The sequence below is a fragment of the Streptomyces sp. BR1 genome (assembly GCF_052373795.1).
In the GTDB taxonomy this organism is placed as follows: domain Bacteria; phylum Actinomycetota; class Actinomycetes; order Streptomycetales; family Streptomycetaceae; genus Streptomyces.
Genome location: NZ_CM126252.1, coordinates 334,945 through 448,916, shown reverse-complemented (window position 1 = coordinate 448,916; position 113,972 = coordinate 334,945). Strand labels below are relative to the sequence as shown.

The window sequence follows — 113,972 nt, the reverse complement described above, 5'->3', positions numbered from 1 at the left end:
CAGCTGGCCGTGTGGGACAGCAAGGATCTGGGCAAGGTGGTCACCGACAGCGCCGGGTTCACCCTCTACCGCTTCGACAAGGACACCGCCAGTCCGCCGAAGTCGAATTGCGACGGCGACTGCGCGAACCTGTGGCCCGCCGTGCCCGCGGGCAGCGTCACGGCGGCTCCCGGAACGGATTCCGGCCTCATCGGCCAGGTGACCCGGACCGACGGCACCAAGCAGCTCACGATCGCCGGCTGGCCGATGTACCGCTACACCAAGGACACCAAGCCCGGGGACGCCAACGGGCAGGGCGTGGGCGGCACCTGGTACGCCTCGGCCCCCGACGGCAAGAAGGCGAAGCCCGCCGCCGACGGGTCCGGCTCCGGTTCCGGGGCCGCCGAGCCCGCGAGCCTGCCCGGGCTCTCGGTCCGTAACGACCCCAAGCTCGGGAAGATCATCGTCGATTCGCGCGGCATGACCGTCTACCGCCTCAAGAAGGACTCCGCCTGGCCCATGAAGTCGGCCTGCACCGGTGACTGCCTGAAGAAGTGGCCGGTGGTCGCGCCTGTCGAGAAGAGCAACACCGAGGGCATCATCCAGAAGGGCTTCGTCACCTTCAACCGGCCCGACGGGCTGAAGCAGCAGTCGATCAACTGCTGGCCCGTCTACACCTTCGCGGGCGACACCAAGCCCGGTGACACCAACGGCCAGGGCGTGAACGGCACCTGGTTCGCGGTCACGCCCGACGCGAAGCTGGTGGGGGCCACAAAGTAAGGCATCGAGTAGACCGCGAAGTAAACCGCCGATTAACCCGTCGCGAAATCCCCCTCCCCAGGCCGTCGGCCCGTCACCGTGTCCCCCGCGCGGTGGCGGGTTCGACGTGCGCTGCGGCATGTGTGACCGGTGGAGTGTGTGACCAATAACGGATCGCCATTTTCCGTTTTGACTCGCCCTCCTGGCTGACGATCAGTAGCCTCGGCTCGAACACTGACCATGCACATGGCCATCACATCCCCCGCGGCGAGTTGTTGGAGTCATTGATGGAGCGTCCCGCCTGGGCCCCGACGGGCATCGACATCTCGGTACCGAGCGTGTCCCGCATCTACGACTACTACCTGGGCGGCTCGCACAACTTCGAGGTCGACCGGGAAGCCGCGCGCAAGGCCATGCAGTTCATCCCCGGACTGCCCAAGGTCATGCAGGCGAACCGGGCGTTCATGCGGCGGGCGGTGCGCTTCGCGCTCGACGAGGGCATCACGCAGTTCCTCGACATCGGCTCCGGCATCCCGACCTTCGGCAATGTCCACGAGGTCGCGCAGCGGGCGGACCCCCAGGCGCGGGTGGTCTACGTCGACCACGACCCGGTCGCCGTCGCGCACAGCCGCGCGGTCCTGGAGGGCAACGAGCGGGCCGGCATCGTCGCCGCCGATCTGCGCAAGCCGCGGGACATCCTGGCCAGCCCCGAGGTGCGCCGGCTGCTCGACCTCGATCAGCCGGTCGCCCTGCTGCTAGTGGCGGTGCTGCACTTCCTGGAGGACGAGGACGACCCGTACGCCGCGGTCGCCGAGCTGCGCGACACGCTCGCCCCCGGCAGCATGCTCGTCCTCACCCATGCCGCGTACGAGGGCATCCCGCTCAGCGAGGAGCGCGCGGGCGGCGCGGTGGGCGTCTACCGCAACATCCGCAACCCGCTGGTCATGCGGACCAGCACGGAGATAGCCAGGTTCTTCGACGGGTTCGAGCTGGTCGCGCCGGGCGTGGTCCAGATGCCGATGTGGCGGCCCGAGACCTCGCCGGAGCAGGAAGACCCCTATGCCTTCTCGGGGTTCGCCGGCGTGGGACGCAAAGCGTGAGCACCCCGGCCAAGGCGCAGGGGCAGGGGCAGCCTCTCGATCCCGACGGTCCGGAGTCCAGGCTGAGACGGTTCGCCACGATCTGGAGCCGGGCGATCTTCCCGGTGACCGCGACCTCGCTGACCCGCCCCGAGTTCGAGCAGCACCTGGTCCCGCTGGCCCGCCGCCTCATCGAGGCCCTGCACCGCCGCCACTTCGACCCGGCGCCCGCGCACGAGGTCGGCGCCGAACTGGTCCGCGCCCACTGCACCGACCCCGACGCGCTCAGCCGTACGCTCGGCGTCGTCGACTCGTATCTGGTCCTGTACTGCGGTACGGACCAGGGCCTGCGGGCCGAGGAGGCGCGGGCCCGGTGCGGCCGCCTCCAGCACGCGCTGGCCGCCGGGTTCGCCCAGGCGCTGCGCGAGCGCACCCTGCGCGAGCAGGAGGCCATCGCCCGCTCCGCGCTCTCCGCGCGCAGCGCCGCCGAGGTGGCCCTGCACACCAGCGAGGCCCGGTTCCGCGCGGTCTTCGAGGGCGCCGCCGTCGGCATCGGCATCGCCGACCTCGAAGGCAACGTCCTGGAGGTCAACGAGACCCTCACCCGGATGTTCGGCGGCATCGAGGGCCGCATCCGCAGCCGCAACGTCAGCGAGTGGGTGCACCCCGAGGACGCGCCGCAGGTCTGGCGCCTGTATGAGGAGCTGGTGCGCGGCGAGCGCGACCACTACCGGGTCGACAAGCCGTACTACCGGGGCGACGGCACCGTGCTGTGGACCAATCTGACGGTCTCGCTGCTGCGCGACGCCGAGGGGCGCCCGCAGTACCAGCTGGCGCTTTTGGAGGACACCACCGAGCGGCGGCTGCTCAATCTGCGGCTGCGCTACGAGGCCACCCACGACGCGCTGACCGGGCTGCCCAACCGCACGCTGTTCTTCGAGCGCTTGGAGAAGGCGCTGGCGGCGGGCGAGGGCAGGCGGTTCGGGCTCTGCTATCTCGACCTCGACGGCTTCAAGGCGGTCAACGACAGCCTCGGCCACTCGGCGGGCGACCGGCTCCTGGTGGAGGTCGCCGACCGGCTGCAGAGCTGCGCGACCGGGCCCGGCGAGATGGTGGCCCGGCTCGGCGGCGACGAGTTCGTGGCCCTGACCACCGGTACCGACACCCTGCGCGAGGTCGACGAACTGGCTTCGCGCATCCTCGGCGTGCTCTCCGCGCCGATCCGCCTCGACGGCCGTGAGCTCACCGTGCGCGGCTCCATCGGCGTGGTCGAGGGCCCGGCGGGCGAGCGCGGCGCGGCCGAGGTGCTGCGCAGCGCCGACATCACGATGTACCGGGCGAAGGCGGCGGGCGGCAACCGTTTCGAGCGGGCCGACCCGGAGGCCGACGCGCGCGCGATCACCCGGCACGGGCTCACCAACGCGCTGCCGGCGGCGCTTGAGCGCGGCGAGTTCTTCATCGAGTACCAGCCGCTGGTGCACCTCGGCGACGGCAGCGTGCACGGGGCGGAGGCGCTGGTGCGCTGGTCGCATCCGCAGCACGGGGTCCTGGGGCCGGACCATTTCATTCCGCTCGCCGAGCACACCGGTCTGATCGTGCCGCTCGGCCGCTGGGTGATGGCCGAGTCGGTACGCCAGGCGCGGTTCTGGCAGGAGCGCCACCCCGGCTCACGGGCGGGCGGCCCGCTGCGGATCAATGTGAACCTGTCGCCGACCCAGCTCCACCACCCCGGCCTGGTAGCCGACACGGTGGAGGTCCTGGAGCGCTCCGGCCTCGAACCGGGCGCGCTGTGCCTGGAGGTCACCGAGTCCGCGCTCATCGGCGCCGACGACGACCTGTTGAAGCCGCTGCGCCAACTCGCCGACATGGGCGTGGACATCGCGCTCGACGACTTCGGCACCGGCTACTCCAACCTCGCCAATCTGCGCAGGCTGCCGGTGAGCGTGCTCAAGCTGGACCGCTCGTTCACCCAGTCCATGCAGCAGCACCCGGCCGACCCGGTCGACATCAAGATCGTCGAGGGCATCGTCTCGCTCGCCCACAGCCTCCAACTGGCCGTCACCGTCGAGGGGGTGGAGACCGGGGCGCAGGCCGAGCAGCTGCGCGCGCTCGGCTGCGACACCGCGCAGGGCTGGTACTACGCCCGCCCCGGCGCCCCCGACCGCATCCACTCGCTCGCCCTGGTGGACGCGGTCTGACCCCACGGTGGCGCCGCGCTCAGGCCTGGCCCTTGCCGATGCCGAGCAGGACCCGCTGCAACTCCCGTGCGGCGCGCGGCGGGTCCACGTCGCTGCGGTGCGCGAGCGCGATAGTACGGCGAAGCCCGGGGCGGGCCAGCGGCGTCACCCGCAGCTCGCGGCCCGCCCGGGCGGCCACCATGCTCGGCACCACCGCGATGCCGAGCCCGGCCCGTACGAAACCGAGCACCGCGTCCATCTCGCCGCCCTCGACGGTGAACGACGGCTCGAACCCCTCGGCGCGACAGGCGGCCACGGTCAGCTCCCGCAGGTCGTAGCCGTGCCGGAACATCACGAGCGGCGCGTCGCGCAGATCGCGGACGCGGACGAACTCGCCCGGGCCCGGCGGCGGTTCGGTGGCCGCCGAGACCACCACCAGGTCCTCGTGGAAGAGCTCGACGCTGGTCAGCGCGGGCGAGCCGGGCGGCAGCGGCAGCACCACGAGCGCCAGGTCGAGGGCGCCGCGCGCCAGTTCCCGTACGAGATCGTGCGAGCCGCCCTCCTCGATGAGGAGCTGGATGCCGGGATGACGGCCGTGGAAGGCGCGCAGCACCTCGGGAAGCAGCCCGGTGCACAGGCTCGGCGTGGCGCCGAGGCGGACCCGGCCGCGCCGCAGCTGAGCCAGCTCCTGCACCTCGATGCGGGCGGTGTCGGCGTCGGCGAGGATGCGGCGGGCGAGCGGGAGCAGTGCCTCGCCCGCGTCGGTGAGCGCGATGTTGCCCCGGGCGCGGCTGAACAGCTCGGCGCCGAGCTCCTTCTCCAGCGCCCTGATCTGCTGGGACAGCGAGGGCTGGGAGACATGCACCTGCTCGGCGGCGCGGGTGAAGTGGCGCGTCTCGGCGACGGCCACGAAGTACAGGAGCTGCTGGAACTGCATTGACCCACGATAGTCTATGGCTATCGATTTGAGCAGATCCATGTCTTGGACCTCTCGGGACCTCCGGCCCTAGCGTCTATGGCATGGCTCTGGCAACGCGGACGGACCGAAAACCGTCCTTGACGCGCACCGTGTGGGACTCGACCGTCGGCAAGAAGACGGTCATGGCCGTCAGCGGACTGATCATGCTGTCCTACCTGGCCGTCCACATGTTCGGCAACCTCAAGATCTTCTTCGGTGCGGGCGACTTCAACTCCTACGCGCACTGGCTGCGCACCATCGGGGAGCCGTTCCTGCACCACGAGTGGGCGCTCTGGATCATCCGCGTGGTGCTGGTCGCCGCGGTCGTCGCGCACGCGGTGTCCGCGTACCAGCTGAGCCGGCGCGACATCCGGGCCCGCCCCCAGCAGTACGTGCACAAGCGGCCGCGCGCCACCTATGCCACCCGCACCATGCGCTGGGGCGGGATCATCCTCGGGCTGTTCGTCGTCTGGCACATCCTCGACCTCACGACCGGGACCGTGCACTCCGGCGGCTTCCAGTCCGGGCACCCGTACCAGAACGTGGTGGACACCTTCTCCACCTGGTACGGCGACGTCATCTACATCGTGGCGATGCTCGCGCTCGGCCTGCACATCCAGCACGGCTTCTGGAGCGCGGCCCAGACCCTCGGCGCGGGCAGCGCCGCCCGCGACCGGATCCTCAAGACCTGCGCCAACGTCCTCGCGCTGGTGCTGACCCTCGGCTTCATCGCCGTACCCGTCGCCGTCATGACCGGAGTGGTGAGCTGAATGACCCCGTACACCGACTACGCGCTCGGCGAGCCGATCACCGACACCAGGGCCCCGACCGGGCCCGTCGCCGAGCGCTGGGACACCCGCCGCTTCGAGGCGAAGCTGGTCAACCCGGCCAACCGCCGCAAGCACACCGTGATCGTCGTCGGCACCGGCCTCGCGGGCGGCTCGGCGGGCGCGACCCTGGCCGAACAGGGCTACCACGTCGTCCAGTTCTGCTTCCAGGACTCCCCGCGCCGCGCCCACTCCATCGCCGCGCAGGGCGGTATCAACGCGGCCAAGAACTACCGCAACGACGGCGACTCCATCCACCGCCTCTTCTACGACACCGTCAAGGGCGGCGACTTCCGGGCGCGGGAGTCCAACGTCCACCGCCTCGCCCAGATCTCGGTCGAGATCATCAACCAGTGCGTGGCGCAGGGCGTGCCGTTCGCCCGTGAGTACGGCGGACTCCTCGACACCCGCTCCTTCGGCGGCGTCCAGGTCTCCCGTACGTTCTACGCCCGCGGCCAGACCGGACAGCAACTGCTGCTCGGCGCCTACCAGGCGCTGTCGCGTCAAATCGCCGCCGGGAACGTCGAGTTGCACGCCCGCACCGAGATGCTGGACCTGATCGTGGTGGACGGCCGGGCGCGCGGCATCGTCGCCCGCGACCTGGTCACCGGCCGGATCGACACGTATTTCGCGGACGCGGTGGTGCTCGCTAGCGGCGGCTACGGCAACGTCTTCTACCTCTCCACCAACGCGATGAACTCCAACGCGACCGCGATCTGGCGGGCCCACCGCCGGGGCGCCTACTTCGCCAACCCCTGCTTCACCCAGATCCACCCCACCTGCATCCCGCGCACGGGCGAGCACCAGTCCAAGCTGACCCTGATGAGCGAGTCGCTGCGCAACGACGGCCGCATCTGGGTGCCGAAGGCCAAGGGCGACACCCGCCCCGCCGCCGAGATCCCCGAGGACGAGCGCGACTACTACCTGGAGCGCATCTACCCGTCCTTCGGCAACCTCGTCCCGCGCGACATCGCCTCGCGCGCGGCCAAGAACGTCTGCGACGAGGGACGCGGCGTCGGCCCCGGCGGCCAGGGCGTCTACCTCGACTTCGCGGACGCCATCGCGCGGATGGGCCGCGACAAGGTCGAGGAGAAGTACGGCAACCTCTTCGACATGTACGAGCGGATCACCGCCGAGAACCCGTACGAGGTCCCGATGCGGATCTATCCCGCCGTGCACTACACGATGGGCGGGCTGTGGGTCGACTACGACCTCCAGACCACCATCCCCGGCCTGTTCGCGATCGGCGAGGCCAACTTCTCCGACCACGGCGCCAACCGGCTCGGCGCCTCCGCGCTGATGCAGGGCCTGGCCGACGGCTACTTCGTACTGCCGTCAACGATCGGCGACTACCTGGCCCGCAACCCCAATCAGGCACCGGTCGCCGCCGACCATCCGGCGGTCGCCGAAGCCGTCGCCGAGACCGAGGACCGGCTCCACCTGCTGCTCGCCGTCGACGGCGACCGCACCCCCGACTCCTTCCACCGCGAGATCGGTGAACTGATGTGGGAGTACTGCGGGATGGCCCGCACGGAGGAGGGGCTGCGCAAGGCGCTGGAGCGGATCCCGCAGATCCGCGAGGAGTTCTGGCGCCGCATCAAGGTCCCGGGCACCGGCGAGGAGTTCAACCAGTCGCTGGAGAAGGCCAACCGCATCGTCGACTATCTGGAGCTCGCCGAGCTGATGTGCCTCGACGCGCTGCACCGCGCCGAGTCCTGCGGCGGCCATTTCCGCGAGGAGTCCCAGACCCCGGACGGCGAGGCGGAGCGCCGGGACGAGGAGTTCTCGTACGCGGCCGCCTGGGAATTCGCGGCCAATGGCGCCGCACCTGTCCTGCACAAGGAAGACCTTGTCTTCGAGTACGTCCACCCCACCCAGCGGAGCTACGCATGAAGCTCACCCTGCGCGTCTGGCGGCAGCGGAACGCCGACGCCGACGGAGCGATGTCCACGTACGAAGTGGACGGCATCTCGACCGACATGTCGTTCCTCGAAATGCTCGACACGCTCAACGAGGAGCTCATCCTCAAGGGCGAGGACCCGGTCGCCTTCGACCACGACTGCCGCGAGGGCATCTGCGGCGCGTGCAGCCTGGTCATCAACGGCGACGCGCACGGCCCCGAGCGCACCACCAGCTGCCAGCTGCACATGCGCTCGTTCCGGGACGGCGACACCATCGACGTCGAGCCGTGGCGCGCGGCCGCCTTCCCGGTGGTCAAGGACCTGGTGGTGGACCGCTCGGCGTTCGACCGGATCATCCAGGCGGGCGGCTACATCAGCGCCCCGACAGGTGCCGCGCCCGAGGCGCACGCGACGCCCGTGCCCAAGCCGGACGCCGACTTCGCCTTCGAGCACGCCGAGTGCATCGGCTGCGGCGCTTGTGTGGCGGCCTGCCCCAACGGCTCGGCGATGCTGTTCACTTCGGCCAAGATCAACCATCTGAACGTCCTGCCGCAGGGCGCGCCCGAGCGTGAGACGCGGGTGCTCGACATGGTGGGCCAGATGGACGCGGAGGGGTTCGGCGGCTGCACTCTGACCGGCGAGTGCGCCACCGCCTGCCCCAAGGGCATCCCGCTGCCGTCGATCGCGGCGATGAACAAGGAGTGGCTGCGGGCGACCCGTAAGGCCAGGAAGGTCGGCCGCTAGGACCGGGAAGGTCGGCCGCTGAGCGACCGACCTCCAAAGGACCCGGTTCAGCTGGTCACGGTGATCTGCTGGGTCGGGTCGGTCGTGTCCGTGACGTTGTACGTGGCCGAGAAGGTGGCCGTCTGGTTGCCGGTGGGGCAGAGGAAGCCGCCGCTCACCACGGCGTCCACCGGCGCGCCGCTGATCGCCAGCGTCGACGGCGAGCCGTTGGTCCAACTGCCGGAGACCGTGGTGGGCCCGTTGGGCGAGGCGGTGATCGTGCAGTTGGCGAGGCCGCTGGTCTGCATCACCACCCCGCCCTGCGGCATGGTCAGCCCGGCCGAGATCGCCGAGTCGTACTGGGCGCCGATGCTCCAGGGCCCGTTGGTGGAGTTGCTGGAGACGGTGACACCGACCCCGCCGATGCTCGTGCTGCAGTTGTCGAAGGTCGGCGGGTTGATGGTGGCGGAGACGGGCCCGGCGTCGTTGTGGTTGTCGGGGTCGGCCGGGACCTGGTTGTTCGCGTCGCCGGTGGGGACGGACGCGGAGACCGTGCATGTCATGGTGGTGGACCCGGCCGTGAAGACGGCCGTGCCGCTGAGCTGGGCGGAGAAGGAGTCGCCGGCGGGGGTGACGGTGGTGGAGCTCGCCGCGAGGGCACTGGCGGCGGTGGTGGCACCGAGCGTGAGAGCGGCTGCGGCGGCCAGTAACGCCGCCGGGGTACGGAATCTTCGGACTGCCATGGGGGGCTCCTCGGTCGAATGACTTCGATGGTGTGGGGGTGCGAGGAGGAACGCTTGTGAACTTGAGAGTAAGTCCGGTTCTACGGGACGAACAGCTGATGACCCGCCAGTAATTGACGGGCCATCAGCTTGTTCTGTGAAGTGGGTGTGCTACTGATCGCAAGGGGGCGATCAGGCCACCGAGAAGTCGTCCCCGTAGACCGGGCTCTGCCCGTACCAGCCGTGCAGATAGACGGTGACCGTGCCCGAGGAGCCGGTGGTGAACGGGACCGTCAGTCTGGCCCACCCCGACGAGCTGGTCCAGGTCGACGCCGAGGCCGAGCCGCGCACCCCGAGATAGGCGTAGTCGCCCTGCACCCAACCGCTGAGTGTGTACGCGGTGTTGGGCTTCAGGGTGAGCGTCTGGGTGCACTCGCCGGTCTGCGAGGAGCTGGGTGCGGTCTTCACCGCGTACGAGCCGCCGTGCACCGGGCTGGAGACCACCGCGCCGCCGCTCTCGCAGGTCCAGGGCGCCAGCGACCCGCTCTCGAAGCCGCCGTTGACCAGCGCGCCGCTGCCGCCCGAGCCGGAGACGGTGAGGGTGAGGGTGGTGGAGTGCGCGAGCGTCCCGGCCGAACCCGTGATCGTGAGCGGGTATGTGCCGGTCGCCGCCGACGCCGAGGCGCTGACGGTGAGTTGGGCCGAACCGCCCGCCGTGACCGAGGACGGGCTGAGCGAGGCCGTCACACCGGCGGGCGCGCCCGTGGCGGTCAGAGCCACGGTCTTGGCGTTGCCGGAGGTGACCGCGGTGCTCACCGTGGCCGTGGTGGAGCCGCCGGGCGCGACGGACGCCGAACCGGGCGCCACCGCCACCGAGAAATCGTCGCTGACCGGTCCGCCGCCCCCGGTGAACGGCTCGAAGGTGTGGCTGAAGTACCAGGTGTCCTGGGTGATGCCGGAGCAGGTGTCGGAGCCGCCGGTGCCCGGGCAGCTGCCGTTGTCGCGCTGGAGCGCCCAGAAGGAGAGGGTGTTGATGCCCTTGGCGACAGCCCAGTTGTAGACCGCGGTCGCGTCGGCGGTGGTGAACGTCTCGGCGGCGCCGTAGTCGTCGATGCCCGGCATCTCGGTGACGCCGATCGTGCCCCACAGCTGCGCGGGCGTCTTCGACGGGTAGAGCGAGGCCAGCTGGTCGTAGAGCCCGGTGGCGGCGCTCTGGGTGTCGTTGGCCATGTTGTGGGTGGCGCCGTCGTAGTAGTCGAACGTCATGATGTTGACGACATCGACCTTGGCGCCGTACGTGTTGGCGCTCTGCAGCACCGCGAGGCCGCTGCTCGCCAGGCCGCTCGTGGTGGTGGGCAGGGTGTAGGAGATCTGCACGGTGCGGCCGTTGGCGGCGGCCCAGTCCCGCACCTTCTTGATCGCCTGGTTGCGCCGGTCGATCCCGGCCTTGTTGGTCAGGGAGTTGTCCTCGATGTCCATGTCGAGCCGCGAGAGGTCGTACGTGGTGATGACCTTCTCGTACGCGGCCGCGATGGAGTCCACATCGGTGCAGCTGTCGGCGATCTCCGTGCCGCCGTTGTCGGCCGCGTAACCGCCGAAGGACGGGATGACGTCGCCGCCTCGGGAACGGATCGTGGTGATGTCCGCGCCGAAGGTGGACGACGAGATGGGCTGGCTGGTCCTGCCGTTCCAGTACGGGGTGCACGAGCCCTTGGCGTCGCTCTGGACGAAGGCCATGGTCAGGTACTTGGCGCCGGACTTCTGCGCCAGGTCGGCCGGGCTGTCGGAGGAGTACGCCTCGAAGTAGGGCGCGAAGACATGGGCGGGCAGCGGGGTCGCGGCCTGCGCGCCCGTGCCGGTGCCGAGGACGAGGCCGGCGGAGGCGGCGACGGTGGCGAGGGTGGTGAGAAGTGCGCGGGCGGATCTCGGGCGTCTCATCGGTGCTCCCGGACGGAAGGAGGGAACGGAGCGGACGCCTCATGATTGGTCTGGACCAGGTGTCGGTCAAGGGTCCAGACCAATTCATTCCGTGCTGTTTGCCGACGATCCCAAGTCGCCTGTGCTCAGCGGCCGTTGAGCTCCTTGCCGAGATACGGCGCCGTGCGTCCGGCCCCGGACGCGGCCACCTCGCGCGGCGTCCCCGCCGCCACGATCCGTCCGCCCTCGTCCCCGCCGCCCGGCCCGAGGTCCACGACCCAGTCGGCGCCCGCGACCACCGTCATGTCGTGCTCGACCACGACCACCGAGTGGCCCGCGTCGACCAGGCCGTGCAACTGGCGCAGCAGGACCTCGACATCGGCCGGATGCAGACCGGTGGTGGGCTCGTCGAGCAGATAGAGCGTGTGCTCGCGCCGTCCGCGCTGGAGCTCGGAGGCCAGCTTGATGCGCTGGGCCTCGCCGCCGGAGAGCTCGGTGGCGGGCTGGCCGAGCCGCAGATAGCCGAGGCCCACATCGAGCAGCGCCGTCAGACTGCGGGCGGCGGCCGGGGTGTCGGCGAAGAACTCCGCCGCCGCCTCCACGGTCAGGTCCAGCACTTCCGCGATCGTGCGGCCCCGGTGGGCTACCTCCAGCGTCTCGGGGTTGTAGCGCGCGCCATGGCAGTCCGGGCAAGGTGCGTACGTACTCGGCAGGAAGAGCAACTCGACCGAGACGAACCCCTCGCCCTGACAGGTCTCGCAGCGCCCGCCCGCGACATTGAAGGAGAACCGGCCCGCCTTGTAACCGCGCGCCCGCGCCTCTTCGGTGTCGGTGAAGAGCTTGCGTACGACGTCGAAGAGTCCGGTGTACGTGGCGAGGTTGGACCGGGGTGTACGGCCGATCGGCTTCTGATCCACCGTCACCAGCCGTCCCACACCCGGAAGTTCCTCGGTGACCGCGCCCACCAAGGTGGACTTCCCGGAGCCCGACACGCCGGTCACCGCCGTGAACACCCCTAGTGGCAGCCGCGCTTCGAGGCCGCGCAGATTGTGCCGGGTGACCGGGCCGACGGTGAGCCATCCGGACGGCTCGCGCACCTCCCGTACCGGCCCGGCCGAGCGGTCGAAGAGGAAGCGGCGGGTCTGCGAGTCGGCGACCTCGGCGAGGGCCTGCGGCGGACCGCTGTGCAGCACCTGGCCGCCGTGCACACCGGCGCGCGGGCCCACGTCCACCAGCCAGTCCGCGTGCCGCACCACATCGAGGTGGTGCTCGACGACGAACACCGAGTTCCCGGCGCCCTTCAGCCGGTCCAGGACCGTGAGCAGCGCCTCCGTGTCGGCCGGGTGCAGCCCCGCCGACGGCTCGTCCAGGACGTACACCACTCCGAAGAGCCCGGACCGCAGCTGGGTCGCGAGCCGCAGCCGCTGGAGCTCACCGGCCGAGAGCGTGGGCGCGGTCCGGTCCAGGCTCAGATAGCCCAGACCCAGCTCCGCGACGGGCGCGATACGGCCGAGCAGATCGGCCGTGAGGACATCGGCCGTGGGGCCGCCGTCGGCCGAACGCAGCACCTCGGCAAGGGAGTTGAGTGGAAGCGCCGCCAGCTCGGTGATCGTGCGGCCCGCGAAGGTGACCGCCATGGCTTCCGTCCGCAGCCGCCCCCCGCCGCACACCGGGCACTCGGCGCTGGTCAGAAACCGCTCGGCCTTGGTCCGCAGCGTCGCGCTCTTGCTCTGCGCGAATGTCTTCATCACATAGTGGCGCGCGCTCATATACGTGCCCTGGTACGGGCGTTGGATGCGGCCCGCCTCGCGCACCGGGTCCACGGTGACCACCGGCTGCTCGTCCGTGAACAGGATCCAGTCGCGGTCCTTCTGATCCAGCTCGCGCCAGGGCCGGTCGACGTCGTACCCCAGCGTGTCGAGTACATCGCGCAGGTTCTTGCCCTGCCAGGCGCCCGGCCACGCGGCGATCGCACCGTCGCGGATGGACAGCGAAGGGTCGGGGACCAGCAGTTCCTCGGTGGTGCGGTGGATCCGGCCGAGGCCCTGGCACTCGGGGCACGCCCCGGCAGCCGTGTTGGGCGAGAAGGCGTCCGAGTCGAGGCGCGGCGCGCCCGGCGGGTAGGTGCCCGCGCGCGAGAACAGCATCCGCAGCGAGTTGGAGAGCGTGGTGACCGTGCCGACCGAGGAGCGCGAGGTGGGCGAGGAGCGGCGCTGCTCCAGGGAGACGGCGGGCGGCAGCCCCGAGATCTCGGCGACCTTCGGCGCGCCCACCTGGTGGATCAGCCGACGCGCGTACGGCGCCACGGACTCGAAATAGCGCCGCTGGGCCTCCGCGTAGATCGTCCCGAAAGCGAGCGAGGACTTGCCCGAGCCGGACACACCGGTGAACACGGCCAGCGCGTCCCGGGGGATGTCCACGTCGACCCCGCGCAGATTGTGCTCGCGTGCGCCCCGGACCCGTACGTACGGATCGTGGGCGCGGGCAGATGGCTCGGTGTCGGGTCGCGCGGGGCTTTGCATACCGGAATTCTAGGCGGATGCGCTGGTCAGGCCCGCGAGCCGGGCAAGCCGGCGGTAGGAGTCGAGCATGGCCGTGCGGTCGTACGTACTCGTGGTGACCAGGTACTCGTTGGCCGCGCTGCGCGCGAGCAGCTTCTCCAGGGCGTCGGCGACCTCGTCCTCGGTGCCGTGGATCTGGCCCCGCAGCGCCTCCTCGAAGAGCGTCCGCTCACGGTCGGTCATCGTCACGGCCCCGATGTCCTCGGCGGGGGAGAGCGGCGGGAACGCGCCCCGGGTGCGCGAGTACGCCGTCGACCACGCCTCGGGGAGCAGGACGCGGTGGGCCTCCTCGGTGGTGGCCGCGACCGCGACCGTTCCGGAGAGCACCACATACGGGCGCTCGCTCCAGGCCGAGGGGCGGAAGGCCGCGCGGTAGTCGTCGATGACCCGCAGCATCGCGTCCTCGCCGCGCACATTGGCGATGACCAGCGGCAGCCCCGCCTCGGCGGCGAGCAGGGCGCCCTGGCCGGTGGCGAGCACGAACGCCGGGACGCGCAGGCCCTCGGCGGGGCGCGCGTGCACCTGCGGATGGGCCCTCTGCGTTCCGTCGAAGTAGCCCAGGAGCTCGGTCAGCTGACCCGGGAACGCGTCGGCGTCCTCCTTGTCGCGGCCCAGCGCCTTGCGGATCCCGTCCGTGAACCCGACCGAGCGGCCCAGGCCCATGTCGATCCGCCCGGGGAACAGCGACTCCAGCACCCCGAACTGCTCGGCCACGACGAGGGGTTGATGGTTGGGGAGCATGACCCCGCCCGTACCGACCCGGATCGTCGAGGTCGCGGCGGCGACAGCGGCGGCGAGCACGGTCGGGGCGGAGCCCGCGACGCCGGGGACGCTGTGGTGCTCGGAGACCCAGGTCGGTTGCGCACCCTGCTACCACCCGGGATGCGCGCCGAACGCGCAGGTCAGAGGCTAGATACATGCGCGCGAGGAAGACGGACGACCGGCCAGAGGTAGACCTCTTGCTCCGGAAGTCCAAGGTTGTCCGGGAGGGAGAGCACGCCCTCTCCATCCGGGCCCAAGAGGACCGGGGCCGCCAGTGGGCGGACCAGGAGGGTTACCGGGTCCGCAAGGTCTGGAAAGAGAACCTGTCGGCGTGGTCGGACATCGAGCGGCCCAAGTACGACGCCGCCATGGACGCTGTCCTAAACGGTGAGGTCCCGGCCCTGTGGTGCGCTGCGCTGGACCGGTTCAGCCGGAAGGGGATCGAGGCCATCGGGCCCATCCTCGGTAAGGCCCGGGTGATCTTCGATTACGAGCAGCTAGACAGCTCCATCGAGCGTGACCGCCGCTGGATCATCCAGCGCGCCGAGGACGCCCGCGAGTACTCCCAGCGGCTGAGCCACAACGTGAAGACGACCAAGGCCCGGCAACAGCGCGAGGGCAAGTGGCTCGGTAAGGCCCCGTACGGCGTAGTGGTCGACCCCGTCACCCGGAAGGTGTCACCGGACACCAAACGGCGTAAGGGCGAGAAGCTGACCCCGTGGGCGGTCATCGTCCGGATCTTCAAGAGCATCGCCGGGGGCACGTCGTCCCGCGCGCTGGCCATCGAGTTCAACGCTGCGGGCATCCCTTCCCCGTCCGGCGGGACGTGGCGGGCGAACACCATCGGCCGCATCGTCCACCACCCTGTCTACTGCGGGTGGCTCACCGTGGCATCCGGCAACAGCCACAAGCCCGCCAAGTACCTTGACGACAAGGGCAAGCCGGTGCGCTGCGTCGAGCCCGGCACGGTGCGGAAGATGATCCCGGAGAAGACCGCCGAGAAGGCGCGGGCATCGCTGGCCGGACACATCGTCCGCCCCAAGGAACAGTCACAGGGCCGACGTTGGTACCCGCTGGCCGGACTCCTGTACTGCGCATCGTGCGGGTTGAAGATGGTGGCCGACGGCCCCAACTACCGCTGTCAGCTCAAGCCGCAGGGTGGGGCGTGCAAGGCCCCGGCGTCGGTCTACCGCAGCGCGATCGAGCGGTACGTGTTCGCGGAGTGGGCGGGCCGACTCGGCGGGCTGGAGATGGGCGACCCGCTCATGGTCGTCGTGGCGGAGCGCTGGCAGGCCCTCCACGCCCCGAAGGAGACCACGGCCATCCGGGAGGCCCTGTCGGCCGTCAAGGCAGCCGAGGCGGCGCTAGAGGCGTTCCACGCCGACGACCGGGCAGGGTTCTACAAGGGCCGATCCGCGCGCTACCGGCTCCCCGCGAAGCAGGAGGCAGAGAACCGGCTCACGGCAGCCGAGGAGCAGCTAGCCGAACTGCGCGGCCCCGCTGTGGACTTGACCGCGTTCACCGACTCAGGCCACTTCCGGGGCCTGTGGGAGGCCGCCAGCGAGGCCGACAAGGGCGACTTGCTGCGGTTGGCCATCGACCGCGTGACCGTGTGCAAGGCCGACGAGGGGAACACCGGCCTACCGTTCAACGGCGAGGCTCGCACCGCGATCCACTGGGCGACTGTCGAGGAGGCCGCAGCATGAGTGAGCAAGAGTCCCCCGAAGCGATGGCGTGGTGTGCCCGCGCCGCCCGCCACGATCGCGTGCTGTTTGCGTGGTGGCAGCGGTACGCCGAGGCCATGGAGGCGGGCGAGCTGACCCCGCCGACACCGCCGGGCCGCCGGGAGTGCGACGTATGCACGCTGCCCGTGCCGAACTGGCGCAAGGGCCCGCGTCGCCGCTGGTGCTCTCCGGAGTGTGAGACGAAGGCGAGGCAGGCGGGGGAAGCGTGAGCCGCTGAGCGGCCGTCTGCGGGCCCCGTGGGGCCGTTCTGGAGTCTGGCACTCCGGGGCGGCCCCTTTGCCGTTCCTGGGGCTGCTGAGCGGCTGTGACCGCCCGCGCTTACCTCAGACGCGGCGGGGTGTCACAGCCCCCACTTAACGCCCCTGAGAGGCGGTACCCCCGCCCCCACTCAACCCATCGGACGGCGGGCGTACCCCGGCCGCCACTGAACATCTACGACCGACCCCCGGCCCGCGCTGGGGGTCTCTTCATTTGTCCTCTGGTCACGCAATCGAATTGCGCCACAGAGGGTCCCGGAAGCCACGACGAAAGGCGAACAACGTGACGCAGCGAGAGACGATCCAGAGCATCCAGACCAGCCGACTTGGAGAGGTGGAGCGGGCCGCCGAGGAGGCAAGCGCCGCGATTGCCAATGTCGTCAGCGCGTGGGTTGACCGGCGGGACGACGACGTCATACCGCACGCGATGGACGCACAGCGGGCGGTCGATGGGCTCTCCGCGACCCTAAAAGCACTGGTCAGCGTGCCGCCGCGCTGCGAGGGACCGAACTGCGGCACTCCGGTCACTCAGACCCCCGGCGGTGGCCGCGTCCGCCGATTCTGCGGTGCGACCTGCCGACAGCGGGCCCGCCGCTCCCGCGCACGCTGACCCCGGACGTTACGAAGCTCAGCAAAACCACCCCTTCATCTCTTCTTTCTCCAACTAGCTCTAGAGGAAGTAGAACCAGAGGGGTGGTTTTCCTGCGATACGTAACAACCGCCCGAGAGGGCGAGATTGAGAGATCCCGATGCGCAGGATGCGCGGGCTGTGCGGACACTGTGACGCGCAGATACCTAACTACCGAACCAACAAGCTGTATTGCTCGCTTACATGCAAGGACCTGGCGAAGGATGCACGCCGCCGTCGAGCTGGCGGGCCGCGCTACCTCGTATGCCGAGACTGCGGCGATGAGGCACAGGTGGAGGACGGGCGGGCCGTTCGCTGTGATGACTGCCGGGATGAGCATTCGGCGGCCGTGTGGCGCAGGCAGTGTGACGCCCCGTATGCCGCCGAGGTGCCGTGCCAGCGGAAGGGGTGCGGCAAGCCGGTCGGCGGAGGAGTGCCGGGCCGTCGTCGCCGGTACTGCTCGGATGCTTGCCGACAGGCGGCGTACCGGGTGCGAGCGATAGCAGCGCGGGCGGCCCGTCCCGCTGATTCCTGCACCGAGTTGGGGAACTGTCACGGTCGGGCCGGCAATCGTGACACCTCCTGAACGAGGGCGAGTTGCTGCACCACCGAAACCCGAGGCTCCGTCAACTCGACGGAGCCTTTTCCATGCCCTGAGACGGAGAGAACATGACCACCGAGACCCTTCCCGACATCCGCCCCCACTGCGCGCAGTGCGGCTCCCGTTTCACCCGGACGCCGGGGGCGGGACGGCCGCGCCGGTACTGCACGGACCGGTGCAGCAACATCGCGCGGGGTCGCGCGGCGCGTGCTGTCGTGCGCCGCAAGCCTGGCCCGAAGAGGATGGATGATCCGGCACACTGGCCGCCGCTGACCCTGTACGCGGCACGGCTGCGGTTCCTGGACCGGTTGTTGGACCTGCTGTGGCGGGTGGCCGACGAGGCCCTGTACGCGGCCGAGGACGCCCGCCTACGGGCCGCGATCACCGGTACCGGCCTCCGCGACCTGATGGAGTCTCCGCCGACCGGCTACGGCCATCCTCCGGCCACGAAGCGGGCGGACTCTCTCCTTGGCCCGGACGATGGTCGGTACGGCGTACCGCTGACTTCCCGTGAGCGCAACGCCGTTGATCGCCACGACCGCGAGCGGCGGGACGGAGAGACCCCGTACCGGCAGATCGGGTACGTGGTCGAGGAGTCGGAGTCGGACGCGGCGGCGGTGGGTGACCTGGCGTCGTCCGGCGTTGGCGTGCTGGGCAATTGGCAGTCACAGGAGCGCGGTTCGCGGAAGGACGAGATACGGGAGCACGAGGAATGGGCGCGGGCCCGTTGCGCTGATTGGCCGCGAGGGTTGGACGTTGGACGGACGATTCCGCGCGTCCGCTCCGCATCAGTTGCGACCCGGCGTCCCTGTAATCCGCCTGCAAGTAGCGCGATGGCGCGGAGGGGTGGGGGGTTCCGCATTCCGGTGCAGACGGCGACGACCACCCCGAAGGAGACGGCCGCGCTGGTTGCTGCATACCGTGCCCGGAATCAAGCCAGCGAGTAATTCCGCTGCGAAATCGTATAGGTGGAGGGCCCACCGGTGTGGAGAGATCCATGCCGGTGGGCCCTTTCGTTCGTTCCTAACTCCCTTACGAAAGAGGCCCCCATGTCTGACATCAACTTCCTTGAGACCCTGCGCGAGGACGCCGAGTTCGCTATCCGTCAGGTCCGCGCTGGCGTCGCTGGCCCGCTCGAAAGTGCCGACGCTCACAAGCTGTTCGCCGCTGATCTCCTGGCCGCTGGCGACGTTACCGGCGATGAGGCCGCCGAGAGTATCCGCACTGTGGTGCGTGATCTGAACGCCATCACTGACGCTCGCCGCAATGGCTGAGCCTGCCCGCCCTCCGACGCCTGCTGAGTGGGCGGAGCGGATTAGGGGCCAGCTCCTTAAGAGGTCTTCCCGGAAAGAGCTGTTGCTAATGCTCGGGCAGGTGCAGCGTGCCCACACCGACGCGGAACACCGCCCGGCTGCGGAGGACCTGGCCGCTAAGGCTCGTGCCGCTCGCTTCGGGCGCTGACTGCTGCGCCAAGTAACTGTATTTTGATTGGAGTTCAGCCCATGGCTGGAAACAAGTTTGAGATTGACAGCGTGGTCGCCGCCGCGCTGGGCCTGCTGTCTAGTAAGACCGTGCTTGGAGCGACGGTATTCCGAGACGCTGAGAGTTCCTTTACCGGGGGCCGTGGCGACACTGTGCGTGTCCGCATTCCAAAGGGCCGCACCGCCGCCAACTACAGCGGCACCACGAACTATGTCGACGTGGAAGAGGGAGCGGTCGAGGTCAAGCTGACCGACGAACCGACCGACGCCGCGAAGATTACAACCCGTCAGGGCTCCCTGGACGTAGCGAACTACGGCGCACAGGTGCTCGTGCCGCAGACTGATGCTGTGGCGAAGTACGTTGAGAAGAACCTGGCCAAGCTCCTGAACACGCAGTCCAAGGCCGCTGGTTCGACGGAGATTGACCCGGAGGCCGAGAGGCCGCTGTCCTGGATCACCAAGGCCGCTGCGGAGTTCACGAAGCGGGAGATTGACCACGCGGACCGATTCCTTGCTGTGGGCCCGGCAGTTCAGGAAATGCTCCTGAATGTCGAGCAGCTCCAGAAGGTCAATGAGGCGGGCGGGGATGACGCGCTGACTCAGGCTGAGATGGGCAAGCTGTTTGGCTTCCGTGTGGTTGTCTCGCCGTTCCTTGAGGGCGCTGTGGCTTACCACCGCACTGCGTTCGCCCTCGCGAACCGTGCGCCGTCCGCGTCCGAGGGGGCGGGTCATTCTGCCGGGCAGACCTATAACGGCTATGCGCTTCGCGTCACGAAGGACTTTGATGCCAGCGTCAAGTCCGATGTCTCCATTGTGGATTCGTTCTGCGGCTCGGCTGTGCTGGACGCTAACCGCATGATCGCTTTCAAGGTCAAGGCGTAAGGGTTCCCGGCGGGGGCCAACTGAGGGGGCGGGGTGCTGAATTGGTGCCCCGCCCTTTGCTGTTGGGGAGGGCTCGGCGGCGGGGCCGTCCAAATCGGGGGCGAGCAGCTACGGGGCCACGCCGATACCGGCGGGCCATGCACGGGAGTTGAGAGCATGACGAACCGAGCTTCTACATGTCGGCGCGCTGGCTGTACCCGGCTTGCACCGGGGGTGACTTACCGGCGGGACGGGCGACAGGTAACCCACCGCTATTGCGGCGGGCGGTGTCTGCACTGGGAGGGAATCGCGCGCACGGTGGTCAAGAGCGGGGCCGCGCCGGGGCGTTGCGCTGAGACTGACGCCCGTTCACTTGAGTATCTGGCCGAGGCTATCGACCTGGCTCACGGCTATGAGCAAATGCACCGCGAGGATTGGCAGTTGTTTACTGAGCTGCGCGACGCGTACGCGCGTGCCTGAGCTGAGCATCAGCGCGTTGGTGTTGCGTCGGTTGCGCGCGCTGTTGGCGAGAGTTCGCAATGCGCCGCGCAGCGTGCGCAGTTGAGTTGGGTCGTTGTGATCGCGTTGCGCCATTGTCGCGTTTGATCGCTCGCACGAAGTCGAGTTGATGTGTTGTCAGCGTCGCGCTCGCTGGCTGACTGCGCGTGCGTTCAGCGCTCGCGGCTCGCGGGTTGCCATCACTCATGGTGACCGAGAGGGCCCGGAGGGGGTGGGGGGTGACCCTCGATCCGGTGGCGATCCCGTCCGGCTGAGGATAGCGCGGCTCTCTGCGTGCCCGCATCGAGAACCATTTCCCACATCCAAGGCCCGCGTGGCCACTGTGAGTAACGAGCCCGAGGAGGGCATTTCATGATCGACATTGAGGCGCTGTCAGCCCTCTACGAGCTGGACGAGATCGACCGGACCATTCTGGAGACAGTGGCCGAACACCAGCGTATTGACGCAGAGTTGACCGCGCTGGCGACGGCCGAGGGGCTGACGCAGAAGACGCGGGACGGCATGAAGCTGCACCCCGCCGTTGCAGAGGCCCGGCGGCATCGCGTCGAGGCTTCGCGCCTACTGGCGTCGATCGTCCCCGACGAACAGGACAGTGGCGGGGGCGACCTGACGATGCATGACGCGCGCTCGGACTGGGCGCGTAAGGCCGCTGGCGCTCGGTGGGGGCACTGATGGCGAGGCGTAGGAAGCTGAGGCCCAGTCAGGATGTCGCTGGTGGGGCGTGCCCGGGGACCATGTGGACGTGCCGATGCCCCGAGCACCAGCGGGAGCAGGCCGAGCATGTGGCCGCGCTGTTCGCTGACGGGAGTACGCCCGGGGCTCGTGACGCTGCGAGCGGCAAGGGGTGGTCGGCGTGAAGCCCTGTTGCCGCTGTGGCCTATTCCTCCCGCCGGAGGGCTTCCACTGGATGCGCTCGAAGCGCTACCCGGAGGGCCGCCGCCCGGAGTGCCGCGACTGCCACAACACGGCGAGGCGCGAGAAGTACGGCACTGACCCGCAGTACCGGCGCGCGACTCTGGACCGTAATGCGGCGTGGGCGTCGCGCTTCCGCCGAGCATGACAAGGCCCCGAACCTTCCCCGCTGTGGGAGGTTCGGGGCCTATTTCTGTTGCGAGTTGGGGAACTGTCACGGTCGGGCCGGCAATCGTGACAGCCCTTGGAGGAGGGCGAGTTGGCGAGGCTCCCAAGACGCGGTGGAGCGCAACTCGACGTAGGGACATGCGGCGGCTCGGCGGGTCCGTCTCGCGCCCCGTTAGGCCGTCCGCCGGGGGCCCCTGCGCGGCGGCTATCGGCGGCGTACCCTGCGGGTTATGAGCACTATCGGGGCACGTGTGCGGGAGCTGCGCAAGCGCGCAGGGCTGACACAAGGCGAGCTTGCCAAGGCCGCCAAGGTGTCACGCCGGACGGTCGAGGACCTGGAGCAGGAACGGGGCAAGACGCCCCGCCTTGAGACCCTGCGCAAGCTGGCCGTGCCGCTGCGTACGACGACGACGTTTCTACAGGGTGACCGGTCCGAGGACGGCAACCCGGACGCGGCGACCGTGGACCGCTGGGCGGGCGTGCGCGGCGCGTTGCTGGGTCCGCCGCTCGACGTGGGCGAGCTGGACGCCCCGCCGACCGTGGAGGGCGTACGGGCGCTGCTGCGGGAGACGGAACCGCTGTTCGCGGGTGATCAGTTCGCGGCATTGGCTGTGATGCTGCCGCCGCTGCTGCGGGAGGCCGAGGCGCTGGGCCCGGAGGGCCGACGCGTCCGCGTGCGACTGTTGCAGCTCGCCGGGTGGCTCATGGTCCAGACACGGCAGTTCGAGGCCGCAGACGTGGCCTTGCACCGCGCGTTGGACGACTCGGCGGACAAGCTGGAGGGAGCGGCGACGGTCAACACGCTGTGCTGGCTGCTGCTGCGTCAGGGCAAGTTGGGCGCGGCCCGCGAGCTGGCCGTGAAGTGGGCCGATGATCTAGAGCCGCGTCTCTCCCGTGCGACCCCGGACGAACTGAGCGCGTGGGGCTGGGCGCTGCTGCGGGTGTCCGCTGCGAGCGTCCGCGACGGACGGCCGGGCGACGCTGCCGACGCGCTGCGCTTCGCTCACTCGGCGGCCGTGGCGCTGGGACGCGAACACGCCCCGGACGGCGATTTCCTGCGGACGTTCGGGCCCGTCACAGTGGCCATGAAGCGGGCCGAGAACGCATCTGTGGTCCAGCGGCCGGACGAGGTGTTGAGGCTGGCGGAGCGGGTACCCGCTGGTGGCCTGCGCCCGACGTCCAACAACTGGAACCGGCACCGGCTCGACGTGGCGAACGCCCATGTTGAGATGCGCAACTACGGTGACGCCGTGGCCAAGTTGGTGGAGATCCGCGACGAGTCGCCCGAGTGGCTGCCGAACCAGCGGTTCGCCGCTGACATCCTCTCCAAGGTGGTCAAGCGTCGCCGGACGTTGACGCCAGAGATGCGGGAGTTGTCGGCCGTGATGCGCCTGCCTGCGTAAATGTGAGTTCCGTTCGCTCGCTGCCCAAACTCCCAATTGAACAAGGCCCGTTGGGGGCGGACCGTCGTCAGGTAACGACCTGCGAGGGGACGGCGAGACGATGGCGACGACCGAGACGGACGCGCGGGGCTGGGAGTACACCACCTACGCCCCGGAGGGCGAGACGTGCCCCAGGTGCCGGAAGCAGATCAAGAGCCTTGACCGCTGCCGACGCGTCACGGCGGTCAGTACGTCGGGAGGGTCTACGGCTGCGTACTGGCATGTGGAGTGCTTCCGGGCCAGTCGGGGTGAGCTGTGACCCGCGCTGTCATCCGGCCCGTAAAGCACGCGATCGGTACGCACCCGCGCGGAGAGGTCACCGTGTCGGCACGCTGCTTGGACGGGGGCTGTACGTGGACGCTGGACGCGACGCCAGACCTGAAGGCCGCTGACCTCGCGATGATGAGCCACACCGGCCGCACAGGTCACCCGACGTTCGCCCGGAGGTACGAGGACGTGGCCCTTGTGCGCCGCCTGGAGCTGAACGAGGGAAAGCAGGAGATCCCGCCGCTTCCCGTCTGAGTCTCCCGCTCCCCATCGGCCGGTTCCCCGTGGCAGTGGTCCCCTGGTGGGGTGCGGGCATGGCCCCGGTTGGCGCTCCCCCCGTGCGCTGGCCGGGGCCTTTGACCTGCTGTTTTATGGGTAACAGGGTGTACGATCGGCCCAGAAGCGGTGGTAGCCGAGCCGTTCGGCCTCCTGGGCGAACGCCACGGTGTCCCGCAGGGCCTCGGGGCCGTCGTGTCCCGCGCGGATACGGGAGCGGTCCAGGACGGAGAAGCGCGTGGTCGCGATCACTGAGCTCACACAAGGTTCAACGTCTGTGCGGCGCCAGGATTCCCTAGGGTGGACCACATGACGCAAAACAGCAGGCCACTGGCCGTGTTCGACCTGGACGGCACCCTCGCGGACAGCGGGCACCGCCAGCACTTCCTGGAGGGCGCCAAACGCGACTGGAACGGCTTCTTCGCCGCCGCGCCCGCCGACCCGCCCCTGGAGCAGGGCGTGGCGCTCTGCCTCGCGGCCGCCGAGGAGTGCGAGGTCGTCTACCTCACCGGCAGGCCGGAGCGCTGCCGCGCGGACACCCGGACCTGGCTCGCCGGACAGGGGCTGCCCGAGGGCGCGATCCATATGCGCCCCAGCGCCGACCGCAGGCCCGCCCGCACCACCAAACTGGAGACCCTGCGCCGCCTCGGCCGCACCCGCGAGGTCCGGATGCTGGTGGACGACGACGAGCTCGTCTGCGACGCCGCCGAACGGGCGGGCTTCCGGGTCGTACGGGCGCGCTGGGCCACCGCGTCCGAGGCGCTGAAGGACGCGCAGGAGCGGGAGGGGCGGACCTGAACCTCGGCGGCTCGGGTGCTCACACCGCCTGGTTGTCGTCCAGCCTGAAGCCGACCTTCAGGCCCACCTGGTAGTGCTCGATCCGCCCGTTGGCGATCTGGCCGCGCACCTGCACGACCTCGAACCAGTCGAGGTTGTGCAGCGTTTGGGCCGCGCGGGCGACGCCGTTGCGGATGGCCTGGTCGACGCCCTCGGGGGAGGTGCCGACGATCTCGGTCACGCGGTACGTGTGGTTGGACATGGAGGTGCACTCCTCTTCGTCGCGTCCCTCCACCGTGCCCCACCTCGGCCCGCTTCGCGAGGCGTCGGCCGCCGCGTCGGTTCCGTAACGGGGCTTGACCGGACCATTGGTACAGACCAAAATCGGCCACACCCGAACCAGCCGACTGCGCTTCCCCCACGTCGGGTCATGACTGCCCGTGCCATGACGCAGAAGGTGACCGCCGTGAAGAACCGCTACCTCCATGCCCCCGTCGTGCTCGTCACGGCCCTCGCGCTCGGCGGCTGCGGCGCTCTGCCGGGGACGGGCGGGGACGGCACGACGACCGTCACCGTATGGCTGATGAAGGACAGCGCCTCGGATGACTTCGTCCAGCGGTTCACCCGGGACTTCGAGAAGGCGCACACCTCGGTCCGGCTGAACGTGAAGATCCAGGAGTGGACCGGCATCGGCCAGAAGGTGGGCGCCGCGCTCAAGTCGGGCGAGGCGCCCGACGTCATCGAGGTCGGCAACACCCAGGTCCCGCAGTACGCGGCGAGCGGCGGACTGCTCGACCTCACCCTTCAGTCGCTGCGCGACTGGGGCAGCAGGGACTGGCTGCCGGGCCTCGCCCAGCCGGGCAACGTCGACGGGGTGCAGTACGGCATCCCGTGGTACGCCGCGAACCGCGTGGTGATCTACAACAAGGACCTCTTCGGCGCGGCCGGCATCACCAAGCCGCCGACCACCCGCGCAGAGTGGCTGACGGACACCGACAAGCTCAACTCCGGTGGTACACAGGGGATTTACCTCGCCGGACAGGACTGGTACACGCTCTCCGGGTTCATCTGGGACGAGGGTGGTGAGCTCGCCCAGCAGAGCGCGGGCGACTGGACCGGCACCCTCGCCACGCCCGCCGCCCTGCGCGGCATGGCGTACTACAAGCAGCTCCAGGCGCTCGGGAACGGGCCGAAGAACGCCGACGAGGCGACGCCCCCGCAGGCCGAGGTCTTCGCCAAGGGCAAGGTCGCCCAGATCATCGCCGTCCCCGGCACCGCCAAGGCCATCCAGAAGGCGAACCCCGCGCTCGCCGACAAGCTCGGCTACTTCCCCGTACCGGGCAAGACCGCGTCCAAGCCCGGCGCGGTCTTCACCGGCGGCTCGGACCTGATCGTGCCCAAGCGCTCCGGGCACCGCACCGAGGCCGTCGAGGTCGTCAAGGAGCTGGTGAGCGCGAAGTGGCAGCAGGACCTCGCCGCGACCATGAGCTATGTGCCGAACAAGCCCGCCCTCGCGGCCGCCGTCGACGGTCAGGCGGGCACGGCCGCGATGGCCCGGGGCGCGGCCCAGGGCCGGGCCACGCCCAACTCGCCGCAGTGGGCCGCCGTCGAGGCCGACAACCCCATCAAGCCGTACATGACCGCCGTCCTCACGGGCAGCGACCCGAAGACGGCGGCCAGGACGGCCTCCTTGCGGATTACCGCGCTGCTGTTCCCGTGACCGGGTGGACGTCGGTACTAGTTCCCGAGGATCGCCAGCGACAGTGCGAACCGGCCGGCGGCGTCCGTCCACCAGTGCGTGGCCGTCAGACCGGCGGCCGCGAGCTCGGCCCGCACCCCCTCGCGGCGGAACTTCGCCGAGATCTCCGTACGCATCTCCTCACCCTCCTCGAAGCGTACGACGAGGTCCAACTCGGGTATTTTCACGGTGAGTTCGGCGCGCGCCCGCAGCCGCATCTCGATCCACTCGTGCTCGGCGTCCCAGCGCGCCACATGCGTGAAGTCGTCGAGGTCGAAGTCGGCGCCGAGCTCGCGGTCGATGACGGCGAGCACGTTCTTGTTGAACTCGGCCGTCACCCCGCTCGCGTCGTCGTACGCCCGGACCAGGACCGACTCGTCCTTCACCAGGTCCGTGCCGAGCAGGAAGCTGTCGCCGGGCGCCATCATCGCGGCGACCGAGGCCAGGAACTCCGCGCGCTCGGCGGGCAGCAGATTGCCGATCGTGCCGCCGAGGAAGACGACCAGGCGCGGCCCGGGAGTGGACGGCAGGTCGAGCGCCCGCGTGAAGTCGGCGATCAGCGCGTGCACGTCGAGCTTCGGACGCTCCTCGATGAGCGCCTTCGCCGCCCCCGTCAGCGCGCTCTCGCTGACGTCCACCGGGATGTACGTGAGCGGGTCCGGCAGCGCGTCGAGCAGCAGCCGGGTCTTCTCGGAGGAGCCCGAACCCAGCTCCACCAGGGTGCGGGCACCGGACGCGGCCGCGATCTCCACGGCCCGCTCGGCGAGGATCTCCCGCTCGGCGCGGGTCGGGTAGTACTCGTCGAGCCGGGTGATCTCCTCGAAGAGCTCGCTGCCCCGCGCGTCGTAGAACCACTTGGGCGGCAGGGTCTTGGGCGTACCGGTCAGCCCGTGCAGCACGTCGGCGCGCAGCGCCGCCCCGGTGGCGTCCTCGGGCAGGGTGCGGGTCAGCTGGAACGGGTGGAACTCGTGCACGAGGAAGGCTCCTTGAGGGGGGTCAGCAGAACATCGGTACGGGTCGCGGCCAGCAGGGTGCGGTCGGGGACCTCGTGCCAGTGCGGATCGTCGTCGTAGGGCTCGGAGGCGACCACCGTGCGGCGGCCCGGCTCGGCGAGGTACCACAGGGTGTCGCCCCAGGCCGTCGCCGTGATCGTCTCGCCGTCCGTGAGCAGCAGGTTCAGCCGGGATCCGGGAGCTGCCGCGTCGACCTCGGCGACCGTGTCGGCGAGCGCCTGGCCCATCTCGTCACCCGCCCGCAGCCGGTGCAGCACCAGCGCCCACACCAGCGCGGAGTCGCAGCGGGCCTCCAGGCTCAGCAGCTCCTCGGCGGGCAGCGCGGCGGCCAGTGGGGCCACCGAGCGGGGCCAGCCCTTGACCGCCCCGTTGTGGCTGAACAGCCAGGGCCCGGAGGCGAAGGGCGCTGCCGCCGCCTCGCCGTCCGCGCCCGGCTCGGTGGCGTCCCGTACGGCCGCGAGCAGCGCGCCGGTGCGCACCACCCGGGCGAGGTCCGCGAACGAGGGGTCGGCCCAGATGGGCCCGGAGCGGCGGTAGCGGCCCGGCACCGGGTCGCCCTCCGCGTACCAGCCGACGCCGAAACCGTCGGCGTTGACCGTCCCGTACCGCTGCCGGCGCGGCGCCCAGGACTGCCGGTACAGGCCGTGCGGCGGGCTCACCAGGAGCTCGCCGAGCGCCAGCGGCGGTCCGGCGTAGGCGATATGACGGCACATCAGGCATCCCTCGCGGTCCGGAACCCGGCGAAGATCTGGCGTCGCACCGGAAGGTCCCAGTTGCGGAAGGTGCCCCGGCACGCCACCTGGTCCACGGCGAACGAACCGCCGCGCAGCACCTTGTGGTCGGGCCCGAAGAACACCTCCGAGTACTCGCGGTAGGGGAAGGCGACGAAGCCGGGATACGGCATGAAGTCGCTCGACGTCCACTCCCACACGTCGCCGATCAACTGCCTTACGCCCAGCGGCGACTCACCGGCCGGATACGCGCCGACGGGAGCCGGGCGCAGATGGCGTTGGCCCAGGTTGGCGTGCTCGGTGGTGGGGTCGGCGTCGCCCCACGGATAGCGCCGGGAGCGGCCGGTGGCGGGGTCGTGCCGGGCCGCCTTCTCCCACTCCTCCTCGGTGGGCAGCCGCCGCCCCGCCCAGCGGGCGTAGGCGTCGGCCTCGTACCAGCTCACATGGAGCACCGGCTCGTCCAGCGGTACGGGCTCGGTCATCCCGAACCGGCGCCGCAGCCACTGCCCGCCCTCGCGGCGCCAGAACAGCGGCGCGGTGAGCTCGTGCCGGCGCACCATCGCCCAGCCCTTGGGGTCCCACCAGTGCTCGTCGGTGTAGCCGGCGTCCTCGATGAAGTGCAGATACGCGCCGCACGTCACCGGGGTGGTGTCCAGGTGGAAGGCGGGCACGATGCGGTGGTGCGCGGGCCGCTCGTTGTCCAGGGCCCAGGGCTCGGCGGAGGTGCCCATGGTGAACGGGCCGCCGGGGACAAGGACTTCGGCGGGTAGACCGGTGACGGACCCGCGCGGCGGCTCGGGCGCGGCGAGCGCGGCCGGGCCCTTGCGGAGCTGATGGGTGATCAGCATCGTCTCGTCGTGCTGCTGTTCATGCTGGGCGATCATCCCGAAGGCGAAGCCCGCGTCGACCAGACGTGGACCGCCCTCCAGCGGGGTGGACTCCAGCACGTCCAGCGCCCGGCCGCGTACATCGGCGGCGTAGCGGCGCGCCTCGGCGGGGGAGAGCAGCGGCAGTGAGGTCCGGGTGGCGCGCGGGTGCTCGAAAGCGTCGTACAGCGAGTCGATCTCCGGGTGTATCGCCTCGCGCCCGGCGACGGCCCGCAGCAGCCACTGTTCCTCCTGGTTGCCGATGTGCGCCAGGTCCCACACCAGCGGGGACATCAGCGGCGAGTGCTGGGCGGTGAGGTCGTGGTCGTCGACGCAGGAGGTGAGCGTGGCGGTGCGCGCCCGGGCGGTCGTGAGCGCCGCCATGGCGCGCTTCCGGAGCGCTTCCGGATCGGTCAGGTCCGCTCCGGTCGATTCGGGGGCGGTCATGAGTGGTGGTCCTTCCCAGGGGCGAGCGCGGCGAAGTCGTCCGCGGGACTGAGGCCCCGTGCGACATAGCGGTCCATGAACGCGGCGACGGCCCCGCTGACCTCGGCGGTGGCACCGAGCCGGGGCAGCGCGTCGAGCGCGGCCGCGAAGCAGAGCTCGGCCGCCTCCCGCAGCTCGGCGTCCGCGAGCCCCCAGCGGGCCGCGTCGGCCCAGAGCGGATTGCGCGGCGCGGGCAGTGAACCAGCTCGCTCCGCAAGCGACTTGACGGTCCGGTAGGCGGTCTCGGCGGCCGCCGGGTCGTCGAAGAGCGCGGTGGTCACGGCGAGCGGCACGATCCAGCCGTCCTCGCCCGGCTGCGCGTCGATCATGCGCAGCTCCAGATGGCCGCGCGGCCGGACCGGCGGGAACAGCGTGGTCAGGTGGTAGTCGAGGTCTTCGCGAGTGGGTCTGCGCGGGACGCCCGTGCGCAGCCACTCACGGAAGGTGAGCCCGTCCGGCGCGGTCCACGGGCCCTCCTCGGTGCGTAGGCACATCACCGGCGCGTCCAGGACATGCGCGGCCCAGGCGGCCCGGGGCTCGGCGTCCAGCGGCGGCGCGAGCGCGCGCACGGGGTCGATCTCCGTCCACACCTCCTGCCGGGAGGACCGCAGACCGGTGCGTCTGCCCTGCCGGTACGGGGAGTTGGCGAACGCGGCCACCAGGACCGCGCCCAGCAGATGCGCCAGCCGCCAGCGGCGCCCGTATCCGAGCGGCCCCGGCTCCTCGTGCCCGGCATCCAAACAGACCTGGACCGAGGCGGAGGAGCACATCATGGCGCGCCCGGCCGGTCCCGTCCGGTCGAAGTGGGCTTCCATGGTGTCGTACCGGGGGTCGTGCAGAAACCGGCGCGGCGGCTGCCACGGTTCCTGGCCGAGTCCGGTGAGTGTGAGGTCCCTGGTGCGCAGCGCGCTCCGGACAGCCGTCAGATCGGCCGATACGGAGTCGACGCACTCCATGAGGTTCGTGGCGGGCAGCGAGCTGAGCTCCAGCTGGCCGCCGGGTTCGACGGTGAGTGCCGACCGCAGGGACAGCGCTCTCAACGAGTCGTAGGCGTCGGCGAGTCGATGGTGCGGGACAGGGGTCCGGGGGTCGTGCAGATCATGGACGAGCCACTCCACTTCCACCCCTACGTAGCGGGGTGGTCCTGTCTTGAAGCAGATACATCGAAGCAGATCGTCCGCTTCCGTTTCGGTGAATTGCCTTGTCAGCATGGTCGATTCCCCAACTCCGGGGCTCTTTCGGTGCACTGTCCCACCTAAGCCACTGCCGTCTTCTCGCACAAGAGTGCCCATCCGGACGGAAAGTATGTTGCGGGAGTGTTGTCCCGGCGTCAACGATGCTAGATATGAGTGCACGACTGCGCGACCTCGCGCGCCACGCCCGAGACCGGCAACACCAGCGTATGTGCGGTGACCGTCGAGGGCAGCTTGAGAGGTCGAACGGGTGATCGAATAATTGCTACTGGTCGGTAGGGTCGGGGCGCGTGGAGCCCCCGCCCGGGAATGGGGTGCCGGGCGGGGGTGTCGGTTCAGTGTCGCGCGGGGTGCGTCAGCTCCAAGTGGCCCACGCCTTGATGGTGTGCGGCTTGCCGCTCAGCTTGACGCGCAGGTAGTACGCGTTCCCCGGGGCGACGACCCTCGAAACCGACACGATCTGGCCGGTGCAGTAGCGCCAGTCGGACTCGTTCATGACGTGCTTGTCCTTGGTGCGGACGATCTGCACCTTTACCTGGGTGCCGTCGCCCCCGTTCCAGCACTGCGCGAAACCGGTCATGTTCTGGCCGCTGGGCACGAAGTCGGCCGTCGGCCAGTACTTCGTGGGGCCGTGGGTGTACGGACCCCACTGTCCCCTCGACAGCGCCGTCACCGAGGTGGTGGCCTTGTGGGCCGGGGCTGCGGTGGCCGCCGTCGTGGCCGCCAGGCTGCCGCCCAGCGCCACGGCCGCGGCCGCCACGGCGACGCTCTTGCGTACATGCATGGTCGTTCCCCCTTGATGTTCTCCAGGTTTGATCCTGTCGGCCGAACTGCGGCCGGGGAGAACGCTATTGACCATGCCGCCCACGATCGTCAAACCTCCGGTTGAACCACGGTCAACCCTCGCGGTACGCATATGCCGATCTCCAACCGCAGCCGTAGACCCGGTGGTTCAGCCTGGAATCGTGGTCGTCGGGGTGTTCCAGCCGGAGATGCGCAGGTGGGGCGTGGAAGTGTGCAGGTCGGCCGTGCGGTAGGTGGCGGTGAGGGTGGTCGACTCACCGGGCCAGAGCGTGACCTGGTTGTCGGTCCACCGCACCGGCAGGACCGGGGTTCCCTTCGCGTCGACGAGGTGGACATCGGTGAGCAGCGCCGGCGTGCGGCCCGAGCCGGTGTTCCGCAGTGTGACCGTGGTCGTGGAGCAGCCGTCGGCGGTGGTGGTGGCCGCCGACGCGCTGACCTGGGCCTGCGCCATCGAGCCGAGGCCCTTGAGGTCGGCGTAGGCCGTGGTCGGGGTGTGGAACCAGTCGGTGTGCGCGTAGTCGAGGACGTCCGCCCTGGTGGAGAGCCAGTACACATTGCGCCCGACCTCGTGGCCCGCGCCGTCGGTGAGCAGCAGCCGGGCCAGATACGTGGTGGAAAGCCCGCTCACCGTCGCCGGAACGGTGAGCGCGGTCGTCCTCGCCCCGTCGCCGCCCACGCTCACACCCGTGACCGTCCTGTCGTACTTCTGCGTCCCGTCGGTGTTGAAGAGCGTCACCCGGGCGGTGAGCCCCGAGGCGGCGGTGTGCCGGGCGTTCACCACGGCCACCGAGCGGTCGTCGTAGGAGTACTGGATATGCAGCGGCTCGTTGGCCTTCTTGGCGCCGAAGTAGGCACCGCCCTGGTCGAGGTAACGGTCCATCAACTGCCAGTGCAGCGAGGTCCAGCCACTGTTGAACATCCAGTAGACGACCCCGGTCGCGGGTTTGGCGGCGTCCTTCGCGTTGCGGCCGTACGCCTCGTACTGCGCGCGCACGTTCTCGTACTGGGCGAGCTGCGCCTTGCGTACGTAGTCGTCGAGGCCGGTGGGTGCGCCGTAGCGGCCGGTCAGGGCGTCGTCGTACAGCTTGAGGGTGGCGAAGGTGGACGAGGGGGAGCGGTGGTACTGCTTGGCCGACGGGTTCTTCCAGAGGGTGTCCAGCTCGGCCGGTGACATCATGCGGCGCAGGGTGTCGAGGGTGGGGATGTCGGGGCCCGCGCTGGTCTCGGAGTTGAAGCCGGTGGCTCCGCCTTCCTGCTTGTTGTACCAGTAGTTCGGCGGCACCCAGTCGTACGGGCCCGTCATCTTCATGCCCGAACTGCCGCTGATGGGCGAAGAGTTGTCGGATGCGGCGGCCACTACCGGCGTCGCCCAGTCGGCCGCCGTGAGGGCGTCCACGTATGTCTTCTCGATCGTCTTGTCGGGGGCGAAGTCGCTGCCGATGAGGAACGAGACGACGCTCGGGTGGTCGCGCAATCGTGCTGCTTCGGCCGACATCGACGCCTTGGCGATCGGATAGTCGGCGGGAGTCCACTTGTCGCCCGGCTCACTGCCGTTGACCTGCCCCTCCCACTTGTCGCAGCACTCCCACCCCGGCAACGTGAGAATGCCGTACCGGTCGGCGAGGTCGAAGAACTCGTCCGGCTCGATGTGCCCTTCCAGGCGGATGGTGTTGAGGCCCAGATCCAGCGCGTAGCGCAGCCGGTCCGCCACATAGGTCTGGTCCCAGCGCAGATACTCGTCCGGGGACCAACCGCCTCCCTTGATGAGCAGCGGGCGGCCGTTGATCGAATACTGGCGGGCCCCGTCGGCGTTGAGCGGCGCCTTCACATCCCGGATGCCAAACGTTTCGTGCGCGGTGTCGGACGCGGTGCCGGAGACGGACGCGGTCAGGTTGAGGTCGTACAGCGCCTGGTCGCCCATACCGGCGGGCCACCACACGCGCGGCGCGGTGAGGTGGAGTTGGGGGTATGAAGCGGGAGCGAAGGAGACGTACTTCGTCTCGTGTGCGGCCAGCGTCACGTCCTGGCTGAAGGAGACCGGGCCGATCGTGCCGGAGACCGTGGTGGTCACCGCGCTCGCCGAGTCATTGCGGGCCTGCGCCTTCACCGTCAGATCGGCCGTCGCGAGCGAGGGCACGGCGAGGGAGGTGACGACATGCGCGTCGCGCAGCGCGACCGGCCCGCCGCGCCGCACCAGCACATCGCGGACGATCCCCATGTTCTGGTCAGGCGGCGGTTGCAGCCAGTCGATCCACCCCATGGTGAGGTTCTTGTTCGGCTCGTTGGGCTGGATCCGGAAGGCGACGGTGTTGGCGCCCTGTCTCACCAGGCCGGTGATGTCGAGCTCATGGTGGGTGTACGCACCGGCGACCGCGCCCTTGTCCGCTGCCTGACGGCCGTTGACGTATACGTCGGCGGCGGAGACGACCCCGCTGAAGTCGAGATACGTACGGGAGGAGGTGTCCGCGACGGTGAAGTCCGAGCGGTACCACCACGGGACGGTGAAATCCGCCGCCGGGATGTTCTTCTGGTTGGTGGAGTAGAACGGGTCCGCGTACTTGCCGTCGGCGAGCAGCGCCGCGAGGACGGTGGAGCGCGACCCGGCGGGGTACCAACCGGTCGTGGGGTAGCCCGGGCTCGATACGGCGGCCGGGGAGTCGGTGACCTTGGCGGTGGACTGGATGGCGTAGCCGGAGAGCGGGGTCGCGGAGGGCGCAACTGGCGTACGGGACACGGTGGTTGCCGACGACACGCCGGAAGTGAGCCCGAGGGCGAGGCCGAGCGCGGCGAGAAGGTGAAGGGGGCGGTGACGGTAGAACACGGTGGTCTCCCGACAGCTCAAGGTATCAAGTTAGGAAGCCTTACTAACCCGCTTCCGAAGCTAGAGATATGAGCGAACCATGTCAACGAGGCGTGGGGCGCGCCGAGTCGGCGCGTCGATCGCCCACGGTCGCGCGCCGCTCAGTGGCCGTGCGAGCGGCTGCGCCGCTCAAAGGTCACGTCCCGCGCCGTCCCGAGCGCCGTCGCCACCGCGCCCATCAGTACGGAGTCCTCGCCGAGCGAGCTCGGCGCCACCTTCGGGCGCAGCGGGGTCAGGGTGCGCAGCGTCTCCCGCACGGTCCGCAGCAGCAGATCCGCGCTGTGGCCGACACCTCCGCCGAGCACGACCAGATCCGGGTCGAGCACCGCCGCGACCGCCGCGACGGTGTGGGCCAGGCGCTCGCCCTCCAGCTCGACCGCCTTGACCGCGGCCGGATCCCCGGCCCGCGCGGCCTCGAAGACGTCCTTCGCGCTCAGCGGTCCCGCCATCCCGTGCGAGCGCGCGGCCGCCACCACGGCGTCCCCGGAGACCGCGTCCTCCAGCGTGTCGGCACCGCGCCGGCCCGGCCAGGGCAGGAAGCCGATCTCACCGGCACCGCCGTGCGCGCCCGTGAACAACCGGCCCTCGCTGACCACGCCCATACCGAGCCCGGTGCCGATCATCACGTACACGAAGAGGCGGCTGCCCGCCCCGACGCCGAACGCGTACTCACCGAGCGCGGCGAGATTGGCGTCGTTGTGGACCGCCAGCGGCATCCCGAGTCCGTCGCGCATCCGGTCGAACAGGCCCGGGCGGCCCCACCCGGGCAGATGCTGCGCGTACCGCACCCGCCGCTTCTCGGCGTCGTACACGCCGGGTGTGCCGACGACGGCCTGGGCGACCTTGTCCGCGTCGACGCCGGAACCCGCGACCAGCTGATGGGCGGTGGTGACGACGAGGTCGGCCATGGTGTTCGAGGTGCGGGCCTGGTTGCGGACCTCGGAGCGGGCCACCACCGTGCCGTCCAGATCGGCGAGCGCGACCCGCAGCCAGGCCCGGCCGATGTCGATGCCGAGCGCGTACCCGGCGGTCGGGTCGGGGGCGTAGAGCACGGCCGAGCGGCCGCGTTCGGGGATGTGCGTACCCGCCTCACGGACCAGTCCGGCGGCCTCAAGTCCGGCAAGGGCGCTGGAGACGGTGGGCTTGGACAGGCCGGTCTCGCGGGCGAGTTGGGCGCGCGAGGCCGGGCCGCCGGAGCGCAGCCGGTCCAGGAGCAGACGTTCGTTGCCGCTGCGCTGGCGCTGGGGGTTCCAGGGCCGCTCACCCTCGTCGCTGCTGGTCATCGCAACATTGTCACGCATCGGTCCCGACCGCTTCCTGCCGACCTCTTGACGCTCAAAGTAAAGGTACTTAACTTGAGCACGCCCCGCGCCGACCAGGGAGGCCCCTCGTGTCCGGATCCCCGCCCCCGACCGGCGGTTTCGTCCGCCGTATCGGACTCTTCCAGGCCACCGCCATCAACATGAGCCAGATGTGCGGCATCGGCCCGTTCGTCACCATCCCGCTGATGGTCACCGCCTTCGGCGGGCCGCAAGCCGTCATCGGGTTCGTCGCCGGTGCGGTGCTCGCGCTGGCCGACGGTCTCATCTGGGCCGAACTCGGCGCCTCGCTGCCCGGCTCCGGCGGCAGTTACGTCTATCTGCGCCAGGCCTTCCAGTACCGCAGCGGGCGCCTGATGCCGTTCCTGTTCGTATGGACGGCGATGCTGTTCATCCCACTGATCATGTCCACCGGCGTGGTCGGCTTCGTGCAGTACCTCGGCTATCTCGCCCCGCACATGAGCGACACCACCGGCGACCTCGTCGGACTCGGCATGATCGCGCTGGTCGTGCTGCTGCTGTGGCGCGGCATCGAGAACATCGCGCGGCTCACCGCCGTCATGTGGGCCGTGATGATCGCCTCGGTGGCCCTGGTCATCGTCGCCGCCGCCACCGACTTCAGCCCCCACCGCGCCTTCACCTACCCGGCGCACGCCTTCGAGCTCACCGGCAGCCACTTCTGGCTCGGCTTCGCCGCGGGCCTCACCATCGGCATCTACGACTACCTCGGCTACAACACCACCGCGTACATGGGCGCCGAGATCAAGAACCCCGGCCGCAACCTGCCGCGCTCCATCATCTACTCCATCGTCGGCATCATGGCGATCTATCTGCTCCTCCAGATCGGCACCCTCGGCGTCATCGACTGGAAGCGGATGACCGACCCCGGCGACATCGCCTCGACCTCGGTCGCCTCCGCCGTGCTGGAGGAGACCTGGGGCAAGGGCGCCGCCGACGTCGTCACCGTCCTCATCCTCGTCACGGCCTTCGCCTCGGTCTTCACCGGACTGCTCGGCGGCTCGCGGGTGCCCTACGACGCGGCCCGCGAACGCGTCTTCTTCCGCCCGTACGCCACACTCCACGCCAAACACCGCTTCCCGACGCTTGGCCTGGCCACCATGGGCGTCATCACGGCCGTCGGCTTCCTCATCGGCCGCCACACCGACCTGGCCACCCTCATCCAACTGCTCACCACGGTGATGGTGTTGGTCCAGGCCCTCGCGCAGATCGCCGCGGTGACGGTCCTGCGCAAACGGCAGCCCACCCTGCGCCGCCCGTACAAGATGTGGCTCTACCCGCTGCCGAGCCTGGTCGCGCTCGTCGGCTGGCTGGTGATCTACGGGTACGCCGACAAGAACTCGCCGGGCCGCCACCCCATCGAATGGTCGCTGGCCTGGCTCGCGCTCGGGTGCGTCGCGTTCGTGGTGTGGGCGCGCTTGGAGAAGGTGTGGCCGTTCGGGCCGCACGAGGTGCGCGAGGAGTACGTGGAGAACCCGGTCGCGGACGAGGTGAGCGCCTGACGTACGTACGTGAGTGGCCCCCGCCGCACAGTCGACGGGGACCAACTCGCATACCTTCAGGGCTAGTTGGCGCCCTCCTCGGTGATCGGTATCGACTTCGAGAGCGGGGCGGGCGCGGCCGGGGCCTGGCCGTTGACGCCCGAACCGGTGGTCGCCGAGCCGTTCTGGTTCATCGACGACAGGAGCTGGCGCGCCAGGCCGAGGCCCGTGCCGCCCATCGTCAGCGCCTTGGCGAACATCTCCGACATGCCCTCGGCACCGTTCAGGAGCACCATGTGCTCCACATTGCCGAACGCGCCCGCGCCCGCCTCCACGATCTGCGGCCAGTTCTCGGCGAGTTGCTGCGCGACCACGGCCTCCTGGTTCTCCGCCAGGGCCGCCGCACGCGCCTTGATCGCCTCGGCCTCGGCCAGACCCTTGGCCCGCGCCGACTCGGCCTCCGCGAGACCACGGGCCTGCGTCGCCGCAGCCTCGGCCTCACCGGTGGCCCGGGTCGCCGTTGCCGCCGCAAGCCCGCGCGCCTCGGTCGCCTGGGCCTCGGCGGCCGCGGCCGCCTTCACCCGGGCCGCCTCGGCGGCGGAGGCCAGTTCGGTCTCCTTCGCCTTGGCCTGGGCCGCCGAGATCCGCGCGTCGCGCTCGGCCTCGGCCATCGTCCGCTTCTGGTACGCCTGCGCGTCGGCGGGCTTGCGTACGTCCGCCTGGAGCTGCTGCTCGCGGCGGTGGGCCTCAAGCTCCGCGACCCGGGTCTCCTGGACCACGACCTCCTGGCGGGCGGCCGCCTCGGCGAGGGGCCCGGCCTGCTGGGACTTGGCGGCCGCCATGTCCCGCTCGGCCTGATAACCGGCCTGGAGGATCTCGCTGTCCCGGGTCGCCTCCGACATCCGGGCGAACGCCTGCTGCTCGGCCTCGGTGGCCAGCAGATTGGCCTCGGCCTGCGCGATCCGCGCGTCCCGCTGCACCGCTGCGGCGTGCGGCATCGCGAGGTTCTTGATGTAGCCGGTCGGGTCCTCGATCTCGTGGATCTGCAGCGAGTCGACGATCAGACCCAGCTTCTCCATCTCCGTACCGCACGCGGCCCGCGTCTGGCCGGTGAGCTTCTCCCGGTCGCGGATCATGTCCTCGACCGTCAACCCGCCCACGATGGACCGCAGATGGCCCGCGAAGACGTTGTGGACGCGCTCCGACATCATCTTCTGCTGGTCCAGGAAACGCCGTCCGGCGTTGGCGATCGACACGAAGTCGTCGCCCACCTTGAAGATGACGACGCCCCGCACCCGCAGCGGGATGCCCTGATGCGTCACACAGTCCACCGACAGCTCGGTCTCGTTGAGATCGAGCGACAGCTTCCTGACCGCCTGCACTCCCGGCAGTACGAGCGTTCCGCGCCCGGTGACGATCCGGAATCCCATGCCCTCGCCGAGGCCCTCGGTCTTGTGCTTGGAACCGGAGATGATGAGTGCTTCGTTCGGTTCGGCCACCCGCCACATGAGCTTGAACAGGCCGACCAGAACGATGATGGCGACGAGAACGAGCCCCGCCGCGACGCCGATGACCATCGGCATACGCCCCCTTTTGACGTGGTGCCCATCGGCACCGACGAAGGGAGTTTGCTCTTGGCCACGTCATCGGAGAAGACGCTGACGGTTCCTTGTCGCAATCTTGATACCAGCAGGTGACAGCGGTGGGATGGGCCCCGCTCGGCTGATCCGGGGTGGGCTCAACTGTCGTACGCCGACGGGCTGGACCGGCGTACGCGGAGGGGTTCAGCTGTCGTACGCGGGTGTCACGTAGACGGTCCTGGGCGGCAGATATTCGACAACCGTGACCACCGTCCCGGTTTCGATCCGGTCCTTCGCCATGGCCGGATATGCGAGGAAGTGCTCGGCGCCGCCCCGGATGCGCACGATGACCTCGCCGACCAGACCGGGCCCGATGGTGCCGGTCACCCGGCCGAGCAGTCCCACCATGGCGTCGTCCCCCGTGCCGTATTCCATGTCCGACCACCTCCCCTTGGAGTGGAGGGTATATCCGGTTGTGGCCGTATCGACTTCGGCCATCCGCCCGACCCGGGCCCCGGTGCTTCTGGAAAGATGCCGAACGCGATGAGTCAAGCACCCGAGCAGCCCGCCGAACGTCCCGTCCCGACCAGCGCCGATGTCGCGCGACTCGCCGGAGTGTCCCGCGCGACGGTCAGCTACGTGCTCAACAACACCTCGGCCGTACGGATCAGCGAACCCACCCGGGTACGGGTGCGGGAGGCGGCCGAGGAGCTGGGGTATGTGCCGCACGCGGCGGCCCGAAGTCTGCGCGCCGGGCACACCCGGATCGTGCTGCTGCCCAGCGGGCACACCCCCGTCGGACCGCTCTACAGCAGCTTCCTCGATGAACTCCAGTGCGCGCTGCGGCGCCTGGACTACACCGTCGTGCAGTACGCCAGCCTGGGTCTCGGCGCCGACGACGCGGCCCGCGCGTGGGCCGAGCTGCGGCCGGTCGCGGTGATCTCCCCGGGCGAGATCGAACTGACCGCGCAGGGCGTCGAGTTGCTGAAGCGGTCGGGGGCGCGGGCGGTGATAACGCTCGCCCCGCAGCGCGTCGAGGGCACGCACGCGCTGGTGATGGACCAGCGCGAGATCGGCCTGTGCGCGGTCCGCCACCTCCTGGAGCGCGGCCACCGCCGTATTGGCGTGGTCGTCCCCAGTGCCCGCGGCCTTTTCGCCGGGCCCCGTCTGGCGGGCGCGCGCAAGGCCGTCGCCGGGACGGACGCGGTGGTCGAGCCGCTGGAGATGGCGTACGAGGAGGAGTCGGCGGCCCGGCTTGCCCGGCGGTGGCGGGGGCTCGGTCTGGACGCGGTGTTCGCGTACAACGACGAGTACGCGATGCTGCTGCTGCGGGCGCTGCAGGACGCGGGCGTCTCGGTGCCGGGGGAGGCGGCGGTGATCGGCGCGGACGATCTGTTGCTGGGCCGCCTGCTCCGTCCCCGGCTCACCACTGTCCGCGTCGACATGGTGGCGGGCCGCGACCTGGCTTCGCTGGTGGATGGTGTGGTCCGTGACCCGACGGGGGTGGGCGAGCGTCGTGACCTGCTCACGGCGAGTGTGGTGCGGCGGGAGTCGACGTGAGCGTCGGTCCGCAGGTGAAAGGGCGCCCCACCGGGGGAAATCCGCCCCGGCCATGGAGTGGCGCGCCGGGACGCCACCCGTACCCCGCCTAGCGTGAGCAACATGCCCGCACACCCCACCCGCTTCGAGATCCTCCTCGTACCCGCTCACATCGAAACCCGCGGAAACGCGACCGGTGCCGTCCGCTCCGCCGTGGTCGAGGCGACCGGGGAGAGGGGGGAGACGGGGTACCCCCGGTACGCCGGCCATGGACTCGTCGCCGACATCGACCCCCAGACCCGTACCGTCGAGGCCCTGCTCGTCGACGGCGTAGAACTCGACTACGGCCTCACCGCGGTCATCGCCCCCGAGGAGTGACCCAGCGCCACCAGATCCGCCTCGATCAGCGCGGCCGTGGCCCGCAGCGCCGGAAGCAGCGTGCGCAGCATCTGCGACGGCGTGCCGCGCCCCGCGTGCTGCGCCACGTTCACCGCCGCCACCACCCGCCCGTCCGCCCCGTATACGGGGACGGCCAGTGAGCGCAGCCCCTCCTCCAGCTCCTCGGTCACGAGCGCGTGGCCCTCGGCCGCGACCCGCTCCACGATCCGGGCGAGTCCGGCGGCCGAGGTCACCGTGTTCGGGGTGAGCGCGGGCAGCCCGTCGGGCAGTTCGGGTCGTTCCCCGGGCGGCAGACCGGCGAGCAGCACTCGCCCCATCGAGGTCGCGTACGCGGGAAAACGCGTCCCCACCGTGATGTCGATGCTCATGATCCGTACGGTCGGGACGCGCGCCACGTAGCGGATGTCGGCCCCGTCGAGGACCGCCATCGACGCCGACTCGCCGGTACGGGCGACAAGCCGCGCCAGATGCGGCTGCGCCACCTCGGCCGGGCCGAGGCCCGAGAGGCGCGCGCAACCCAGCTCCAGGACGCGGGGGAGGAGACGGAAACGCCTGCCGTCGGCCTGCGTGTAGCCCAGCTGAATGAGCGTCAGGAGCGAGCGGCGGACGGTGGCGCGCGCCAACCCCGTCGACGCGGCGACCTCCGTCAGCGTCAGACCGCCGCCCGTATCCGCGCCCAGCGCGCACAGCACCGCCAGGCCCCGCGCCAGCGACTGGAGGAACCCCGGGCCGAGCTCCCGTTTCAGGTCGAGCGAGGTGTCGTGGCCCCGGCCGGCCACAGCGTCCCGCGTGCGTCGCGCCGCGAGCGCCGCCTCCAGTTCGCCGCGCGCCGCGAGCAGCCCGGGCAGCATGGCCTCTCGCAGTGACGCGAGCGAGTGGCGGCTCGTATGGCTCACCGCGCTCACCGCGCAGGACGTCCGGCCCGCCCCGTCGTGTAGGGGCACCGCCACCGCGATCAGCCCCGGCTCGATGAGCTGGTCCTCGTCCGCCCACTCCAGCGCGTGGTCGGCGAAGAGCGCCCCCGGCGCGCAGCGATCTCCCGGCAGCAGGTCGCCCACGCGGAAGGCGAGGGAGACCGCCCGGCGGCGGGCCTCGCGGTGGACGACGCGGGCGCCGGAGGCGTCGGGCACGGCGACCAGGACCGACTCGTCCAGTGAGTCGGCGAGCCGCCGGGTGAGTGGGCCGAGTGCGGCCGGTATCCCGCTGCCCCGCAGATACGCGCCGGACAGCTCCATCAGGCGCGGCGCGAGCGTCACTTCCCGGCCGTCGGCGTGGACCAGGCCGAGCCGGTCGAGGGTGGCCACCACCCGGTCGACCGTCGCGCGGGCAAGACCCGTGGACCGGACGAGCACGCTCCGGTCCGCGTCGCGCGCGGCCAGCACGCGCAGCACCGCGAGACCGCGTACCAGTGGGCCGACGGGCAGGGTGTCGGACATGGTCCTCCCAGGGCCGTTGACAGCGCGCGGGGGCGGGCAGAGACTCGGCACTGATTGTGAACCAAAGTTCACTGGGCGAACAGAGCCCTTACGCAAACAAGCCGCGCATCACGCGAACAACGCGAGCGGGCCGACGAGCGGGAGAGATTCGATGAGCATCCGGGACGTGTACATCGTCGACGCCGTGCGCACCCCGATCGGCAAGTTCGGCGGCGCCCTCGCCACCGTGCGCCCCGACGACCTCGCCGCGCATGTGGTGAGGGCGCTCGTCGACCGTTCCCCCGAGCTCGACCCGGCCCGCGTCGACGACGTGTACTTCGGCGACGCCAACGGCGCAGGCGAGGACAACCGCGATGTGGCCCGCATGGCCGTCCTGCTCGCCGGGCTGCCGGTCTCGGTCCCCGGCGTCACCGTGAACCGCCTGTGCGGATCGGGTCTGGAGGCCGTCATCCAGGCCGCCCGCGCCATCGCGGTGGGCGACGCGCACATCGCGGTGGCGGGCGGCGTCGAGTCGATGTCCCGCGCCCCCTGGGTGATGCAGAAGCCCGAACGCGGCTTCCCGGCCGGTCACCAGCAGCTCTGGTCGACCACGCTCGGCTGGCGGATGACCAACCCGAAGCTGCCCGCCGAGTGGACGGTGGCGCTCGGCGAGGGCGCCGAACTCATCGCCGAGCGCCACGCGTTGAGCCGTGAGCAGCAGGACGCCTTCGCCCTCGACAGCCACCGCAAGGCTGCCGAGGCTTGGACGAAGGGCTTGTACGACGGCGAGGTCGTCCCGTACGAGGGTGTCGATCTCGTACGCGACGAGTGCATCCGCGAGACGTCCTCGATGGAGGCGCTCGCCAAGCTGAAGCCCGCCTTCCGCAAGGACGGTTCGGTGACCGCGGGCAACTCCTCGCCGCTGAACGACGGCGCCGCTGCCCTGCTTCTCGTCGACGAGGAAGGGCTGCGGGCCACCGGGCGTGAGCCGCTGGCCCGGATCCGTACGTCCGCCGTCACCGGGATCGAGCCGCAGCTGTTCGGGCTCGGACCCGTCGAGGCGGTGCGCACCGCGCTCGCCAAGGCGGGGCGGAGCCTCGCGGACCTGAGCGTGTTCGAGCTCAACGAGGCGTTCGCCGCCCAGTCGTTGGGATGTCTCGCCGAGTGGCCCGAGCTGGACCCGGCCGTGGTCAACCCGCGCGGCGGTGCCATCGCCATCGGCCATCCGCTCGGCGCCTCGGGCGCCCGGCTCGCCGGTGCCGTGGCGCATCAACTCGCCGCCGCTGGCTCGGGCGTGGGTCTCGCAGCCCTCTGCATCGGCGTCGGCCAGGGGCTCGCGCTGGTCCTGGAACGCTGAGCGATCCGGGCCGGGGGCGGGTCCGTCGGCGCGGGCCGCAGGCGGGTACCGTCGGCGACGGCCCAACTGCTCGGAGTGGGCGCCGCGTTCTCGTACGGGTACGACGCGTACCCGTACGACACGAGTGAGACTGGAGACTCCTCATGCCCCTGCTCGACCCCAAGACCTGGCAGTCGCGGACGCTGTCAGGGGGTGAGTACGAGGTCACCGAGCCCGCCACCGGGGAGAGCCTGGGCGCCGTCACGCTCGCCACCGCCGACGACGTCGCGGCCGCCGTCGCCGAGGGCCGCTCGGCACAGCCCGACTGGGCCCGCTCGCCGCACTTCGCCCGCGCCGCCGTGCTGCGCCGGGCCGGGGACCTGTTCGCCGAGCACGCCGACGAGCTGCGCGGCTGGCTCGTACGGGAGTCGGGGTCCATACCCGGCAAGGCCGCCTTCGAGCTGCACGTGGCCGCCCAGGAGTGCTACGAGGCGGCCGCGCTCGCCTCCCGGCCGCTCGGCGAGGTGCTGCCCAGCGAGGAGCCCAGACTCAGCTTCACCCGCAGAGTGCCGGTCGGGGTCGCCGGGGTCATCGCGCCCTTCAACGCCCCGCTGATCCTCTCCATCCGGTCCGTCGCGCCCGCCCTCGCGCTCGGCAACGCCGTGGTGCTCAAGCCCGATCCGCGCACCGCGGTCTGCGGTGGGCTCGCGCTCGCCGCCGTCTTCGCCGAGGCCGGGCTGCCCGAGGGGCTGCTGCATGTGCTGCCGGGCGGCGCCGACGCGGGTCAGGCGCTGGTCGCCGACCCGGGCGTCCCGGTGATCTCCTTCACCGGCTCGACCGCCGCCGGGCGCAAGGTCGGCGAGGCCGCCGGCCGCCTGCTCAAGCGGGTCCATCTGGAGCTCGGCGGGAACTCCGCGCTGGTGGTCCTGGAGGACGCCGACATCGAGGCCGCCGTCGCGCAGGCGTCCTGGGGCTCGTTCTTCCACCAGGGTCAGATCTGCATGACGACCGGCCGCCACCTCGTGCATGCCTCGCTGTACGAGGAGTACGTGGAGCGGCTCGGCACGCGGGCCGACGCGCTGGGGGTGGGCGACCCTCATCGCGAGCAGGTCCACCTCGGGCCGCTCATCGACCGGGGTCAACTCGACAAGGTGCATGGGCTGGTGTCGTCGAGCACGGCGCGGGGTGCGCGGCTGGTGGCGGGCGGGACGCATCGCGAGCTGTTCTATCGGCCGACCGTCCTCGCCGATGTGGACGACCAGACTCCGGCGTACGCGGAGGAGGTGTTCGGGCCGGTTGCGCCCGTGCGGGCGTTCCGGACGCTGGATGAGGCGGCGTCTCTGGCCGCGTCCGGGCCGTACGGGCTTTCGCTTGGCATCGTCACCCGGGATGCGGCGCTCGGGCTGTCGCTCGCGGACCGTATTCCGACAGGGATCGCCCATATCAATGACCAGACGGTCAACGATGAGGCCGTTGCGCCCTTTGGGGGTGTTGCCGCGTCTGGCACCGGGGCGCGGTTTGGTGGCTCTGCCAACCTGGAGGCGTTTACTGAGCTTCGGTGGACCACGGTGCGGCGGGAGGCTGCGGGGCATCCGTTCTAGTTTGGGCGCGGACCGTGCTGGGCTGGTCGCGCAGTTCCCCGCGCCCCTGAGCGGGTCGTGGTCTCCCGGGACAGAATCCGGCATCCCATCCCTGTGGATCAGGTGTTCGGATCGGTCTCTATGCTTGCGCGGTGCACTCGGTCCTCTCCGGATTTCTGCCCATCTGGGCGCTCACCGCCTGCGGCTGGGGCGCCGGGCGCCTCAATGTGCTCGGCGACCAGGCGCAGCACGTCCTCGGGCGGTTCGCGTTCACCTTCGCGATGCCGTCGCTGCTGTTCCTCACCATGTCGCGGTCGCACCCCGGCGAGCTCGCCCGGCCGGGTGTGGCCGTGTTCGCGCTCAGCCTTGTCGCGGTCTTCGCGGCCGGACTGCTGGTCAGCCGATGGATGTTCCGCCGCAAGCGGGGCGAGCAGGCGATAGGCGCGATGGCCGCGTCGTATGTGAACTCGGCGAACCTCGGCATCCCGGTCGCCGTGAACGTGCTGCACGACACCTCGTTCATCGTCGCCGCCGCGCTCTTCCAGATGCTGTTCATCACGCCGCTGATCCTGGTCCTGATCGAGCTGGACGTGCGGCGCGCGGCCCGCGAGCGCTGGACGCGCATCCTCCAACTGCCGCTGCGCAACCCGGTGATCGGGGCGTCGGCCGCCGGGCTCACGATCGCGGGGTTCGGGCTGCGGCTGCCCGCCGAGGTGGTCTCTCCGCTGCAGATCCTCGGCGGCGCCGCCGTGCCCTCCGCGCTGTTCGCGCTCGGCATGTCGCTGAACGCCCGCGCCCGGCCCGACGCCGACGGCCGGACCGAGCGGATGATCCTGGTGGGGCTGAAGGTCGCGGCCCAGCCGCTGCTCGCCTACGTACTGGGGCGCTGGCTGTTCGGGCTCGACGGGCACGCCCTGTTCGCGGTAGTGCTGTGCGCGGGGCTGCCGACGGCCCAGAACGCCTTCATCTTCGCGTCCGAGTACTCCCTGGACACCGAGCTGCCCAGGGACACCGTGCTGCTCTCGACCCTGCTGTCGATGGTGTCCCTGTCGCTCATCGCGTGGCAGCTCGGCTGAGGCCGGGCAGAGCCGGACCGCTGAAAAGCCTCAGCTGGACTTGTTCGCCTCCGCCACCGACTTGCGGACCTCGTCCATGTCGAGCGCCCGCGCCTGGCGGATGACGTCCTCAAGCGCGGCCTCGGGCAGCGCGCCGGGCTGGGAGAAGATCGCCACGTTCTCGCGGACGATCATCAGCGTGGGGATCGAGCGGATCTCGAACGCGGCCGCGAGCTCCTGCTGCGCCTCGGTGTCCACCTTGGCGAAGACCAGGTCCTCGTGGCGCCCGGAGGCCGCCTCGTAGACCGGGCCGAACTGCCGGCACGGGCCGCACCAGGAGGCCCAGAAGTCGATCAGGACGAAGTCGTTGTCCGACACGACCTCGTCGAAGTTCTCCTTGGTCAGCTCCACAGTTGCCATCAGGTACTCCCTCTCTCCGGCCTCACCATGAAGCCGCCTCGCACAACGGCGTCCGCCGCCGTCGTATTCCGTGCGCTTGTCGCTGCCACACGGCTGCCCCTGTGGCTCTCTCGTACACCCGCCACCACAATGTCGGCATGACGGAAGCCTTGGAGTACGACGTAGTGGTGCTGGGCGGCGGACCGGTCGGCGAGGTCCTCGCGGACCGGGTGCGGGCGGCGGGGCTGAGCGCCGCCGTGGTGGAGAGCGAACTGCTCGGCGGCGAGTGCTCGTACTGGGCGTGCATCCCCAGCAAGGCGCTGCTGCGGCCGGTGCTCGCCCGTGCGGACGCCCGCAAGGTGCCGGGCCTGCAGAGGTATGTGGGCGGGGACCTCGACACCCGGGCGGTCCTGGCCCACCGCGACGAGTACGTCGGGCACTGGAAGGACGACGGCCAGGTGCGCTGGCTCGACGGGATCGGCGCCGACCTCTTCCGGGGACACGGGCGGCTGTACGGCACCCGGAAAGTCAGTGTCACCAGCCCCGAGGGCGAGCACCACGTCCTCACCGCCCGGCACGCGGTCGCCGTCTGCACCGGCACCCGGGCGGTGATCCCCGATCTGCCGGGAGCCGCCGAGGCCAGGCCCTGGACCAGCCGGGACGCCACCAGCGCCCAGCAGGTGCCGGACCGGCTCGTGGTGGTCGGCGGGGGAGTCGTCGGCGTCGAGATGGCCACCGCCTGGCGCGCGCTCGGGGCCGAGGTCACCGTTCTGGTGCGGGGCGGCGGGCTGCTGCCGAGGATGGAGCCGTTCGCGGGCGAGCTGGTCGCCGAGGCGCTGACGGAGGCGGGCGCGACCGTCCGTACGCACGTGTCGGTCGCCGAGGTCGTACGCAACGGCGGCAGCGGCCCGGTCACGGTCGTGCTCGACGACGGCGAGCGGATCGAGGCCGACGAGCTCCTGTTCGCCACCGGCCGCGCCCCGCGCACCGACGACATCGGCCTGGACACCATCGGCCTGGAGCACGGCTCGTGGCTGCCCGTCGACGAGTCCTGCCGGGTCGCGGGCAGCGAGTGGCTGTACGCGGTCGGGGACGTCAACCACCGGGCGCTGCTGACCCACCAGGGCAAGTACCAGGCCCGGATCGCGGGCGCCGCGATCGCCGCGCGGGCGGCCCGGGTCCCGCTTCTGGAGACGGACGCCTGGGGCGCCCACTCGGCGACCGCCGACCACGCGGCCGTCCCGCAGGTCGTCTTCACCGACCCCGAGGCGGCCGCCGTCGGCCTCAGCCTCGCCGAGGCCGAGGCGGCCGGACACCGGGTGCGGGCCGTCGACTACGACATCAGCGGCGTCGCGGGCGCGGGCCTGTACGCCGACGGCTACCAGGGCCGGGCCCGGATGGTCGTGGACCTGGACCGCGAGGTGCTGCTCGGCGTCACCTTCGTCGGCCCGGGCGTCGGCGAGCTGATCCACTCCGCGACGATCGCGGTGGCCGGCGAGGTCCCGATCAGCCGCCTCTGGCACGCGGTACCGGCCTTCCCGACGATCAGCGAGGTATGGCTGCGCCTCCTTGAGACATATCGGGACCGGTGACGACTCACCGCTCGTCGAAGACCAGGTTCTCCGGCGGCTCCGTCATCCGTACGGTCTGATCGGTGACCTCCACGACGCTGGACAGGGTGGTGAACTGGCCCTTCGACACGATGAGCACGCGGTCCGCGCGTTGGTCCAGGAACGCCCGGAACCCGGCGAGCGAGGGGTCTCCGGCGCCGAGCACCAGATAGTCCGCGAGGCGCCGGAACAGCTTCGGCAGGACGACCGCGCTGTCGGTGAGCGACGCGAGGCCGTCGATCTTCGCGCCGGTGGCCGTCAGATCCACCGGCCACAGCCCCTTCGCCTCCGTCCGGGCCTCCTGGACGGCGGTGGTCATCGCCGCGCGCAGCTCGACGTACAGCTTGGTGTAGTACGTCGGGTAGGCGAGGCCGTCCGTCAACTGGGCGAGATTCGCGGTCTGTTGGAGCAGTGCCGCGTCCACGAAGTGCGGCTGTCCGCTAGGGCCGGGGGCCGCGCCCCGGCCCGCCAGGGCCACACAGCGGCCGTGCAGGTCGGCACCCCGGGTCAGGATGTAGCCCGGTACCTGGGCGGGCTCGGACACCGTGACCGTGCCGTGCGCGTCGCGCTCGACATGGGTGAAACCCAGCCACGTGGTGAGCGCGTCCGCCGCCTGGTCCGGGAACGGCGGCGGCTGGTGCAGTTCGCGGCCGTGCGCCGGGATGTAGTGCGTCTCCAGCGAGTCGATCCCGTCGAGCCGCAGCTGCGCCCCGCCGGTGGCGTTGCGCTGGACGCGGTGGGGTCCGGGCACGAGGTCCCACTGGGTGGGGTCGGCCGGGTGGAAGCGGACGGAGTCGCCGTCCGGGCGGGCACCGGTCACCCGGTACGTACCTTCGATCACGAGCATTCCCACGACGGCCTCCTCATCGTGCGCACCGGGCCCGCCCAGCATCCTGCGCCGGGGCGCGGCGGGCGCTCGCTCGTCACGAGACTTACGGTCGGCTGAGCCGCCGCGCGTATCCCGGTGTACGGCGTCGCGCGTACGGTCTGTCCGCCCGGGTGGCGATGAGTAATACTCTTCTCATGACTTCGCACATTACGAGCAGGGGTGGCGAGGCGGTGCGCGTCCGGCGCGCGGTCGCGCGGGACGCCAAGCGGCTGACCCGGCTCGTACGGTCGTCGCGCGCCTACGAGGGCCCGTACGCCGACATGGTCGCGGGCTATCGGGTGGGCCCCGACTACATCGAGGCGCACGAGGTGTACGTGGCGGTCGGCGCCGACGAGCGGGTGCTCGGCTTCTACTCCCTGCTGCTGGTCCCGTCGGAGCTCGACCTCATGTTCGTCGCCGACGACGCGCAGGGGCTCGGCATCGGGCGCCTGCTCATCGCCCATATGACGGACCGGGCGCGCGCGGCCGGGCTCGACCGGGTCCGGGTGATCTCGCACCCGCCCGCCGAGGGCTTCTACCGCAGCGTGGGCGCGATCCGCACCGGCACGGCCCGGGCGAACCCGCCGGCCGTCAGGTGGGACCGGCCGGAGCTGGAGTTCTCGATTCCGTAAGGGGTCCGGCAGGGGCCCGCGACCGTACGGAGTGCGACGGGCCCCTGCGCGCGTACCGCATGTGTCGCTATGAGGCGGGCACCCCGACTTGCGACCATGCGCTGAGGACGGCCTTCGTCTCGTTGCCGTCGCCGTAGAGGCTGCGGGCGGTGGCGACAGTCAGGCGGGCGAAGCCGGCGAAGTCGGCGTCGGTCGCCAGGTCGCCGCCGGTCAGGGTCGAGTACCAGATCTTCCCGGCCTTCTCCCACGCGTTGCCGCCCAGGGCCGAGGCCACCAGGTAGAAGGCGTGGTTGGGGATGCCGGAGTTGATGTGCACACCGCCGTTGTCGCGGCTGGTGTGCACGAAGTCGGCCATGACGGCCGGCTGCGGGTCCTTGCCGAGCTGCGGGTCGTCGTACGCCGTGCCCGGCGCCTTCATCGACCGCAGCGCGGTGCCGTGGATGGTGGGGCCGAGCAGCCCGGCGCCGATGAGCCAGTCGGCCTGGTCGGCGGTCTGGCCCAGCGAGTACTGCTTGATGAGGCAGCCGAAGACGTCGGAGACCGACTCGTTGAGCGCGCCGGACTGCCCGAAGTACTCCAGGTTCGCGGTGTACTGCGTGACGCCGTGGGTGAGTTCGTGCCCGATGACGTCGACCGAGACGGTGAAGTCGCCGAAGAGAGTGCCGTCGCCGTCGCCGAACACCATCTGCTCGCCGTTCCAGAAGGCGTTGTCGTACTTCTCGCCGTAGTGGACGGTGGCGTTCAGCGGCAGCCCGGAGTCGTCGATGGAGTGCCGGCCGTACGCCTTGAGATACAACTCGAACGTGGCACCGAGCCCGGTGTGCGCCCGGTTGACGGTCGCGTCCTTGGACGGCGTGTCGCTCTCGGAGTGGACCTTGGTGCCGGGCAGCGTCTGCTGGTGCCCGGCGTCGTAGATCGTGCGGTTGGGCGTGTCGGAGGGGGTACCGGTGGGGGCGGCCACGCCGCGCACGGTGGTGATCCTGCGCTGGGTGCGCAGCATCGCGTCGTGCTCCAGAGTGCGGCGGGCCGGCTCGTAGTGGGCGGGGTCCTCGGACTGGGCGAGCTTGTCGAGGACATGGGGCGGGATGATCGTGCAGAACACGGTGTTGTTCTCCATCGGAGCAATGTGGCACAGCGTCACCGCGACGGTGATACGTGTTGCCAGGTTGGCCGGAAATGGGTGGCGGATTCGGAGCGCCCGGTTCTACGGTCCGCCAACACGCGCGCCGGAGCGCGCCGTTGCTCCGGCAGGGTCGGCGGACCCGGTCGTCACTCCGCTCAGAGCCAGCCGTTGCGGCGGAACCCCCGGTAGATGGCGTAGCAGGCCAGCGTCATCACCGCGAGCGAGATCGGGTACCCGTAACGCCAGTGCAGTTCCGGCATGTTGTCGAAGTTCATGCCGTAGATGCCGCACACCATCGTCGGTACGGCGACGATGGCCGCCCACGCCGTGATCTTGCGCATGTCCTCGTTCTGAGCCACCGTCACCTGGGCGAGGTGCGCCTGGAGGATCGAGTCGAGCAGCGCGTCGATGGAGACGATCTGCTCGTTGACCCGGGTGAGGTGGTCGGCGACGTCGCGGAAGTACGGCTGGATGTCCGCGTCGACGGGCGGCAGGGGCCGGGTGGCGAGGTCGTTCAGGGGCCGCTGGAGCGGGGTCACCGCCCGCTTGAACTCCAGGAGTTCCCGCTTGAGCTGGTAGATCCGGCCCGCGTCGCCGCGCCCGGAGGTGTCGCTGAAGACGGCGGTCTCGACGGCGTCGATGTCGTCTTGCATGGCGTCGATGACCAGGAGGTAGTCGTCCACGACATGGTCCGCTATCGCGTGCAGCACGGCGGCCGGGCCCTTGGCCAGCTGCTCGGGGGTATTCTCCAGGGCCTCGCGGAGCGGGCCGAGCGAGCCGTGCTTGCCGTGGCGGACGGTGACCACGAAGTCGGGCCCCGCGAAGACCATGAGCTCACCGGTCTCGACGACCTCGCTGGTGGCGGTCAGCTCCTCGTGCTCGACATAGCCGACGGTCTTGAACACCGCGAAGAGCACGTCGTCGTACGGCTGGACCTGCGGGCGCTGATGGGCGCGGACCGCGTCCTCGACGGCCAGCGGGTGCAGCTCGAAGAGCTCGGCGATCCCGGCGAACTCCTCGGCGCTCGGCTCGTGCAGCCCCACCCACACGAAACCCTCCTTGGCCCGGCGCACCCGGCGCACGGCCTCGTCCACCGGACAGTCGCCGGGCTGGCGCACCCCGTCCCGGTAGACCACGCAGTTCACCACCGCGCTGCCGAGCGGCGAGCGGGCGGGGTGGCTGAGGTCCACCGTGCGGCGGTACGCGCGGCGTACGGCCCTGCGGAGGTTGCGGATCATCGGCACGGCTGAGCTCTCCTTCGGCGGATCGGCGGCCAGTGTGCCATGCGTGTCTGAAGGGACGGTGAGGACCCGGGGTGCGGACGCCGGACGGGGGCGTCCGGCGCGTGGGAGGCTGCCCTCCGGCGCCCCGGCGGGCATAGGTTGAGCGCCATGAGCAATCTCGATCGTCAAGCCACACTGTCGGTGTGCGGCGGCCGCGGCTTCGTCGTCGCCGAGCCGGTACGAGAGCTGTTGTCGCCGCGTACCGTCAAGCTCGGCGAGTCCACCGAGGTCCGCCGGCTGCTGCCGAACCTCGGCCGCCGTATGGTCGGCGCCTGGGCCTTCGTCGATCACTACGGCCCGGACGACATCGCCGACGAGCCCGGTATGCAGGTGCCGCCGCATCCCCACATGGGGCTGCAGACGGTGAGCTGGCTGCACGAGGGCGAGGTGCTGCACCGCGACAGCCTCGGCAGCCTGCAGACCGTTCGCCCCCGCGAACTGGGCCTGATGACCTCGGGGCGGGCGATCAGCCACTCCGAGGAGAGCCCCAAGCCGCACGCCCGCTTCCTGCACGGTGCCCAGCTCTGGGTCGCCCTGCCCGACGCCCACCGCCACACCGAGCCGCACTTCCAGCACCACGCCGATCTGCCCGTCGTCACCGCGCCCGGCCTGACCGCCACGGTGATCCTCGGCGAACTCGACGGCGCGGCGTCGCCAGGCACCACCTACACCCCGCTGGTCGGCGCCGACCTGACCCTCGCCGCCGGAACCGAGACGGCGCTGCCGCTCGACCCCGACTTCGAGTACGCGGTCCTGTCGATGTCCGGCGAGGCCCATGTGGACGGCGTCCCGGTGCTGCCCGGCTCGATGCTCTACCTCGGCTGCGGCCGCACCGAACTCCCGCTGCGCGCCGCCTCCGACGCTGGCCTGATGCTGCTCGGCGGGGAGCCGTTCGAGGAGGAGATCGTGATGTGGTGGAACTACATCGCGCGTTCGCAGGCGGAAATCGAGGAGGCGCGGGCGGCCTGGATGGAGGGATCGCTCTTCGGTGAGGTGAAGGGCTACGCCGGGGAGCGGCTGGCGGCGCCGGAACTGCCGCCGGTGCCGTTGAAGCCGCGCGGTCGGGTGCGCTGACCTGGGGTTTTATGTCCGGCACATATCCCTGGCCGGGGTGTCGGACGGGGTCAGTCGCGCGGCGAGCGCACGCAAGCCGCGGTATGCGGCGGTACGGACTGCCCCGGGGCGTTTGTGCAGGATGCGTCCGGCCGTGGACGCGTCAAGGCCGATGACCACGCGCAGCAGTACCGCTTGTGCCTGGTCCGGGGGGAGTTCGGCGAGCATGTGCAGGGCCTGGGCGGTCGACATGCGTTCGGCGGCGTCGGCCGGAGTGTCGTCGGCCGCCTGCCGGTCGGGCAGCAGATGGTGCGGTTGCGGCGTTGTCGGATTTCTGCGGCGCAGGTGATCGACGGCACGATAGCGTGCGATCGCGGTGGTCCAGCTGAGAAAGCTGCTGCGGTCGGTACGGAAGGTGTGCAGATCGGCCACGATGCGAGCCCAGGTCTCCGACGCGACGTCGTCGGCGTCGTTCTCACCGACCAGGGAGCGCAGATAGTTGAGCAGGCGGGGGGCGGTCGCACGGTAGAGGGCGCGGAATGCCTCCTCGTCGCAGTGCTGGGCGCGGATCACGAGCTCGCGGATGCGGATCTCGCGTACCGGTTCGAGCGCGGGTAACTCCCTGCCACCGGCCGCAGCTTCAGTCATCGGCCGACGAGGTTCTGGTGCTGCACGTGGCGCGCCCGTACGGACCGTGCGCGGTGGAGCCGGTGAGTTCACGACCGTCGAGGGAGATCGAGCAGGCGGCGTCGCCGCCCGCGGAGCCGAGCACGACGGTGAGCGTGTACGCGGTACCGGTCGACCGTACGGTCTTCTTCCAGGGCAGGGAGGCGTGTCGCGCCACGCCGGCCGCGGCCTTGGCGCCGGTGCTGTAGCCGACGTCCGCGGTGCCGGACCCGCCGACCTGGAAGGCGATCCGATGACTGGGTGGACCGGGCGCGGGTTGGTGGCGCGAACTGCTGCATCCGGTGAGGGACAGAGCGGTGACGGCGGTGATCGTGACGACTGCGCGGCCTGCTCGTCTGGTGGTCGCTTCGTGCATTCTCGTCCCCGTTTCTCCCCATCGAGAATCACAAGTAACTACTGTGAGACCACAAGTGCTTACAGCTCCAGGTCAGGTGTTCGCTAGCCGACCTGTTCCTGTCCGAAGCGTCGGACCGGGTTCAAATCAGGCTGTTCCAGGGCGACACGCCGGTGCCTTTGCCGAAGCTTTTCTCACGCCGTCGCCCGGCGTGGCGTAGCGCTCCGTCACCGCGGCGCGCCAGGGGGGTATCTGGGGCACGGGGTGGAGAGGGACGGTTCTGATGCAGGTCAGAGCGGTGGTGTGACACTTTCGGGCCCTGTCACGGATCTAGGGGCGGCTGCGTCGTACGGACGCGCTCCTTGATGCTGGAGGTTCGTGATGGGTCGGCTGCATCGATGGTCCGCACGCGTTGCGGCGGTGGCGTTGGTCGCCACCGGCCTGCCTGCGGCATCGGCGGGCATGGCGTCCGCGCACGAGGCGAAGCACAGGGTGCACACGCAGCCGAAAGGGGACGGGGGCTGGAAGGGGACCCGGGCGCCGAAGCCGTCGCCGTTCTCCTGGACACCGCCCGCCGGGCGCGGCACACACCTGGTGAAGACCGATCCGCATGCCAAGCGGGTCAAGGAGCTGACGGGGCGGCGTACGGCCGATGCCGGCTTCTTCCAGATGTCCGACGGCAGCGTGCAGGAGGAGGTCTCGGCCGTCCCGGTGCACTACCGGGACAAGAAGGGCGTCTGGCGGGACATCGACGTGGCGGTCCAACCGCTCGCGCATGACGGATACACCGCGGGCAGCCTCGGCAACGCCTTCCGGACGTACTTCTCGTCGAACGCCTCCCGTGTGGTGCGGATCGAGCAGGGCAGCGGATCCGTACAACTGGGCGCGGACGGTGCGACGCTGTCGAAGCCGGAGGTCTCGGGCAACCGAGTGACGTATCCGGGCGCGTATCCGGGTGCGGATCTCAGCTATCGGACCGGCCCTTCCGGGGTGAAGGAGTCGATCGTCCTGGCGAAGCCGCCGACGGCCGGCGAGTCGTTCGCGTTCTCGCTGAAGGTCACCGGGTTCACGCCCCGGCAACTCGCGGACGGCGCGATCGCCTTCTACGGCGGCGAGGCGGACACACCGGCGTTCACCATTCCGGCGCCCTACATGTCCGATGCCGAGGCCGACGTGAACTCCCCGTACGGCAAGGCGTATTCGAGCGAGGTCAAGCAGACGATGGCGTGGGACGCCCGAGCGGGCGTCCTGCGTCTGTCGCTCACCCCGGACGCCGCCTGGCTGGCCGACCCGCACCGCCGTTACCCCGTGACCATCGACCCGACGATCCTGGTCGCGCCCACGCCGTCGCAGGCGGCGAACGTGATGATCCTGGCGGACGGGGCGTCGACGAACTACGCGAACTCCTCACGGCTGTCGGTGGGTACGACGACCACCGGCGCCGCCCGCACGTTGATCAGATTCCCGATGCCGTCGGTGCCGGCCGGCACCACGATCACATCGGCCGACCTGAAGCTGTACTACGACCAGACGTTCACCACCGGCTCCCACAACGTGCCGATGCAGGTGCTCGCCGCCGACGCGGCGTGGAACCCGGCCACCGCCACCTGGAACAACGCCCGTTCCATCGGCGGCCCGGTGGCGGGCACGGCCTCAACGGAGGCCAACGCCCTCGGCGTGTGGAACGACTTCCCGGTCACCTCCACCGTGCAGGACTGGCTGGGCGGGGCGTCGGCGAACAACGGCTTCGTCCTCAAGGCCGCCGACGAGGGCACCCTGGGCCAGGGCGGACCCCGCTACGAGGGTTCGGTCTACGCGTACGGCGGTGAGGCCGTCAACTACCCGAAACTCGTGATCACTTACGGAGTGCCGGGCGTGTCGCTGAACCGGCCGTCGGTGATCCACTCGACCGGTGCGGAGCTGTCCTGGCCCGCTTACACCAACACCACCGGCGACTCGGGCAACGACCTCGCCGGCTACGAGGTGCATCGCGGCATCCACCAGACCTTCACCCCGTCCGCCTCGACCGAGATCGCCCCCGTCAAGCCCGGTACGACCGGCTTCGCCGACTCGGCCGCGGTGCCGACGGCGGCCGACAACCCGGACCCGTACGGCAACGCCTACTACTACATGGTCGTGGTCAGGACCAAGTCCGGGGCGCTCATCCCCGGGCCCACGCAGCTGGTACGGCTGCCGAAGGCCGGCCGTACCACGCTGGTCGTCCCGGCCCAGTCGGCGGCGACGCTGTCCTCCGCGAAGCCGGGCACGGTGCTGGGCACCCTGGACAACTCGGGTACCGCGGAGCCATGGCTGGAGGTCGGCGACAGCTCCGGCACCTATGGCGCGGCGCGTTCGGTGCTCAACTTCTCCGCGCTGTCCGCGGTGCCCGCCGGTTCGACCGTCCTGGACGCGCATCTGAAACTGTGGCAGGAGAGCACCACCACCGCCACCTCGGGCGCGGCCTATGAACTGCACGCGCTGACCCGGCCGTTCACCGGCGCCCAGGCCACCTGGAACAGCGCCGCGACAGCGACGGCGTGGACCAAGCCGGGCGGTGACTTCACCGCGGCCGCCGCCGGCACCGTCTCCGGCCTGACCAACGACCCGCACCGGCAGACCCTCGACGCCACCTCGATCGTGCAGGGCTGGATCAACTCCCCGAGCACGAACGACGGCCTGCTGGTGAAGCTGGCCGACGAGTCGGCGGGTGCACCGCAGGAGCGGACGGTCTTCGCCGGGCCGAACACCGCCGAGCCGGGTCTGGCACCGGCCCTGGTGGTGACCTACCTCGACAGGTCCACCGAATCGACGTACTACGCGCCCGCCACCCCGTCCGCCATCGCCCCCGGTACCACCTACAGCGTCCCGGTGACGGTCAACAACACCACCGGCTCCCCGTGGACGGCCGCCGACGAGGTCCTGACCTACCACTGGACGCTGCCGGACGGCACCGACGTCACCACCGCGGACAACCAGCTGCGGACCGGACTGCCCGCCGACCTCGCCCCCGGCGACACCGTCACACTCAACGCCCAGGTCACTCCGCCGAAGGTGTCGGACGGCAACCAGGACGAGGGTGTGACGCTGGCGTGGGACATGTACGACAGCTCCACCGGCACCTATCTGTCCACCGGCTCCGGCGCCGCCTCGCCGATGAGGCGCACCGCGGCCACAAGCGCGGCCGTGGGCACGACCGCGTCGGGTATCGGTTCGCTCAAGCAACAGGTCAGTGTCGACCCGAGCGGCAACAACCAGCTGGGGTTGGAGAAGTTCTACGCGTACGCGACGACGCCGACGGGCTCGGGCTCCGCGCTCTACTCCAACGAGGCGTCCGGGAACACGGTGTGGAGCGACGATCTGTTCGGCAACCCGTCGGTCGGCTTCGACACCACACTGCGGCTGTCCTACAACTCGATGTCCACGATGGACACCACCACGGGGTTCGGCTGGAGCGTCCAGGCCTCCGCGCCGGTGCGGTTGGGGCAGGCCCTGCAGTTCCATCCGCCCACCAAGCCCACCTCGATGGTGATGGTGGACGGCACCGGCAACGCCCACCAGTGGACCTTGACCACGGACACGACCACACACATCACCACGGGGACGCCGCCGCCGGGTGTGCACCTGCTCCTCCAGGGCACGGCCTGCAAGCCGCAGGACACCAACGCCCGGGCATGGCGGATGACCCGGCCGGACCGCACGACCTACTACTTCGACTGTGAGGGCTATCCGACCGCGCAGGTCGACGCGAACGGAAACGAGGCCGACTTCTCCTACACCGCCCGGCAGTCGCAGAACCAGCCGGAGGAGTTCCTCGACCACATCTCCGACCCGCTGCACAACCAGACGCTGACGTTGGCCTACTACAACAAGGGCGACGACTTCTCGTACATCGACTCGACCGGCGCGCTGGTCAGCGGCACGAACCTGACCGATCCGGCGATCATCGACCACGTCAGGTCGATCACCGACGTCTCCGGGCGGACCGTCGACTTCTACTACACCGGCCAGGGCCTGCTCGGCCGGTTCGTGGACGGTGCCGGGTCTGGCGTCGCCAAGACGTTCAACTTCACCTACGACGCCACCCAGGGCATGAAGAACGTCAAGCTGGTGGCGGTCCAGGACCCGCGCGGGAACAGCACGAAGCTCGCCTACTACCCGAATTCCTCGTCGACCAAGTGGTGGACCCAGACCGTCACCGACCGCGACGGCTACGCCACCGGCTTCGCCTACGCACAACCGGGCACGGTGTCCGGGGCGGCCACTTCCTCGACGGTCACCGACCCCAACGGCGGCAAGTGGGTTCACGAGACCGACTCGGCGGGTCGGCCGATCCAGGAAGTCGCCCCGGCTCCCACGGCGGGTGCCCAGGTCCGGACCACCACCCTCAAGTGGGACGACGACAACAACGTCACCGACCTCACCGAGGACAACGGTGCGCACAACGAGTGGAGTTACGACCAGAACACCGGCTACCCCACCTCGTACAAGGACGCGCTCGCGGTCAAGAACGGCACCGCCGCCACCACCTACACCTACGCCACCACCGACAGCGCCGACCCGGCCCTGTCCGGCCACATCGCGTTCCTGACCGACAGGACCTCCCCGCAAGGCCGGCGCACCCACTACACCTACTATCCGCTCAGTCCCGGTGACGCCGGCTATGTCGCCACCGCCGGGTACGCCGGCAATCTGGAGACCGTCCAGGCCCCCGGTGGGACCGCCGCGAACGCCCCGGTCAACTCCTACCTCACCACCTATACCTACGACATCTACGGGCAGCTCGCGTCCGTCAAGGACGCCAACGGGCACACGAGCTTCTACGTCAACAGCCACACCCTGCCCGACTCCAGCACCCAGTTCCCCGAACCCACCGGGCAACCCGATTCCGTCACCGACGCCGCGGGCAACACCACCACGTTCAGCTACGGGTCGCGCGGTGAGGTCAAGTCGACCACCGACCCCCTGGGGCACACCGCCACCGCCGACTACGACGTGTTCCTGCGGCAATTGGGCTCGCGGATACCCAAGGACACGGCGTCCGGCACGGCGATCACCTACCCGGCGCCCGTGTACGACGGCGACAACGACGTCCTTCAGTCCACCTCGGCCACCGGTGGGGTGACCACGCACGTCTACGACGCCGACGGACGCGTCACCTCGACGACGCTGCCGCCGGACGGCTCGCCGCTGAATCCGCCCCGCACCATCACCTACGGCTACGACAAGGTCGGCAACAAGACCACCACAGTCTCGCCGTTGGGCAATGTGCCCGGCGGGACGCAGGCGAACTACACCACGACGGTCGGCTACGACGCGGAGAACCAGGCGACCTCGGTCACCGACGCGCTGAAGCAGCCGACCGTCATCGGCTTCGACGACGTCGGCAACAAGACGTCCGTCACCGATCCCGCGGGCAACCTGACGACGTTCGCATTCGACCAGGACCATCGCCCGACGGGCACCACCGACGCGCAGAAATACACCACCTCGATCGGGTACGACCTGGACGGGTTGAAGACCTCGACGACCGATCAGAACGGCAGCACCGACAACTACACGCTCGACCCCGACGGCCAGGTCACCCAGGTCGCCGTGCTGCACGCCTCGAACGGCTCGACCAGCTTCGCCTACAACACCACGCAGTACACCTACGACCAGGTCGGCAACAACACCAGCGTGGTCTCGCCGCAGGGCGTCGTCTCCGCCGCGAACGGGGTGGCCGGGGCCTACACCGCCTACACCCAGTACGACGCGGACAACCGGGTGTCCAGGAAACTCGGCGCGATCCTGCCGGGCGACGCCAACTACGGCGCCGCCGAGCAGCCGGTGACCGACTACAGCTACACCCCGGACGGCAAGCTGAGCACCCTGACGCGGACGACGGTGACGCCGTATCCGGGAACGAACGCCCAGCCGACCACGTCCATCGCGACGACGTCGTACGCGTACTTCGACAACGGCTGGACGCGCAGCATCACCGACCCGTTCGGCATCCGGACGGCCTATGACTACGACACGTCGGGCCGGCAGGTCAGCCGGACCCTCACCCCGGCGGAGAACACCACGCAGCGCAAGATGTCGTGGTCGTACTTCCCGGACGGCAGCACCCAGTCCTTCACCGACACCGGGGTGGGGGCCGGCTGGCAGGACCAGGTGATCACCTCGACCGGGCCCAACGCCCAGAACACACTGAACTGGACCCAGGCCGACAGTGGTTACCAGGGGGAGAAGTACTTCGTCAGCAAGAACACCAGCAACCCGGTGACCTGGAACTTCACCGTTCCACAGCAGGGCACGTACTCCATCAAGGTGTTCGTGCCGAACAACAGCTCCCTGAACGGCGTGAAGTCCGCGAGCTACACGGTGAACTACAACGGTACGCCCGTGAAGAGCGACATCACGGTGACCCAGAGCAGCAACCAGGGCACGTGGGTGACGCTCGGCACCGACTTCTCGTTCGGTGCCGCCGGTACCACGGGCAGCGTCGTGCTCACCCCGCTGGGCGAATCGGTGGTCGCCGCCGACGCGGTGGAACTGGTCCGCAACACCGACGAGTCGCAGCCGAACCCCACCTGGTTCACCTACGACTACGACGCGGACGGCAACACGGTGGGCATCACCGACATCTCCCCGAACGCCGCGTTCAGCAACTACACCAAGACGTACGACCACCTGGACCGGCTCAAGCAGGTGCAGGAGACATCCGGCTCCACGGTCGTACACACCATCGGCTACGACTACGACGCCGACAGCAATGTGACCGGTCAGACCACCGACGCCCGGATCGACTCCTACACCTATGACCCGCTGAACCGGCTCAAGCAGGTCATCAACCAGCAGTCCCTCTCCGACCCGGGGCTGACCACCGGCTACACCTACACCCCGGTCGGTGAGCGGGCCACCCAGACCAAGCCGAACGGCAACAAGGTCAGCTACGGCTACAACCTGGACGGAACCCTGCGTTCCAGCTCCGAGGTCACCGGCTCCGGCACGACCGTCGACACGCACCAACTGGCCTATGACGCGAACAACAACATCGTCTCCGATCAACTGACGCTGCAACGCGGCAGCGGAGCCCCGCCGCTCAACCGGACGGTGAACCGCACCTACAGCCCCAACAACCAGGTCACCGGCGTGACCAACGACCCCGACGGAAAGTTCAACCAGAGCTACACCTACGACAGCGCGGGCAACATCGTCGACGAGACGGCCAACGGCGGTCCCCAGACCTTCTACACCTATGACCGCGGGCGGCTGATCCAGTCAGACACGAGCGGCGCCTATCAGTACGACACGCTGGGCCGGCTCACCGAGATCGCCAACGGCAACTTCACCGGCTATGTCGGGACCGCGGCCCAGAAGAACGTCTACGACGGCTACGACAACATCCTGTCGTCGTCCTCGACGAGGACCGACCCCAAGACCAACACCCCCACGACCAACACCACCCAGTACGCGTACGACTCGATGAACCGGGCGACGAGCGAGACGCTCAACGCGGGCTCGGCGACCGCGCAGACCTCGAAGTTCGACTACCTCGGCACCAGCAACGTCGTCCTGGACGAGCACGGCACGGGGTACATCGCCGCCGACAAGGTCTACAACTACTCACCGACCGGCGAGCGGTTGGAGATGACCAACACCTACACCGCCGGCGGTCCGGGCGCCACCACGGACAACTACTACACATACAACTCGCACGGCGATGTGGAGGCGCTGACCGACACCTCCGGGTCGGCGAACGCCACGTACGGCTACACCGCCTATGGCTCCGACGCCGATACCGGGGACGGCAACACCCCCGACTCCGGCCCCGATCAGCCCACCACACCGCCGACGCCCACGGCGACGCTGCCGTTCAACGCCTACCGGTTCAACGCGGCCCGCGTCGACGTGTCGAGCAGCAACCTGAACATGGGTGCCCGTTCCTACGACCCGAACATCAACCGCTTCCTCACCCGGGACACCTTCAACGGTGCCGGTGCGGACGCGGGGGTCTCCGCGCTCGGCAGCCCGTACGGCTTCGCGGGCGGCAACCCGATCAGCAACGTCGAGATGAACGGGCACGGCTGGAAGACCTGGCTGGGTGTCGGCCTGGTCGTCGCCGCCGTGACCGGCGCCGTCGTCTGCACGGTGGCGACCGTCGGCGGATGCCTGGTCGCCATCGGCACGGCCGCGGCCGAGGGCGCCGCGTTCGGCGCCGAGGCCTCGGTGGGCGCGGCCGCGGTCGCCTCGATCGCCGAGGGCGTCGGCGCCACCGCCGCCGTCCTGGGCGCCGAAGACGCGGCCGTCACGGTCGGTGCCGGTGCTCTGGCGGCCGGGACGACCGCCGTTGTGGAGGAGTCGGTGGCCGCCGACGTCGGGGCGGTCGAAGCCTCCGCCTCGTCGGCCGCGGCCGACGAGCAGGCCGCGGCGGCAGCGGACGAGATCCCCGCCGGCGTCTACCGCGGCGCACCCAAGGGCCGGCCTGCGTACTACAAGGACGGGCCGATCGTCAGCCTGAACCGGTTCCGGATGGCGATGGGGCGCGCGGGGCTGATCGACGACGTCGACAAGTACGAGCTCCAGTACGACCCGGAGTACACGACGTCCGACGGCAGGCCGGCGTTCGGGGACAGCCCGATGACGATCAATCCGAAGACCCTGCGGTACGCCCCGGTGCGCGGCGAGAGCGGGCGGCCCATCATCCGCTTCGCGAACCTCGGGCTGCAGAGCGTGCAGGAGTCGGTGACCACCTTCTACCATGAGGTTTACCATCAGGAGATCATCGCTGCGACCAAGGGCGCCGAGAAGGGCCTGGAGGACGAAGCGGAAGCATATGGGCAAGCCATGTGGGAGAAGTTGAAGTCCCGGTTCTAGGGGGGATGGTGGTGCGGATGGTTCGGCCGTACGACTCCGACGAGATCGCCGCATTGGCCGTTCAGGCCCGAGCCCGTCTGGATCTCGACGAGCGACGGTGCCCTCGCTGCTCGTACGTCGGGATGCGCCGGTACTTCCAGCTGTTCCACGGAAGTGCGAGAACGGCGCTGATCACCTACCTGTGGTGCCCGTCCTGCCATGGGTATGACGGTTCGACCGTGCCGGGAGCCGGCATGCGGCTCGACCATGACCCCATGGCTGAGCTCGACGCCGGCGAGCTGCGACTGCTCAAGGCCGATATGGAGTCCTACCTCGCCAAGCTCGACGGGTTCTGGGAGAGCGGGAGGCTTCCGCAGCGGCTGACGGAATGAGCCGTCCGCTCCCGAACCGAATGCGGGCGCAGCCCCCGCCGGCGGTGGCCGGCGGGGGCTGCGTACGGAACTCCCGTGGATCAGTGGGACGGGGCCGGGTAGGTCGGGTACTCCACCCCGGAGACGTGCTGGACGACCCGGATGACCTGGCACGAGTAGCCGAACTCGTTGTCGTACCAGAGGTAGAGGATCGCGTTGTCGCCGTCCACCTTGGTGGCGCCGGCGTCGACGATCGAGGCGTGGCGCGAGCCGACGAAGTCCATGGAGACGGCGTCGGGGGCGGTCGTGAAGTCGATCTGGCGCTTCAGCGACGAGTTCAGCGAGACGTCGCGGAGGTACTCCAGGACCTCGTCGCGGGTGGTCTCGCGGCCCAGGCGCAGGCTCAGGATCGCGATCGAGACGTCCGGGACGGGGACGCGGATCGAGCTGCCGGTGATCGGCGCCTTGAGGTCCGGCAGCGCCTTGGCGACGGCGGAGGCGGCACCGGTCTCGGTGATCACCATGTTCAGCGGCGCGGAGCGGCCGCGGCGGTCGGCCGCGTGGTAGTTGTCCAGCAGGTTCTGGTCGTTCGTGAACGAGTGGACGGTCTCCACGTGACCGCGCAGGACGCCGAACTCGTCGTCCATCGCCTTCAGCGGCGGCACGATCGCGTTGGTGGTGCAGGACGCGCAGGACAGGATCTGCTCGTCCGGCTTGATCATGTCGTGGTTGACGCCGTGCACGATGTTCGGGACGTCGCCCTTGCCCGGGGCGGTCAGGACGACCTTGTCGATACCGGGGCGCAGATGCTTGGAGAGGCCCTCGCGGTCGCGCCACTTACCGGTGTTGTCGATGAGGATGGCGTCCTTGATGCCGTACGCCGTGTAGTCGACCTCGGAGGGGTCGCCCGCGTAGATCACCTTGATCGCGTTGCCGTTGGCGATGATCGTGCTGTTCGCCTCGTCGACCGTGATCGTGCCGTTGAACTGGCCGTGGATCGAGTCGCGGCGCAGCAGCGAGGCGCGCTTGACGAGGTCGGCGTCGCCGCCGCCGCGCACCACGATGGCGCGCAGCCGCAGACCGTTGCCCGAGCCGGCCTTCTCGATGAGGAGGCGGGCGACGAGGCGGCCGATGCGGCCGAAGCCGTAGAGGACCACATCGCGCGACTCGCACCGCTCGATCTTGTTGGCACCCGTGGCGCCGACGACGGCTCCGGCGGTGAACTCCGCCACCGACAGACCGCGGTCGTCGCTCTTGTACTGCGCGGCGAGCATGCCGAGGTCGATCTGGGAGGGCCCGAGGTCGAGCTCGGTGAGGGCCTTGAGGAAGGGCAGCGTCTCGGTGACCGAGAGCTCCTCACCGGCGATCTGCCGGGCGAATCGGTGGAGCTTGAGAATGCTGACCACCGACTTGTTCACCAGGGAGCGGCTGTGCAGCAGGACCGTGACGTCCCGCTCCCGGTGCAGCTTCCCGATGATCGGGATCATCGACTCCGCGATCTCCTCGCGGTTCTTCCAGTTAGTGAACGAGTCGTCGTTGACAGTCACAGGCTTATCTCTCGATCGAGCTAGGCGGTGCTCATATGCTAACCCGTCGAGATTTTGACTCTTCAAGCGGTCTCGCATACGGACGCGCGGAGCCCCCTCGCCGAGGTGACGGCGAAGGGGCTCCAGGTCGTACGCAAGGCGTAAACGAGCAGTACAGAGGCCTGCGGGCGGGTTACCAGCCGGTCCCGATCTGGGTCCGGTCGCCCAGCGCCGTGGCGCCGGTTCCCGGGTAGAAGTAGAGCGGGCCGTTGGCGCCGGACGGGGCCTCGACGGCGTCGAGGTCGCCCTTGCCGTCGCCGTTGAAGTCCGCGCCGACGAGCCCGCGCATCCCGTCCCACCCGCTGCCGATCTTGGAGCGCGAGCCGAGGGTGCTCATCCCGTTCAGCGAGCCGGTGCCCGGGTAGGCCCACAGCGCGCCGGTCCCGTCCACCGCCACCAGGTCGGCCTTGCCGTCACCGTTCAGGTCGCCGGGCGAGGTGATCTCGGTCATGGTGTCCCAGCCGGAGCCGATCTGCGTACGGTCGCCCAGGGTGTCCGTGCCGTTCAGCGACCCGGTCCCGGGGTAGGCCCAGAGGTCGCCGCGTACGTCGACGGCCACCAGGTCCGCCTTGCGGTCGCCGTCCACGTCCAGCGCGGTCAGCTCCCGCATCCCGTTCCAGCCCGTGCCGATCTTGACGCGGTCGCCGAGGGTGCTCGAACCGTTGGCGGTGCCGGTGCCCGGGTAGACGTACAGGTTGCCGGTGGCCTTCTCGACGGCCACCAGGTCGGCCTTGCCGTCGCCGGTGTAGTCGGCGGCGGTGAGCTTGTCCATGGCGCCCCAGCCGGTGCCGATCTGGATACGGTCGCCGAAGGTGCCGTTGCCGTTGCCCGGGTAGAGGAACAGCTTCCCGGTGGCCGCCTCGATGCCGACCAGGTCCTTCTTGCCGTCACCCGTGAAGTCGGCGGAGGTCAGCTTGGTCATGCCGGTCGGCGCGGGGTCCTTGGGCCATGAAGTGTGCACGACGATACGGTTGTAGGTGTTCTCGTTGACCATCCACAGCTCGTCGGTGCCGGGCCAGTACGAGAGGTTCTCCAGGTTGATCCCGGTGCGCGTGATGAGGCGCACCGGCTCGTCCGGGTAGGCGTGGTAGAGGCAACTGGGGATGTTCTTGCCGTCGTGCTCTGCGGGCACGAACTCCGGGCACGGGCCCGAGAGCGCGAACCGCCCCTTGTTCATCGCGACGCCCTGCACGCCGCCCATCGGCGAGGCGAACGCCTCGGCCGCCTGTACGCGGCCCGTGGCATCGGCCTTCAGCGTGCCGGTGGCCGTGTCGATGGGCCAGCGGACGATCCGGGCCGCGACCTTGCCGAAGTCGCCCTCCGTCCCGCCCGGGTCGCCCTCGGCGGTGACCAGCGCGGGCTGGGCGCCGGTGAGGTCGAGCGAGGCCGCGGTGATGCAGGGGCGCTGGGGGACGTCCGCCCCGGGATAGGTGCCGCAGCCCGTGCCCGCGCCGGTGTACTCGTACGTCCCCTGGCGCGGCAGCACGTAGTCGTGGCCGCCGCCGTGCGTCTTGCCGTTCGCGTCCACGCCGATGGAGGTGTCCGAGGTGACGTCCATCTGCCAGATGTCGTTGAGGTCGAAGACGTCCAGGGCGCTGCCTATGCTCGCTACATACAGCTTCGAGCCCGACCAGACGATGCCGTTCGCATGCCCCGTGACGATGGGGACGTAGTTGCTGCCGTCGCTGGAGGACGCGACCAACTGGACGTGTTTGTACGTCACATGGGCCGGGTCGGTGACATCGGCGAAGGTGATCCGCTCCATACCGGCCGGTGAGTTGGTGCCGTACCAGCTGGTGAGGAGGACCTTGCGGCCGTTCACCAGGGTCTGCGACTGGGGCGACTCGCCGGAGCCGGTGAGACCCTGCGGGATCCAGGTGTTGGCCGCGTCGTCCTCGGCGGACCAGCAAAAGCCTTGCGCGCCCGCGGTGTTGGAGGGGTGGCACAGCGGACGGGCCTGGGTCTGCGAGGCGCTGGCGAGGACGCCGTTGATCGTGGTGCGCTTCAGACCGGGGTGGGCGGACTCGAACCCGGCGGCCCAGCGGGCCTGTGTGCCGCTGTCCCGCATCCCCATACCGTCAGTGCCGACGTGGGTGATCGTGTTGTACGTGGCGATCGACCCGTTGGGGACGACGGGGGTGGTGGCCGCGGCGGCCGGGCTCGCGCTCGCGGCCCCCGCGAGCAGTGAGGTCAGGGCCACGACGGCTGCGGCGGCGCCGTATGCCGAGGTGCGGATCCTGCGGACTGGGGTGGTCATGGCGGTGCTGTCCCTTCCTGGATGCGGGGCGCGGGGCAGCCGCCGCACCGGTGGGTGCGGCGGCTGCCCGGGGTGGAGCGGGAGTGGGGGAGCGGGGACTACCAGCCGGTGCCGATCTGGGCGCGGTTGCCCAGGGTGTTCATCCCGTTGATGGAGCCGGTGCCCGGGTAGGTGTAGAAGGTGCCGGTGGAGCCGACGGCGGCCTGGACCGCGTCCACGTCGCCGACACCGTCGCCGTTGAAGTCACCGCTGACCAGGTTGGTCATGGCGCCCCAGCCGGAGCCGATCTGCACCCGGTCGCCCAGGGTGTTCATACCGTTGACGGAGCCGGTGCCCGGGTAGGCGTACAGGTTGCCGGTGGACACCTCACGGGCGACGATGTCGTCCTTGCCGTCCTTGTTGAGGTCGCCGGGGCTGACGATCTGGTCCATGCCGTTCCAGCCCGCGCCGATCTGGACGCGGTCGCCGAAGGTGCCGTTGCCGTTGCCCGGGTAGAGGAACAGCTTGCCGGTGGAGGACTCGACCGCCACCAGGTCGCTCTTGCCGTCCTTGTTGAGGTCGGCGCCCGCCAGGTCGTGCATACCGTCCCAGCCGGTGCCCGCCTTGGTGCGCTCGCCGAAGGTGCCGTCGCCGTTGCCCGGGTAGATCCACAGCACCCCGTCGGCGTCGACGGCGGCCATGTCGAGGCGGCCGGACCCGGTGAAGTGACCGGAGGTCAGCTCGCTCATGGAGCCCCAGCCGGTGCCGATCTGGACCCGCTCGCCGAGCGAGCCGCCACCGATGCCGGGGTAGTAGAACAGCTTGCCGGTGGTCGCCTCCACGCCCACCACGTCGGCCTTGCCGTCGCCGTTGAAGTCGCCGCCCGCGAGGTTGGACATGCCCGCGTCCTTCGGCGGGGTCGGCGTACCCTCGACGATCTTGTTGTAACGGTACGGCTTGAAGCCGTTGTTGTTGATGTAGCTGCGGCTGTACGTGGCCTTGCGGGCGTTGGTGCCCGTGTGGGCCTCTTCCATGATGTTCGCCGTGGTGTGGGCGGAGTCCGCCCAGCTCACGAAGAGCACCACATGGGAGTCGATGTTGTCGAGCATGTCGCCCGGCTGGAGCTGGTCGAGGTTGCCGAGCGGCGCGGACACGTCCGGCAGCGACCAGGTGGTCAGGCTGGTGGGCAGGTGCCAGGCGAGGGAGACGAAGCCGGAGCAGTCCTGGCGGTAGGTGCGGCCCTGCGGGTCGCCGGTGTAGCTCGACTGGCTGTACGGGACGTTGTTGTCGACCCAGTACTGGGCGCGGGACAGCACCTCGGCGGTGGAGATGCTGCCGCCGACCGAAGAGGTCCCGGCGGCACTCGCGGTGGCGGCGCCCGGCCCGGCGACCGACATACCCGTGACGGCGGCGGCCGCGACGAGGGTGGCGACGGTGGTCTTCTTCAGCTTGGTGGTGAACTTCGACATCGTGGGATCTCCTGTGGAGGGGCACGGTGAACCGCGCCGGGAATAAGGGAAGTTGGTTATGCGTGAAGTGCGTGGAGGTATGAGGGCGGTTGCCGTCGCTACCGGGTGTCGTGAAGTACGCGGTGATGCGCGGCGCGTCGGGCCGTCGCTACCAGGTGTGGTGAAGTGCGGGTGGTTGGCCCGCTGCTACCAGCCGGTGCCGATCGCGGCGCGGTCGGCGAAGCCGCCGTTGCCGTTGCCGGGGTAGAAGTAGAAGGTGCCGGTGGATCCGGCAGGGGCCTGGACCGCGTCGAGGTCGCCCTTGCCGTCGCCGTTGAAGTCGGCGCCGACGAGCTGGCGCATGGTGTTCCAGCCGGTGCCGATCTGGTTGCGGTCGCCGAGGGTGTTCATGCCGCTCAGGGAGCCGGTGCCGGGGTACTTCCACAGCCCGCCCGCCGTGTCGACGGCCACCAGGTCGGCCTTGCCGTCGCCGTTCAGGTCGCCGGGGCTGGCCAGTTCGGCCATACCGCCCCAGCCGGAGCCGATCTGCACCCGGTCGCCCAGGGTGTTGGTGCCGTTCAGCGAACCGGCGCCGGGGTAGGCCCACAGCGCGCCGGCGGAGTCGACGGCGACGAGGTCCGGCTTGCCGTCCTTGTCGACGTCCATCGCGGTGAGGTCCCGCATACCGCGCCATCCGGTGCCGATCTGCACCCGGTCGCCCAGGGTGCCCATACCGGCGGCGGTACCGGTGCCCGGGTATACGTACAGGTTCCCGGTGGCGTTGTCGACGGCGAGCAGGTCCGCCTTGCCGTCACCGGTGTAGTCGGCGGCGGCCAGACCGCTCATACCGCCCCAGCCCGAACCGATCAACACCCGCTCGCCCAAGGTGCCGTTGCCGTTGCCGGGGTACAGCCACAGCTTCCCGGTCGCGGCCTCGACACCGACGAGGTCGGCCTTGCCGTCGCCGTTGAAGTCGGCGGCGGTGAGCTGGACGATGCCGACCGGGGCGGGCGGAATGCTCGTCGAGGGGTAGGGGTCGACGCCGTCGTCGGTCAGTCCCGCCTCCCGCCCGCAGCTCGCCCAGGCCCCCGGGCCCTGTTTTCTGAGGACCTTCTCGGCGATGAGTATCTGCTGTTGCTTGGTGGCCTGGTTGGGATACGTGGCGTACTGGCGGCCACCGAAGGCGTCCCAGGTGGAGAGGAGGAACTGGAGGCCGCCGTAGTACTGGTGGTTGGACGAGACGATGGTCCAGTCGTCCGTCGACTCGCAGTGGGCGACTCTCTCCCAGGTGCTCACCGAGGCGGCCGACGCGGTGCCGGCGGAGGCGGTCGAGAGGGCGATACCGGCGAGGGTGAGCCCGGCCAGGGCGGTGAGCCGCTTACGGGGGGCGGTTTTGGGCATGGCGGATCCTTGGGTCGGCGGATGAGCGCGCGGATGGTGGGTGCTGCGAGGAATGCGGAGCCCGTACGGGCCCGGCGTCCCGGCCGGCCGCAGCTGCCCTGCAGGAGCAGCTGAAGGTGTGCCGGGTGGGCCGGAGTTGGGGACGTATACGTCTATGCGTAAACGTTTGAGACGTCCCGGCGCGGCCGGTCGGCGTGACTACGCCCAGATGATGTCGCCGACGTGGGCCTCGGGCGAGGTCGAGCCGGCGGGCGCGGCCCAGATGATGTCGCGGGGGCTGACGACCGAGGCGGAGTGGGAGGTCGTGGCGCCGGCGGCGCCGAGGAGGGAACCGGCGAAGGCGACGACCGCGGCGGCCTGGGTGAGACGGATGCGAAGCATGGTGTGAGTCCTGTTCTGACGATGTGTCGGGTGGTCCCGAACCGGTTCGCACCCCGCGGTGGTGCTTTCCGGCTCTTGCCCGCCGGGCGGTGTTCCCTGCTGGCAAGTACTACTTTCGTCGCTGGTCAGGCGGGGTGGAAGGGTTTTCGGGTGGACCGAAACGGCCTTGGACGAATCTGTCCACCCACGGCACCTCGGGGACGGATGAGGACAGCAGCGCCTCATAGAAGGGCGCGACCAGCGGAGCCTGGGCGGAAAGCAGCGACCAGCCCTCGAACTCGGGGCAGTCGGCCAGGACGCGTCGGCACAGCGCGGCCGCCCGCGACTCGGCGTCGGCCAGGTTCCTGGCCTGTACATAGAGACCGAGTACGGGGTGGGGGAGCGCGTGCGGGTGGACGCTGACGTGCTCGACCCCGTCCTCCTCGCGGGCGTGGGCGAGGACCAGGGACCGCGTGTCGGCAGGCAGGGCCGCGCCGGGGCGCGCCTGCACAAGAGCGTGGACGAGATACATGAAGTCCACTCTTTCAAGTGGCCAGCACACCCACCAACAAACCGAGTTGGACGGATGCGTCCATGGCCGTTTCCGGCCGCCACGATCGGGATGACGCATTCCGTATACACAGGTATAGGCCATTTATGACATGATCCGGATGACCCGGGGGTGGCGCTGTACCGAAGGGCAAAGGGGATGGGGATGCTGACCGCATTGGGACTCGACGAGGTGGCCGAGTCGGTCTACCGGGCGATGCTGTGCGACCCGAGAGGCGGGGTCGCCGACCTGGTCAAGCGGGTGGGCAGGCCCGAGGAAGAGGTCAGGAACGCGCTCGACGTACTGAGCGAGCTGGCCCTCGTACGACCGTCGGCCGAGCGGGAGGGCAGCCTGCGGGCGGTCTCGCCGGACATCGGCATGGAAATCCTGATGGCGCGTCAGCAGGCGGAACTGGCTGCTCAGCAGCAGCGACTTGAGACATCGCGGGCCGTCGCGGCCCAGCTGATCGCCGAGTACACCGATCTGCGGCCCGCCGCGGCCAGCCCCGGTGTCGAGCAGCTCATCGGGCTCGACGAGATCCGCGACTGCCTGGCCCGGCTCACCCGCGGCCTGTCGGTGGAGGCCATGACGTTCGCGCCCGGCGGCGCCCAGCCCGCCCAGGCCATGGCGGCGGCCCGGCCCCTCAACAAGGACCTGCTGGAGCGGGGGGTGCGGATGCGCACCGTCTATCTGAGCAGCGTGCGCAACGACCAGCCCACCGTCGAGTACGTCAACTGGCTGGCGGAGCTCGGCGGTCAGGTGCGTACGGTCCCGGAGCTGCCCACCCGGATGATCATCTTCGATCACACCACCGCCGTCATCCCGGTCACCAGCGACGACAGCGCCGCCGGTGCCGTCGTCCTCACCGGAGAGGGCACGCTCACCGCGCTGTGCGCGCTCTTCGAGAGCGTATGGGCGACCGCCCAGCCGCTCGGCGAGGCGGCGGCCAAGGACACCCACGGGCTCAGACCGCAGGAGGCGACCACCATCTCCCTGCTGGCGCAGGGGTACACCGACGAGGCCATCGCCAAACGGCTCGGGGTCTCGCAGCGCACCGCGCGCCGGATCGCGACCGAGCTGATGGAACGGCTGGGCGCGCGCAGCCGGTTCGAGGCGGGCGTGCGGGCCGTGCAGCACGGCTGGCTGCCGTCCGAACCGGCCTGAACCGGCCACTTTCCGAACCGGCCTGAACCACCCCGTGCCGAGGGGCGGTTCAGGCCGTGGTGCGTCGCGCGGAGATCAGCCGCCGTCGGGCCAGGACATCGCCGGCCCCGACATCGCATGCGCGGACCCGGCCCTCGCCTGGCCCCGCAGTGACGCGCTCACCTTGTACAGGCGCAGCGCCAGCTGGATCTCCAGGGCCGGACCCGGCTGCTGCCAGTCGGGGCCCAGGAGCTGGGAGATGCGCTCCAGGCGCCGGGCCACCGTGTTGGTGTGCACCCGCAGCGCGGCGGCCGCGTGGGTGGGGCTGGCCCCCGCCGCGAAGTACGCCTCCAGGGTGGCGGCGAGGTTGGTGGAGCGCTGCTCGTCGTAGCTGATGATGGGGCCGAGCGTCTGCTCGATGAAGGCGCCGATGTCACGGCTGCCGCCCAACAGCATCCCGACGAAGCCGAGTTCGACGGCGGTCGCCGGGGTCCGCGCGTCCTCGTCGCCGAGGATCGTCAGGACTTCCAGGCACGAGACGGCCTCCTCGTACGCGGCCAGCAGTTCCTCGGGGCCGCCGCGCGCCGAGGCCGCGCCCACCGGGACGGGGCGGCCGAGCGTCTTGCCGAGGCGCTGCATCACCTCGCGCGCGGCCTCCCCGGCGTCGGAGTGCGGCAGCAGGAGCACCAGGCGGCCGTTGTGGATCGTCCTGGCGCCCCCGCGCAGCCACACGAAGGTGGAGGTCCAGGTGGAGACGGCCTGCCAGTCGTCGGACGGGATCTCGGCGACGATCACGGCGTGCCGACGGCTCAGGTCGAGTCCCAGATGCTGGAGCCGCATCTGACATCGCCGGCTGAAGGGGCCGCCGTTGAGCAGCCGGTCCAGGGCCTCGTCGCGGAACCTGCGGTCGGTGGAGTCGGCGCCCCGGTCGAGCGTGATCAGGATCGCCGCGGCCTGGACCGCGTACTGCAACAGCCCCGCGTCGGGCGTGCCGTCCCGCTGATGACAGCGCAGTACGAGCGCACCCAGATCCTCCTCGGCGACGCGTACGGGGGCGACCGTGACGCCGCCGTCGCACTGCACCACGCGGTGCTCGGCGCGGGCCGTGAAGACGGCGGCGGCCAGCTCCTCCTCGTCCTCCCAGAGTCCGCTGGTACGGGCGAGCGTGCCGTCGTCCTCGTCGCGCAGCCAGACCGAGCCGCCCAGCGCGTCGCCCACGGCCGCGGTGAACGCCGTCACATCGGCGCCGGCGAGGGCGAGTTCGACGAGCCGGTGCCCGTTGCGCGCGCTCTGCTGCCGCGCCCGGTCCCGGATGCGCAGCCGGTCGACCTCCACCGAGAGGCCGACGGCCCGGTCCCGGCTTTGTTCCACCGCGCGGACCCACTTGACGGCGGAGGTCGCGTAGTCGGCGAGCGTCGACATCATGGCGACCTCGTCGGCGGTGTACGAGCGGGCCACCCGGTCGCCGCCGAAGAGCACGCCGATCACTTTGCCCCCGCTGCGCAGCGGCACCGCGAGCAGCGCCGTCAGACCCTCCTCCAGGACCACCGACTCGATGTGCTCGGAGCGCCCGAGCATGTCGTCCCGATGGCAGTCGGAGGTCCAGATCGCCGACCGCCCCACCGCGTCGATCGCGCTGAGGCCGTGCCGGACCGGGGTGCGGGCCACCCCGCCGAGCACGGATATCGCGCCGTCGGTGGCCCGTACGCAGCAGCCGTCCTCGCCGTCGAGGAGCATCACCCAGGCCATGTCGACGTGCAGCAGCAGCCGGGAGCGGCGTACGAGCGTCGTCAGCAGCGCGTCCAGGTCCTCCTCCTCGGTCAGCGCGCGGGCCGTGTCCAGGAGCAGCGAGAGCTCGTTCTTGCGGCGGTCCAGGTCGGCCAGCTGCTGCTCGACGCCGAGGGCCAGCTGCTCGGCCCGCTCCAGTTCGTCGACGACATGAGGAGGGGCGCCGCCGCGCCGGGCCTGCAGCGCCGGTTGGCTGAACGCGCCGCGCGAGGCGCGCATGGCGAGGAGTTCGAGGTAGGCGAAGGCACCACTCAGCGTGACCGTATCTTGCGACATTTCACTCCGTACTGTGTGCGGGGGACGCTCCGTCATTGAGGGGTGTCGACGCGACGGAACGACTGGGGAAATGGCTGGTCTGTGCCGGTCCGCTTCCTGCTGGATCGGGCTCCGGAGTCCACCGGCCGGCCGTGCGCAGCACACAGCCGCGCCGCTCGGTCGCGTAACAGCTGACCTGCTCCTGCGCTGTTCCCTTGTTTTTCGACCGCCATCACGGGACCCCACGCGGCAATTAGGGGTTCATCCGGAAGGCGCGATCAAGTAATCCCCCCGGTTTTGGCCAGAATCGTTCGCTGCCCGGCCGTCGTCGCGAACGGCCGGGCGGGCTGGGGGCGTACGGAGGCGGGATCCCGGGGCCGGGCGGCCCGGGGGCTCAGGCCGGTCCCCTCGCCCCCTCTCCCGGCGCGCCCAGCATGGACACCGCGTGGGCCGCCGACGCGAGGGTCACATGGCGGTGCCAGCCCGCGTAGGAGCGTCCCGTGAAGTCGCGGATGCCGAGGCGGTCGGTGGTCTCGCGGAAGTCGCGGTCGGCGCGCCGGATGAGCCGGCTCAGACGCACCAGGGTGGGCAGCCGGGCCTGCGTCATATCGGTGAGCCACAGCTCCGGGGGCTTCTGGCGACGGGCCTCCGTCACGCCCAGCAGGGCCAGTTCGCCCTGCCCCACCACCTGCCGCACCGCCCGCGAGGGGCGCACCCGGATCTTGGTGGTCAGATGCAGCGGCCGCCCGGCCCGGGCGCCGCCCTCGTCCGGCAGGGGAGCCGGGCGCATCCGGTCGCGGGCGGCGGTCATGATCTGGGCCGCCTGCTGTACCTCCGGGGTACGCCCTTGCAGCGCCGGGTCCGTGACGGCGAGCTGGAGCGAGTCGTTGATGCGGGCGAGGAACGGGACACCGGCCGCGCGGAACCGGGCGATCGCGGACGCCAGGTCCATGTGCCGGGCGTCAAGCACGACCGGCCGCTGCGGCAGGCCCCATTGGGACGCCGCCTCAATGGCCGCTTCCACCGCCCCGTCACCCGGCGTCTGCTCCCAGACGTCGTCCGGGATCGACGCCTGCCGGCGGCGGGCCCGGTCGCCCAGCCAGGAGGCCGACAGATGCAGCCGCCAGTTGATGGGGACGCTCATCTCCTCGGTGGCCGACCAGACCCCCGCCGCCTGCTGGGCGTTGACGAGCTGGCCGAGCTCCGAGACGAACTGCCGGTCCACCCCGACGGAGTTCTCGCCCGTCTTCGGGATGACCATGGGCCGCACCACATACGCGAACGGCGGCGCCTGCTCGGAGATGTGCCGGGCGAGCGAGCGGCGCACCGGCGCCCAGTCCCAGGTCGAGTCGGAGACGAAGTGGTGCAGGCTCTGCTCGGTGGCCGAACCACCCAGCCGGGACGCCATGTTGCGTATCGAACGGCGGCCCTGGGCACCGAGCAGACCGCGCAGGTACTCGGCGCCCCTGAGCCGCTGGTCGCTGCGGCGCAGGGAGGCGAACAGGACCGTGCTCATCTCGTCGAGCACCCGCTCGTCCCAGGAGGGGTGTCCGGCCGCGGGGCCGACGGTGTCCGGAGAACCGTTCTCCAAGAGCTGGGCAACAGCATTCATGAGTCCCCCGTGGACCGTTGGAATGATGTGGGAGGAAGGCTCCGCCGGGGCCGGCGGGACCTCTGGATTCCGGCTCCAACGATGCGGTGAGGCCGATCGCGTGCCAAGGGTGGCCGGGCACCCTCTCGCCGCCCACAGGTGAGGCGGGGCCGCCCACGGTCGTCCCCCGACCCGCGTTCGACCGCACCTCACCCGGCGTTCGAGCGAGGTGTGCAGAGCGGACGTGTGGCGCGACAACACTGGAACGGAGTGTTCCAGTGACAGAACGTCGCCATCGACGCACGGTCGCGCGGGTGATGGACGCCATCGGGCATGTGGTCCGACCACATGAACTGAGCCCCGGACAGGGTTCCGAGCGCATCGCACACCGCCGCTACCGGGGGTAGAGAAGGCGAACTACCGCGAGTACGGACGGTCGTGCTCGGCCCTGCGCAAGGTCGACGCGCCGGGCGCGTCGGACTCAGGCGATGCGGCGGACCCCGACGCCGCGGGGGCTGTGGGCTCCACCACTGTTTGACCCGGTGCTGTGTGCTGCGGCACTGTTCGCCCTCGCGCTGTTTGCCCGGCCGGTATGTGCGGAACCGTGCGCCAGCAGATCCAGCGACAGCAGCGGGGCCGTCTCCGCCGGGGCGTCGATCACCGGGTCGCAGGCGAGCACCGCCTGGTGGAGCCGGTTCATCCGGGGCGAGGGCTCAAGGCCGAGCTCGTCGTCCAGCATCCGGCGCAGCCGCTGCACGACTTCCAGGGCCTGGGTGCGCCGCCCCGAGCGGCTCAGCGCCAGCATGAACTGGGCGTGCAGATTCTCGTGCGTCGGATACAGCGCGCACAGGGCGCTGAGTTCCCCGAGCAGATCGTGGTGCCTGCCGAGCCGCAGATCGGCGTCGATGCGCTGTTCCTGCACACTGATCCGCGTTTCCTCCAGACCCGCGAGGTGAATTCGCAGCACAGGACCGGCCTGGACGTCGGAGAGAGCGGAACCCTGCCACAAATCCAGTGCCTGGGAAAGGAGTTCGGACGCCACGATGTCGTTCCTGCCGAGCTCCGCGCGGCCCTGACGCACGAGGTCGTGAAAGAGATTGACGTCGAGTTCGTCATGCCGCACGGCGAGCAGATATCCGCCGTCCCGGGTCTGCAGCAAATCCCGGGCCGCCTTGAGGCTGCCGATGCGGGGCACCCGCTTCAGGATCCGGCGCAGCTGGAGCACATACGACTGGAGCGTGGACAAGCCCGTGTCCGGCGGGTTCTCCCCCCACAGCTCCTCGATACAGGTGCCCACCGAGACGACCTGATTGGCGTTGAAGACGAGCAGCGCGAGGAGTTGACGCTGTTTCGGCGCCGTGGGCGCGTAGTCCAGACCGTTTTCGCGTACGCGCAGCGAACCGAGCACCGAGAATTCCATGACGACCTCTCATACGTGGCATACGTGTTTCCGACGGATGGCACAAGAATCAAGTAAGGGATCGCAAAAAATCCCCCAACTGGATTCGGTCGACCGAGCCGATTCCGTGACCTCGGTGACCGGCGCGGTCGTTATGCATCGAAACTATCCCCGAGCCGCGATCATCGCTCCCATCCGCGTTCAGGATCCGTCAACTCGCGCCATCGCGGGCCCCCATCGGGAGTTCAGCCAGCCTCGCTCGGGATTCCGTAGCGTCGGCCCCCGTCGACACGATCCCGAGGAGGCACACGTGCGACTCGCAGGGAAGGTAGCCATCGTCACCGGTGGCACCAAGGGCCTGGGATACGCGATCGCCCAGGCATACGCCAAGGAAGGGTGCCGCGTCGTCTGCGCCGCCCGAGAGCCCGACGAACGGCACGAACTGCCGCCGGTAGGCGAGGGGGACCTCGCCTACCATCCCGTCGACGTGCGCGACCCGGACTCCGTGGACGCGCTCACCCGGACCACGTACGAGACCTATGGACGGCTGGACGTCCTGGTCGCGAGCGCGGGCGTCAGCCGCCCCGGTCCGGCCCAGGGCATGGACGTCGACCACTGGGGGGAGGTGATCTCCACCAACCTCAACGGCACGTTCCTGTGCGTGCGTTCGGCGGTGCCCTATCTGGTGCGCGACGGCGGTGGCCGCGTCATCACGCTCTCGTCGGCCCTGGCGACCAGGGTGGCCCCGGGCTCGTCCGCGTACGCGGCGTCGAAGGCCGGGATCGAGATGCTCACCCGGGTCGTCGCCGTCGAGCTGGCGGGCCACCCCATCACGGTCAACTGCCTCAGCCCCGGCTTCATCGACGAGGGCATGGGCCGTCAACTGTCCCGTAACGAGGGCCTGTGGGGCTATTACGGTGGCAAGATCGCGGCAGGCCGCGCGGGCCGGGCCGAGGAAGTCGCCGAGGCGGCGCTCTTCCTCGCCGACGACGGCTCCGACTACGTCAACGGCCATGTCCTGGAGGTCAACGGCGGGCTCAGATGGTGACATCCGGCCATCGGGCGACACCCGGGACACGGCCCGGGCGATAGGCGCCGCGACGTCGGCGCGCATCGGCGCCGCACTCGGTGAAAACTTCTTCAAGAGGGAGATCAACAGTCATGCCCCCATTGACCATCGGGCGTTCGCACCCGTCTGTGGAGACCGGGCCGACCCGGGTGGACGCCTCGTGAAGGCGCTCGTGAGCGGAGCCTCGGGACTCCGCCTCGACTCGGTCGCCGAGCCCGAGCCGCGCCCCGACCAGGCGCTCGTCGAGGTGCGCGCGATCGCCGTCAACCGCGGTGAACTGGCCCTGATGGGGCAGCTGCCCACCGGCTCCCGGCTCGGCTGGGACGTGGCGGGCACCGTGCTGCGCGCCGCGGCCGACGGCACCGGCCCGGCGGTCGGCACCCGTGTCACCGCGCTCGCCGAACGGGACGGCTGGGCCGAGCGGATCGCGCTGTCGCCGACGCGGCTCACCCCGATACCCGACGGCATGGAGTACCCGGCCGCCGCCGCCCTGCCGGTGGCCGGACTGACCGCGCTGTACGCGCTGGAGTACGCGGGAACGCTGCTCGGCCGGTCCGTGCTGATCACCGGCGCGGGCGGGGGAGTGGGCCGCATGCTGGTCCAACTCGCCGCCGCCGCGGGCGCCGAGGTGATCGCCCAGGTCGGCTCCCCGGGCCGCGCGGACGGGCTGCGGGCGCTGGGGGCGCACCGGGTGGAGATCCATGACGCGTCGGGCGGCGCCACCGGTGAGCCGGTGGACGTGCTCGTCGACAGCGTGGGCGGGCAGGTGCTGGCCGACGCGTTCGGGCGGCTGCGCCCCGGCGGCACGGTCGTCTGCTACGGCAACACCGTGCGCGAGGAACTGCGTTTGCCCGTCGACTGGGGCCACGCCCGCCCCGGTCTGCATCTGCGCTACCTCCACCTCTTCGACGAGCTGACCCGCCGGAGCGTCGCGCGCGACCTCGCGTCGCTCGTCCGGCTCGTCGCCGAGGGACGGCTCGCCCCGCAGGTCGCGGCCGTCGGCTCCTGGACCGACCCGGAGCCCGCGCTCGACGCGCTGCGCGGCCGGCAGGCCAACGGCAAGGTCGTCCTCGCGCTCTGAGACCAACTGCCCTGTGAGACCAACTCTCCCCAAGGGCCCGGCGGTTTGTGCGGACCGCCGGGCCCTTCCGCTGCCCTCCGGCGGTCTCCACCCGGCGGTCATCGGCTCACCTGTCGTCCTCCAGGACGCCCGGCCACCGTGGAGCCATGAGCCTGCCTTCCACAACGCCGTACGACAGCCATCCCACCCGCGTGCCGCCGCCCCGCGTGGAGGAGGTCGCCGGCGGGATCTTCGCCTATATCCAGCCCGATGGCGGCTGGTGCCTCAACAACGCCGGGATCCTCGTCGGCCACCACACCACGGCGCTCGTCGACACGGCGGCCACCGAGGCCAGGGCCCGGGGCCTGCGCGCGGCCGCGCTCGAACGCGGCGGTGTGGAACCGAGGATGGTGCTCAACACCCACCACCACGGCGACCACACCCTCGGCAACGCCGTCGCCGCCCCGTACGCGACGGTCGTCGCCCATGCGCGCATGCGTGACGAGATGGTGACGAAGGGCGAGGGCCTCAAGCACATGTGGCCGGACACCGAGTGGGGTCAACTCGGCGACATACGGCGCTCGTTGCCCATGGTGGCCTTCGAGGACCGGCTGACGGTGTACGTCGACGAACTCGTCGTCGAGCTCATCCATGTGGGCCCGGCCCACTCCGACAACGACGTCGTGGTGTGGGTGCCCGAGCACCGGGTGCTCTTCGCGGGCGATGTGCTGATGCCCGGCTGTACGCCGTTCGTCCTGATGGGGTCGATCAAGGGGTCCCTGGAGGCGATCGCGGGGCTGCGGGACCTCGACCCACGCGTTGTCGTCGGCGGGCACGGGCCGGTCGCCGGGCCCGAGGCGCTGGAGGAGACCGAGGCGTATCTGCGGTGGGTGCAGCAGGTCGCCGCCGACGGTATCGCCGCCGGACTCACCCCCTACGAAGCCGCCCGGGACACCTCGCTCGGCCCGTACGCGGGATGGCGGGACTCCGAGCGGGTGGTGGCCAATCTGCACCGCGCGTACTCCGAGGCACACGGCCACCCGCTGGACACCCAGATCCGCTCGGCCCCGGTGATGGCCGAAATGGCCCAACTCAACGGCGGTGAGCCGATGGTGTGTCTGGCCTGAGATCCGTACGTGGACAGACGACTGCGCCCCGCTGGTACGTCCAGCGGGGCGCAGTCGTCGTAAAACAGACCCCTATCCCCGTCGGGGCGCCGGTATATCGGCCGACGGCGCCACCGTGTGCAGCGCGCCCCGGTGGAAGACGAGCGGCGGGCGCGCCGCGTCCACGCCCAGGCCGACCACCTCGGCGACGGCGAAGAAGTGGTCGCCGAGCCGCTGCACTTGGCGGACCAGACAGTCCAGCCAAGCGGTGGTGCCGGGCAGCACCGGGTTGCCGTGCGGCGACTCCCACCAGCTCAGACCGGCGAACTTGGCCGCCGGATCGTTCTCGCCGCCGCTCTTGGCGAAGCGGGCGCACAGCTCCTGCTGGTCATGGGCGAGGATGTTGACGGTGAACGACCCCGCCTCGCTCATCGGCGGCCAGCTCACCGACCGCTCGTCGATGAAGATCCCGACGAGGGGCGGTTCGAGCGACACCGACACGAACGACCCCACCACGAGCCCCGCCGGCCCGGCCGCCGTCGCCGCGGTGACCACGGTGACGGGGCTCGGGACATGGCCGAGTATGTGTCTGAACAGCTGCGGCTCCACGTGCACTCCCACAGGCGGTGCCCAGGACATGTCGACCTCCCCAAGTAGTGTTCGCTGGTCGACAGCGATGCTGGCAGCGGCAGTTGGGGAACCGATCGGCGCGCGATGCAGAGCCGCCGATGGACGTATGCGGAGGCCGTGACGCCGTCGGCCATCCTCCATCCGTCCCCCATCGGCCCCGCCGACCATGGGGGCACCCCTATACATGGATGGAGGAGCCGGCCATGCCCGTGCCCCAGCAGCGTGATCCCGAACTCACCCGAAAACAGCTCACGACCTGGCTCGCCGAGCGGCTGCCGGGCGCGTCGGAGCTGCGGACCGAGGTCGAGGTGCCCAAGGGCCTCGGCTTCTCCCACGAGACGCTGCTCGTGGACGCGGTGTGGCGGGAGGCGGGCGCCGAACGCCGGCGCCGTCTCGTGGTCCGGGTCGCCCCCACCGCCTACCAGGTGATGCCGGGCTCCCGCCTCGACGAGGAGTACCGCGTACTCGACGCACTGCGGGACACCGACGTACCGGTCCCCGGGGTCCTCGGCTTCGAGCCCGACCCCGCGCTGCTCGGCGCGCCCTTCTACGCCATGGACCGGGTGGACGGCTGGGTCCCGCCGGACCTGCCCTCGTACCACCGCCCCGACGGACCGGTGTCCGACCTGGACGAGAGCGGCCAGGCAGCGGTGTGGTGGGGCGGTGTCGAGGTGCTGCACCGTATCCACCGGCTCGACGTGACCGAGCTCGGCCTGGAAGACCTGCGTACGTCGCAGCACGGGCCGTACGGGCTCGGCGCCCAACTCGACTACTACGAAGCCCATATGGACCACTTCGGCGGTGCCGACTCGGTGCCCGTGCGCGAAGCCCTCGCGCTGCTGCGCGACGCGCTGCCGCCCGAGCCGGAGAAGCCGAGCCTGCTGTGGGGCGACGCGCGGCTTGGCAACCTGCTGTACTCGGGCGTGACCCCGGCCGCCGTACTGGACTGGGAGATGACCTCGCTCGGCCCGGGCGAGGCCGACCTCGGCTGGTACCTGTACCTGGACCGGCACCTCAGCGAAGGCGTCGGCGCACCCCGGCTGCCCGGCCTTCCCGGCCGCGCCGAGACCGTACAGCGGTACGAGGAGCTGTCCGGGCGGTCCGTGGCGGCGCACCTGGACTGGTACGAGATCTTCGCGGGCTTCCGCTTCGCGCTGATCGCCTCCCGGGTGGGACGGCTCCTGGTGGAGTTCGGCCTGGTCGCCGCCGAGGCCGACGTCCCGCTCGCGCGCAACGCGGCCCGTCTCCTTGAGCGCACGCTCAAGCCGCTGGGCTGAGACTGCTGACTTCCGCGCCATGACCCCACTCACGCGACGCGGAGCCCCCACATGCACAACCGACTTCATCCTTACGCATGTTCCGAAACGTTCAGAGAGGCCGTCCCATGGAAACCCATCAGCACCGTACCGACGCGCTGGTCGTCGGCAGCGGTTACGCCGGATCGATCGCGGCCCTGCGGCTCGCCGAGGCCGGGATCGCCACGATCGTGCTGGAGCGCGGCCGCCGCTGGCAGGTCCGCGCCGACGGCGACACCTTCGCCACCCAGCACCGGCCGGACGGCCGCGCGTCCTGGCTGAGCCCCAAGTCCCCGCTGACCGACCGGGAGCTGGACATCTACCCGGGTGTCCTGGAATCCCTGGAGGGCGAGGGCCTGACGATGATCGCGGCGGCCGGTGTGGGTGGCGCCTCGCTGCTCAGCAACGGCACCATGGTCGAGCCCTCGCCCGAGCTGTTCCGCCGGGCGTTCGGTGACTTCCTCGACCAGCAGGAGATGCACGACGTCTGGTATCCGCAGGCCCGCGAGCTGATCGGCTGCTCCCCGATACCGAAGGACATCCTCGACTCCGAGTTCTACCGCTCCTCGCGTGACTTCATGGGCCAGCTGGAGAAGGCGGGCATCCCGTACGACCTGGTCGACCTGGCCGTCGACTGGGACACGGTCCGCGAGGAGATGGCGGGCCGCAAGGAGGCCTCGCACATCGCCGGACTCAACGTCTTCGGCGTCAACAGCGGGGCCCAGCGCAGCATGGACGTCACCGTGCTCGCCCGCGCCGAGGCCACCGGCCGGGTCGAGGTGCGGCCGCTGAGCCTGGTCACCGGGATCCGCCCGGAGGGCGAGGGCCATGTGGTCGCGTACGACGAACTCGACGAGAGCGGCACCGTGGTGGCCCGGCACGAGGTGCACACCACGCATCTGGTCCTCGCGGCCGGCACGCTCGGCACCACCCGGCTGCTGCTGCGCGCGAAGGCCCTGGGGCATCTGCCGGACCTGGACGACTCGATCGGCACCCGGGTCGGCAACAGCGAGGTGATCACCGCGCGGACCGGGATGGCCCCCAACAACCCGGCGCAGGGCGGCCCCTGCTCGATCGTCGTCAAGGACTGGCAGGACAACCCGCACGCCCCGGTCACCCTGCTCAACTTCCCCTGGGTGGACGCCCCCTCCGACGAGGGGTGGATCACCACGATCGGCGCCTCGCCGACCGAACCGCTCGGCTCCTTCCGCTACGACGCCGCCAAGGACGACGTCGTCCTCAACTGGCCCGTGGAGGACCCGCGCGCGGTGCGGGCGACCGACGCGGTCCGGCACACCCTGGACCGGCTGAACGCGGCCACCCCGGGCAGCAAGACCGCCTTCAACCGCATCGGCACCACCGGCGGCAACGTGGTCGGCGGTGTGCCGCTGGGCCTGGCCACCACCGCCGACGGCTCGGTGCGCGGCGCGCGCAACCTGTACGTCGTCGACAGCTCGCTGCTGCACGGCTCGTCCGGCGCCGTACCGCCGGCGCTCACCATCGCGGCGGTCGCCGCACGGGTGACCGCCCTCCTGGTGCCCGCCGTCGCGGGCGCCTGGGTCGCCGGCGTCTGAGCACTGTGTCCGCTCACGGAAACGTGAGCGGACATTTTTTTGAGGAACGTGCGCGGACATACGAGAGGGGCTCCCCCCGATGGTTTCGGGGGGAGCCCCTTCCTCGTACCAACTGCCGTGTGCTTAGCGGAAGTTAGGGATGACCTGCTCGGCGAAGAGGCGGGCGGTGCGGGTGGTCTCCTCGAAGCTCGGGTTGCCCGAGATCATCTGGAGGCTGATGGTGACATCGCCGTACCACTCGCGGATGGTGCGCAGCCGCTCGGTGATCTCCTCCGGGCTGCCGACGAGGGTCTTGTTCTCGGCGAGCGTCTTGTCGAAGTCGGACCGCTTGACCTTGTCGACGATCTCCTCGTAACCCTTGTATCCCTCGCTGCGGCGGGTGCCCCAGGCGGCGACGGCGTCGATCATGACGGCGTTGGTGCGCTGGTTGTACTCGCGGCCCTTGGCCTTGGCCTCGGCGGCGTCCTCGGCGAGGTAGCAGCCGTAGCTGAGGTGCACCTCGTCGCCGCCCGCCGGGTGACCGGCCTCGGCGTACGCCTTGCGGTACAGCGTCAGCATCTCCTGGACCTTCTCGCGCTTGGAGATGGACGGCACGAGCAGCAGCCCGTGGCCGTCGCGGCCGGCCTGCTCGCAGGACGACGGCGTGATGGCGGCGGCCACCAGGATCCGCGGGTGCGGGCGCTGGTAGGGGCGGGGCAGCAGGGTGACCGGGCCGAACTTGTAGAACTCGCTGTCCCAGACCACGTTCTCCTCGGCCCACAGCTTCTGGCAGGCCTTGAGGCCGTCGACGAACCGGGGGCGGCTCTCGTCCATGGCCAGCTCGAACGCGTCGAACTCGTCGGGCAGGAAGGCCCGGCCGAAGCCGACCTGGAGGCGGCCCTTGGAGATGTTGTCCAGCATGGCGAGCTTGCCCGCCAGCTTCAGCGGGTGCGTGAAGGCCGGGATGACCGCGCCGGTGACCAGCTTGATACGGCTGGTGCGGGCCGCGGCGGCGGCCAGGAACGTCACCGGGTCGGGGCTGTAGCCGCCGTACTTGAAGAAGTAGTGCTCCACGGTCTTGATGTGGTCGTAGCCGAGCTCCTCGGCCAGTTCCACGAGCCGCAGCGCCTCGTCGAAGTACTGGTCGGCCGGCTTGTCGTCCGGACCGACCGTGGGGAAGAAATTGATACCGAATTCCATCGCTGCTCCATGTGTCTCAAGTACTGCTCGGGGTTCGGCACTTCAGGGCCGGGTTTGCTCGGAATAGGGGCGGGTCGTGCTCAGAACACGACTCCGGCGCCGCCGTCCACCGGCAGCACGAGGCCGGTGGCGTAGGACGCTTCGGGGCGGGCGAGGTTCACCAGCCACCAGGCGATCTCCTCGGGCCGGCCCACCCGCCCGAGCGGCACCCGGGCGCGCTGGCGGTCACGCAGCCGGGCGACGCCCTCGGCGTCCAGGCCCGCGTGCTCGCCGATCGGGGTCTCGACCGGACCGGGCGCGACGCCCGCGACCCGGATGCCGCGCGGCGCGAGCTCCAACGCCCAGGTGCGGGTGAGGAAGTCGAGCGCGGCCTTGGTGGCCCCGTACACCGAATGACCGGGCCAGCCGCGCTGGTTGCCCGCGGTGGTGACATTGATGACGGTGCCCTTGGCCGCCTCCAGGTGGGGCAGTGCCTCCTGGGTGAGGAAGAGCGGCGCCAGGAGGTTGGTGGCGACCTGGCGGTGTGTGTCGTCCGCCTCGATGCGGCCGAGCGGCGCGGACCGCATGGTCACCGCGTTGTTGATCAGGACGTCGACGCCGCCGAGTTCACGCACGGCCGCCTCGACGATCGCGCGCGGTCCGTCCGGCGCCGAGATGTCGGAGGCGAAGGGGCGGATGCCCGGGCGCCCGTCGGCGGTCTCGGCCAGCCGGGCGGCTCCGCGCCCGACGGCCAGGACGCGGGCGCCCTCGTCGGCGAAGGCGTGCGCGACCGCCCGGCCGATGCCGGTCCCGGCCCCGGTGACGACGACGGCCCGGCCGGTCAGACCGGTGCCGCCGTCGGCCGGGCCGGTCACAGCTCTGTGCGCTCTCCGTCGGAGCCGACCGGCGACCACCACAGGTTGCCCCGGGTCACCCCGTCGGCGAACAGGGCGCTGCGGCCCTCGACGATCCTGCCGTTCTCCCAGCGGAGCATGTGCACGCCCTCGACCTGGAGACGCTCGTACGGGGAGGTGGTGCCCTCCTCGGCGTGCGCGCGGTAGCCGTCGAGCTGGTAGATGTCGACGGAGATGCCGTCCGCCTCGTTGATGAGGATGTGGTGCGTGTCGGCGGTGATACGGCCGCCGCACGCCTCGCCCAGCTTGCCCATCTTCTGGAGGTAGTCGTCCAGGCCGTTGAACCAGCCGGCGAACTGGTGGTTGCCGGGCATCTGGAAGCGCAGGTCCTCGGACCAGTACTCGGTGATCTTGTCCCGGTCGCCGGTCATGAGGGCCGCGTACGCCGCCTCCACGCGCTCACGTGTCAGATCGGCCATGGTGTTCCTCCTGCTCAGGGCCGGTGTGCGAACCGGCCACGCTGTCATGTGAGTTGACTCGGTGACGGACGAGCCAGCCGTCGTCGTGACGGACCAGCTCGTCCCGTCCGGTGGTGCTCAGATGGAGCTCGGCGCGACCGCCGCGCGGGGTCTGCACGAGGAGCGCGTTGTACCGGGTGCGTACGGCGCCGTCCCCGATGGGCTGGACGGTGAGCATCCCGATCAGATACCGGCGCACCCGGCCGTCCGCCCGCCGCTCGCCGACCGCGCCCCGGGCCGCCGCCGCGATGGCGGCGCGTCCTCGGCGTACGGGCGGCGCGTTCCCGGCGAAGACCTTGTCCGCCGGGGCCTCCTGCTCGAAGAGGGCGTCCTCGGTGAAGGTCAGCGCCCAGCGGTCGACGTCGCCCTCGCCGAGCAGCCGCACCTGGGTGGCGTAGAACCGCTGGATCTCGTCGAAGAGAGGGCCGTCGACAGTCTGCGGCGCCATCGGCTCAGACCCCGTCGTGGAAGATGTCGCGGTGCTTGATCAGCCACTGGCCGTCGCGCCGCACCAGCAGGTCCGCGCCGGTGGTGCTCAGATACACCGACGCCTTGCCGCCGCGCGGGGTCTCGAAGACCACCGCGTAGTACGTGGTGCGCACGGCCTCCTCGTCGCCCGCTCCGGCCGTCTCGGGGGTCGCGACGACCATCGAGAACCAGTGCCGGCGCTGGACGTCGCGGGCCCCGAGCCGGTCGATGCCGCGCCGCATCGACGTGGCGATGAACGAACGGCCGCTCCACGGCTCGGGCTTGACGTTCTGCGCGAAGACACCGTCCTCGGTGAACCCGTCCGCCCAGCCCTCGGCGTCGCCGCCGTCGAGCAGCTGCATGTGGTGGGCGTAGAACTGGAGGATCTGCGCGTACGACTCGGCCGAGACGGCGGACAGGTCCGCGGCGGTGGCGGCGGGGGCGGTCATCGGGCCACACCCTCGACGACGACGTCGCTCATGTGCGGCTCGCCCTTGATGACGGTGCCGAGGGCCTTGAGGCGGGCGCGGAACTCGGGCTCGGCCAGCGCCTTGTCGAAGGACTCGTTGCTGTCCCACTCGGCCACGTTGAAGTAGGTGCCCGGCTCCTTCTGCGAACGGAGCAGCTGATAGCGGATCAGACCGGGCTGCTCCTCCATGAACTCCGCGACGTGCGCGTAGATCCGCTCCAGCTCCTCGGGCTTGCCGATGAGCGTCAGCTTGTTGACGAAGACGACCACGAAGACTCCTCGGTAAGACGAACGGTGTCAACCGGGCACCGGCCTGTGCGGCAGACCGTTCCCCCGGCACCGTCCACACTTCCGGCCGCCGCTGATGCCTGGTTGGTGACTCGTTGGAGGACGGCGACAGGCGTCACGACCGAGCCCCCAGCCCGTCGGCATCACGTCCCGATCCGGTCACCGTCCGCGCTGCCGATGCTGAGCGCATCGTCCTTGTCCACCGAATCCGGGAGTGACCGTGTCCGAGGCATCCGTGCCTGTCCTCATAGCCGGCGGCGGTCTGTCAGGTCTGTCCACCGCACTCTTCCTCGGCCTGCACGGCGTGAAGCCGCTGCTGGTCGAGAAGCACCCCGGCACCTCCGTCGTGATGAAGGCGCGGGGCCAGTACCCGCACACGATGGAGGCGCTGCGCATCGCCGGTGTGGCCGACCGGATCACCGCCGCCTCGCCGGGCGGCACCGGCGACTTCTACATGGCGCTCGCCGAGACCCTCTCCGGCCCCGTGCTGCGCGGCATCATGACCCAGGGCGAGATGAGCATGAACCATGTCTCGCCCGAGGAATGGGCCATGGCCAGCCAGGAGCTCACCGAGGAGATCCTCGCCGACCGCGCCCGTGAGCTGGGGGCCGAACTCGCCTTCGGCACCGAGCTCATCTCCTTCACCCAGGACGCCGACGGCGTCACCGCGCTGCTGCGCGAGGTGAAGAGCGGCGCCGAACGCACCGTACGTGCACAGCAGTTGGTGGCATCCGACGGCCGCCACAGCCGGGTCCGCCGCGCCCTCGGTCTCGGCGCGCACGGCCGGGGCCGGCTCGGCGAGGTGTTCCGGGTCTTCTTCGACGCGGACATGAGCGGCCCGCTCAAGGGCCTGGAGGGCGGCGTCACCGAGGCCCGCCGCTTCGCCCTGTTCCATCTGCTGCACCCGGTCCCCGGCGTCTTCTACACGACGGACATCCCGGGCCGTTACGGCTATATCCGCGGGATGACCAAGGAGCAGCCCGACTTCAGCGACTACTCCGAGGAGCAGTGCGCCGCTCTCGTACGCACCGGTCTGGGCATGCCCGACCTGGAGCTGAGCGTGGCGGGCTCGGGTCTCACCGAGATCGTGAGCGAGGTCGTGGACCGCTTCTCCGTGGGGCGGGTGCACCTCGTCGGCGACGCCGCGAAGGTGGTGCCGGCGCCGGGCGGGCTCGGCGGCAACACGGCCATCATGGACGGCTTCTACCTCGCCTGGAAGCTCGCCATGAACGTGGCGGGTCAGGCCGGTCCGGGTCTCCTTGCCAGCCATGACGCCGAGCGCAGGCCGGTCTCCGACATGATCGCGGAGCAACAGTTCGCCAATACGGTGGAACGGCTCGGCCCCGACCTCGACGACGGTACGGCGGCCGCGCCCATCGACCCGGTCGTCCAGGTCTTCGGCTACCGCGTCGCCCAGGGCGCCGTGGTCCTTGAGCCCGGCGACGAGGGCGAGTTGCTGGAGGACCCGACCGCGCCCACCGGACGGCCGGGCTCACGAGCGCCGTACGTGACGCTCGACGGCGGCGGCTCCACCACCGCCCTGTTCGGCCGGTCCTTCGTGCTGCTCGTCGGGGCCGACGGCGACGGGTGGGAGCGCGCGGCCAAGGCGGCCGCCGACCGGCTCGGCATCACTCTCGTCGTCCACCGGGCGAGCGGCTGGGAGAAGACGTACGGCGTCACGCCCTCGGGTGCCACGCTGGTACGGCCCGACCGCTTCATCGCCTGGCGCGCGGCCGACGACGCGGGGACCGGCGGTCTGGAGGCCGCCCTGCGCACCGTCCTCGATCGCCCCGTGAACTGACCCCCAACTGCCTTACCCACCAGCCGAATCGGAGATATCCATGACTATTTTGGTGACCGGGGCGACCGGTAACGTCGGCGGCAAGGTGCTGGCGCGCCTGCTCGCGGCGGGCCATCCCGTACGAGCCCTCACCCGCGATCCGTCCCGCGCTCAACTGCCCGCCGGAGTGGAGGTGGTGGGCGGCGACATGGGCCGACCGGACACACTTCCGGACGCGCTCGACGGCGTACGCAAGGTCTTCCTGATGTCGCTGGGCCACAACAAGCGTACACACGACGCCCAGTTGATCGAGGTCGCGCGCAAGACGGGCGTGGAGCACATCGTGCAGCTCTCCACGCTCGGCGTCGCCGAGGTCGAGGAGGAGAACGACACGCCGCTGGGCCTGTGGCACCGGCAGGCCGAGCGGGCGCTGACGGAGTCGGGGCTCGCCTGGACGATCCTGCGACCCAACGGCTTTATGACGCACGCGCTCGGCTGGCGCGACGCCGTGCACGGGGACGGTGTGGTGCGCAGCCCCGTCGCCGATCTGCCGGAGGCGCTGATCGACCCCCGGGACATCGCGGACGTCGCGGTGCGCGCGCTGACCGAACCGGGCCACGAGGGCCGCATCTACGCGCTGACCGGGCCCGAGGCGCTGACGGCCCGCGAGCAGGTGGCGGTGGTCGGTTCGGTGCTCGGCAAGCGGCTGCGCTTCGAGCAGATCTCCATCGAGGAGCACCACGCGGTCATGGCGCGGCTCTACGGGCAGGAGACCGCCGACGGGGTGATGGTGGCCCTGCGCAAGGCGCTGGAATCCGGCGACGACTTCCGGGGACGGCTGTTCCCCGATGTCCAGCAGGTCCTCGGCCGCCCGGGCCACAGCTTCCGCGAGTGGGTGGAGGCGCACACGGCCGCCTTCGCCTGATCGGTTCGGAACGGCACGGTGCCCGGCATCCGCGAGGCGGACGCCGGGCACCGGTGCGTGTCGTCAGGCCGCGGCCTGCGAGAAGGCGCGGGTCCGCTTCTCGTAGCGCGGGCGCCACACCGCCTTGTAGATCATCCGTACCGGCGGCGGCAGCGCGCCGAGCGCGGTGCGCTGCGTTTCGCCCGAGGCGCCGTCCAGCACCCACGGGAAGTACAGGGCACCGCCCTTGAGGCCGAGCATCTTGCGCTGCTCGTTGCCGAAGACGTCGTACTCCTCCTGGCTGAGTACCGCCTGGACCACGGGCAGGGCGGCCCGCTCCTCGTGGTCGAGGTGGTGGACCAGCTTGTCGGCGACCGTGGCGACCAGAGCCGGCAGCCGCTGCTGCTGCCCCTGCGCCAGGACGTCCTCGACGGCCTCCAGCATCGGATCGAGGACCTCGTGCTCGGCGTCCATCTCGTCGAGCATCCGCAACTGGGCTGGCTCATGGGCGAGTTTGGCCCGCATCATCGGCCACAGGACCTTGTCCTCGGCGGTGTGATGGATCGTCAGAAAGGTTTGGAAGGTCTCCCAGCCGGTCCGGAAGGCCGAGCCGGGTGCCGTGCCCCGGTCCTCGGCGGCCGCGGCCAGCAACCCCAGATCGCGGCGGAAGGCGTCATGGGTCGCGTACATCAGCGTCAGGTCGGGCATGTGGTGGGCGCCGTCCTCGGTAGAAAGTTATGGGGCATGCTGTTCCGAATCTATGGAACAGCATGCCCCACGCCGAGATCCGGGGCAAGTTGTTCCACAAACTCGTACGGGGCAGACTGGTGCACTGGTGACAAGACGACAGGATGGAGCCGGATGTCCGCGCCGACCGGGCCGAGCAGCACCCATGACGCACCGGGCCGGGGACCCGACCCGCGTGCCGAGCGCAGCCGGGCCGCGGCCCTGGCCGCCGCCCGCGATCTGCTCATCGAGCAGGGCTGGTCGGCGGTGACCCATGTGGCCGTCGCCGCGCGCAGCGGCGTGGGCCGTACGACCCTGTACCGCCACTGGCCCGACGCCTCCGGCCTGGTCCGGGACGTCATCGCCGAGCGGATCTCCACCGCGCACGCGCCGCCCACCGGTGTGCTGCGCGAGGACCTGATCCATGAACTGGACGGGCTGCGGCGGCTGCTGCACGACCCGGTGAGCGACCGGGGACTGCGCGCGGTCATCGAGCGGGCGGGCGTCGACCCGGTCTTCGCGCGGCTCAAGGAAGAGCTGTACCACCAGGGCTCGCGCGTCTTCCGGACCGTACTCGACCGGGCGAAAGCGGCCGGGGAACTGGCCGTGGACCTCGACGCCGACCTGGCCGTCGACCAGCTGGCGGGACCGCTGATGTACCGCAGACTGCTCGCGGGGCGAACCGTCACCAGGGAGTACGTGGAGCGCGTGGTCGACGACTTCCTCGCGGCCCACACGCCGAAGGCCTATTCGGCGACCGCCGACTGAACCGCGCACGCCGCCCGATAGCCCCCGGGAACCCGGACGTCGTCCAGGGTCCACCGGGGCAGCCGGGCGGGGATCGGGGCGGCGCCCACGTATGCATGGGACGGGTGCTCGGCCAGGCCGGTGCCCGTCCCCTTGAGATACGCCTCCTTGCGCGCCCAGCAGCGTGCGAAGGCGGCCGGTCGCGCGACGGGCGCCACGGCCCGCAGTTCGGACTGCTCCCGGGGATGCAGGGCATCGAGCACCGTCTCGGCCGTGTCCGCCGCCGGGATCTCCTCGATGTCCACGCCGATGGGGGAGGAGGCGACCCCCACGAGCATCACGCGCCCGCTGCGCGAGAGCGAGTAGTGCAGCGGCGAACCCGCCACGGCGGGACGGCCATGACCGTCACCGCAGCACGGGCACGGTTCCCGGACGAGGTGCACCCGCGCCGGGTGCACACCCAGGTACCCGCCGAGCAGCCGCCGCGCGATGGCATGGGCGCGGATGTACGCGGCGTGGTCCTCGGGCCGTACGAACGCGGCCGCGCGGGCGAGTTCAGCCACGTCGAGCAACGCCCGGTCGGCCGTCGGCGCGGGCCCGCCCGGGAAGGGGCCCGCCAGCCACAGGCGCGGCGGCCCCCCGTCCCACGGCCCGGGCAGCCGGTCCGGGGCGTAACGCTCGGGGGGCCGCAGCCCGCTCAGCCGACCTCCCCCGCCTCGACCGGCACGGCCACCGGCTGCTCCAGCGCGGACTTGAGGGCCTGGAGGAACAGCACCGCGTCCCGCCCGTTGATGACCCGGTGGTCGAAGGCGAGCCCGATGTGCGCCCGCCGGGTCGCGACCACCTCGCCCTCGTCGGTGAGTTCGAGGACGCTCTGGGTGCCGCCCAGCGAGACCATGCAGGTCTGGCCCGGGAACACGATCGGCTGGGTGAACACCACATCCGCGTCGTTGTTGAGCGACAGCGTGATGGTCGCCCCGGTGAGCTCGCTGCCCTTGAAGGAGCCGCGCAGCGCGGAGAACCGGATGTCCTCAAGCCGCTCGGCGACATCGGCCACGCTCAGCTCGTCGGCGTCGCGCACGACCGGGATGTACAGCCCCTGACCCAGGTCCACGGTCACGCCGATGTGCGACCCGTCGGCATGCGCGATCGTGCCGTCGTCGTGGTACGTGGCGAAGAAGGCCGGGAAGTCGCCGCGCAGCCGGGCCAGTTCGGAGATCAGCAGCTCGGGCAGGCTGATGGCGACGTCCGTGTGCCGCGCGAGTTCGCGGGCACTGTCCTCGGCCGCGTCGACCCGTACGCGCAGCACCGTGAAAGAGGTCGGGATGGTCCGCAGCGACTCGGTGACCACCGAGCCGATCGCGCGCTGGAGCTGGCTCAGCGGAACCCGGTCCGTGTCCTCCTGTGCCGCCGGGGCGCGCCGCGCCAGCAGGGCCTCCACGTCGGAACCCTTGATCACACGCTTGCCCAGCGCGCGCAGCTCGTCCGTGCCGACATCGGAGGCGGCGGCCAGCGTGCGCGCCGCGTCCGTGAGGACGTACGCGGCGTCGTCGCCGGGACCGGCCGTGGCGGCCGGGGCCGCAGCCGCCGAGGCCAGGTAAGCCGTGCGCTCGGCCTCGTCGGCGAAGAGGCGGCCGACGACGGAGCCCGGCGCGACCTGCTCACCGGCCTGCACGGCCCGGAGCAGGACGCCGTCGTGCTCGCAGACCAGGTCCTCGGCGGCCTTCGACGTCTCGACGGTGGCGAGGTCGTCGTCCTTGGCCACCGTGGCGCCGTCCTCGACCAGCCACTCGACGAGGTCGTAGTGCGCGTCGTTGTTGTTCAGCTTCGGTACGGTGATCTCGATCATTGCGCCAGCTCCCGCAGGGCGAGTCCCAGCGAGTCGCTGCTCACCAGGACGTTCTCTTCAAGGTGGAGGGCCGTCGGGATGACGGCGTCGGCGGAGTGGACCAGTTTGACCGGCGCCCGCAGACTGTCCCAGCAGTGGGTGTACAGCTGCTGGGCGACCTCGCCGCCCCAACTGCCGCCGGGCGGCGCGTCGTCCACCACGCACACCCGTCCGGCCCGCGCCACCGGCTCGGCCAGTACCTGCGCGTCGAACGGGTACAGCCGCGTCGGCACATAGATCTCGCACGCGATCTCATGGCTCAGGAACAGCGCGCGGGCGGCCTCGACCGCGCGGTGCGCGAGCCCGCCGGGTGCGACGAGCACGAGGTCGGGCTCGTCGACGCCCTCGATGGCGAGCCGGGCCACCGGGAACGGCTCCTCGCCCACGAAGTCGAGCGAGAACAGCCCGCCGACCGGTCCCGCCTCACGCTGGTGCATGCGCTCGGTGTAGAGGACCTTGTCCTCGAAGTAGACGCAAGGGGAGCCGAGTTCGACCATCCCGGCGAGCACCGCGCTGGTGTCGTGGAACGGTGACAGCTCGAACAGATGCAGATCGGGCACGCCCAGGAAGTGCTTCTGCGGGCTCTGGCTGTGGGTGGGGCCGTAGCCGCGCCGGCCGCCGACCGGGCAGCGCACCACCAGATGCATCGGGTGCCGGGTCCCGTACATGCTCACGGACTTGGCGGAGAAGTTCACGATCTGGTCGAAGGCCAGCGTGATGAAGTCGCCGAACATCATCTCGGCGATCGGCTTGTTGCCGGTCAGGGCGAGGCCGTTGGCGACGCCGAGGATGGCGTTCTCGCTGATCGGCGTGGTCAGGACGCGGTCCCCGAACCGGTCCGAGAGGCCCTTGGAGATGTTGAAGGCACCGCCGTACGGGTCGAGGACGTCCTCGCCGATCAGGAAGGTGTCGTCGTGGGCCGCCATCACCTCGTGCAGGGCGCGGTTGAGGTTCTCGCCCACGCGTTCGTTGCGCGTCATGCCGTCCCTCCGGCTGCCAGCGGTCGCGCCAGGACGTCGGCGGCGACGCGGTCGATGAGTTCCCGCTGGGTGCGGTCGTGCGCCGCGAAGCGCCCCGGGTCGGCCTCCCGGCAGGCGGTGTACCAGTCGCGGGCCTGCGCCGCGGCGACCGTCTCGGCGGGGCGGGTGTCGTCGCCCTTGCTGTGCGGACCCAGGCGTACGGTGTCGAACTCCACGACGAGCGGCATACGTTGCTCACGCACCCGCGTGATCCTGGGCTCCAGCTCGGCGCGGATCGCGGGGATGTCGTTGGTCGTCACGCGGTGGTGCTCGATGTCGAAGGCACGGGCGCGGTCGGCCACCGTACCGGCCATGTTGACCGCGTTCGGGGTGGTCTGCGAGATGCCGTTGTTCTCCACGACCACGAGCAGCGGGAGCTCCCACAGGCGCGCGATGTTCAGCGCCTCGTAGACCGACCCCTCGCCCCAGGTGCCGTCGCCGATGTACGCGCACGCCAGCAGGGGCAGCCCCTGGCGCTTGAAGTGCAGCGCGGCTCCGGCGGCGACGGGGAGGCTCTCGCCCTGGATGCCGGTGGAGACGTAGCTGTCGCGGAAGATGTGCTGGCTGCCGCCCACACCCCCGCACACCGCGCCCTCGCGGCCGGTGATCTCCGCGAGGAGCCCGGCCGGATCGGCGAACCGGGCCAGGTAGTGGCCGTGGCCGCGGTGGTTGCTGAAGAGGAAGTCGCCCTGGCGCAGCAGGGGTTCGAGCGATACGGGCACGTACTCCTGGCCCAGGCACGTGTGCGTGGTGCCGTTCAGCTTCCCGGCGCCGAACAGCTCCAGGAGCTTCTGCTCGAAGTGCCGGATCAGCAGCAGCGAGTCGAGGTCGGCGTCGGTGAGCGCCGAGGAGGACGTGCGGGCCGTGGGGGAGGGTTCGGTGATCGTCACGCCGCGAGCCCCTTGCCCAGCAGGACCTCGCGGATCGCGCCGACCGATTTGAGGGCGCGGACCTCCTGACGGCTGAAGGAGGTCGCGTACCGCCCTTCCAGGGCGATGATCAGCTGCATCTGCTTCAGGCTGGTCCAGCGGCTGTCGCGCACCGGCCCCAGGCTGTCGTCGACTTCCCCCCGGGGGATGCCGAGTACGTCCGAGACGACGTCTTCAAGCTTCATGCGTCAAACACTCCGAGCGGTTGCGGTGACAACCAAGAAGTCGGTGGTGGATGCGGCCCAAGTGCCAAGGGCTCCACGGTGCTTGGCACGGGGGAGGGCGCTTGGGCCGGACACGCTGTGGGTGCGTGGGACCTCAGTAAAAGCAAACCTTCATGCCGGTTTCAATTGCGATCAGACATCTTGATGGAAGCCGAGCATGTATGTAACGGGGGTATGAACGGAGCTTGACCTGGGTCCGTCGGGCCACCCCGGCAGGTCGTAGACGCAGGTCACGGGCTATTTTGTGGCGTGGGCCACGCTCCGGCCAGGGGTGACAAGGGCCCTTGCAATAAACATACCGGTAGGTATATTTTCGGCCCCGAGAGCGGAGTACGTGTCTCCGCTCATCGGACGATCCAGGTGTCGTGGGAGGGGAGAACATGGAAATACAGCATCTGCGTGTCTTCCGCGAGGTCGCCCAGGAGCTGAGCTTCACGCAGGCGGCCAGGAACCTGTACTGCGCGCAGTCCACGGTGACCGGCCAGATCAAGAGCCTTGAGCAGGCGCTGGGGGCCGAGCTGTTCCATCGGCGCGGCCGGCTGCCGATCGAACTCACCGAGGCGGGCGCCCGCCTGCAACCGCGCGCGGAGCAGATCCTGCATGCGGTGGAATCCGCTGTCCGCGAGGTCCGTACGAGCACGGCCGACAGCCGCCGCACCGCCGTGCCCGCCGCCGTTCGTGCGCGCCGTGAGCCCCTGTCCCTGGCGGGGACGATCCCGTCCCCGTCGCGGGCCCGTCGTTAACGGGCCGGGCTCATCAGCAACTCCCAGATGTCGCCCGCCCGCAGCACCAGGCAGTCGCCGTCGGCGGCCGCCGTGGTGTCGCGCAGCCCGAAGACGGCGGCGAGCAGCAGCCGCGCGAGCGTGTCGATGTCGCGGCCGGGCTCGATCTCGCCGCATTCGCGCGCCTGTCGCGCCAGCCGTTCCACCACCAGCCGAGACTCGCGCACCACCACCGGCACGGCCTCCCGGGTACGCGCGTCCTCGCAGGTCAGTCGCAGTGCCGCGGCGAACCGTACGTCGTGCTGCATCCGGCCGACGAGGTCCAGGACCAGCGTGCGCAGCGCGCCCAGCGGACGGCCGTCGGCCGCCTCTGCCTCGGCGCGCCGCAACAGCGCGCGCCAGTCGTCGTCGAACCGGCGGACCAGCTCGGTCGCGAGCTCCGCCTTGGAGGAGAAGTGGCCGTACAGTGCGCCCTTGGTCAGCCCGGTGCGCCGCACCACCGACTGCAGCTGGGTGCCGGCGTATCCCTGGGCGGAGAACTCCTCGGCGGCGGCGTCCAGGATCGAACGGTGCGTGCGCAGCGCTCTGTCCTGCTTGATCACGGTCAGATCCTTTCGTGCCTCGGTCGCACCCGGGAGTCCGCACTGGGTGGGGTGGGCCGCGCTCGGCGCGGCGGGAGAGGCGCCTCGGCGGCTCAGACGATCCCCCGCGACCGGCGGGGCGGAAACGCTCGCGCACCTCGTCCGGGGGAAACCCAGCGCGAACTATGGCAGACGCCGGACGATGTGTCCACCGGCTCCTGTCACCGCCATGACCTGCGGGAACGTGGGGAGTTGGGGGACCGGCGGGGATCCGTTCACTCCTGTCATCGAAGTATCCGATGACATTTGAAATCCGTCGCACCGGGGTGATTTCGTGAGTGCGGGGCGTCTCCCCCCGGGCCCGCTCTCCGGGCGGTGCGGGATTCGCACATCACCCGGCCGCACATCACCAGGCCGGAGCCCGGCCCGCCGTGCCGCAGTCGGCCGGGAGCCCAGCCGCAGCCGGAGTGCCCCAGTGCTGCCGCAACCGGCGCCACCCGCAAATCCGTGAGGTCTTTCCTGTGCACACACCGCAGAAGCCGCAGACACCGGAACACCCCCAGGCGTTCCCGCTGACCGAGGCGCAGCTCGGCCTGATGGCCATCCACCGCTCGGTGCCCGCCCGCAACCTCTACAACATCGTCATCGAGTTCACGCTCGACCCCCGGTTCTCGTCGCAGGACATACGCACCGCGCTCGCGGCGGTCACCGAGGTGCAGCCCGCCCTGCGCCTGGGACTCGGCGAAGTACCCACCCCGCACGCCGAGCTGATCCCGCCGCTCACACCGGACAACGTCCCGCTGAGCGTTCACGAGGCATCGGCCGACTTCGCCGCCAAGCGCGCCGCCCTCCTGGACGAGCTCGGCGCGCACGCCTTCACGCTGAATGCGCCGCCGCTGTTCGTCGCCGCCCACCTCGTGCCCGAAGGTGAGCTTGGCGACGCGATCCTGCTGCTCGCCGTCCACCACACGGTCTTCGACGGCTTCTCCGCAGGCCCGTTCGTACGCGATCTGAACGCGGCGCTGGAGGGCACGCTCGACGGCCGCGCCCTGGCGCCGGTCCGCGAGGCGGCCCTGCGCGCCGAGGTCGAGGCGCAGCTCGCGGCGGCGGACGACGAGAACATCGCGCAGGAGGCGAGGGAGCTCGCGGCCCGGCTGCGCGCCGCCCCGGCCACCGAGCTCTACCCCCGCCCCGGGCGTCCCACCCGTACCGACTTCTCCGGCGCGCGGCGCGAACTCCCGCTCTCCGCCGAGGAGTCGGAGGCCGTGGACGACGCCTGCCGCAGGCTCGGCGTCACGCCCTTCACCTTCTTCTCGGCGGTGTACGCGGCGGTACTGGCCCGCCACTCGGGCAACGCGTCCGCGACTTTCGGCGCCACGCTGATGTCCCGGCGCACCCTCGACTCCTTCGACCTCTGCGGCTTCTTCGTCAACACCCTGCCGCTGTCCGTGCCCGTCGACTGGGACGCACCCTTCGCCGAGTTCGTCGCCAAGGTCGTCGACGAGGAGGTCGAGGACACCAAGTTCCGTACGCAGCTGCCGTTCAGCCGGGTGGTGGAGCAGTACGCGCCGGACCGCACCAGCGACCGCAACCCCGTCTTCTCCGCGCTCCTCGCCATGCAGGACAGCACGGTCACCGAGCCGGGCGCGCCCGTCCGGGGCGTACGCCAACACGGCAACGGCTCGGCCAAGTTCGACCTGCTCCTCTTCGCCACGCCGACTGCGGACGGCTGGCTCCTGGAGCTGGAGCACGACCGGACCCTGCTGCCCGTCCCCGTCGCCGAGGCGCTGGCCGACTCGCTGCGGCAGGCGCTGACCCGCGCCTCGACCGGAAGCGACACCCGTACGGTGGCCGGGCTCTTCGAGGACTCCGTACCCGCGCACCAGGACGCGCCGCCCGCGCGGACCCTCCCGTACGACACCGTCTACGAGTGGGTGATGGCCACCGCGGCCGAGCACCCCGAGCGCACCGCCGTGATCGAGGAAGGCGCGCCGGTCAGCTACGGCGAGCTGGCCCGGCGCGTCGACGAGGTGGCCGGGGGTCTTGCCCGGCGCGGTGTCGGGCCCGGCGGTGTCGTGGGAGTGGCGACCAGGGGGCTGACCGACACGGTCGTCACCGTACTCGCCGCGCTGGCCCGGCGGGCCGCGTATCTGCCGCTGGACACCCAACTGCCCACGGAACGCCTGGCCATGATGGTTGATCAGGCGCGGTGCCGACTGGTCGTCGGCGCGTTCGGGGACGCGATCGCGGACGTCACCGTCGACCACCCCGCCGACCTGGCCGCCGACGGTGCCGGGGGCGGACGGCCGGACATGACCGGGCGCGGCCCGAGCGACCCCGTGTACACCATGTTCACCTCCGGCTCCACCGGCCGCCCCAAGGGCGTTCTGATGGGCAACGGCGCCCTGGTCAACCTCACCGACTGGCAGCTCGGCGTGCTCGGTATGGACGGCACGACGCGCTTCCTCCAATACGCCCCCATCGGCTTCGACGTCTCCTTCCAGGAGATCTTCCCGACCCTGGTCGCGGGCGGGACGCTGATCTCGCGCGAGCCCGTGGACCGGCGCGATCTGCCCGCGCTCGTACGCAGGGTCGCCGACACCGGAGTGACCCACCTCTATCTGCCGGTGGCCGCGCTGCGCCCGTTCGCGCTCGCGGCCGAGGACCTGGGGGAGCGGCTGCCCGGGCTGCGCCACATCTGCGTGGCGGGCGAACAGCTCCAGGCGGACACCAGCGTCCAGCGTTTCTTCGAACTGCGGCCGCACATCCGCCTGTTCAACATGTACGGGCCGACCGAGACCCATGTCGTCACCGCGCAGGAGCTGACCCGCGACACCCTGCCCTGGCCGGTCCACGTACCGATCGGCCGTCCGCTGCCGGGGGTCACCGCCCAGATCGTCGACGTCACCGGCCACCTCGCCCCGCTCGGCGTCACCGGCGAGCTGCTCCTCGGCGGCCGCTGCCCGGCCCTGGGTTACGTGAACGACCCCGAGCGCACCGCCGAGCGCTTCGTGCCCGACCCTTACGGCGACGGCCCCCAAGCCCGCCGCTACCGCACGGGTGACCAGGTCTTCCGGGACGAGCACGGGGTGCTGGTGTACGCCGGACGCGACGACGACCAGGTGAAGATCCGTGGCTATCGCGTCGAGCTGGGGGAGCTGGAGTCATCGGCCACGGCCCTGCCGGGTGTGCGCGCTGCGGTCGCCGCCACCCACAAGGAGGGCGTGGAGCGGCAGTTGCTGCTCTTCGTGGTGCTGGACGACGCGACGCACGCGAGCCCCGGCTCGGTGCGCGACGCGCTCGCCGCCCGCCTCCCCTCGTATATGCACCCCGCCCACGTCCTGCCCGTGGACGCCATCCCCACCAGCCACAACGGCAAGCTCGACCGGGCCGCGCTGCTGCGGCGGCTGCCCGAACTGCTCGCCGAGCGGGCCCAGGACGACCCCGCCGCACCCACCGCCGACGGCGGACCCGCATCCGTATTGGAGACCGAACTGTGCGCACTCTGGTCCGAACTCCTCGGCGGGGACGTGCCGGTGGACGGCTCGCTGGTGGAGCACGGGGCCCACTCGCTCAATGTGCTCACCGCACTCGCACGGATCGAGCAGCGCCACGGCGTGCAGATCACGATCCTCGACTTCTTCCGCACCCCCACCGTGCGGGCGCTGGCCGAGCTCATCACCCTGGAAGGCAAGCACGTATGACCACGCCACCGGCCACCTTCGCCTCGCCCCTGCTGGTCCCGCTGGGCCGGGGCACCGGCGACGCGCACACGGTGCTGCTCCCCGCCGCGGGCGGCGGCTTCAGCCCGTACTACTCGCTCGCCGGCGGACTCACCCACCGCGGCCCCGTCCACGCGATCCGCGCCATGGGTCTGATGCCCGGCGAGGAGCCCGACCGCGATGTGCCCACTATGGTCGAGCGCTACCTCGACCTCATCAACTCCCTTCCGGTGAAGCCGAGTTACCTCGTCGGCTGGTCGCTCGGAGGCGTGCTCGCCTGGGAGCTCGCGGCCCGGCTCGGCCGCGAGGGCACCGCCCCGGCGGTGGTGATGGTGGACAGCTACGCCCGCCTCGCCGACCGCGAGGGTGCGACGCGTGACGAGGTCCTGGACCGCATCGGCCGCTCCATGGGCTTCGAGCCGACCTGGGACCAGGCCCCGCGCGTACGCGAGGTCGCCGCCGCACACCTCGACGCTGCCCACGCCCACCTCGCCTCGGCGGAGTGCGAACCCCCGGCCCTGCTGCTCTCCTGCACGGCCGGGCGCGGCGCCGACCAGCTCGACCAGTGGGCCCTGCGCGCCCCGAACCTGCGCGTGCGGGAGGTGGACTGCGACCACTTCGAGGTCCTGGACGCCGCCCGTACGCCGACGCTGCTGCGCCACATCGACGACTTCCTGACGACCCTGGACCAGGGCTCGTACGGGACCTTCGCGGGCTGACAAGGAATCGCCATGGCCGACACCGCACCGGGCAGCGCCCTGCCCTCCGTCCTGCTGGACGGTTCCCCCTTCGCACTGCTCCACCGCCCGCACGCCACGGGCCAGGACGGTCTCGAACTCCTCCTCGGCGACATCACGACCGCCGACCGCCTCGCCGACCTGCCGCTCGACACCACGGCGCCCGCTGCCGAAGACCCGCGCCATGAACTCCTCGCGATCCTGCCGTACCGGCAGATCACCGAGCGCGGCTACGCCTGCAACGACGACGGCGCCCCGCTGGTGGTGATGAGCGTGCGCGAGCAGCACGAACTCTCCGTCGCACGGCTCCTGGCCGAGATCCCCGACGTCCCCCAGACGCTGAGCGACGCGGGGTTCGACATCGACGACGAGGAGTACGCGCGGATCGTCCGCAAGGTGCTCGCCGAGGAGATCGGCAACGGCGCGGGCGCCAACTTCGTCATCAAGCGCTCCTTCGTCGCCACCGTCGAGGGCTGGTCCCCGGCCGCCGCGCTTGCGCTCTTCGGGCGCCTGCTCGCCCGGGAGTCGGGCACGTACTGGACCTTCCTCGTGCACACCGGCGGGCGGACGTTCGTGGGCGCCTCGCCCGAGCGGCATGTGAGCCTGGAGGCCGGCACGGTCACCATGAACCCGATCAGCGGCACCTACCGCTATCCGGCCTCGGGCCCGACCGTCGAGGGCGCGCTCGGCCTGCTCGCCGACCGCAAGGAGCGCGAGGAGCTCCATATGGTCGTCGACGAGGAGCTGAAGATGATGACCCGGATCTGTGATCCGGGCGTGCGGGTGGAGGGGCCCTACCTCAAGGAGATGAAGCGGCTCGCCCACACCGAGTACTTCATCCGGGGCGAGAGCTCGCTGGACGCCCGCGAGATCCTGCGCGAGACCATGTTCGCGCCGACGATCACCGGCAGCCCGGTGGAGAGCGCCTGCCGGGTGCTGCGGCAGTACGAGCCCCGGGGCCGCTCCTATTACAGCGGCGCGCTGGCCCTGATCGGCCGGGACGCCGAGGGGCGCCGGGCCATGGACTCCGCGATCCTCATCCGCACGGCGGAGGTCGACGGCGCCGGACGGCTCGAACTCGGCGTCGGCGCCACGCTGGTACGCCACTCCGACCCGGAGAGCGAGGTGGCGGAGACCCACGCCAAGGCCGCCGGACTGCTCGGCGCGCTCCGGGACGAACAGGTTCCGGCCGACCGGTGTGAGGCGACCGTGTCCACCCTCGCTCTGGACCCCAGGGTGCAGGACGGGCTCACGCGGTACAACCAGGGGCTGGCCCGCTTCTGGCTGGACCCCCGGCCCTCGGAGCACACGGATCTCGCCGGGCTGCGTGTTCTCGTCGTCGACAACGAGGACACCTTCACCGCGATGCTGGGGCACCAACTCCGTTCACTGGGGCCGCAGGTGACGATCCACGCCTGGTACGACCTGCCGGAGTCGGCCCTCGACGACGTCGATCTGGTGGTCGTCGGCCCCGGCCCCGGCGACCCGCGCCGAATTGCCGACCCCAAGATCGCGGCGGTGCGGAGCCTGGTGGAGCGGCTGCTCGAACGCCGGATCCCGTGTGTGGCCGTATGCCTCGGTCACCAGGTGGTCTCGGGCGTCCTCGGCCTCCCGCTCGTACGCAAGGAGGTCCCGAACCAGGGACTTCAGGAGGAGATCGACTTCTTCGGCAGCCAGGTGCGCGTGGGTTTCTACAACGCTTTCGCCGGACGCGCGGACGGCGACCGTATCCACGTCGACGCCGGCACCGTCGAGATCAGCCGGGACACCCGGACCGGCGAGGTGCACGGGCTGCGCGGCCCCGGCTTCGCGACCGCCCAGTTCCACCCCGAGTCCCTGCTCACCGAGCACGGCCCGGCCCTGCTCCACGACCTGGTGACCACGGCCCTCAACACGCCGTACGCAACCGCTATGCCCGACCACGCACGGGGGACCGACCGTTGAGCATCACCACCGAGGCCCGGCGCCCGGACGCCACCTTGCTGCCGCTGCCCGCGAGAGAGCGCGATTCGCTGGCCGAGCTGCCCGCCGGGCAGCAGCCGTCCTGGGCGGACGCGGAGCTCCTTGCGAAGGTGCGCGGCGAGCTCGCCGACAGCGCGCCGCTCGTCCCCGCGCACGAGACCGTACGCCTGCGGGCCCTGCTCGCCGAGGTGGCGCACGGCCGGGCGCTGGTCGTCCAGGCCGGGGACTGCGCCGAGGACCCCGCCGACCGCACCCAGGAAGCCGTCGACCGCAAGGCAGGGCTGATCGACTGCCTGGCCGGCATCCTCCAGGCCCGCGCCGGACTCCCGGTGCTGCGCGTCGGCCGCATTGCGGGCCAGTACGCCAAGCCCCGCTCGCAACCGGTCGAACAGCGCGACGGCATCGAACTCCCCGTATTTCGCGGCCCATTGGTGAACGCACCCGCCTTCGACCCGTACGAGCGACGCCACGATCCTCTGCGGATGCTCGACTGCCATCAGGCGGCGGCGTCCGTGCTCGACCGGCTGCACGACCGGCACGACACCCGGCCCGGCGGCACCCCCGTGTGGACCAGCCACGAAGCGCTCGTCCTGGACTATGAGCTGCCGCAGCTGCGCCGCGACGCCTACAACCGCACGTTCCTCACCTCCACCCACTGGCCGTGGATCGGTGAGCGCACCCGTCAACTCGACGGTGCGCACATCGAGTTGATGTCCAGGATCGCCAACCCGGTGGCCTGCAAGGTCGGCCCGGCGATGACGGTGGACGAGCTGCTCGCGCTGTGCGCACGACTCGACCCCAACCGGCAGCCGGGACGGCTCACCCTCATCGCCCGGCTCGGCGCGGATGCGGTGAGCGAGCGCCTGCCCGCCCTTGTGGCAGCCGTACGCGACGCCGGGCACCCGGTGAGCTGGCTCTGCGACCCGATGCACGCCAACACGTACACCGACCGGGGCGGCCGCAAGACCCGATCGGTCGCCACCGTCATCGACGAGGTCCAGCGCTTCCACGCCGCCGTCACGCAGGAGGGCGGCACGGCGGGCGGGCTCCACCTGGAGGCCACTCCGGAACCGGTCGCCGAATGCGTCGCCGACTCCGAGCCGCTGGCGTCCGGCGCGTACACCACGCTGTGCGACCCCCGGCTCAACCTCCAGCAAGCCATCGAAGTGGCCAACACCTGGCCACAGCACGCCAGTTGAGCAACAAGGCTCGCAGATCCCCGAAAACGTCGTCTGCCGAAAGATCCGCCCCCATGGCACTTCCCGCAATCCAGTCCTATCCGCCGCCGTCCGGCGCCGAGCTGCCCGAGAACCAGGCCACCTGGCGCATCGACCCCGACCGCGCGGTGCTGCTCGTCCATGACATGCAGCGGTACTTCGTCGACGCCTTCCCCGCAGGTGAGGAGCCCGCGCTCTCGCTGACCGCCAACGTCCGCGCGCTGCGCGACTCCGCGGCCGCCAACGGGATCCCGGTCGCCTATACCGCCCAGCCCGGCGGTATGACCGCCCCCGAGCGCGGTCTGCTCAACGACTTCTGGGGCCCGGGGATGACCGTGAGCCGCGAACAGCGCGCGGTCGTCGACGGCATCGAACCGCGCCCCGGCGACTGGGTGTTCACCAAGTGGCGCTACAGCGCCTTCCACCGCACCGGGCTGCTCGACCTCCTGCGCGAACAGGGCCGCGCCCAGCTCGTCATCTGCGGCATCTACGCCCACATCGGCTGCCTCGCCACCGCCGTCGAGTCGTACACCAACGACATCGAGACCTTCATGGTGTCCGACGCGGTCGCCGACTTCACCGCCGAGTACCACCACATGGCCCTGCGGTACGCGGCCGAGCGCTGCGCGGTGGTCCTGCCGACGCACACGGCCGTAAGCCAGATCACCACGGCCATGGCCGCTACGACCCCCTCCAGCACAGCGATCTCAGTGGAGACCCGATGACCACCCTGTTCATAGCCAACAACCGCACCGCGCAGATGGTCGGCGACCTGGACGAGCTCACCCCCGAGCACCGCCGCACGGCGGGGGTCACCGCCCAGCGCATGATCTGGTACGCGGCCGAGGGCGACGTCCTGGTGGTGCCGCATGTGCCGAGCGAGGAGTTCCTGGCGTACGTCACCGGGCTCACCGGCCGCAGCCGCGCTGACATCGCGGTGATGGCCCCGCCGCCGGGCCGCCTCGGCACCGATGTGCTCACCCCGGACCGCTGGGAGGACGCCCCCTTCGTCGAGCAGATCCGGCGCTATGTGGAGAAGGGCGAGATCACCAGCGTCTACCCGATCTACTTCGACAGCTCGGTCGTCCGCCTGACCCAGGAGTTCGGCCTCGACACCTCGACGCCCGGATTCCCGTACATCCACCAGGGCGGCGGCCAGCTCCTCAACAGCAAGGCCACCTTCCGTGCGCTCGCCGCCGGGATCGGCAGCCCGGTGCCCGAGGGCACGGTGGCCTACGACCGGGGCGCGGCCGAGGAGTTCCTGTGGTCCCTGCTCTCGGCGGACCGGCACGCCATCGTGAAGAAGGACTTCCACGTCGCCGGTTACGGCAACGCGATCCTCAGCCGCACCGCCGACATCACCCCCATCGGCGCCCCCGAGGTCACCGTCGTGGAGAGCCGTGAGGCGCTCGCCGCGCATCTGGACCGGCAGTGGGGCTGGTACTCCAACGACGACACCCGCCCCGTCGTCGTCGAGGACTACACCCCCGACAGCATCCCGGTCTACGCCGAGTTCCGGATCACCGCCGAGGAGACCAGCCTGTTCGGCCACGGCGAGATGCTGATGGGCCCGATCTTCAACGGCCTGGTCATCCCGGCCAAGTCCGCCGACCACCCCGGCTTCCCGCGCTTCCTGGAAGAGGCGCACCGGCTCTGCGAGACCGTGCGGGCGATGGGCTACCGGGGTCCGATCAGCGTCGACGGCATCGTCACGCCCGACGGCCCGATCCTCCTCAACGAGTTCAACGGCCGTGTGGGCGGCTCGACCCACATCAACTACCTGGCCGAGCAGCTGGTGGGTGACGACTTCCTTGAGGAGCGCGTTCTGATCCAGCGCCACGCGTGGCAGGTCCCCTCCTTCACGGAGGCGGTGCGCGAACTGGCCGAGCGGGGGCTGGCGTTCGACCCGGCGACCCGTACCGGCGTCGTGATCACCTCCGACGACAGCCGGTTCGGCGGCACCGTCGAGTACTGCCTGATCGCCACCGACATGGCCGCCGCCGAGCGGACCGAGGAAGTGCTGTCGGCGCTCTTCGCCTGACGGCGTAGGCCCGGCGGGCGACGCGAGCACCGAGCACCCGGAAGAAGACAGGGAACATGAGTTACCGGAAGATCCTGACCAGAAACGTCCTGCTGTGGATGCTCACGGCCTTCGCGGGCAGACTGCCCATCGCGATCGCCCCGCTGGGGCTCGTGTTCCTCGTCAGGGAGACGTCCGGCGGCTACTCGCTGGGCGCCACCCTGGCCGGTGCGTATGTGCTCGGTGAGGTGCTGGGTTCGGTGGTGCTCGGCGCGTGGATGCACCCGACGCGGCTGCATCTGTCGATCGGCATGGCCGTCGGCGGCGCGGCCTTCGCCGGACTGGCGCTCTTCCCCGACGCGTCGATGGCGTTGACGGTCGCCCTGGCCTTCCTCGGCGGCGCGGCCCCGGCCGCCGGGCCGGGCGGTATGCGCAGCATGCTCATCGCCCTGGTCGACAAGGCGGACGAGCCCAAGGCCCTGAGCGCCGAGACGGTACTGACCCAGGTCACCTGGGGCGGCGCGCCCGCGCTCGTGGTCCTGCTCGCGGTGAACGTCTCGCCCCGCGCACCGCTCGCGCTCGGCGCCATCGGCTTCGTCGCGGCCGCGCTCGTACTGTTGCTGCTGCCCGAAGCGAGCCCGGTGGCGGCCGAGGACGAGGGCACCGGCCAGGCCAAGGCGGCACGCGGACGGGTGCTCGCCTCCGCCTGGCCGATCTACCTCACCAGCGCGGCCGCCATGGCCATGCTCGCCACGGCGGAGCTCGCCCTCACGCCGCTGCTCGAGTACCGCGACCTGACCGTCAACTGGTCCGGCGCGCTGCTCGCCCTCTTCTCCCTGACCAGCGCGTTCGGCGCGTTCCTCTATGGCCTGCGCACCTGGCCGGGCACCGTACGCGGCCAGAGCCTGGTGTTCCTGCTGCTGACCGCGGTGTGCGTGTCGATGTCCGCGGTGCTGCCCAACCTGATCGGTATCGCGGTCGCCTTCCTCGCGGCCGGTGTCTTCCAGGCCGGGGTCATGGTCACCCGCAGCCTCAGCCTGCGCGAACGCCTTCCCGAGCACGCGCACACGGCCGGCTACTCGATCCAGTACGCGGTGCAGGGCGTCGGCTACACCCTCACCGCGTCGGTGGCGGCGATCGTCCTCGACGGCTCGACCCCGGTCGTGGCCATTCTGGGCGGCGTGGTCATCACGCTGCTGCTGACGGGTGTGAGCGCGGCCGCGGAACTGCGGTTCCGGCAGACGCGGGCGGAAGAGGCGGTCAGTTGAGCAGCCCGATCACGGCGTCACGCGGCGGAAGCGGGCAGCGGTCGTCGGCCGACGGATCACACGGCGGAAGGGAGCGCTGACCATGCCCAAGCTCGTACTGGCCAACGGCGCCCTCCTCGCCAGCAGCGCCACCCCCGACACCCCCGGCTTCGATCACCTCACCCCGGCGGAGCGGTCCGGGCTGCGGCGGCTGGCCCAGCGCGCGGTGTGGTGCGCCGAGGACGGCGATCTGCTGGTCCTGCCGGTGCACCCGGGCGAGGACTTCCTCGCGTACGCGACACGGATGGCCGGACTCGACCGCTCCTCGCTGGAGGTTGTGGTCGCGCCGTTCGGTGAGGCGGGCGTTCAGGTGCCGCTCGGACACCGGCGGCGTCGCCCGGACTTCGAGCGGCGCCTGCGCGAAGTGGCCGCACGCAGAGGAGTGGACCGGCTCTGGCCGTACTTCTTCGACATCTCGGTGGCGGCGTTTGCTGCGCGCCTCGGGCTCGCCGAGGGGACGCCCGGCTTCGCCTTCATGGCGCAGGGCGGTGCCGAACTCCTCAACGACAAGGCCACGTTCCGGGCGCTGGCCGCAGGGGCGGGCGCCTCCGTGCCCGAGGGCGTGGTCACGGCCGATTGGGGGAGTGCCGCCGAGTACGCCTGGGATCTGCTGGCCGGTGGCCACAGCGCCATCCTCAAGCGCACCCGCAACGTGGCGGGTCTGGGCAATGTGGTGTTCAGCCCGGAGCACGGCGTCGAGGTGATCGGCGCGAACCGGCACCTCGTCATCGACGACCGGGCCGCGCTGGAGGAGCACCTCGACGAGCAGTGGCCCGACTACACCGCCTCGGGACGCCACCCCGTGGTCATCGAGCGCTACCACCCCTCCTCTGTCCCGCTGTACACAGGGCTGCACATCACCGACCGTGGCATCACGCCCTACGGCCACGGCGAGATGCGGATGGCCCCGCTCTTCGCGGGCGTCGCCGTGTCCCCGAAGGCGGCGGACCATCCGCGCTTCCCGGACTTCCTGGCGCAGGCCGAACGGATCGGCGCCGTGGTGCGCACGATGGGCTACCGAGGTCGGCTGAGTGTGGACGCGATGCTCACCCCGGACGGAAGAATCCTCCTCAACGAGATCAACGCCCGGGCGGGCGGCGCCACGCACATCCACAACCTCGGCCTGCGCGTCGGCGCGGACCGCCATCTGCTGGACGGCCGCCACCGGCCTTCGTTCTCGCTTTCCGACACGCTGCGCGAGCTGGACATACGGGGACTCGCATACGACCCCGGGACCCGCACCGGGGTCATCGTCACCGTCCACGACACGGTCTCCGACCCCGGATACGGCGAACTCTGTGCCGTCTCCGACTCGTCACAGGGCGCGGCGGAGCTGGAACGAGCGGCCCACACGGCCCTCGCCGAAGTCGCTGCATCCCTTCAACTCCCTTCCCCCACACCAGAGATGGCAGCACGATGACAACGCAGACCCCGTCGGAGTATCTGATGGACAGCGCCGACCCGGACGAGCGCGCCCGGCTCCGGGCCATCGAGGACGCGTACGACCCCGGAACGCTGCGGCACCTGGCCGCGCTCGGCGTCCGCGAGGGCTCGCGGGTGCTCGTCGCGGGCGTGGGCGCGGGCAGCTTCCTGCCCTGGCTGTCCGAGGCGGTCGGCGCCACGGGCTCGGTGCTCGCCACCGACATCGACACCCGGCACGCGGCCCCCGTCGCCGAGAAGTACGCGAATGTGGAGGTCCGCCACCACGACTTCCTGTCCGAGGACTTTCCTCAGGGCCAATTCGACGTCGTACACGGCCGGTTGATCCTCATTCACTTCCCGGAGCGCGACGAGATCATTGCCCGCCTCGCCGCCGCCCTGAAGCCCGGCGGCACGCTGCTGGTCGAGGACTACGACTGGGGCTCGTGCGGCCCGGCGTTCCCGTCGGCCGACGCGACCGCCGCCGAGGAGCTGAGCGCGAAGCTCGCTCCGTACTACCGTGAGCACGGCTTCGACCCGTACGTGGGAAGAAAGTTGCCCGGTTTGCTGCGCCGCGCGGGGCTCGTCGATGTGGACGCCGAGGGGCGGGTGCTCACCCTGCGGGGCGCGAGCTCGACGCTCGCGCCGATCTACACGAAGTCGCACGAGCAGCTGGTCGCCCGTGCCGATGCCCGGGGGCTGGTGAGCGATGAGGAGACCGCGGCGTTCCTGCGACGCATGGCCGACCCCCAGTTCGACATGACCGGGCAGACCATGATGGCCGCCTGGGGCCGCCGCGCCGGTACGGAGGCGGGCGCGTGAAGATCGGGGTGACCACGTTCGTCACGGACAACGGCATCGGTCCCGTCCCGCTCGGCCGGGCGCTGGAGGAGCGGGACTTCGAGTCGTTCTTCATGCCGGAGCACACGCACATCCCGGTCAGCCGCGAGTCGCCGTTCATGCCCATGACGGCGAAGGCACACCTCGTCCTCGCGGGCGAGCGGGTGCCGCCGGAGATGAGCGCGGGTGATCTGCCCGAGAAGTACGCGCGTACCCCGGACCCGCTGGTGGCGCTGAGTGCGATGGCGGCCGTGACCAGCCGCCTCCTTGTCGGCACCGGAATCCTGCTGGTCGCCCAGCGCGATCCGATCATCCTCGCCAAGCAGGTCGCCAGCCTCGACCACCTCTCGGGCGGCCGCTTCCTGTTCGGGGTGGCGGCGGGCTGGAACCGCGAGGAGATGCGCAACCACGGCACCGACCCCCGCCAGCGCAACGCGGTGCTGCGCGAGCGGATCCTGGCGATGAAGGAGATCTGGACGCGGGAGAAGGCGGAGTTCCACGGCACTCACGTCGACTTCGACCCGATCCTCTCCTGGCCCAAACCACTGAGCCACCCGCACCCGCCGATCCTCGTAGGCGGCGAGGGCCACCCGTCGTACCGCCGGGCGCAGGAATACGGCGACGGCTGGGCCCCGATCTACGGCGGCGACGCCGAGGGTCTGGCCCGCCAGATCACCCGCTTCCGCGCCGAAGCCGAAGTGACGGGCGCTCCGGTCCCCCCGGTAACGGTCTTCTGGGCCCCCGCGGACCCGGCGGTCCTGGGGACCCTGGCGGCGGCGGGGGTGGAGCGGGTGCTGCTGGATCTGCCGTGGGCGACGGAGGCGGACTCGTTGCGGCATCTGGACCGGCTGGTCGGGGCGCGGGAGGAGTTCTTGGGGAGGGCATGAGGGGGCGATGCGTCCCCGGGCACCTATAGGGGCGCGGGGAACTGCGCGACCAGCCACGCACGGTCCGCACCCGAAATGACAGCCCTTCGGGCCACGCTCAGAGCCCGCGCAGCAACTCGTCGATCCCGGACTTGATCCGTTCAGGGCTCAACTTCCGCTCCACGGTGAGGTGTTCAAACAGACTCGGCACGAACGGCCCGAGCAGTAGATGGGCCGTCACGGCCGGATCGGAAGCGGGCCGAGCCTCCCGCAACAGCATGGTGACATGCGCGTACATCGCCCCGTACACACCATTGCGATACCGCGCACCCGGCGACGCCGCCTCAGCCATGCTCATGATCGTGATCTGATCGAGGATCCGATCGGCGAGCGCATGCAGAAACGCACGCAGCCGCTCGGCAGCCGGCGCACCAGGCCCGAGGGGCGGCGGCCCGGTCAAGAACGACGACTGGAACCGCTGCTCGGCGTCGTCGAGGAGCGCGAAGAGCAGCGTGCTCACATCGCCGAAGCGGCGATAGACCGTCCCGACGCCCATGCCCGCCGCGTGTGCGACGGCGTTCATGGTGACGGCCTGCGGCCCCTGCTCGTCGACCAGCCGGGCCGCCGCGTCGAGGATCTTCCGGCGGTTACGGGCGGCGTCCGCGCGCTCGGGCGGGGCCTGGCCGGTGACGGAGAGTTCGATGGGCGTCATGTTCCGAGGCTACCGGATACCTATCCGCTTCGTTCGCTTCACAAGGGATCGAGGGTGCTGGCCTGGGGGGGGGCTTGCCAAGTGGATTCGTATCCGGTTTACTCATGGACGTCGAAGCGGATAGCTATCCGTATCGACGGTAGAAGCTTACTGATCTCAGCTTGGGAGGGGCCTCGTCATGAGTGCCAAGGTCGCGGTCGTCTACTACTCGTCCACCGGCAATGTCCACCAGCTCGCCAAGGCGGTCGCCGAGGGTGCCGAGAAGGCGGGTGCCGAGGTGCGGCTGCGCCGGGTGCCCGAGCTCGCCCCGGACGCCGCCATCGACGCCAACCCGGCGTGGCGCGAGCACGTCGAGGCCACCAAGGACGTCGAGATCGCCACGCTCGACGACCTGGAGTGGGCGAACGCGTACGCCTTCGGTTCGCCGACCCGTTACGGCAACATCGCCGCCCAGCTGAAGCAGTTCATCGACACCACGGGCGGCCTGTGGCACCGCGGCGGCCTCGCCGACAAGCCCGCCACCGGCTTCACCAGCGCCCACAACGCGCACGGCGGCAACGAGGCGACCACGCTCGCGCTGTACAACACGTTCCACCACTGGGGTTCGATCATCGTCGCGCCCGGCTACACCAACCCGGTCGTGTACGGCGCGGGCGGCAACCCCTACGGCACCTCGCACGCCGGCGGCGCGGGCGCCCCGTCCGTGGAGACCCTGGAGGCGGCCCGCTACCAGGGCGAGCGCCTGGCGACGATCACGGCGCGGCTGCAGGCGGGTACGCGCTAGTCGTACGCAGGTTGAGTCGTTTGTGAGAGCCCTTGCCGCAGAGGCAAGGGCTCTCGCCCATTTGTGGGCCGGAATTCTGCGGGCATGGCGGAGCACTTCGCGGGAACTCGGATGCCAGGAGGTGTGCGTATGGTTCCCCTGCTTCTGGTGCTTCTGCTCGCCCTGCTTCTTTTCGGCGCGGGTTTCGCACTCAAGATTCTGTGGTGGTTCGCCGTCATCGTGCTGGTCTTCTGGCTCGTGGGATTCGCGGCCCGTTCGGCGGGCGCGGGTGGTCGACGAGGCCGTTGGTACCGGTGGTGAGGTGATTCCCGGGAGGGAGCGTTAGGGACGGGTGATCGGGGGCACCCGTCCGACGTCACGACGTCGACGTCCAACCGGCAATCCGTACCAGCGAATTCGGAGGTAATACCATGGGTCTGGGCGGATGCATTCTGTTGATCGCGGTGGGGGCGATTCTCACCTTCGCGGTCGACTGGCATGTGCAAGGAATGAACATTCACGTGGCCGGGCTCATCATCATGGCGGTCGGAATCATCGGAACGGGCGCCTATGTGAGCATCTTCAAACGCCGTCGGCTCCAGGCGCCGCCGCCTGCGGCTCCGGTCGTGGAGGAAGACCGCCGCTACTACTGAGCTGAATTCGGCCGTACGAGCATGTGAGCGGCACGAGCCGAACCGGCTGAGGGAGCCGATAGTGAGCCGAACCCGCGTCCTGGTCGTAGGAGCCGGATTCGCCGGCTACCAGGCGGCCCGCACAGTGCAACGCCGTCTGCACGGCCGCGCTCAGACGGTGCTGCTCAACCCGACCGACTATTTCCTCTACTTGCCCCTGCTCCCACAGGTGGCCGCCGGAATCCTGGAGCCCCGCCGGGTGACGGTCTCGCTCCCCGGAGCCCTGCCGGGCGTACGTCTCGTACTGGGGGAGGCCGGGCGGGTGGACCTGGCGCGGGGCTATGTGCACTACCGCGATCCGGAGGGTCGAGAGGGCGAACTCGCTTACGACCGCCTTGTGTTGGCCGTAGGCAGTGTGAACAAATTGCTGCCGGTGCCGGGGGTCGTCGAGTACGCGCATGGATTCCGTGGCCTGCCCGAGGCGCTGTACTTACGGGACCACATCACCCGCCAGATTGAACTGGCGGCAACGTCGGACGATGCCGAGGAGCGTGCGGCCCGACGTACGTTCGTGGTGGTGGGCGCGGGCTATACGGGCACGGAAGTGGCAGCGCAGGGAGTCCTGTTCACGAACGCTCTGGCCCGCCACAGGGGACCACTGCGCTGGTTGCTGGTGGACATCGCGCCCAGGGTGCTACCGGAACTCGACCGCAGGTTGTCCAATTCGGCGGACCGGGTGCTGCGCGCCCGTGGCGTCGAGATCCGCCCGGGAACGTCGGTGGCCGAGGCCACGCCGGAGGGGGTGCGTTTGGACGACGGCGAGTTCGTACGGACGCGCACGCTGGTCTGGTGTGTAGGTGTACGCCCGGACCCGCTGGTCGGGGAACTCGGCCTACCGGTGCAGGGCGGACGGTTGATCGTAGATGCACGGCTCCAGGTGCCCGGCCACGAGGAGGTGTTCGCCTGCGGCGACGCGGCGGCCGCCCCCGACCTGACCCGCCCGGGCGAGCTGACCGCCATGACGGCCCAGGCGGCCGGTTGCCGTTGCGCCGTAGCCAACGCACAGCCTCCGGCGCCGCATCGAACACTTCTGCTCCAG

97 protein-coding genes and 3 pseudogenes (1 of these 100 running past the window's edge) are annotated in these 113,972 nt (G+C 70.5%); 52 read left to right on the top strand and 48 right to left on the bottom strand.

What is annotated here, in order from left to right; translation table 11 throughout:
• From ACT1U9_RS02035 to ACT1U9_RS02025, 3 genes are all read left to right on the top strand, one after another.
• On the top strand, positions 1-759 hold the 3' portion of the coding sequence (locus tag ACT1U9_RS02035) for an SCO0930 family lipoprotein (RefSeq protein WP_444536626.1). The gene continues 207 nt to the left of window position 1, outside the view; 759 of the gene's 966 nt are visible here — the last part of the coding sequence; its start codon lies beyond the left edge, outside the window; it ends in the stop codon at positions 757-759.
• A 266-nt stretch (positions 760-1,025) separates the two neighbouring features.
• On the top strand, positions 1,026-1,838 hold the full coding sequence (locus ACT1U9_RS02030; protein WP_444536625.1) for an SAM-dependent methyltransferase: 813 nt from the start codon (positions 1,026-1,028) through the stop codon (positions 1,836-1,838).
• Complete coding sequence (locus ACT1U9_RS02025; protein ID WP_444536624.1) at positions 1,835-4,015, top strand: putative bifunctional diguanylate cyclase/phosphodiesterase; 2,181 nt, start codon at positions 1,835-1,837, stop codon at positions 4,013-4,015. Before ACT1U9_RS02030 ends, ACT1U9_RS02025 begins: the two co-directional genes overlap by 4 nt.
• A 19-nt stretch (positions 4,016-4,034) precedes the next feature.
• Here the strand turns inward: ACT1U9_RS02025 and ACT1U9_RS02020 are convergent, their stop codons facing one another.
• Complete coding sequence (locus ACT1U9_RS02020; RefSeq protein WP_444536623.1) at positions 4,035-4,931, bottom strand: LysR family transcriptional regulator; 897 nt, start codon at positions 4,929-4,931, stop codon at positions 4,035-4,037.
• 83 nt (positions 4,932-5,014) lie between these two features.
• On the opposite strand from ACT1U9_RS02020, the gene ACT1U9_RS02015 reads away from it, so the two are divergent.
• From ACT1U9_RS02015 to ACT1U9_RS02005, 3 genes are read left to right on the top strand one after another with little or no spacing between them, the layout of a single operon-like run.
• The gene (locus tag ACT1U9_RS02015; RefSeq protein ID WP_444536622.1) at positions 5,015-5,722 is read left to right on the top strand and encodes a succinate dehydrogenase; all 708 of its coding nucleotides are present in this window, start codon (positions 5,015-5,017) and stop codon (positions 5,720-5,722) included.
• Complete coding sequence (locus ACT1U9_RS02010) at positions 5,723-7,672, top strand: fumarate reductase/succinate dehydrogenase flavoprotein subunit (protein ID WP_444536621.1); 1,950 nt, start codon at positions 5,723-5,725, stop codon at positions 7,670-7,672.
• The gene (locus ACT1U9_RS02005) at positions 7,669-8,424 is read left to right on the top strand and encodes a succinate dehydrogenase/fumarate reductase iron-sulfur subunit (protein WP_444536620.1); all 756 of its coding nucleotides are present in this window, start codon (positions 7,669-7,671) and stop codon (positions 8,422-8,424) included. Before ACT1U9_RS02010 ends, ACT1U9_RS02005 begins: the two co-directional genes overlap by 4 nt.
• A 47-nt stretch (positions 8,425-8,471) precedes the next feature.
• On the opposite strand, the gene ACT1U9_RS02000 is transcribed toward ACT1U9_RS02005, so the two are convergent.
• From ACT1U9_RS02000 to ACT1U9_RS01985, 4 genes and pseudogenes are all read right to left on the bottom strand, one after another.
• Positions 8,472-9,146 (bottom strand): hypothetical protein, encoded by a 675-nt coding sequence (locus tag ACT1U9_RS02000; RefSeq protein ID WP_444536619.1) that lies wholly within the window; start codon positions 9,144-9,146, stop codon positions 8,472-8,474.
• Between the two features lie 171 nt (positions 9,147-9,317).
• Positions 9,318-11,063, bottom strand: coding sequence for a carbohydrate binding domain-containing protein (locus ACT1U9_RS01995; RefSeq protein WP_444536618.1), 1,746 nt, complete (start codon positions 11,061-11,063; stop codon positions 9,318-9,320).
• Positions 11,064-11,188: 125 nt separating this feature from the next.
• A complete protein-coding gene (locus tag ACT1U9_RS01990) occupies positions 11,189-13,564 on the bottom strand; it encodes an ATP-binding cassette domain-containing protein (protein WP_444536617.1) in 2,376 nt (791 codons plus the stop codon).
• 9 nt (positions 13,565-13,573) lie between these two features.
• Positions 13,574-14,455, bottom strand: a pseudogene (locus ACT1U9_RS01985) (MsnO8 family LLM class oxidoreductase); the annotation flags it as partial.
• A 107-nt stretch (positions 14,456-14,562) separates the two neighbouring features.
• Here ACT1U9_RS01985 and ACT1U9_RS01980 point away from each other — a divergent pair.
• From ACT1U9_RS01980 to ACT1U9_RS01955, 6 genes are all read left to right on the top strand, one after another.
• Positions 14,563-16,071, top strand: a complete 1,509-nt coding sequence (locus ACT1U9_RS01980) for a recombinase family protein (RefSeq protein WP_444536616.1) — start codon at positions 14,563-14,565, stop codon at positions 16,069-16,071.
• Positions 16,068-16,319: a hypothetical protein gene (locus ACT1U9_RS01975; RefSeq protein ID WP_444536615.1), complete on the top strand. Its 252-nt coding sequence runs from the start codon at positions 16,068-16,070 to the stop codon at positions 16,317-16,319. The genes ACT1U9_RS01980 and ACT1U9_RS01975 overlap by 4 nt, the downstream gene beginning before the upstream one ends.
• Before the next feature lie 331 nt (positions 16,320-16,650).
• Positions 16,651-16,977 carry a hypothetical protein gene (locus tag ACT1U9_RS01970; protein ID WP_444536614.1) on the top strand — a complete coding sequence of 109 codons (327 nt, stop codon included), beginning with the start codon at positions 16,651-16,653 and terminating at the stop codon, positions 16,975-16,977.
• A gap of 687 nt (positions 16,978-17,664) precedes the next feature.
• Positions 17,665-18,543 (top strand): hypothetical protein, encoded by an 879-nt coding sequence (locus ACT1U9_RS01965; protein ID WP_444536613.1) that lies wholly within the window; start codon positions 17,665-17,667, stop codon positions 18,541-18,543.
• Positions 18,544-18,645: 102 nt separating this feature from the next.
• The gene (locus ACT1U9_RS01960; RefSeq protein WP_444536612.1) at positions 18,646-18,870 is read left to right on the top strand and encodes a hypothetical protein; all 225 of its coding nucleotides are present in this window, start codon (positions 18,646-18,648) and stop codon (positions 18,868-18,870) included.
• A 228-nt stretch (positions 18,871-19,098) separates the two neighbouring features.
• Positions 19,099-19,959 carry a hypothetical protein gene (locus ACT1U9_RS01955; RefSeq protein WP_444536611.1) on the top strand — a complete coding sequence of 287 codons (861 nt, stop codon included), beginning with the start codon at positions 19,099-19,101 and terminating at the stop codon, positions 19,957-19,959.
• Between the two features lie 348 nt (positions 19,960-20,307).
• On the opposite strand, the gene ACT1U9_RS01950 is transcribed toward ACT1U9_RS01955, so the two are convergent.
• Positions 20,308-20,532: a hypothetical protein gene (locus tag ACT1U9_RS01950; RefSeq protein ID WP_444536610.1), complete on the bottom strand. Its 225-nt coding sequence runs from the start codon at positions 20,530-20,532 to the stop codon at positions 20,308-20,310.
• Positions 20,533-20,808: 276 nt separating this feature from the next.
• Here ACT1U9_RS01950 and ACT1U9_RS01945 point away from each other — a divergent pair, with 276 nt between their 5' ends.
• From ACT1U9_RS01945 to ACT1U9_RS01935, 3 genes are all read left to right on the top strand, one after another.
• Entirely contained in the window at positions 20,809-21,129 is a 321-nt protein-coding gene (locus ACT1U9_RS01945) for a hypothetical protein (RefSeq protein WP_444536609.1), read from the top strand.
• Between the two features lie 638 nt (positions 21,130-21,767).
• Complete coding sequence (locus ACT1U9_RS01940; protein ID WP_444536608.1) at positions 21,768-22,940, top strand: helix-turn-helix transcriptional regulator; 1,173 nt, start codon at positions 21,768-21,770, stop codon at positions 22,938-22,940.
• A gap of 294 nt (positions 22,941-23,234) precedes the next feature.
• Entirely contained in the window at positions 23,235-23,501 is a 267-nt protein-coding gene (locus ACT1U9_RS01935; protein WP_444536607.1) for a DUF7848 domain-containing protein, read from the top strand.
• A gap of 141 nt (positions 23,502-23,642) precedes the next feature.
• Here the strand turns inward: ACT1U9_RS01935 and ACT1U9_RS01930 are convergent.
• A pseudogene (locus ACT1U9_RS01930) lies at positions 23,643-23,783 on the bottom strand (LLM class flavin-dependent oxidoreductase); the annotation flags it as partial.
• A gap of 48 nt (positions 23,784-23,831) precedes the next feature.
• Here ACT1U9_RS01930 and ACT1U9_RS01925 point away from each other — a divergent pair.
• Positions 23,832-24,320 (top strand): phosphatase domain-containing protein, encoded by a 489-nt coding sequence (locus ACT1U9_RS01925; RefSeq protein WP_444536606.1) that lies wholly within the window; start codon positions 23,832-23,834, stop codon positions 24,318-24,320.
• A gap of 19 nt (positions 24,321-24,339) precedes the next feature.
• Here ACT1U9_RS01925 and ACT1U9_RS01920 read toward each other — a convergent pair whose 3' ends face one another.
• Complete coding sequence (locus ACT1U9_RS01920; RefSeq protein ID WP_188272636.1) at positions 24,340-24,561, bottom strand: dodecin; 222 nt, start codon at positions 24,559-24,561, stop codon at positions 24,340-24,342.
• Between the two features lie 204 nt (positions 24,562-24,765).
• On the opposite strand from ACT1U9_RS01920, the gene ACT1U9_RS01915 reads away from it, so the two are divergent.
• The gene (locus ACT1U9_RS01915; RefSeq protein WP_444538982.1) at positions 24,766-26,019 is read left to right on the top strand and encodes an extracellular solute-binding protein; all 1,254 of its coding nucleotides are present in this window, start codon (positions 24,766-24,768) and stop codon (positions 26,017-26,019) included.
• 17 nt (positions 26,020-26,036) lie between these two features.
• Here ACT1U9_RS01915 and egtD read toward each other — a convergent pair whose 3' ends face one another.
• The 7 genes from egtD to ACT1U9_RS01880 form a co-directional block, all read right to left on the bottom strand.
• Positions 26,037-27,011, bottom strand: coding sequence for an L-histidine N(alpha)-methyltransferase (gene egtD / locus ACT1U9_RS01910; protein ID WP_444536605.1), 975 nt, complete (start codon positions 27,009-27,011; stop codon positions 26,037-26,039).
• Entirely contained in the window at positions 26,984-27,763 is a 780-nt protein-coding gene (gene egtC / locus ACT1U9_RS01905) for an ergothioneine biosynthesis protein EgtC (protein WP_444536604.1), read from the bottom strand. The genes egtD and egtC overlap by 28 nt, the downstream gene beginning before the upstream one ends.
• Positions 27,763-29,094: an ergothioneine biosynthesis protein EgtB gene (gene egtB, locus ACT1U9_RS01900; protein WP_444536603.1), complete on the bottom strand. Its 1,332-nt coding sequence runs from the start codon at positions 29,092-29,094 to the stop codon at positions 27,763-27,765. The genes egtC and egtB overlap by 1 nt, the downstream gene beginning before the upstream one ends.
• Positions 29,091-30,344, bottom strand: a complete 1,254-nt coding sequence (egtA, locus tag ACT1U9_RS01895) for an ergothioneine biosynthesis glutamate--cysteine ligase EgtA (protein WP_444536602.1) — start codon at positions 30,342-30,344, stop codon at positions 29,091-29,093. The genes egtB and egtA overlap by 4 nt, the downstream gene beginning before the upstream one ends.
• Positions 30,345-30,681: 337 nt before the next feature.
• Positions 30,682-31,110 (bottom strand): hypothetical protein, encoded by a 429-nt coding sequence (locus ACT1U9_RS01890; protein ID WP_444536601.1) that lies wholly within the window; start codon positions 31,108-31,110, stop codon positions 30,682-30,684.
• A gap of 168 nt (positions 31,111-31,278) precedes the next feature.
• Entirely contained in the window at positions 31,279-33,951 is a 2,673-nt protein-coding gene (locus tag ACT1U9_RS01885) for a glycoside hydrolase family 2 protein (RefSeq protein ID WP_444536600.1), read from the bottom strand.
• A gap of 140 nt (positions 33,952-34,091) precedes the next feature.
• A complete protein-coding gene (locus ACT1U9_RS01880; RefSeq protein WP_444536599.1) occupies positions 34,092-35,273 on the bottom strand; it encodes an ROK family transcriptional regulator in 1,182 nt (393 codons plus the stop codon).
• Between the two features lie 107 nt (positions 35,274-35,380).
• Between ACT1U9_RS01880 and ACT1U9_RS01875 the strand changes: the two genes are divergently transcribed.
• Positions 35,381-36,829: an APC family permease gene (locus ACT1U9_RS01875; protein WP_444536598.1), complete on the top strand. Its 1,449-nt coding sequence runs from the start codon at positions 35,381-35,383 to the stop codon at positions 36,827-36,829.
• 62 nt (positions 36,830-36,891) lie between these two features.
• Here ACT1U9_RS01875 and ACT1U9_RS01870 read toward each other — a convergent pair whose 3' ends face one another.
• Together ACT1U9_RS01870 and ACT1U9_RS01865 are read right to left on the bottom strand one after the other, a co-directional pair.
• Positions 36,892-38,391, bottom strand: a complete 1,500-nt coding sequence (locus tag ACT1U9_RS01870; RefSeq protein ID WP_444536597.1) for a flotillin family protein — start codon at positions 38,389-38,391, stop codon at positions 36,892-36,894.
• Positions 38,392-38,592: 201 nt separating this feature from the next.
• A complete protein-coding gene (locus ACT1U9_RS01865) occupies positions 38,593-38,796 on the bottom strand; it encodes a hypothetical protein (protein WP_188272798.1) in 204 nt (67 codons plus the stop codon).
• 135 nt (positions 38,797-38,931) lie between these two features.
• Between ACT1U9_RS01865 and ACT1U9_RS01860 the strand changes: the two genes are divergently transcribed.
• Together ACT1U9_RS01860 and ACT1U9_RS01855 are read left to right on the top strand one after the other, a co-directional pair.
• Positions 38,932-39,948, top strand: a complete 1,017-nt coding sequence (locus tag ACT1U9_RS01860; protein ID WP_444536596.1) for a LacI family DNA-binding transcriptional regulator — start codon at positions 38,932-38,934, stop codon at positions 39,946-39,948.
• Between the two features lie 102 nt (positions 39,949-40,050).
• On the top strand, positions 40,051-40,305 hold the full coding sequence (locus ACT1U9_RS01855) for a hypothetical protein (RefSeq protein WP_444536595.1): 255 nt from the start codon (positions 40,051-40,053) through the stop codon (positions 40,303-40,305).
• Here the strand turns inward: ACT1U9_RS01855 and ACT1U9_RS01850 are convergent.
• Positions 40,269-41,762, bottom strand: a complete 1,494-nt coding sequence (locus tag ACT1U9_RS01850; RefSeq protein WP_444536594.1) for an IclR family transcriptional regulator domain-containing protein — start codon at positions 41,760-41,762, stop codon at positions 40,269-40,271. The two genes, ACT1U9_RS01855 and ACT1U9_RS01850, sit on opposite strands and share 37 nt — an antisense overlap.
• Before the next feature lie 151 nt (positions 41,763-41,913).
• Here ACT1U9_RS01850 and ACT1U9_RS01845 point away from each other — a divergent pair, with 151 nt between their 5' ends.
• The 3 genes from ACT1U9_RS01845 to ACT1U9_RS01835 all read left to right on the top strand — a co-directional run bounded on the left by ACT1U9_RS01845 (position 41,914) and on the right by ACT1U9_RS01835 (position 45,733).
• The gene (locus ACT1U9_RS01845) at positions 41,914-43,098 is read left to right on the top strand and encodes a thiolase family protein (protein ID WP_444536593.1); all 1,185 of its coding nucleotides are present in this window, start codon (positions 41,914-41,916) and stop codon (positions 43,096-43,098) included.
• A gap of 143 nt (positions 43,099-43,241) precedes the next feature.
• A complete protein-coding gene (locus ACT1U9_RS01840) occupies positions 43,242-44,678 on the top strand; it encodes a benzaldehyde dehydrogenase (RefSeq protein ID WP_444536592.1) in 1,437 nt (478 codons plus the stop codon).
• A gap of 131 nt (positions 44,679-44,809) precedes the next feature.
• The gene (locus tag ACT1U9_RS01835; protein WP_444536591.1) at positions 44,810-45,733 is read left to right on the top strand and encodes an AEC family transporter; all 924 of its coding nucleotides are present in this window, start codon (positions 44,810-44,812) and stop codon (positions 45,731-45,733) included.
• A 30-nt stretch (positions 45,734-45,763) separates the two neighbouring features.
• On the opposite strand, the gene trxA is transcribed toward ACT1U9_RS01835, so the two are convergent.
• Entirely contained in the window at positions 45,764-46,132 is a 369-nt protein-coding gene (gene trxA / locus ACT1U9_RS01830; RefSeq protein ID WP_444536590.1) for a thioredoxin, read from the bottom strand.
• A gap of 137 nt (positions 46,133-46,269) precedes the next feature.
• Between trxA and ACT1U9_RS01825 the strand changes: the two genes are divergently transcribed.
• A complete protein-coding gene (locus tag ACT1U9_RS01825; RefSeq protein ID WP_444536589.1) occupies positions 46,270-47,703 on the top strand; it encodes a dihydrolipoyl dehydrogenase family protein in 1,434 nt (477 codons plus the stop codon).
• Between the two features lie 4 nt (positions 47,704-47,707).
• Here ACT1U9_RS01825 and ACT1U9_RS01820 read toward each other — a convergent pair whose 3' ends face one another.
• The gene (locus tag ACT1U9_RS01820; RefSeq protein WP_444536588.1) at positions 47,708-48,568 is read right to left on the bottom strand and encodes a nuclease; all 861 of its coding nucleotides are present in this window, start codon (positions 48,566-48,568) and stop codon (positions 47,708-47,710) included.
• A 176-nt stretch (positions 48,569-48,744) separates the two neighbouring features.
• Here ACT1U9_RS01820 and ACT1U9_RS01815 point away from each other — a divergent pair, with 176 nt between their 5' ends.
• Entirely contained in the window at positions 48,745-49,221 is a 477-nt protein-coding gene (locus ACT1U9_RS01815) for a GNAT family N-acetyltransferase (RefSeq protein ID WP_444536587.1), read from the top strand.
• A gap of 67 nt (positions 49,222-49,288) precedes the next feature.
• Here the strand turns inward: ACT1U9_RS01815 and ACT1U9_RS01810 are convergent, their stop codons facing one another.
• Positions 49,289-50,338: a M4 family metallopeptidase gene (locus ACT1U9_RS01810; protein WP_444536586.1), complete on the bottom strand. Its 1,050-nt coding sequence runs from the start codon at positions 50,336-50,338 to the stop codon at positions 49,289-49,291.
• A 161-nt stretch (positions 50,339-50,499) separates the two neighbouring features.
• Positions 50,500-51,582 (bottom strand): magnesium and cobalt transport protein CorA, encoded by a 1,083-nt coding sequence (locus tag ACT1U9_RS01805; protein ID WP_444538981.1) that lies wholly within the window; start codon positions 51,580-51,582, stop codon positions 50,500-50,502.
• Between the two features lie 153 nt (positions 51,583-51,735).
• On the opposite strand from ACT1U9_RS01805, the gene ACT1U9_RS01800 reads away from it, so the two are divergent.
• Positions 51,736-52,701 (top strand): pirin family protein, encoded by a 966-nt coding sequence (locus ACT1U9_RS01800; protein ID WP_444536585.1) that lies wholly within the window; start codon positions 51,736-51,738, stop codon positions 52,699-52,701.
• A 9-nt stretch (positions 52,702-52,710) separates the two neighbouring features.
• Here the strand turns inward: ACT1U9_RS01800 and ACT1U9_RS01795 are convergent, their stop codons facing one another.
• Entirely contained in the window at positions 52,711-53,328 is a 618-nt protein-coding gene (locus tag ACT1U9_RS01795) for an RNA polymerase sigma factor (protein ID WP_444536584.1), read from the bottom strand.
• Positions 53,321-53,722 carry a hypothetical protein gene (locus ACT1U9_RS01790; RefSeq protein WP_444536583.1) on the bottom strand — a complete coding sequence of 134 codons (402 nt, stop codon included), beginning with the start codon at positions 53,720-53,722 and terminating at the stop codon, positions 53,321-53,323. Before ACT1U9_RS01790 ends, ACT1U9_RS01795 begins: the two co-directional genes overlap by 8 nt.
• A gap of 399 nt (positions 53,723-54,121) precedes the next feature.
• Between ACT1U9_RS01790 and ACT1U9_RS01785 the strand changes: the two genes are divergently transcribed.
• Together ACT1U9_RS01785 and ACT1U9_RS01780 are read left to right on the top strand one after the other, a co-directional pair.
• Entirely contained in the window at positions 54,122-62,560 is an 8,439-nt protein-coding gene (locus ACT1U9_RS01785) for a DNRLRE domain-containing protein (protein ID WP_444536582.1), read from the top strand.
• 17 nt (positions 62,561-62,577) lie between these two features.
• Complete coding sequence (locus ACT1U9_RS01780) at positions 62,578-62,931, top strand: hypothetical protein (protein ID WP_444536581.1); 354 nt, start codon at positions 62,578-62,580, stop codon at positions 62,929-62,931.
• Between the two features lie 80 nt (positions 62,932-63,011).
• On the opposite strand, the gene ACT1U9_RS01775 is transcribed toward ACT1U9_RS01780, so the two are convergent.
• The 6 genes from ACT1U9_RS01775 to ACT1U9_RS01750 form a co-directional block, all read right to left on the bottom strand.
• Complete coding sequence (locus tag ACT1U9_RS01775; RefSeq protein ID WP_444536580.1) at positions 63,012-64,457, bottom strand: glyceraldehyde-3-phosphate dehydrogenase; 1,446 nt, start codon at positions 64,455-64,457, stop codon at positions 63,012-63,014.
• Positions 64,458-64,629: 172 nt separating this feature from the next.
• Entirely contained in the window at positions 64,630-66,753 is a 2,124-nt protein-coding gene (locus ACT1U9_RS01770) for an FG-GAP repeat domain-containing protein (RefSeq protein ID WP_444536579.1), read from the bottom strand.
• Between the two features lie 98 nt (positions 66,754-66,851).
• Entirely contained in the window at positions 66,852-68,201 is a 1,350-nt protein-coding gene (locus tag ACT1U9_RS01765) for an FG-GAP repeat domain-containing protein (protein WP_444536578.1), read from the bottom strand.
• A gap of 186 nt (positions 68,202-68,387) precedes the next feature.
• Positions 68,388-69,581 carry an FG-GAP-like repeat-containing protein gene (locus tag ACT1U9_RS01760; RefSeq protein WP_444536577.1) on the bottom strand — a complete coding sequence of 398 codons (1,194 nt, stop codon included), beginning with the start codon at positions 69,579-69,581 and terminating at the stop codon, positions 68,388-68,390.
• A 198-nt stretch (positions 69,582-69,779) separates the two neighbouring features.
• Positions 69,780-69,962 (bottom strand): hypothetical protein, encoded by a 183-nt coding sequence (locus ACT1U9_RS01755; protein ID WP_444536576.1) that lies wholly within the window; start codon positions 69,960-69,962, stop codon positions 69,780-69,782.
• Between the two features lie 109 nt (positions 69,963-70,071).
• Positions 70,072-70,473, bottom strand: coding sequence for a hypothetical protein (locus tag ACT1U9_RS01750; RefSeq protein WP_444536575.1), 402 nt, complete (start codon positions 70,471-70,473; stop codon positions 70,072-70,074).
• 183 nt (positions 70,474-70,656) lie between these two features.
• Between ACT1U9_RS01750 and ACT1U9_RS01745 the strand changes: the two genes are divergently transcribed.
• A complete protein-coding gene (locus tag ACT1U9_RS01745) occupies positions 70,657-71,655 on the top strand; it encodes a helix-turn-helix transcriptional regulator (protein ID WP_444536574.1) in 999 nt (332 codons plus the stop codon).
• 75 nt (positions 71,656-71,730) lie between these two features.
• On the opposite strand, the gene ACT1U9_RS01740 is transcribed toward ACT1U9_RS01745, so the two are convergent.
• From ACT1U9_RS01740 to ACT1U9_RS01730, 3 genes are all read right to left on the bottom strand, one after another.
• The gene (locus ACT1U9_RS01740) at positions 71,731-73,698 is read right to left on the bottom strand and encodes a helix-turn-helix domain-containing protein (protein WP_444536573.1); all 1,968 of its coding nucleotides are present in this window, start codon (positions 73,696-73,698) and stop codon (positions 71,731-71,733) included.
• Positions 73,699-74,071: 373 nt separating this feature from the next.
• Positions 74,072-75,289 carry an IS701 family transposase gene (locus ACT1U9_RS01735; RefSeq protein WP_444536572.1) on the bottom strand — a complete coding sequence of 406 codons (1,218 nt, stop codon included), beginning with the start codon at positions 75,287-75,289 and terminating at the stop codon, positions 74,072-74,074.
• A 460-nt stretch (positions 75,290-75,749) separates the two neighbouring features.
• Positions 75,750-76,688, bottom strand: coding sequence for an AfsR/SARP family transcriptional regulator (locus tag ACT1U9_RS01730; protein WP_444536571.1), 939 nt, complete (start codon positions 76,686-76,688; stop codon positions 75,750-75,752).
• A gap of 289 nt (positions 76,689-76,977) precedes the next feature.
• On the opposite strand from ACT1U9_RS01730, the gene ACT1U9_RS01725 reads away from it, so the two are divergent.
• The 3 genes from ACT1U9_RS01725 to ACT1U9_RS01715 all read left to right on the top strand — a co-directional run bounded on the left by ACT1U9_RS01725 (position 76,978) and on the right by ACT1U9_RS01715 (position 79,923).
• Positions 76,978-77,715, top strand: a complete 738-nt coding sequence (locus tag ACT1U9_RS01725) for an SDR family NAD(P)-dependent oxidoreductase (RefSeq protein ID WP_444536570.1) — start codon at positions 76,978-76,980, stop codon at positions 77,713-77,715.
• A 193-nt stretch (positions 77,716-77,908) separates the two neighbouring features.
• A complete protein-coding gene (locus ACT1U9_RS01720) occupies positions 77,909-78,817 on the top strand; it encodes a zinc-binding dehydrogenase (RefSeq protein ID WP_444536569.1) in 909 nt (302 codons plus the stop codon).
• Positions 78,818-78,963: 146 nt separating this feature from the next.
• Complete coding sequence (locus ACT1U9_RS01715) at positions 78,964-79,923, top strand: MBL fold metallo-hydrolase (protein WP_444536568.1); 960 nt, start codon at positions 78,964-78,966, stop codon at positions 79,921-79,923.
• Positions 79,924-79,995: 72 nt separating this feature from the next.
• On the opposite strand, the gene ACT1U9_RS01710 is transcribed toward ACT1U9_RS01715, so the two are convergent.
• On the bottom strand, positions 79,996-80,541 hold the full coding sequence (locus tag ACT1U9_RS01710; protein WP_188272673.1) for a flavin reductase family protein: 546 nt from the start codon (positions 80,539-80,541) through the stop codon (positions 79,996-79,998).
• A gap of 194 nt (positions 80,542-80,735) precedes the next feature.
• Here ACT1U9_RS01710 and ACT1U9_RS01705 point away from each other — a divergent pair, with 194 nt between their 5' ends.
• Positions 80,736-81,809, top strand: a complete 1,074-nt coding sequence (locus ACT1U9_RS01705; RefSeq protein ID WP_444536567.1) for a phosphotransferase family protein — start codon at positions 80,736-80,738, stop codon at positions 81,807-81,809.
• Between the two features lie 107 nt (positions 81,810-81,916).
• Complete coding sequence (locus ACT1U9_RS01700; RefSeq protein WP_444536566.1) at positions 81,917-83,401, top strand: FAD-binding protein; 1,485 nt, start codon at positions 81,917-81,919, stop codon at positions 83,399-83,401.
• 123 nt (positions 83,402-83,524) lie between these two features.
• Here ACT1U9_RS01700 and ACT1U9_RS01695 read toward each other — a convergent pair whose 3' ends face one another.
• The 6 genes from ACT1U9_RS01695 to ACT1U9_RS01670 all read right to left on the bottom strand — a co-directional run bounded on the left by ACT1U9_RS01695 (position 83,525) and on the right by ACT1U9_RS01670 (position 87,138).
• Complete coding sequence (locus tag ACT1U9_RS01695) at positions 83,525-84,580, bottom strand: LLM class flavin-dependent oxidoreductase (protein WP_444536565.1); 1,056 nt, start codon at positions 84,578-84,580, stop codon at positions 83,525-83,527.
• 80 nt (positions 84,581-84,660) lie between these two features.
• Entirely contained in the window at positions 84,661-85,434 is a 774-nt protein-coding gene (locus ACT1U9_RS01690) for an SDR family NAD(P)-dependent oxidoreductase (protein ID WP_444536564.1), read from the bottom strand.
• Positions 85,431-85,892 (bottom strand): nuclear transport factor 2 family protein, encoded by a 462-nt coding sequence (locus tag ACT1U9_RS01685; RefSeq protein ID WP_361418643.1) that lies wholly within the window; start codon positions 85,890-85,892, stop codon positions 85,431-85,433. The genes ACT1U9_RS01690 and ACT1U9_RS01685 overlap by 4 nt, the downstream gene beginning before the upstream one ends.
• Complete coding sequence (locus tag ACT1U9_RS01680) at positions 85,873-86,379, bottom strand: nuclear transport factor 2 family protein (RefSeq protein WP_444536563.1); 507 nt, start codon at positions 86,377-86,379, stop codon at positions 85,873-85,875. The genes ACT1U9_RS01685 and ACT1U9_RS01680 overlap by 20 nt, the downstream gene beginning before the upstream one ends.
• 4 nt (positions 86,380-86,383) lie before the next feature.
• Positions 86,384-86,848: a nuclear transport factor 2 family protein gene (locus ACT1U9_RS01675; protein ID WP_444536562.1), complete on the bottom strand. Its 465-nt coding sequence runs from the start codon at positions 86,846-86,848 to the stop codon at positions 86,384-86,386.
• Positions 86,845-87,138 (bottom strand): antibiotic biosynthesis monooxygenase family protein, encoded by a 294-nt coding sequence (locus ACT1U9_RS01670; RefSeq protein ID WP_188272680.1) that lies wholly within the window; start codon positions 87,136-87,138, stop codon positions 86,845-86,847. Before ACT1U9_RS01670 ends, ACT1U9_RS01675 begins: the two co-directional genes overlap by 4 nt.
• Before the next feature lie 238 nt (positions 87,139-87,376).
• On the opposite strand from ACT1U9_RS01670, the gene ACT1U9_RS01665 reads away from it, so the two are divergent.
• Both ACT1U9_RS01665 and ACT1U9_RS01660 read left to right on the top strand, forming a co-directional pair.
• On the top strand, positions 87,377-88,957 hold the full coding sequence (locus ACT1U9_RS01665; RefSeq protein ID WP_444536561.1) for an FAD-dependent monooxygenase: 1,581 nt from the start codon (positions 87,377-87,379) through the stop codon (positions 88,955-88,957).
• 40 nt (positions 88,958-88,997) lie between these two features.
• On the top strand, positions 88,998-89,861 hold the full coding sequence (locus ACT1U9_RS01660; protein WP_444536560.1) for an NAD(P)H-binding protein: 864 nt from the start codon (positions 88,998-89,000) through the stop codon (positions 89,859-89,861).
• Positions 89,862-89,924: 63 nt separating this feature from the next.
• Here ACT1U9_RS01660 and ACT1U9_RS01655 read toward each other — a convergent pair whose 3' ends face one another.
• The gene (locus tag ACT1U9_RS01655) at positions 89,925-90,548 is read right to left on the bottom strand and encodes a hemerythrin domain-containing protein (RefSeq protein ID WP_444536559.1); all 624 of its coding nucleotides are present in this window, start codon (positions 90,546-90,548) and stop codon (positions 89,925-89,927) included.
• A gap of 153 nt (positions 90,549-90,701) precedes the next feature.
• Between ACT1U9_RS01655 and ACT1U9_RS01650 the strand changes: the two genes are divergently transcribed.
• Positions 90,702-91,334, top strand: a complete 633-nt coding sequence (locus tag ACT1U9_RS01650; RefSeq protein WP_444536558.1) for a TetR/AcrR family transcriptional regulator — start codon at positions 90,702-90,704, stop codon at positions 91,332-91,334.
• On the opposite strand, the gene ACT1U9_RS01645 is transcribed toward ACT1U9_RS01650, so the two are convergent.
• From ACT1U9_RS01645 to ACT1U9_RS01625, 5 genes are all read right to left on the bottom strand, one after another.
• Complete coding sequence (locus ACT1U9_RS01645; RefSeq protein WP_444536557.1) at positions 91,313-91,876, bottom strand: 4'-phosphopantetheinyl transferase family protein; 564 nt, start codon at positions 91,874-91,876, stop codon at positions 91,313-91,315. The two genes, ACT1U9_RS01650 and ACT1U9_RS01645, sit on opposite strands and share 22 nt — an antisense overlap.
• Before the next feature lie 134 nt (positions 91,877-92,010).
• Positions 92,011-93,162, bottom strand: coding sequence for a 2-oxo acid dehydrogenase subunit E2 (locus tag ACT1U9_RS01640; protein ID WP_444536556.1), 1,152 nt, complete (start codon positions 93,160-93,162; stop codon positions 92,011-92,013).
• A complete protein-coding gene (locus ACT1U9_RS01635; protein WP_444536555.1) occupies positions 93,159-94,181 on the bottom strand; it encodes an alpha-ketoacid dehydrogenase subunit beta in 1,023 nt (340 codons plus the stop codon). Before ACT1U9_RS01635 ends, ACT1U9_RS01640 begins: the two co-directional genes overlap by 4 nt.
• The gene (locus ACT1U9_RS01630) at positions 94,178-95,110 is read right to left on the bottom strand and encodes a thiamine pyrophosphate-dependent dehydrogenase E1 component subunit alpha (protein ID WP_444536554.1); all 933 of its coding nucleotides are present in this window, start codon (positions 95,108-95,110) and stop codon (positions 94,178-94,180) included. Before ACT1U9_RS01630 ends, ACT1U9_RS01635 begins: the two co-directional genes overlap by 4 nt.
• A complete protein-coding gene (locus tag ACT1U9_RS01625) occupies positions 95,107-95,334 on the bottom strand; it encodes an acyl carrier protein (protein ID WP_444536553.1) in 228 nt (75 codons plus the stop codon). The genes ACT1U9_RS01630 and ACT1U9_RS01625 overlap by 4 nt, the downstream gene beginning before the upstream one ends.
• 419 nt (positions 95,335-95,753) lie before the next feature.
• Here ACT1U9_RS01625 and ACT1U9_RS01620 point away from each other — a divergent pair, with 419 nt between their 5' ends.
• The gene (locus ACT1U9_RS01620; RefSeq protein WP_444536552.1) at positions 95,754-96,116 is read left to right on the top strand and encodes a LysR family transcriptional regulator; all 363 of its coding nucleotides are present in this window, start codon (positions 95,754-95,756) and stop codon (positions 96,114-96,116) included.
• Here ACT1U9_RS01620 and ACT1U9_RS01615 read toward each other — a convergent pair.
• The gene (locus tag ACT1U9_RS01615) at positions 96,113-96,697 is read right to left on the bottom strand and encodes a TetR family transcriptional regulator (RefSeq protein ID WP_444536551.1); all 585 of its coding nucleotides are present in this window, start codon (positions 96,695-96,697) and stop codon (positions 96,113-96,115) included. The genes ACT1U9_RS01620 and ACT1U9_RS01615 overlap by 4 nt on opposite strands.
• A 500-nt stretch (positions 96,698-97,197) precedes the next feature.
• On the opposite strand from ACT1U9_RS01615, the gene ACT1U9_RS01610 reads away from it, so the two are divergent.
• The 10 genes from ACT1U9_RS01610 to ACT1U9_RS01565 all read left to right on the top strand — a co-directional run bounded on the left by ACT1U9_RS01610 (position 97,198) and on the right by ACT1U9_RS01565 (position 110,787).
• A complete protein-coding gene (locus tag ACT1U9_RS01610; protein WP_444536550.1) occupies positions 97,198-100,380 on the top strand; it encodes a non-ribosomal peptide synthetase in 3,183 nt (1,060 codons plus the stop codon).
• Positions 100,377-101,117 (top strand): alpha/beta fold hydrolase, encoded by a 741-nt coding sequence (locus tag ACT1U9_RS01605; protein ID WP_444536549.1) that lies wholly within the window; start codon positions 100,377-100,379, stop codon positions 101,115-101,117. Before ACT1U9_RS01610 ends, ACT1U9_RS01605 begins: the two co-directional genes overlap by 4 nt.
• A 12-nt stretch (positions 101,118-101,129) precedes the next feature.
• Entirely contained in the window at positions 101,130-103,079 is a 1,950-nt protein-coding gene (locus ACT1U9_RS01600; RefSeq protein ID WP_444536548.1) for an anthranilate synthase family protein, read from the top strand.
• Between the two features lie 44 nt (positions 103,080-103,123).
• Positions 103,124-104,296: a 3-deoxy-7-phosphoheptulonate synthase gene (locus ACT1U9_RS01595; protein WP_444538980.1), complete on the top strand. Its 1,173-nt coding sequence runs from the start codon at positions 103,124-103,126 to the stop codon at positions 104,294-104,296.
• 53 nt (positions 104,297-104,349) lie between these two features.
• Positions 104,350-105,039, top strand: a complete 690-nt coding sequence (locus ACT1U9_RS01590) for an isochorismatase family protein (RefSeq protein ID WP_444536547.1) — start codon at positions 104,350-104,352, stop codon at positions 105,037-105,039.
• Positions 105,036-106,355: a peptide ligase PGM1-related protein gene (locus tag ACT1U9_RS01585; protein ID WP_444536546.1), complete on the top strand. Its 1,320-nt coding sequence runs from the start codon at positions 105,036-105,038 to the stop codon at positions 106,353-106,355. The genes ACT1U9_RS01590 and ACT1U9_RS01585 overlap by 4 nt, the downstream gene beginning before the upstream one ends.
• Before the next feature lie 56 nt (positions 106,356-106,411).
• Positions 106,412-107,602 (top strand): MFS transporter, encoded by a 1,191-nt coding sequence (locus ACT1U9_RS01580; RefSeq protein ID WP_444536545.1) that lies wholly within the window; start codon positions 106,412-106,414, stop codon positions 107,600-107,602.
• An 82-nt stretch (positions 107,603-107,684) separates the two neighbouring features.
• The gene (locus ACT1U9_RS01575) at positions 107,685-109,061 is read left to right on the top strand and encodes a peptide ligase PGM1-related protein (protein ID WP_444536544.1); all 1,377 of its coding nucleotides are present in this window, start codon (positions 107,685-107,687) and stop codon (positions 109,059-109,061) included.
• The gene (locus ACT1U9_RS01570) at positions 109,058-109,882 is read left to right on the top strand and encodes a methyltransferase domain-containing protein (RefSeq protein ID WP_444536543.1); all 825 of its coding nucleotides are present in this window, start codon (positions 109,058-109,060) and stop codon (positions 109,880-109,882) included. Before ACT1U9_RS01575 ends, ACT1U9_RS01570 begins: the two co-directional genes overlap by 4 nt.
• The gene (locus tag ACT1U9_RS01565; protein ID WP_444536542.1) at positions 109,879-110,787 is read left to right on the top strand and encodes an LLM class F420-dependent oxidoreductase; all 909 of its coding nucleotides are present in this window, start codon (positions 109,879-109,881) and stop codon (positions 110,785-110,787) included. The genes ACT1U9_RS01570 and ACT1U9_RS01565 overlap by 4 nt, the downstream gene beginning before the upstream one ends.
• Positions 110,788-110,884: 97 nt before the next feature.
• On the opposite strand, the gene ACT1U9_RS01560 is transcribed toward ACT1U9_RS01565, so the two are convergent.
• Positions 110,885-111,478: a TetR/AcrR family transcriptional regulator gene (locus ACT1U9_RS01560; protein ID WP_444536541.1), complete on the bottom strand. Its 594-nt coding sequence runs from the start codon at positions 111,476-111,478 to the stop codon at positions 110,885-110,887.
• Positions 111,479-111,656: 178 nt separating this feature from the next.
• Here ACT1U9_RS01560 and wrbA point away from each other — a divergent pair, with 178 nt between their 5' ends.
• The 4 genes and pseudogenes from wrbA to ACT1U9_RS01540 form a co-directional block, all read left to right on the top strand.
• The gene (wrbA, locus tag ACT1U9_RS01555; RefSeq protein WP_444536540.1) at positions 111,657-112,262 is read left to right on the top strand and encodes an NAD(P)H:quinone oxidoreductase; all 606 of its coding nucleotides are present in this window, start codon (positions 111,657-111,659) and stop codon (positions 112,260-112,262) included.
• A gap of 129 nt (positions 112,263-112,391) precedes the next feature.
• Positions 112,392-112,562 carry a hydrophobic protein gene (locus ACT1U9_RS01550; RefSeq protein WP_361418565.1) on the top strand — a complete coding sequence of 57 codons (171 nt, stop codon included), beginning with the start codon at positions 112,392-112,394 and terminating at the stop codon, positions 112,560-112,562.
• A gap of 110 nt (positions 112,563-112,672) precedes the next feature.
• Positions 112,673-112,894 (top strand): hypothetical protein, encoded by a 222-nt coding sequence (locus ACT1U9_RS01545; RefSeq protein WP_444536539.1) that lies wholly within the window; start codon positions 112,673-112,675, stop codon positions 112,892-112,894.
• Between the two features lie 61 nt (positions 112,895-112,955).
• Positions 112,956-113,909 (top strand): annotated as a pseudogene (locus tag ACT1U9_RS01540) (NAD(P)/FAD-dependent oxidoreductase); the annotation flags it as partial.
• Positions 113,910-113,972 lie beyond the last annotated feature (63 nt).

Coding starts and splice junctions, on each gene's coding strand:
- ACT1U9_RS02030 (WP_444536625.1), top strand. CDS start 1,026: ATGGAGCGTCCCGCCTGGGCCCCGACGGGCATCGACATCTCGGTACCG.
- ACT1U9_RS02020 (WP_444536623.1), bottom strand. CDS start 4,931: ATGCAGTTCCAGCAGCTCCTGTACTTCGTGGCCGTCGCCGAGACGCGC.
- ACT1U9_RS02015 (WP_444536622.1), top strand. CDS start 5,015: ATGGCTCTGGCAACGCGGACGGACCGAAAACCGTCCTTGACGCGCACC.
- ACT1U9_RS02010 (WP_444536621.1), top strand. CDS start 5,723: ATGACCCCGTACACCGACTACGCGCTCGGCGAGCCGATCACCGACACC.
- ACT1U9_RS02005 (WP_444536620.1), top strand. CDS start 7,669: ATGAAGCTCACCCTGCGCGTCTGGCGGCAGCGGAACGCCGACGCCGAC.
- ACT1U9_RS02000 (WP_444536619.1), bottom strand. CDS start 9,146: ATGGCAGTCCGAAGATTCCGTACCCCGGCGGCGTTACTGGCCGCCGCA.
- ACT1U9_RS01995 (WP_444536618.1), bottom strand. CDS start 11,063: ATGAGACGCCCGAGATCCGCCCGCGCACTTCTCACCACCCTCGCCACC.
- ACT1U9_RS01990 (WP_444536617.1), bottom strand. CDS start 13,564: ATGCAAAGCCCCGCGCGACCCGACACCGAGCCATCTGCCCGCGCCCAC.
- ACT1U9_RS01975 (WP_444536615.1), top strand. CDS start 16,068: ATGAGTGAGCAAGAGTCCCCCGAAGCGATGGCGTGGTGTGCCCGCGCC.
- ACT1U9_RS01965 (WP_444536613.1), top strand. CDS start 17,665: ATGACCACCGAGACCCTTCCCGACATCCGCCCCCACTGCGCGCAGTGC.
- ACT1U9_RS01960 (WP_444536612.1), top strand. CDS start 18,646: ATGTCTGACATCAACTTCCTTGAGACCCTGCGCGAGGACGCCGAGTTC.
- ACT1U9_RS01955 (WP_444536611.1), top strand. CDS start 19,099: ATGGCTGGAAACAAGTTTGAGATTGACAGCGTGGTCGCCGCCGCGCTG.
- ACT1U9_RS01950 (WP_444536610.1), bottom strand. CDS start 20,532: ATGGCGCAACGCGATCACAACGACCCAACTCAACTGCGCACGCTGCGC.
- ACT1U9_RS01945 (WP_444536609.1), top strand. CDS start 20,809: ATGATCGACATTGAGGCGCTGTCAGCCCTCTACGAGCTGGACGAGATC.
- ACT1U9_RS01940 (WP_444536608.1), top strand. CDS start 21,768: ATGAGCACTATCGGGGCACGTGTGCGGGAGCTGCGCAAGCGCGCAGGG.
- ACT1U9_RS01925 (WP_444536606.1), top strand. CDS start 23,832: ATGACGCAAAACAGCAGGCCACTGGCCGTGTTCGACCTGGACGGCACC.
- ACT1U9_RS01920 (WP_188272636.1), bottom strand. CDS start 24,561: ATGTCCAACCACACGTACCGCGTGACCGAGATCGTCGGCACCTCCCCC.
- egtC (WP_444536604.1), bottom strand. CDS start 27,763: ATGTGCCGTCATATCGCCTACGCCGGACCGCCGCTGGCGCTCGGCGAG.
- egtB (WP_444536603.1), bottom strand. CDS start 29,094: ATGACCGCCCCCGAATCGACCGGAGCGGACCTGACCGATCCGGAAGCG.
- egtA (WP_444536602.1), bottom strand. CDS start 30,344: ATGCTGACAAGGCAATTCACCGAAACGGAAGCGGACGATCTGCTTCGA.
- ACT1U9_RS01890 (WP_444536601.1), bottom strand. CDS start 31,110: ATGCATGTACGCAAGAGCGTCGCCGTGGCGGCCGCGGCCGTGGCGCTG.
- ACT1U9_RS01880 (WP_444536599.1), bottom strand. CDS start 35,273: ATGACCAGCAGCGACGAGGGTGAGCGGCCCTGGAACCCCCAGCGCCAG.
- ACT1U9_RS01870 (WP_444536597.1), bottom strand. CDS start 38,391: ATGCCGATGGTCATCGGCGTCGCGGCGGGGCTCGTTCTCGTCGCCATC.
- ACT1U9_RS01865 (WP_188272798.1), bottom strand. CDS start 38,796: ATGGTGGGACTGCTCGGCCGGGTGACCGGCACCATCGGGCCCGGTCTG.
- ACT1U9_RS01860 (WP_444536596.1), top strand. CDS start 38,932: ATGAGTCAAGCACCCGAGCAGCCCGCCGAACGTCCCGTCCCGACCAGC.
- ACT1U9_RS01855 (WP_444536595.1), top strand. CDS start 40,051: ATGCCCGCACACCCCACCCGCTTCGAGATCCTCCTCGTACCCGCTCAC.
- ACT1U9_RS01850 (WP_444536594.1), bottom strand. CDS start 41,762: ATGTCCGACACCCTGCCCGTCGGCCCACTGGTACGCGGTCTCGCGGTG.
- ACT1U9_RS01845 (WP_444536593.1), top strand. CDS start 41,914: ATGAGCATCCGGGACGTGTACATCGTCGACGCCGTGCGCACCCCGATC.
- ACT1U9_RS01840 (WP_444536592.1), top strand. CDS start 43,242: ATGCCCCTGCTCGACCCCAAGACCTGGCAGTCGCGGACGCTGTCAGGG.
- trxA (WP_444536590.1), bottom strand. CDS start 46,132: ATGGCAACTGTGGAGCTGACCAAGGAGAACTTCGACGAGGTCGTGTCG.
- ACT1U9_RS01825 (WP_444536589.1), top strand. CDS start 46,270: ATGACGGAAGCCTTGGAGTACGACGTAGTGGTGCTGGGCGGCGGACCG.
- ACT1U9_RS01820 (WP_444536588.1), bottom strand. CDS start 48,568: ATGCTCGTGATCGAAGGTACGTACCGGGTGACCGGTGCCCGCCCGGAC.
- ACT1U9_RS01815 (WP_444536587.1), top strand. CDS start 48,745: ATGACTTCGCACATTACGAGCAGGGGTGGCGAGGCGGTGCGCGTCCGG.
- ACT1U9_RS01810 (WP_444536586.1), bottom strand. CDS start 50,338: ATGGAGAACAACACCGTGTTCTGCACGATCATCCCGCCCCATGTCCTC.
- ACT1U9_RS01805 (WP_444538981.1), bottom strand. CDS start 51,582: ATGATCCGCAACCTCCGCAGGGCCGTACGCCGCGCGTACCGCCGCACG.
- ACT1U9_RS01800 (WP_444536585.1), top strand. CDS start 51,736: ATGAGCAATCTCGATCGTCAAGCCACACTGTCGGTGTGCGGCGGCCGC.
- ACT1U9_RS01795 (WP_444536584.1), bottom strand. CDS start 53,328: ATGACTGAAGCTGCGGCCGGTGGCAGGGAGTTACCCGCGCTCGAACCG.
- ACT1U9_RS01790 (WP_444536583.1), bottom strand. CDS start 53,722: ATGCACGAAGCGACCACCAGACGAGCAGGCCGCGCAGTCGTCACGATC.
- ACT1U9_RS01780 (WP_444536581.1), top strand. CDS start 62,578: ATGGTTCGGCCGTACGACTCCGACGAGATCGCCGCATTGGCCGTTCAG.
- ACT1U9_RS01770 (WP_444536579.1), bottom strand. CDS start 66,753: ATGACCACCCCAGTCCGCAGGATCCGCACCTCGGCATACGGCGCCGCC.
- ACT1U9_RS01765 (WP_444536578.1), bottom strand. CDS start 68,201: ATGTCGAAGTTCACCACCAAGCTGAAGAAGACCACCGTCGCCACCCTC.
- ACT1U9_RS01760 (WP_444536577.1), bottom strand. CDS start 69,581: ATGCCCAAAACCGCCCCCCGTAAGCGGCTCACCGCCCTGGCCGGGCTC.
- ACT1U9_RS01755 (WP_444536576.1), bottom strand. CDS start 69,962: ATGCTTCGCATCCGTCTCACCCAGGCCGCCGCGGTCGTCGCCTTCGCC.
- ACT1U9_RS01750 (WP_444536575.1), bottom strand. CDS start 70,473: ATGTATCTCGTCCACGCTCTTGTGCAGGCGCGCCCCGGCGCGGCCCTG.
- ACT1U9_RS01745 (WP_444536574.1), top strand. CDS start 70,657: ATGCTGACCGCATTGGGACTCGACGAGGTGGCCGAGTCGGTCTACCGG.
- ACT1U9_RS01740 (WP_444536573.1), bottom strand. CDS start 73,698: ATGTCGCAAGATACGGTCACGCTGAGTGGTGCCTTCGCCTACCTCGAA.
- ACT1U9_RS01735 (WP_444536572.1), bottom strand. CDS start 75,289: ATGAATGCTGTTGCCCAGCTCTTGGAGAACGGTTCTCCGGACACCGTC.
- ACT1U9_RS01730 (WP_444536571.1), bottom strand. CDS start 76,688: ATGGAATTCTCGGTGCTCGGTTCGCTGCGCGTACGCGAAAACGGTCTG.
- ACT1U9_RS01715 (WP_444536568.1), top strand. CDS start 78,964: ATGAGCCTGCCTTCCACAACGCCGTACGACAGCCATCCCACCCGCGTG.
- ACT1U9_RS01710 (WP_188272673.1), bottom strand. CDS start 80,541: ATGTCCTGGGCACCGCCTGTGGGAGTGCACGTGGAGCCGCAGCTGTTC.
- ACT1U9_RS01705 (WP_444536567.1), top strand. CDS start 80,736: ATGCCCGTGCCCCAGCAGCGTGATCCCGAACTCACCCGAAAACAGCTC.
- ACT1U9_RS01700 (WP_444536566.1), top strand. CDS start 81,917: ATGGAAACCCATCAGCACCGTACCGACGCGCTGGTCGTCGGCAGCGGT.
- ACT1U9_RS01695 (WP_444536565.1), bottom strand. CDS start 84,580: ATGGAATTCGGTATCAATTTCTTCCCCACGGTCGGTCCGGACGACAAG.
- ACT1U9_RS01685 (WP_361418643.1), bottom strand. CDS start 85,892: ATGGCCGATCTGACACGTGAGCGCGTGGAGGCGGCGTACGCGGCCCTC.
- ACT1U9_RS01680 (WP_444536563.1), bottom strand. CDS start 86,379: ATGGCGCCGCAGACTGTCGACGGCCCTCTCTTCGACGAGATCCAGCGG.
- ACT1U9_RS01675 (WP_444536562.1), bottom strand. CDS start 86,848: ATGACCGCCCCCGCCGCCACCGCCGCGGACCTGTCCGCCGTCTCGGCC.
- ACT1U9_RS01660 (WP_444536560.1), top strand. CDS start 88,998: ATGACTATTTTGGTGACCGGGGCGACCGGTAACGTCGGCGGCAAGGTG.
- ACT1U9_RS01655 (WP_444536559.1), bottom strand. CDS start 90,548: ATGCCCGACCTGACGCTGATGTACGCGACCCATGACGCCTTCCGCCGC.
- ACT1U9_RS01650 (WP_444536558.1), top strand. CDS start 90,702: ATGTCCGCGCCGACCGGGCCGAGCAGCACCCATGACGCACCGGGCCGG.
- ACT1U9_RS01640 (WP_444536556.1), bottom strand. CDS start 93,162: ATGATCGAGATCACCGTACCGAAGCTGAACAACAACGACGCGCACTAC.
- ACT1U9_RS01635 (WP_444536555.1), bottom strand. CDS start 94,181: ATGACGCGCAACGAACGCGTGGGCGAGAACCTCAACCGCGCCCTGCAC.
- ACT1U9_RS01625 (WP_444536553.1), bottom strand. CDS start 95,334: ATGAAGCTTGAAGACGTCGTCTCGGACGTACTCGGCATCCCCCGGGGG.
- ACT1U9_RS01620 (WP_444536552.1), top strand. CDS start 95,754: ATGGAAATACAGCATCTGCGTGTCTTCCGCGAGGTCGCCCAGGAGCTG.
- ACT1U9_RS01605 (WP_444536549.1), top strand. CDS start 100,377: ATGACCACGCCACCGGCCACCTTCGCCTCGCCCCTGCTGGTCCCGCTG.
- ACT1U9_RS01600 (WP_444536548.1), top strand. CDS start 101,130: ATGGCCGACACCGCACCGGGCAGCGCCCTGCCCTCCGTCCTGCTGGAC.
- ACT1U9_RS01590 (WP_444536547.1), top strand. CDS start 104,350: ATGGCACTTCCCGCAATCCAGTCCTATCCGCCGCCGTCCGGCGCCGAG.
- ACT1U9_RS01585 (WP_444536546.1), top strand. CDS start 105,036: ATGACCACCCTGTTCATAGCCAACAACCGCACCGCGCAGATGGTCGGC.
- ACT1U9_RS01580 (WP_444536545.1), top strand. CDS start 106,412: ATGAGTTACCGGAAGATCCTGACCAGAAACGTCCTGCTGTGGATGCTC.
- ACT1U9_RS01575 (WP_444536544.1), top strand. CDS start 107,685: ATGCCCAAGCTCGTACTGGCCAACGGCGCCCTCCTCGCCAGCAGCGCC.
- ACT1U9_RS01570 (WP_444536543.1), top strand. CDS start 109,058: ATGACAACGCAGACCCCGTCGGAGTATCTGATGGACAGCGCCGACCCG.
- ACT1U9_RS01560 (WP_444536541.1), bottom strand. CDS start 111,478: ATGACGCCCATCGAACTCTCCGTCACCGGCCAGGCCCCGCCCGAGCGC.
- wrbA (WP_444536540.1), top strand. CDS start 111,657: ATGAGTGCCAAGGTCGCGGTCGTCTACTACTCGTCCACCGGCAATGTC.
- ACT1U9_RS01550 (WP_361418565.1), top strand. CDS start 112,392: ATGGTTCCCCTGCTTCTGGTGCTTCTGCTCGCCCTGCTTCTTTTCGGC.
- ACT1U9_RS01545 (WP_444536539.1), top strand. CDS start 112,673: ATGGGTCTGGGCGGATGCATTCTGTTGATCGCGGTGGGGGCGATTCTC.